We start from the raw sequence: 115,343 nt of genomic DNA on the forward strand, positions 1-115,343 counted from the left end.
CATGGTGACGAGACCGGGCCGTTCGGCCCGCGGTACACCATCGTCGGCGGCTGGCGGGTCGCCGGCGAGCTGGACATCGACACGCTGCGCACGGCTCTCGACGACGTGGTGGTGCGGCACGAGACGCTGCGCACCTCGATCGTCCGCGAGGGCACCGAGGCGTACCAGCTGGTGCGCCCGCCGGCCCCGGTCCCGCTGGAGGTACGCGAACTGCGGGCGGGACCGCAGCGCAGCCGTGACCTGGTCGCCGAGGACTTCGCCAACGAGATCGAGGCCGGTGTCTTCGGCATCGACGAGATGCCGCTGCTGCGGGCGGTCCTCGGTCGCTTCGACGCCCACGACGGGGTGCTGGTCCTGGCCGCCCACCACACCGCGGTGGACGGCTGGTCGGTGCACCTGGTGCTGCGCGACATCGCCGAGTTCTACGCCGCCCACCTGGAGGGTCGGGCACCGGAGCTGCCCGAGGTGCGGCAGTACCGGGAGTACGTGCGGTGGCAGCAGGAGAACCAGGCCGGCGACAGGGTGCGCCGGGCGCGGGAGTTCTGGCGGGAGAACCTGCGCGGCGCGCAGGTGGTGGCCGTCCCGACCGACCGCACGCGGTCCGAGGAACCCTTCGTGACGTCGTGGTACCGCTTCCTGCTCGACGAGGAGTTCCGGCGGGCCACCGCCGAACTGGCGGCGCGCACCCGCAGCACCCCGTTCATGGTGCTGCTGGCCGCGTACCTGACGCAGCTGCGGGCGCAGACCGGACGGACCGATCTGGTGGTGCCGACCTTCACCCCGGGGCGCCACCCGGCCTGGGTACAGAACACCGTCGGCTCGTTCTACAACTTCCTGCCCATCCGCGTCGACCTGGCCGGCGCCGACGGTTTCCTGGACGTGATCGCCCGAAGCCGGGCGGCGTGCCTCGCGGCGTACGCGCACGAGCTGCCGTTCATCCAGATCCTGGAGGAGGCCCCGGACATCATGAACGACGCCATCGGTCCGAACGCCGCGGCGTGCGTGCTCCAGGTGACCCAGTCGCCGGACATGATGTTCGGTCAGCAGTACGGTGATCTGCACTTCGCCGCGATGCGCCGGCGGATGGTGTCGGCCTCGGTCGGTTCGCAGATTCCCGACGGGGTGCTGTTCGGGTTGGAGGCGTCCCCGGAGGGCGGCCTGGTCGGCAGCGTCGGCTTCACCACCAACCTGTTCGTCGAGAGCACCGTCCGGTCGATGGTCACCACCTTCCGGCAGACCCTCGTCGACCTGCTGGACGGGCCGGGCCGCGCCTGACCTGGACACGATGACGCCGGCGGTGACCTGAGACGGTCACCGCCGGCGTCGTGTGGCGGGGCGGGTCAGTCCGGCTGCGCGGCCTGTCCGGCCTGCCGTCGGGTGATCCGACCGGTGCGGTGCAGCCAGCGGGTGGCGTCCCGGATCGTCTCCGCGACCGGTCGGGTCGGCGCCGGCGCGTCCGGGCCGGTCCGCACGTCGCAGTGGCAGGTGTAGACCGCCCCGTACTCCACCGGGATGTGCCAGGGCCAGACGCGTTGCAGCGCCGACGTGGTGGCTGCCACCGGCAGCACCGCCGCCGACGGCAGGTGGACCACCGGCAACCGGCGGCCGGTGACGGCGCGTACCGTCGCGACGAACTCGGCGCCGGACAGGTACCGGCCGGGCGCCAGCAGGCGGCGCGGTCCCAGCCCGGGACGCAGCGCCGCGACGTGCAGGTCGGCGACGTCACGCACGTCGCCCACCGGGAACCCGCCGCGCGGCCAGATGGGCAGCTGCCCGCGCAGCAGCGCCCGCAGCCGGTCGAGCTGGTCGCCCAGGTGCGGGTCGTGGGGCCCGAGGGTGGCCATCGGGTACGTGACGACGACCGGAGAGCCCGCCTCCTGGTGCTGGCGGGCCACCTCCTCGGCCGCGGCCTTGGTGGCCATGTAGCGCTCCCGGGGCCGGCCCACCGGCAGATGGGTGTCGAGTGGTCGTCCCCCGGTCGGTGCCAGGGCGACGAACGACGACACGTGCACGACCGGGTCGGCGCCCGCCTTGAGGGCCGCGTCGAGGACCACCTCGGTGCCGCCGACGTTGACCTCCCGCATCCGCGCGTGTCGTCGGGTGTCGAAGGAGTAGACCGACGCGGCGTGCAGCACCGCGGCGCAGCCGTCGACCGCCCGCCGTACCGACTCCGCGTCGGTCACGTCCCCGACCACGGTCTGCACGTCCCGCCCGGACAGCCCGAGCGGGCCGAGCGCCGGGTCCACCGCGTCGGGGTCACGGACCAGCAGCCGCACCGTGTGCCCGGCGCGGTGCAGGGCCGCGACCGTGTGCGACCCGATGAAGCCGGTGCCACCGGTGACCAGTATCCGCACGTTCGCTCTCCTCGCGTTCGCTGGTGGACGGGTCACACGTCGACGGCGCCGGTCGGAGGGGGACCCCGACCGGCGCCGTCGACGTGGCGGGTCAGCCGGCGTCGCGCGGGCTGTTCTGGTACGCGGCCAGCTGCCAGCCGTCGTCGGTGCGGACCAGCAGCCACGAGGCGCGGATGGCGCGTTCGGCGGGTACCTCGGTCTCACCCGGGGCGAGGACGCCGCCCTCGGTGAGCAGGAGAGCCACGTCTGCGCCGAGGAAGCGGACGTCGAAGGGCTGACCGGTCACCTGGGTGCCCTTGTACGGGCCGGCGAAGCCCTTGGTCATGAAGGCGCGGATGTCGTCGCGGCCCTTCTCGGTCAGGCCGGGCAGGATCATCGTGCCGTCGGGGGTGAACACGTCGGCGAAGGCGTCGGCGTCGTTCGCCGCCCACGCCTGCACGATGCGTCCGGGCACCGCGGCGACGGCGGCCTGGTCGTCAGCGGACACGTCCGGGGCGAGGCTGTTCGTGGTCACGGGAGGGATCCTTCCGTCGAAGCGGGCACGTTCTCAGAGGTAGAGGGTGTTCGGGGCGAGGCCGCAGAGGATCCGCCCGTACAGTTCCGCGTTGGTGGTCGGGTTCATCAGCGCGTGCAGGTTGATCGCCTGCACGTCCCGGGCGATCCGCTGGATGGGCACGTCGTTGTAGACCGACGAGCCGCCACTGGCCAGGGCGAAGACGTCCACCGCCTCCTTGCCGCGCCGGCACACCGCGCCGAGCTGGGCGCGGGCCCGGGCCCGCTCCTCGAGGGTCCACGGCGAGCCGTCCAGGGCCCGGCCGTCGACCAGGGCGGCCAGTCGCTGCGCGTGGAACTCCGTCTCGTCGCCCTTGAGTACCGCGTCGGCCACCTGGTGGTGGGTGATCGGCGCGTCCTGCTGGCGGTCGTAGTCGGTGTAGGTGATCTTGCGGTCGGGCAGCCGCTCGAAGAACACCTCACGGGCCGCCCGGGTCAGCCCGACCACGCTGCCCACCGAGGACGCCGAGGCGACCGGCAGCAGGGGGGACCGGTACATCGGCGACGCCGCGTTGGCCGCTGACGCGCTCTGCCCCTGCACGATGGCGCCCAGCGGCAGCACCCGGTCGGCCGGGACGAACAGGTCCTGCGCGACGGTACTGACGCTGCCGGTGCCGCGCAGGCCCCCGGTGTGCCAGTCGTCGATGACCTGCAGGTCCGACATCGGCACGAGCGCCACGATCGGCATCGGTTCGCCCTGCGGGCTGAACTGCACCGCGACGATCTCCTGCCAGTGGGCGTGCGGTGCGCCGCTGATGAAACCCCACTTGCCGTTGACCACGACACCGCCGTCGGTCGGGGCGGCCGTGGCGGTGGGGCTCAGCGTGCCGCACACCCGCACGTCCGGGGTCGAGAAGACCTCGTCCTGCACGTGGTCCGGGAACAGTCCCACCATCCAGGTGGGGATCCAGTAGACCGAGGCGACCCAGGCCGCGGAGCCGTCACCCCGGCCCAGTTCCGAGGCGACCTCGACAAGCGTCCGGGTGTCCACCTCGTAGCCGCCGTACCGGACCGGCCGGCGCAGCCGGAAGATGCCGGCGTCGGCCATTGCGTCGATCGCCTCGTCGTGGACGCGGCGGTTCTCGTCGGACCAGGCCGCGTGTCCGCGCAGCACGGGTACGAGGTCGGAGGCGCGTCGGACGAGGTCCTCGCACGTCGGGACATCGGTGGTGAGCAAAGCACCCTCCTTGGACATGTTCGGCTGGGCGGTGCGGGCGTCCCCGGTCGCCACGGCGGGCGTGTGCGGTGCCGGGCCTGCTCCGCCGGGGACGGGCGCCGGTCGGCGCGGCCGGTCAACCCCGAGGATCACAGAGGCGGGATGTGCCCCGCATCTCCCCGAATGCGTTGCGATCTGCGGCGCTCGGCAGCACGTCAGCATGGTCGAGCGACCCGGCGCGGCGGCGGGGTGTCGCCCCTGGTCCGGGGCGATCGGTCACAGGGTGGTCGGCAGGCCGAACGCCGGGAACAGGTCCGGCTCGAAGGCCGTGATCTCCACGATCTTGCCGCCGGAGATCCGGAGCACCTCCAGCACCTGGGGGCGGAACGCGGTGTCACCCGGACGGCGGACGTAGTGGGCCGCCGCCGGCTGCCGGTTGGCCCGGGTCGGCACGCTGCGCCACTGGCCGAGGTAGGCCGGCGAGGCCGGGTCGAGCACGTCGCGCAGGCTGGTCAGGAAGGCGGAACGCCCCCACCAGGCCGGGTCGGGCATCCCCGGCACGCACGGCATCGACATCGGCATGGTGATCCGGATGTCCTCGCGCAGGAGTTGGGCCATCTCGCCGGTGTCGGCGCGCTCCAGCAGCCCCATGTAGCGCTGCAGGAGCGCGCGTTCCTCGTCGGTCGGATCCTCCGCGGGCGCCCACTCGATCCGGTGCGGCGGCAGGTGGTCCTTGAGGTTGGCCCGGGCCCGTTGCAGGGCGCTGTTGGCCGACGCGACGCTGACCTCCAGCAGTTCGGCCGCGTCCGCGGCGGGCCAGCCGAGGACGTCGCGCAGGATCAGCACGGCCCGCTGGCGGGGTGGCAGGTGTTGGATCGCCACCAGGAACGCCAGCTCGATGGTCTCCTTGGCGACCACCGCCGCGTCGGGCTGGGCGTCGGCCGGTGCGGCCGGCTCGAGCAACCGGTCCGGATAGGGCTGCAGCCAGTACACCTCGTCCGGCGTGGTGAGACGGGCGCCGCCCTCGGGCAGCAGTGGGGCGCGGCCGGCGCGGGGTTGTCGGGGATGACGGCTGAGGAAGTCCAGGCAGGCGTTCGTCGCGATGCGGTAGAGCCAGGCGCGGAACGTCGACCGGGCCTCGAACGTGTCCCGTTTGCGCCAGGCGCGCAGGAAGGTCTCCTGGACCTGGTCCTCGGCGTCCTCGAAGGACCCGAGCATCCGGTAGCAGTGGACCTGCAGCTCACGGCGATGGCTCTCGACCAGACGGCCGAAGGTGACCTCGTCGAGGGGCGTCGACGAGCCTGCCTCGAACTGGGTGGACTTGACCTTGACACGGCTCACTGATCGTGCCCCGCTCCCGACAGCAACTGCTCGATGACGGTCGGCCAGAACCGTAGCACGCTCATGGTGTCACTCAGCTCACCTTCCGTCACGTCGGGACCGTCCATCAGCTACCGCACGCCAAAGGATGCGATCGGCACCGGGTGACCGTGACGCTGGCCGTGCGGCCCGCGGCGACCGCCGCGACGTCACGGGCCACGTCGCCGCCGGCCGATCGAACCGGTCGTCGTCAGGGAGGTTGCGGCAGTGAGTGAGATCGGTAGACGCGCCGTCGTGCTGGGCGGCAGCATGGCCGGCGTCCTCGCCGCCCGGGTGCTGGCCGAGTCCTACGGCGAGGTCCTGGTCGTCGACCGGGACACGCTGCTGGGCGTACGCGAGCCCCGCCGCGGCGCACCGCACACGGTGCACGCGCACGGGCTGCACGCCCGCGGTCACCTGAACATGGAGGAACTCTTCCCCGGCATCACCGACGAGCTGACCGCCGAGGGCGTGCCGACCGGGGACCTGGGCGAGATGCGCTGGTTCTTCAACGCCCGAAAGATCCTTCCCGCCCGCACCGGCCTGGTCTCGGTGACCGCGCCCCGGCCGGTGCTGGAACACCACGTCCGCAGCCGGGTGGCGGCCCTGCCCAACGTGCGGTTCCTGGAGCAGCACGATGTCCTCGGCCTGGTCACCACCGACGACCGGCAGCGCGTCGTCGGCGTCCGGGTCCGCCCGCGCGCCGCGGACGCCCATCCGCAGGAGTGGGATGCGGACCTGGTGGTCGACGCGACCGGGCGGGGCTCGCGTACCCCGGCGTGGCTGGCGGAACTCGGCTACCAGCGGCCGGAGGAGGACCGGGTCAAGGTCGGGCTGGCCTACACCACCCGGCACTACCGACTGCGCCCGGAGATGTTCGACGGCGTCCAGTCGATCAACCCGGTCGCGTCGCCCGCGCACCCCCGTGGTGCGTTCTTCGGGCAGGTCGCCCGGGACATGTGCATCCTGTCGCTGACCGGTGTGCTGGGCGACCACCCGCCGACCGACCCGCAGGGTTTCCTCGCTTTCGTCCGTTCGCTGCCGGTGCCGGACGTGTACGACGCGGTGCGGGACGCCGAGGCGCTCGACGACCCGGTGTCGTTCACCTTCCCGGCGAGCGTCCGGCGGCGCTACGAGCGGCTGACCCGGATGCCCGACCGGCTCCTCGTCATGGGCGACGCGGTGTGCAGCTTCAACCCGGTCTACGGGCAGGGGATGAGCGTCGCGTCCATCGAGGCGCTGACGTTGCGGGAGCACCTGCGGCTGGGACGACCGCCGCGGACGGGCGCGTTCATGGCCGACATGTCCCGGGTGATCGACACCCCGTGGGACATCTCCGCAGGCGGTGACCTGGACTTCCCGGGCGTGCAGGGTCGACGCACCCTGCAGGTGCGGGTCGGCAACGCCTACATGGCCCGCGTGCAGTACGCGGCCACCAGGGACGCCCGGGTGACCGACGGCTTCATGCGGGTGGCCGGGCTGATCGACCCACCGCAGGCGCTGATGCGACCGTCGATGGTGCTGCGGGTGTTGCGACACGCGCCACTGCGCCCGGCCGCCCCGCCCGCCAGCCCGTCCCTCGCCACGGCCACGGCCGACACGGCGGTGCCGCCGACCGCCTGACCGTCGTCCACCCGCCGGACACCGCCCCGGGCCGAGCACCGGCCCGGGGCGCGGCATGTCCCGCCGGCGTCGGACGCCGGGCGAGGGTACGTCCAGCAGGCACACCGGCCGCCCCGGGCACCCGCGGAGGGTGACCGGAGCGGCCGCGATGCGATGAACCGGTGCGTCAGTGCACCGGCTGCGCCGAGCCGGCGGCGTCCGGTGCCGGCTTCTTCTCCTTCGGGGGCATGCCCGGCATCGGCATGTCGCCGAGCGACGGCACGTGCCGCAGCCCGACGAGCGCGACCACGGCCAGGGCGATGAAGATGAAGACGCAGACCAGCGCGACAGTGTTCAGACCGCTGGTGAACGCGTCGCGGGCCGAGTCGAGCAGCGGAGCCGCGGCCGGGCCGCCGACCTGCTCGGCCACCACGGTGGCGCCCGCGATGCTCTCCTTGGCGGTGTTCGCCGCGTCCGCCGGCAGCTCGCCCGGGACGCTGACCTGACCCCGGTACGTGGCGGTGCCGATGAGGCCGAGGATGGCCACACCCAGGGCGACGCCCAACTCGCCGACAGCCGAGGAGAGAGACCCGGCGGCGCCGGCCTTCTCCGGCGGCGTGGACGACATCACCAGGAACGGGGTCATCGGGCCGACGGACGCGCCACCGACGTAGACGATCGCCAGACCGACCAGCAGGGTGGTCAACCCGGCGGTGCTCCCCACCTGCGTCAGCACCACCATGCCGAGCGCCGCGATCAGGGATCCGCCGGCGAGCACGTACGCGGGACGGACCTTGCGGGCGATCGCCGGCGCCAGGTTGCCGATGACGATCATCACGACGGACGGGATCAGCAGCAGGGTGCCGACCCGCACCGGGGTGAGACCCTCGACCATCTGCATGTAGAGGCTGCCCATCAGACCGGCGCCACCCATGACGAAGGCGATCATCAGGGCCATCGTCAGGGCCGTCGAGAGCGCGCGGATCTTGAACAGGCTCAGGTCCAGCAGCGGGTGGGCCAGCTGGGCCTGCCGACGCAGGAAGACGGCGAGGAAGACCAGACCCGCGATGAGGGAGACCAGCGGCACCGGCTCCCAGCCGTTGCGCGCCAGCTCCTTGAGACCGTAGACGAACGGCAGGATGGCCAGCAGCGACAGCGCCACGCTGAACAGGTCCAGACGGCCCGCGGTCGGGTCCTTCGACTCGGGGATCAGCACCGGGCCGGCGATCAGCAGCAGACCCATGATCGGGACGGCGAGCAGGAACACCGAGCCCCACCAGAACGCGCCCAGCATCAGACCGCCGACCACCGGGCCGAGCACCACACCGGCCATCAGGGACGTGCCCCAGAGGCCCATCGCGGCGCCCATCTGCTTCGGGTCCTTGAACATCGACCGGAGCAGCGCGAGGATCGACGGAATCAGCGTCGCGCCGGCCACACCGAGCAGTGCGCGGGCGACGATCAGGACGATCGTCGAGGTCGCGAACGCGGCCAGCAGCGACGCCGCGAGGAAGGCCGCGCCGCCGAACAGCAGAACCTTCTTGCGACCGAACCGGTCGCCCAGCGTCCCCATCGTGACCAGGAAGCCGGCGATCAGGAACCCGTAGATGTCGGAGATCCACAACTGCTGGGTGCTGCTCGGCCCCAGATCCGCGGTGACGTGTGGCAACGCCAGGAACATGACGTTGAGGTCCACCGTCGTCAACATGGTGGGCAGGCACATCACGGCCAGGCCGAGCCACTCCCGCCAGGTGGCCCGAGGAGCCACGGCCGGGTCGGCGGCTGCGCCCGCCTGCCCGTCGACTGTAGTCATGGTCTTGGTCCTCTCGATATCGGCCGCGCTGTCCTGCGGCTCACTGTTGAGACGGCAGGCCCGGGAAAAAGTCATCGCTCCCCGCGACTCGGGTGTCCCGGATCGTCGGACGCGACCACCAGCGTCTTCCCGGTTGCGCTCTGCGGCGTACGACCTTGTCCCGCTGTCCGGCGCTCACCATGCTGGATGCGGACCAGACAAGGAGCGACGGCTGCCCGGTCCGTCCCGCCGGCGGCCCGCCCGGCCCGGCGAAAGGCGATCCATGACCGAGTTGGCTGACCGTCCGGCGACCGACGTCCGCCGGACCCGCCCGATGACCGGTGACGAGTACGTCGAGTCCCTGCGCGACGGACGGGAGATCTACCTCTACGGCGACCGGGTACGGGACGTCACCCGGCATCCCGCCTTCCGCAACCCGGTACGGATGACCGCCCGGCTCTACGACGCGCTACACGACCCGGGGTCCCGCGCGGTGCTGACCGCGCCGACGGACACCGGCAGCGAGGGCTGGACGCACCGGTTCTTCACCACCCCCCACTCGGCCGAGGACCTCGTGGCCGACCAGCAGGCCATCGCGGCGTGGGCCCGGTTGAGCTACGGCTGGATGGGACGCAGCCCGGACTACAAGGCGGCGTTCCTCGGCACCCTCGGGGCGAACGCGGACTTCTACGATCCGTTCGCCGACAACGCGCGCCGCTGGTACCGCGAGGCGCAGGAGAAGGTCCTCTACTGGAACCACGCCATCGTGCACCCGCCGGTGGACCGGTCCCGGCCACCGGACGAGGTCTCCGACGTCTTCGTCCACGTGGAACGCGAGACCGACGCCGGGGTGATCGTCAGCGGTGCCAAGGTGGTCGCCACCGCCTCGGCGCTGACCCACCACAACTTCCTGGCGCACTACGGACTTCCGGTACGCAAGCGGGAGTTCGCCCTGGTCGCGACCGTGCCGATGGACGCGCCGGGGATGAAGCTGATCTGCCGACCGTCCTACTCGGCCACCGCCGCCGTCATGGGCAGCCCGTTCGACTACCCGCTCTCGTCCCGGCTGGACGAGAACGACACGATCCTGGTGCTGGACAAGGTCCTCATTCCCTGGGAGAACGTGTTCATCTACGGGGACCTCGGCAAGGTGCAGATGTTCGCCGGCCGGTCCGGCTTCACCGAGCGCTTCACCTTCCACGGATGCACGCGCCTCGCCGTGAAGCTCGAGTTCATCGCCGGCCTGCTGGCCAAGGCCCTGGACACCACCGGCACGTCCGACTTCCGGGGCGTGCAGAGCCGGCTGGGGGAGGTGCTCGCCTGGCGCAACCTGTTCTGGGGGCTCTCCGACGCGGCCGCCCGCAACCCGGTGCCGTGGCACAACGGCGCGGTCCTGCCCAACCCGGCGTACGGCATGGCGTACCGCTGGTTCATGCAGGTCGGCTACGCCCGGGTACGGGAGATCGTCCTGCAGGACGTGGCCAGCGGCCTCATCTACGTCAACTCCAGCGCGGAGGACTTCGCCAACCCGGACCTGCGCCAGTACCTCGACAAGTACGTCCGCGGGTCGGGCGGCGTCGAGGCGGTCGAGCGGGTCAAGCTGATGAAGCTGCTCTGGGACGCGGTCGGCTCCGAGTTCGGTGCCCGGCACGAGTTGTACGAGCGCAACTACGCCGGCAACCACGAGAACACCCGCGTCGAGCTGCTCAACGCCCAGATCCTCGGTGGCGAACTGGACGGCTACAAGGCGTTCGTCGACAAGTGCCTGAGCGAGTACGACCTCGACGGCTGGCTGGTCGACGACCTCGACTCGTTCCACGACCTGCGCGGGCTGCGCGACGGGCTGCGCGACCGGTAGGGCTCAGCCCACCACGTGGCGCAGCGCCCCGACGGCCTCCCGCTCGGTGTCGTAGACCGCCTGGATCTGCTCGGACAACCGGGCCAGATCGGGCTCGGCTGGCGGCTTGCGGTCGTACTCGCCGATCAGGTCCCACAGCGTCTCGGCGGCCTCGGTGCGTTCGGCGACGGCGGGGTCGCCGGCCGCGACACCGGCGGAGATGGTGGTGACCAGCTCCCGCAACCGAGCGTACTCGGGGACGTCCCAGGGCAACGCCGTCTCGGCGATGTCGTGCCACAGCCGGGCGGACTGGCGGAACAGTTGCGCCGCGTCCGCCGCCGCGTCGGCGGAGTCGCCGAGCAGGGGCGCCGCCTCGTCCAGGAAGTCGGCGTACAGGTCGCGCAGGTTGCCGCCGGTGAGCCCGGCCGGCTCGACGTGCTCCCAGACCGACAGCAGCGTGGTGGCCATCCCGGCCTTGCCGTACAGCTTGGGCCAGCCCTTGGCGTTGCGCTGGTCGGTGACCAGGCGGCTCCACTTGCTCCACGCCGGCAACGCCACGGTGGCCGCCTTGGCGTCCAGGTGGGCGACGCAGTCGGCGATGCCGGCCCGTACGGCGTCGGCCAGCGCGAACGTCTCGGGCACCGTGTGCACCACGATCATGCGGTTCTTGGTGGAGCTGACCCGGGCCCGAGCCTCGGCGAGGGTGTCGCCGTCGACGGTGAGCGGGGCGAGGTTGCGGTCGTCGACCCGGATGCCGTCGTCGGTGACCGCGTACGCCACCAGGGGGCTGCGTCGGGCGCCGGAGAAGACGGGCCGGCCGCGGCCGGCCAGGGCGGGCTCCGCGGGCAGGTGCCAGTAGCCGACCAGCTGCCGGTCCGGTGCGATGAGGACCGGGTTGCCGTCGGTGAGCTGCTCGTGCAACGTGGTGGCGGCGGCCTTGCTGCTGCCGGTCGTCTTCACCTGGTAGCCGACGCCGAGCCGGTCCATGGTGCGCTCGGCCCAGTCGTGGAACGTCCACCGGTACCGGAATCCCAGGAACAGGTTCGGTGTCTGCCCCTTGATCTCCCAGAGCATGTAGCCGGCGCCGAGGCCGCCCCCGACGCCGAGCAGCATCGCCTCGCTCAGGTGCGCCTCGGTGTTGTCGGCGCCCAGATGGGTCAGCATGTTCGTCACGTTGGAGGTCTCGGCGTGCAGCCCACCCCGTAGCGCCCAGCCGGCGTCGGTCGCGGGCTTCGGCGACGTCCGGGCGCCGGACAGGCCGGCACGCGCGGTCGCGTAACTCTCGCCGGTCCGGGCCATCCGGGTCCGGATCCGGGCCTCGCTGGGCTTGCGGGTGGTCATGGTCCCCCCTCGGGCGAGCTGTCGCTGGTGGCCGACGGGGCGGCCGGGTACGCCGCCGGGCGCCCCCGGAGCCGCCGGCGCGGCGCGCCGGGTCGGCGCCTCGTCGGAGGATACGTGCTCCCGGCGAGCGTCGGGGGCGGTTCGACACGCGCCGTCCGCCATGACGAACGGACCCCGTCCCGGGCGGGACGGGGTCCGGCGCGCCGGCGTACCGGCGGTGTCGGTCACACCGGGAAGCGACCAAGCCCCCGGGTGACCGGTGTGGGTCAGATCCGACCGCCGAGCAGCGGCATCTCGGCCCGTGAGTGACGCATCACCCGCCAGACCACGCTCGGGCGCAGCAGGGCCTCCAGCGGGTCGACCAGACCGGCGGAGCGCATGAACGCCTCGGTGAGACTGGCGTCCTTGGTGGCGGCCAACTGCAGGCGCTTCATGTAGGCGTGCAGCACCTGCACCTTGCGGGTGCGTTTGCCCTCGACGTCGGGGAAGGTGAGGTTGATCGCCTCGGTCATCTCCCAGGCCGGGTCGATGATCCGCCCGACCGTCCGCATGAAGTCCTTCGAGCGGGGGGCCTGGCCCGTGCGCAGCAGGTCCCGGAGCGCCAGCGCCTCCAGGGCGGCAAGCGTCTGCGCCTGGGCGAACACCGGGTTCGGGGTGCAGACCGCGTCGCCGAGCACCAGCAGGCCGTCGGGGAAGCGGGACATCAGCTCGTAGCGCCGGCGCAGCGTGGTGGGAAACTTGAACAGCACCGGGTCGTCGAGCGGTTCGGCGTCGGAGATGCCCTCGTAGATCTCCGGCGCGGACAGCGACTTGACGAACTGGTTGAAGCCCTCCGGGTCGGTGGGCGGGTGGTCGCCCATGATGCCGTAGGTGGTCAGCTCGACCCGGCCGCCGTCGGACTTGGTGAAGATGGCGCCTCGGGGGTTGTCCGGCGATGCCACCGAAATGATCGAGTGGCTGGTGCCGAACGGGTCGTGACGCAGCTTGTAGTGCCGCGTGACGTAGCCGAGCCCGATCTTCGTGCCCTCCTCCGGCACGCGCTGGTAGCCCTGGGCCTCCAGCCAGACCGGGGTGCGCGAGCCCCGCCCGGTGGCGTCGACGACGAGGTCGGCGGTGAGTGTCTCCTCGTGGTTGCCCTCGCCCTGGCGCTGCACCCGCGCGCCGATGACCCGGGACTTGTCCGCGCTGAACACCAGTCCGGTGATGTCGGTGCGCTCCATGAAGGTGACGTTCTTCAGCGCGGCGATCCGCCGCCGCACGTGCGCCTCCATGACCGGTCGCCGGGCGGCGACGCAGGTCAGGCCGGCCCGGGTCTGCGCCAGTGCCCTGCCGTTCATGTACCACTTGACCGTGCCGGCCAGGTCGGTCAGCGGGCAACCGGCGGTGACCATCTGAGCGGTGATCTCGGGGAACAGGTCTTCCATGGCCCGGGAGCCCCGGGCGATGAGGCCGTTGATGTGCCGGCCCTGCGGCGCGCCCCGCCGCGCATCCCAGACGTCGATCAGCTCGTCGCGGTCGACCAGGACGACCTCCCGGTAGCCTTCGCTGAGCGCGCTGGCGGCGAACAGCGCGGTGATGCTCCCGCCGAGCACCACCACGCGATTTCCAACTTCGGAACCCACGGCTACCATCTCCTGCCTGTCGAGCGAAACCGGGGAGGCTGTCAGCGGTTCTGCGCGGCCCTCACACCCCCGCCAGTGCCATTTCCTCATTCGTCGAAAAAGGACAAACAAGGTGGCAGGGTGAGGCGCTACGGCCTCAAAAAGGGAATGGTGGCGAACCGTTGGTCAGCAATCTCCGAGAATAGTGTGCCGACTGTTCTTCGCCTTATCGGCCACGAGGTAATGGTGGCATTCAACAGCGGGGCGGGCATCTTCTGTGTTGCCCCGGTCGATTTCTCTCCCGGCCGAGGGCGACCTTCCCGCGGACACGACCGTGCCCACGCCCGCAGTGGGCGTGGGCACGGAGGGGGTCGGCTCAGGAGATGCCGCGTGTGCTGGCCAGCCGGTGGAAGTTGGCGGCCATCTTGTTGGCGGTGGCCAGGTCGGTGACGATGCCGTAGTACAGCACGTTGCCCATCACCACCATCACGATGTGCTTGGGGCGGTCGATCCCGCCGTTCGGCTCGACGCCACCGTAGAACGTCTTGAGCACGTCGGTGCCCGCCTTGTCCTTCTGCGGCGGGAAGGTGATCCGCTGGATCAGGCCCTTGGTCTGCGCGCCCGCCAGGGACGGCGTCTGGAAGTCGACGTTGCTCAGCGTGCCCGGGACCTTGCCGTCCAGCGTGATGTCACCCTTGGCGCACTCCGTCGCCGCCTTGTGCATGGCGTCCAGCTTCGGCCCCTCCGGCAGCTCGACCACGAACTGCGCGAAGAAGTTGTCGTGGCCCAGGTTGTGGTCCTTGCCCACCGGGCTCGCGGTGTTGAACTGCATGTATCCGTTCAGTCCGGCGATGGTGGCCGCCGGCGCGGTCTGCAGGGGGGTGTTGGCGGCGTCGCCGATGGTCACGTAGTTGACGCACGAGTCCGGGGTGAAGGCCATCCCCTTCGGGGGTGCCAGCAGCGACTTCTCCGCGACCTGCTTGAAGTCGAAGGTCAGCACCTCGTCCTTGCTCTGGTCGTCGTGTGGGTTGGTCAGCAGGTCCTTGAGGTCGGCCGGCGCCTTCGATGTGACCGGGGCCGGCACCTCGGCCTTGGCGTCGTCGCCACCCGAGCCGCCGTCGGCGCACCCGGCGGCGAACACCAGCATCATCGCGACCACCGCAGTGGTTGTCTTTCCGCCCCGTACGGGCATGTTCTCCCCCATTCTGGTAAATGCGGCGCCAATTCCGCTCTGCGTCATCACCGTCATCTCGAACGCGTACGGTAATCAGCCGCCCGACCGGCGTGCATCTTCCAGAATGCTTATTTCCCCGACCGGGCCGCCGACGTGACCGGGACCGCCGCTGCGCACGCCGGAAGATGTTTGGGCCCCGAGCGGCTGCCATTGTTTCGGGGAGTCCACCGCCCCGGCCGACCGGCGGGGCAGCGCCCACAGTGGAGCTCTGCCCACGCGGTCGTCGTCACCACGTTCCGGGAAGCCCGCATCGTCTGCAACGAGGGAGTAGTCACGTGACGATTTCTACGTCCAGAGCCGGGCGCGCCGTGTCCGGTGCCGAGCTGGAGGAGTTGGACAAGCGCTTTGTCCTGCACTCCCACCAGCGTGACCAGCGGCCGTTCCGCCGCATGATCGTGCGCGGTGTCGGCTCCACCGTCTGGGACGCCGAGGGGCGGGAGCTGCTCGACATGCTCGGCGGCGGCATCTGGGTCGCCCAGGTCGGCCACGGCCGCCGGGAGCTGGCCGAGGCGGCCGCCGCGCAGATCACCGAGCTGGCCCACTTCACCAGCTTCTTCGAGTTCGGCAACGACAAGTCCGCGCTGCTCGCCCAGCGCCTGGCCGACCTCGCCCCGGGTGACGTCAACCGCGTCTTCTACACCTCCGGCGGGTCCGAGGGCGTGGACACCGCCATCAAGCTGGCGCGGCTGTTCCACCACCGCCGTGGGCAGACCGAGCGCAACTGGATCATCGCCCGGCACTTCGGGTACCACGGCGCCACGCTCGGCGGTGGCACCGCGACCGGCATCCCGGACATGCAGGTCGGCGTCGGCCCGAACCTGCCGCACGTGGAGAAGGTCACCCCGCCGTACCCGTACCACAGCGAGATGTACGGCGGCGCGGACCCGACCGACTTCCTCCTGCAGGAGCTGGAGGCGACGATCGAGCGACTGGGCCCGGAGAACGTCGCGGCGATGATCGGTGAGCCGATTCTCGGCGGCGGCGGTGTGATCGCCCCGCCCTCCGACTACTGGCCGCGGGTGCGCGAGCTGCTCACCGGCTACGGCATCCTGCTGATCGCCGACGAGGTGATCACCGCGTTCGGGCGTACCGGCGCCTGGTTCGACTCGGCCGAGCGCGGCATGGACGCCGACATCATCGTCACGGCGAAGGGCCTCACCAGCGGTTACCTGCCGCTTGGCGCGGTGCTGATGCGCGACCGGGTGGCCGACGTGATGGCCGCCGGGCAGGCCAGCTTCTTCCACGGCCACACCTACTCCGGTCACCCCACGGCGTGTGCGGTGGCGCTCGCCAACCTGGACCTGCTGGAGAACGAGGGGCTGGTGAAGCGGTCGCTGCAGATCGGCGACTGGCTGCGGGCCGGGCTGGCGCCGGCCGCGGCGCTGCCGGCCGTCGGCGAGATCCGGGTCGAAGGCGCCACCGTCGGCATCGAGCTGGTCAGCAACCCCGAGACGCGGGAGCCGGTCGCGCCGGACCTCGCCCTCGCCGTCGCCGACGAGCTCTACGAGAACCACCGGGTCATCACCCGCAACTACGGCCCGACGCTTGTGCTCTCGCCGCCGCTGGTCCTCGACGACCAGCAGGCCAAGCGGGCGTCCTCGGCGATCGTGGACGTGCTGTCCCGGCTGGATGTCGAGGCCGGCAAGGTCAACCCCAGTTGACCGATCCTGATCCCCGGTGCCCGGTAACGGCTGTCCCCGCCGATGCCGGGCACCGGCGTGTGTGGACCCTCGCGTCACCGCTTGCGCCCTATAGTGCCGGGATGGACGAGGTCGCGGACCGGTACGTACGCCGGGTGGAGACCTTCGCCGGCACCGTCGCGACGGTGCCGGACGCCGACTGGGGTGCCCCGACGCCCTGCGGGAACTGGACGGTACGCGACCTGGTGGCCCACGTCGCCGAGATGAACCTCATCCACTTCGGCCGGGTCGGGGTGACACCGCGGCCCACGCCGTCGCTGACCGAGGACCCGTCCGGCGCGTGGTACGCGATCCGGGAGCAGGTGCTCGCCGCGCTCGCCGACTCCGACGTCGCCGGCACGCGGATCGGCGGACGGCTCGGCGACTGGACGTACGCGCAGGTCGTCGACCGGGCGATCGGCATGGAACTGGTGGTGCACCACTGGGACCTGGCGCGCGCCCTCGGGTGGCGGGCACACCTCGACCCGGCCGACGTGGACCACCTCTGGCGCACGATCGAGCTCGTCGGCGAGGAGGAGGTCCGGTTCGGCTTCGGGCCGGCGGTGCCGCCGCCGGACGACGCCGACGAGCAGGCCCGGCTCCTGGCCCACCTGGGCCGGCACGACGACGGCCACTGACCCGGGTCACCGGGTCAGCGGCCGGACGGCCGTCAGCAGCCCGCTCAGGGGCGCGGCGTGAACGTCACCGGCAGCCGCTCCAGGCGGTGCAGGACGAAGCTCGCCTTCCACGTCAGGTCGTCGGCCGGTACGGCGAGCGCGAGGCCCTCCAACCGGCGCAGGACCGTCTCGAACGCCACCTCACCCTCCAGCTTGGCCAGTGGCGCCCCGAGGCAGAAGTGGATGCCGTGGCTGAAGCTGAGGATCTGCCCCTTGTTCTCGCGGCGCACGTCGAGCCGACCGGGGTCGGTGAAGACCGACGGGTCGTGGTTCGCCACCGCGGCGGCGATCACCACGTGCTCGCCGGGATGGATCTCGAAGCCACCGATCTCCAGCGCCTCCCGGGCGAAGTGGTAGGTCACGCACGAGACCGGGCTGTCGTAGCGCAGCAGCTCGTCGACGGCGTTGGGCATCAGCGCCGGGGTGACCCGCAGCAGCGCGGCGGCCTCGGGATGACGCAGCAACGCCAGCAGCCCGTTGGCCACCAGGTTGACGGTCGTCTCGAACCCGGCGCTGAGCAGCAGCAGGGCGTTGGAGCGCAGCTCCAGGTCGCTGAGCCGGTCCCCCTGCTCCTGCGCGGCGATCATGGCCGAGATCAGGTCGTCGCGGGGGTCCTGGCGCCGTAGCTCGACCAGGTCGCCGAGGTACCTGTCGAACCACGTGCCGGCGGCGATGATGGAGTCGAAGCTGGCCGAGGCGTTGATGCCGGTCAACGTCTCGGCGTGGTGCTCGAACTCGGCGCGGTCCTCGAACGGGACGCCGAGCATCTCGCTGATCACCGCGATCGGCAGTGGCAGCGCCAGATCCTGGACGAGGTCGGCCTGTCCCTGCGCGATCACGGTGTCGAGCAGCCGATCGGTGATCTCCTGGATCCGCGGCTTCATCTGCTCCACCCGGCGGCGGGTGAACGCCTTGGACACCAGCCGCCGCAGCCGCGCGTGGTCCGGCGGGTCCGCGAAGAGCATGTGCCGCGAGAGCGGGTAGTCGTCACTGGCCAGCGGGTGGTACTTGTGCAGCTCCGGATCGGCGGCCTCGACACTGCGGACCAACCTGGGATCGGACAACGCCTCCCGCGCCTCACGGTTGCCGGTGACCAGGACGGAGGGCATGCCGTCCGGCAGGGTCACCCGGTGAACCGGTCGCCGCTCGCCCAACTCGGTGAGCAGCGCCAACGGATTGGCGAACACCTCGGTGCTCAGCGCGACCGCGCCGTCTGGGTTGTGCATCGGACTCCTCGTGGACTGCGGCGGGTGGGCAGGTCGCCGGACGGGGCGCCCGGCGTGGCGGTCGGAGGGCGGTTCACCAGACGACGGGCAGGCAGGCCAGACGCTGGACGTCCCCGCTCTGGAAGGTGGGGATCTGCGCGGCCGGCACCGCGAGCCGGAGGCCGGGCAGCCGCCGGACCAGGGCGCGGAACGCGATGTCCAGCTCCAGTCGGGCCAGGTTGTGCCCGAGGCAGTGGTGGATGCCGTAGCTGAAGGCGAGGTGGTTCGACGGTGGCCGGGTGACGTCCAGGGTGTCCGGGTGACTGGTGACGGTGGGGTCGAGGTTGGCGCCGGCGAAACTGACCAGGATGCCGTCTCCGGCGCGGATCACGTGCCCGCCGATCTCGATGTCCTCGACGGCCACCCGGGCGAGCTGCTCGACAAGCGAGATGTGCCGCAGCATCTCCTCGACTGCCCCGGGCACCAGGTCGGGATCGGCCACCAGGCGCTGGTACTGGTCCGGGTTCTCCAGCAGGGCCAGGGTGCCCAACCCGATGATGCTCGACGTGGTGATGGTGCCGGCCACCAGGATCGCCATCGCGAAGGAGACCAGCTCCTTCGGTGTCAGGGTGCCCTTGGAGACCTGGCCGGCGATGAGGTCGTCGATCAGGCCGGTCGCCGGTTGCGCCTGCCGCGCGTCGACCAGACCGGTCAGGTACGCGGTCAGCCACTCCATCGCCTCGTCGGCCCGTTCCGGCTCGAACAGGTCACGGGTCAGCGGCTCGAAGATGGCCCGGTCGGCGTACGGCACTCCGAGGTAGGCGCAGACCACCCGCGTCGGCACCGGGGTGGAGAAGGTGGACACCAGGTCGCCGGGCGAGCCCTCGTCGATCAGGGCGTCCAGGCACTCCTCGACGATACGTTCGATCTCGGGGCGGAGCACACCCACCCGCCGTACGGTGAACCGCGGCACGAGCATCTGCCGCTGCCGGGTGTGCTCCGGCGGGTCCACCCCGAACAGGGCGCCGGCGAAGCCGCCCTCCTCCTCCTTGGCCATCTCGCGGGTCGCCCGCATCCGGGTGTGGCGCTCGTCCATCACCGGATAGTTGGGGAAGTCCGAGCGGTTGGAGACCCGGCGGTCGGCGAGCAGGGCGCGGGCCTCGGTCGGCCCGGTGATGAACCAGGCGACCTTGCCGTCGTACAGCCGCACCTTGGAGATCGGTCCGGGCTCACGGAGTCGGGCCGTCTCCGGCGACGGCCGGTACGGGCACTCCCGGGGAATCGGGTAGCTCGGCAGCTCCGCCGAGCCCGGCTCCGATGTGGTCTTCGTTGGCACGGCCATGGCCACCCCTCATGCGGAAAGGCGGAACTTCTCGTCCCGCCGACGGCGCGGTCTGCTGCTGACACGACGCCGTCAACCGTCTCGTCCCACGGCTGGCCTGCGCATCCTCCCGATTGCGATGGGCGGTGTGGCGGCCCGGTCACGCCGGCCGCGCCCACCCGCAGATCCGCAATTCAAGAGAACTGGCGGGGGATCCACGTTGCTAGATTGCCGGCAACGCAAATACCAGTCGCGTTAGCCGTGTAGACAAGCCTGGCGCCTGGAAAGGACGGCCGCGAATATGACAGCGATAGACGAGGCGGCGACGCAGGCGAAGGAGTCCGTTCCGACGAGACTTCCATCCCTGACCGCACTGCGCATCATCGCCGCGAGTCTGGTTTTCATCGGGCACGGGCTGATCCACCCGATGTTCCGCAACGACGACGTCAACGAGGTGTATGGCATTCTCGCCCACAACACCGGCTCCGTCGGCGTTGCCTTCTTCTTCGTCCTCAGTGGTTTCGTCCTCACCTGGTCGGCTCGGTCGACCGACAGGACCGGATCGTTCTACCGCCGACGGTTTTTCAAGATCTTCCCCAATCACGTGGTTGTCTATCTCGGCGTGCTGGCGTTGATGCTGGTCGCCGGTCTGCCGGTCATGCTCGGGCCGACCCTGGCCAGCCTTCCGCTCATCCAGGGTTTCCTCCCGGATCCGAACTACCACCTGTTCGCCGTCAACGGCGTCACCTGGTCGCTCTCGGTCGAGCTGCTGTTCTACGCCCTCTTCCCGGCGCTGCTGCCGCTGGTGAACCGGATCCGGCCACAGCGGCTCTGGCTCACCGCCGGGTTGTTCACCGCCGGCGCGATGCTGCTGCCGGTGATCGCCCGAGCGGTGCTGCCGGACGGGCCGCCGAGCCCGATGTCGACGACGCTGAGCTGGACCGAACAATGGTTCGTCTACTTCTTCCCGCCGGCGCGGCTGTTCGAGTTCCTGGTCGGCATGGTGATGGCCCGGATCCTGCTGTCGGGTCGCTGGATCGGTCTGCGTACCGTGCTGCCGACCCTGCTGCTCGTGGTGGTCTACGCGGCGACCGTGCCGCTGAGCCTGATGGACGGCTACCAGTCGGTGCTGCTCGTGCCCATGGCCCTGCTGATCACCGCCGCCGCGGCGGGCGACGTGGCCGGACGCCCCTCCCTGTTGAACAACCGGCCGATGGTGTGGCTCGGTGAGATCTCCTACGCCTTCTTCCTGGTCCACGTGCATGTCCTCTTCCTGCTGCACGCCGCGGTGAACGGCCAGCTCGGCGTGCGGGCGGCGTACCAGCCGTACCAGTTCGACACGATCACCGGCATCGCCTTCCTGATCGGCGTCTACCTGGTCTGCATCCTCGTCTCCTGGGTGCTCTACAGCCTCGTCGAGCGGCCGGCGATGCGGCTCTGGGCGTACCCCCGACGTGGCGAGCGTGCGCCGGCCGTACCCCGTTGACCCCGCCGCCGGCTCTGCCGGCCGGTCGGCGGCTTTCCCCGGTGGGTGGCAGCGTTGCCACCCACCGGGGATTCCTCTGTCGGCGGCGCCCCCGTCCGGGTCGGACGGGGGCGTCTCGGCGTGCGGGTCAGTCGGTCGGCGCGGGCGCCGGGGCGACCGTCACCGGGACCCCGCTGAACACGGCGTTGCCGGACAGCACGTCCACGACTGTCTCGTCGGTGAGGGCGTTGGCGTTGACCCCGGGGTCGCGGGCCGCCAGCCGCTGGCCGGTGCGGCGGTGCCCCCAGCCGTGCGGCAGGCTCACCACGCCGGCCATGACCGTGTCGTTCGCCTCCACCTCGACGACCACCTCGCCGGCGGCGGACCGCACGACGGCGTGCCCGTCGAGCCCGAGCCGGGCCACGTCGGCGGGGTTGACGTGCAGGGTGCACCGGTTGCTGCCGCCCACCAGGGTGGAGGTGTTGTGCAGCCAGCTGTTGTTCGAGCGCAGTTGACGGCGGCCGACCAGGAGGAACTCCGGCTGCGGCCCGGCAGAGCGGGCCCGCAGTCGCGCCACGTCCGCCGTCACCTGCGGCGGGGCAAGCTCGACCCGTCCCGAGGCGGTGCGCAGCAGCTCCGGCAGGCGTGGTTCCAGCGGGCCCAGGTCGATGCCGTGCGGGTTGGCCCGCAGTTTCTCCAACGACAGGTCGTACGGGCCGAGCCGCAGCATCGCGTCGAGCATCAACTCCGGGCCGCTGTCACCTGTCAGTTCGGCACGCAACTCCGCCACGTCCGCGCCGGCCAGCGGTGAGCCCGGCACGGACGTGCCGCCCCGCAGCACCGCGTCGAGGATCGCCTCGTCGGCCAGCGCCGGGTCGGCGTCGGCGCCCTGCCCGGAGATGATCAGCAGCAGCCGAGCCATGATCTCGGCCTCGGACGGCTGGCCCGGGGCCAGTGGGAGGATCTGCGGCGAGAAACGGGTGTAGTTGCGGACCGTCACGATCAGCAGCAGGAAGTCGTAGTGCGGCATCTGGAGGATCCGCGGCGGCGGCAGGATGACGTCCGCGTGCCGGGTGGTCTCGTTGAGGTACGGGTCGATCGCGACCATGAAGTCCAGTTCGGGCAGCGACTGGTCCAGCCGTGGCCCGTTGGGCGCCGAGAGCACCAGGTTTCCGGCGATGCAGACGAACCCGCGGATCCGCCCCTCGCCCGGGGTGTCGATCTCGTCGGCGAGGGTCGCCACCGGGATCTCCCCGAGCACCTCCGGCAGCTTGCGGACCCGGCTGTGCCAGCGGCCCGTGCTGAACGGCTGCCCGGTACGGAAGATCTCCAGCGCCGCCGTGCGGGTGAACATCACCCCGCCGGGGCGGTCGAAGTTACCGGTGAGGATGTTCACCACGTCGACCAGCCACTGGGCCAACGTGCCGAACTCCACGGTGGATGTCCCCACCCGGGTGTAGACGGCGGCGGTGGGGGCGGCGGCCAGGTCGCGGGCGAGCCGCCGGACGTCCTCGGCGCTCACCCCACAGATCGGCGCCACCGCCTCCGGGCCGAACTCGCCGGCCAGGGTGCGGATCTCGTCGAGGCCCTCCACCTCGACGTCGACCCGGGTCAGCCCCTCGGCGAAAAGGGTGTGCACGATCCCGAAGAGCAGGAACGCGTCGGTGCCGGGACGGACCGGCAGGTGCTCGTCGGCGAACGCCGCGGTCCGGGTCCGGCGCGGGTCGACCACGACCACCCGACCACCGCGTGCCCGCAGCGCCCGCAACCGGCCGGCGAAGTCCGGTGCCGCGCAGAGCGAGCCGTGCGACTCCAACGGGTTCGCCCCGATGATCAGCAGGTGGTCGGTCCGGTCCACGTCGGGCACGGCGATGGCGAACGGGTCGCCGAACATGTAGCCGGTCGAGACGTGCTTCGGGATCTGGTCGATCGTGCTGGCGGAGAAGACGTTGCGACTGCCCAGCGCCTGGGTCAGCGGCTCGCGGTACATGAAGCCCGCCATGGTGTGGTACGTCGGGTTGCCGAAGTACACCGCCAACGCCTCCCGGCCGTGTTCGGCGATCACCCCGCTCAGGCCCTCGTCGACCCGACGGAACGCCTCCTCCCAGCTCACCTCCCGCCACTCGTCCCCGTCGCGGACCATCGGCGCGCGCAGCCGGTCCGGGTCCTCGTCGAGCCGGCCGAGGCTGGCCCCCTTCGGGCAGACGTACCCGCCGCTGAACGGGTCGTCGGGGTCACCGCGGACGGAGGTGACGTGGTCCTGGTCGTCGAGGGTGAGCCGCAGGCCGCAGACGGCGTCGCAGATCGGGCAGGTCCGGTGCGCGGTTCGCATGGTGCTCCTGAGGGGTCGGGCCCGGCGCCGACGGCGGGACGCGGGACGGGACCTGGCCCCTCCCGCCGGTCGGCCGGGGGACCATCGAGGGTCCCCCGGCCGGGTGCCGACGCAGACGCGGCGGGCTGCGGTGACGGTCGGTCTCGGGCCGTGACGGTGTCCCGTCCGGCCCGGAGGTTCAGCGCCGGGCCGCCTGGAAGCCGAGGTGCGCGTAGTGGTCGGCGACGGCGTGGAAGGACTCCTTCGGCTCGACCCGGTACGTCGAACCCGTGTCGGCGAAGTCGTCCCGGATGGTCTTGACGATCGCCATGCTGGCGGTGTCCAGGTCGAGGCGGGGGTCGGGGGAGTGGGGGTGGGTCGGGTGGATGAACTCGGAGATCCACACACCGTTCACCCCGGCCTGGTCGAACAACTCGAACATCCGCAGGTGGTACGCCGCCTGCCGACCCTCGTCACGGACCACCCCGTCGAACACCAGTGGGGTGTCACCGGTTCGGTCGACGACGTCCCAGAAGAAGAACGCCTTCTCCTCCGCGCCCTGGTAGGTGGCGGTGCCGAACTCGGCGACCTGGATGGGAAGACCCCAGCCGCGGTAGCTGTCGAGCACCGCCCGGTGCTGCTCCGGCGTGTGGTACGTCGGCAGGTACTGCCACATCAACCCGATCCGGTCGAACAGCGACCAGTCGACCTGCTCGAAGGGCGCCGCCGAGTAGCTGACCGGCCCGGCGAACATCTGCCGGGCCACCCCGCTGGCCTGACCCAGGAACTCGTTGAGTCGGGGCGCCGCCTCCGCGAAGTCGATCCGCCCGGTGGGCTTGAGCAGGTGGTGGTCCGCGTCGGCGTACGCGTTCGCCATCCGCTCGTGGTACTGCTCCCCGTCGGCGATGCCGGGCGTGAACAGCAGGTGCACCGCGCCGACCGTCAGGTCGATCCGGGCGTCCTGCTGGCGTAGCGCCTCGGCGAGCCGGGCCGCCTCGGCGAGATGATCCAGCACCTCGCCCTGCGGCCGGTCCACGAGCCGGGGCTGCAACCGTACGTGCAGGTCCCGCTCGACGGCGGCCTCCGCGGTCTCCCGCAGCCGCCCGAGATCACTGCCGTAGATGGTGATCGAGTTGCAGTTGAGCTGGTCGCTGATCAGGCTCAGCTCCTCCAGCATCTGTCGCCTGCTCCACGCCATCCGGGACAGGTCGCCCTGACCGGTGGCGAAGTTCGTACCGGCGTCGTAGGCGACGCCGCGATACTCCAGGGCCCTGCCGGTCACGTCACCGGCCTGGTCGGTGCGGGGCTGTGCCATGCTGCTCCTTCGCCTCGTGGCCGTCGGGGCCGGTCACCACAGCACGGGCAGTTCGTACAGCCGCTGCAGGGTGCCGTCGTTGTTGTTGCTGGGCAGCTTGTCGAGGGGCGCCGCCGCGCGCAGGTTCGGCATCCGCTCGACGAGCGTCTTGAAGGCGATCTCCAACTCCAGCCGGGCGAGGTTGTCGCCGGGGCAGCGGTGGATGCCGTGGCTGAACGAGAAGCTGGGCTTGGCCGACCTGCGGATGTCGAACTTGTCCGGCTCCCCGACGTGCATCGGGTCGAAGTTGACCCCGGCGCAACTGATCAGGATGCCCTCACCGCTGCGGATCACGTTGCCGTCACCCAGGTCGATGTCCTCCACCGCCACCCGCGCGAACGCCTCGACCAGGGAGACGTAGCGCAGGATCTCCTCGACGGCGGCGGGCACGATCTCCGGGTCGGCCCGCAGCGCCTCCCACTGCTCGGGGTTGTCCAGCAGCGCCATCGTGCCCAGCGAGATCACGTTGGTGGTGGTGTCGGTGCCGGCCACCAGCATCGCCATGGCGATGTGCACCAGCTCCGAGCGGGTCAGCTCCCCGGTGTGCAGGTGGTTGGCGATCAGGTCGTCGAGCAGGCCGACGGCCCCGGCGCCCGGGTCGTTCTCCTTCTTCTGGATCAGCCGGTCGAGGTAGTCGCCGAGTTCGGTGGTGGCCTCGTCGGCAAGTTCCGGCACGAAGAGCTTGTGCGCGGGCGTCTCGAAGTCCTCGTGCTCGTCGTACGGCACGCCGAGCACGGTGCTCATCACCATCGAGGGCACCGGCTGGGCGAACATCGAGACCAGGTCCGCCGGCGCGCCGTGGCGCAGCATGTCGTCGAGCTTCTCGTCGACGATGCGCTGAATGGCCTCGCGCAGCAGCGCGGTACGCCGCAGCGTGAAACTCGGCATGATCATCGAGCGTTGCTTGGTGTGTTCCGGGGGGTCCACCCCGAACAGCACGTCCGCGTAGCCGCTGTCGACGACCTTCTCGAACTCCTCGTTCAACAGCGGGTAGTTCCCGTGGTACGGGCGGATCGACACCCGACGGTAGTCGGAGAGCACCGCCCTGGCCTCTGCTGCCCCGGTGACCAACCAGGCGGTCCGTCCGTTGTAGAGCTTCACCTTGGTCATCGGGCTGTCCGCCCGCAGGCCGACGTGACGGGCCGACGGCCGGTACGGGCATTCCCGGGGAATCGGGAAAGCCGGCGGGTCGACGGCTTCGGGCATCGCCATGGGTCACCCCTCACTCACCACGGGTCGTCTGCGCGTGCTGGCACGCACATCGCCCGCAGGATCCGATGGCGTCCGGCGCTCATCGTCCAACCGGTCGGGAGACGGCGGCTACTTCCCGATTGCCGCACCGCCAACCGGTGGGGGCGCCCACCAGCCGCACGGGTGCCGGCCTGCGCACTGCAGAAGAAGCCCGACCGGCGCACGGTCGGCATCCTGATCACCAGACCGGCCGGCTCCAACCCGACCAAGGAGGACCCTGTGCGCGTGCTGATCACCGTCTATCCCGCCCTGGCGCATCTGTACCCGGTGGTGCCGTACGCCTGGGCGTTGCAGACCGCCGGGCACGAGGTCCGCGTCGCCTCCCACGCGGGCTTCGCCGACACCATCGCCAGCACCGGCCTGGTCCCGGTCGCGCTGGGCGCCGTGGGTACGCCGGAGCCGCGGCTGCGCGAGGACGCCCGGCAGCCGCCGGCCCCGGAGGAGGTCAACGCGTACGCGCGGGCCATGGGACTGACCCCGGAGGAGCGCGAGCACTGGATCGCCTTCTACCAGTGGAACCTCAACCCGGCCTCGGACTACGTCCGCGCCGACCTGTCCGACGCGCCGGACCTGGTGGAGTTCGCCCGCGCCTGGCGGCCGGATCTGGTCCTGTGGGATCTGGTCTTCCCGGCCGGCGCGGTGGCGGCACGGGTCGCGGGGGCCGCCCACGGACGGCTGCTCGGCAGCAACCTGGACTACTTCGCGTTCAGCCAGGAGCGGCTGGCCGCCAACCGGTCCGCGGTGCGCGCCGCCGGGCTCGCCGACGACCCGCTGGCCGACCTGGTCCGCCCGCTCGCCGAGAGGTACGGGGTGAGCGTCGACGACGACCTCCTCCTCGGGCAGTTCACCGTCGACCCGCTGCCCAAGGGGCTCAGTCTGCCCACCGCGACGGTGAAGGTGCCGGTCCGCAAGGTCCCCTACACCGGTGCGGCCGTCTTCCCGCGCTGGTTGTACTCCCGGCCGCAGGGTCGGCCCCGGGTCGCGGTGTCGCTCGGCGAGTCGACCCGCCGTTACGTCGCCGGTGACTGGGGTCGTACGCCCAAGCTGCTCGCCGCCCTGGCCGACCTCGACGTCGAGGTGGTCGCCACGCTCAGCCCGCTGCAACTGGCGGCCATCGACACCCTGCCGGACAACGTGCGGGCGATCGAGTGGGTGCCGCTGACCCAACTGCTGCCCACCTGTGACGTGCTCGTGCACCACGGCGGCATGGGGACGCTCAGTTCCGCCGTCGCCGCGGGCATCCCGCAGCTGGTGTGCGACACCGACGACTCGCTGTTGTTCCGCCCCGCGACGGCCGCCCCGGCCGAGGCCGACAGCGGCACCTACCGGGCCGGCCGGGAGTTCGGCGCCAGCGCATCCGACGAGGCGGCCGAGGAGACCGCCGGTTGGCTGCACCCGGAGAAGAACCTGCTCGCCACGCCCTGCGCCAGCTATGTCACCGAGCAGGGTGCCGGGCTCCGGATCGACCACCAGAAGCAGACCGTCGAGGAGATCCGGGCGGAGATCCACCGGGTGCTCACCGAGCCGGTCTTCCGGGAGCGGGCCACCGCGCTGCGCGAGGCCTGGCAGGCGACGCCCGGCCCCAACGAGATCGTCCCGGCGCTCGTGGCGTTCGCCGACCGTCGGTCCTGATCGGACAGTGACGGCGGCCCCGGGTGGTGCGGCAATCGCGAGGATGTCGCGGCGGTTGGTGTGGGGCGAGCATGCAGGGGCGGCACGGGCGGACCAGCGTCCCACCCGCGCCGACGGTCTGACGCCGTGGCGTCCGGACAGTTCCTCTTCGAGTCGGGCACAGGACGGGTGGTGGTTCGTGATGAGAGCGGCGGTTGTGCCGGGAGTCGACGTTGCCTGGGAGTTGCGTGAGGTGGCAAACCCCTCGCCCGGCCCCGGCGAGGTGCTCGTCCGCGTGCGGGCGTGCGGAGTGTGCGTGAACGACGTGCTGGCCACCCGGGGGATGCTGCCCTTCCCGGCGGTCGACCCGGCCATCACCGGGCACGAGCCGGTCGGCGAGGTGGTCGAGGTGGGCACCGGGGTGACGAGCCGGCAGCCCGGCGACCGGGTCGGGGTGACCTGGGTACGGTCCGGCTGCGGTCGGTGCGACTACTGTCGGCTGGGCCTGCCGGTCACCGGCCAGACCGCGCTGAACTGCCCCGCGCCGACGACCACCGGGTTCACCGCGCAAGGCGGACACGCCGAGTACCTGGTGGCCGCCGCGGAGTCGACCGTGCTCCTGCCCGACGGGCTCGCCTGGGAGTTGGCCGCCCCGGTGATGTGCGCCGGTTACACCGCCTGGTCGGCGCTGCGCACGGCGGAGCCCCGCCCGCAGGACCGGATCGCCGTGATCGGCATCGGTGGCCTCGGCCACCTGGCCGTGCAGTACGCGAAGGCCTGCGGACACGAGACGATCGCGGTGACCGGCTCGGCGGACAAGCACGAGGCGGCCCGCCGACTCGGCGCCGACCTGGTGGTCGCCGACGGGGAGCAGCTGCGCGCCGTCGGCGGTGCCGACGTGGTCATCCTCACCGCGCCGTCGCACCGGGCGGCCGCGGCCTGCCTGGCCGGTCTGCGGGTGCAGGGACGGATGGTCCTGGCCGGCATCGACGGCCTCGAACCGTTCACCATCCCGCCGGCGATGGCCTACCCGTTCTTCTCCCAGGGGCAGCGGATCACCGGCGCCACCCACGGTGGCCCGCACCTCCTCCGGGAGGCGCTGGACCTCGTCGCCACGGGAGAGGTCACCCCGTGGGTGGAGACCTTCGAGGCGCACCGGGTCGCCGAGGCCGTCGACCGTGTCGCCAAGGGCGAGGTGCGGTTCCGGGCCGTCGTCGAATACTGACCGCGGGCGGCCCGTACCCACCCCGGGCGGCCCTCTCCCGCCGTGTCGCCGCAGGCCAACCCGCGCGCGACACGCCGAGCCGGCTCGCGTGGCGATGACTTTCCCGCCGGTCGACCGTCGTACAGGTAGGGCCCCGGTGGCGCCAGGACAGGCGTCTGCCGGGGCCACCTGACGTCGAGTGGCAGGAGAGCGGTATGTCAACGGTGAAGCCCGGACGGACGGCTGGTCCGTCGGTGAGCGGCGCGGGTCTCACGGCGGAGGAACAAGCCGTCGCCGACCGGTACGCTCGGCTCGGAGCCCAGTTCGCCGACCGGATCGCAGCGGTCGACGCGGACGCGTGGTCGGGGCCGACGCCCTGCACCGAGTGGACCGTGCGTGACCTCGTCGCGCACGTCGTCGAGATGAACGAGATCCACCTCAACATGGTCGACCTGCCGGTGCCGGAGGGCCCCGGGGTGGACGTCGACCCGTACAAGGCGTTCGCGCGGGTGCGCGACCAGATCGAGAGCAGCCTGAACGACCCCGAGCAGGCCCGCACGGAGTTCGACGGGCGGTTCGGGCTGCGCACCTTCTCCCAGGCGATCGACAGCGCGGTCTCCACCGAGCTGGTCGTACACGGCTGGGACCTGGCCCGGGCCACCGGCCAGGACGAGCGGATCGACCAGGACGACATCGACAAGGCGTGGGAGGCGCTCCGGATGGTCGGCGAGGAGGTGGTGCGCAGCCGCATGGTCAGCGGCCCCGCCCTCAAGCCCCCGGCCGACGCCGACGAGCAGACCAAGCTCCTGGCGTACCTGGGGCGCCGCGCCTGACCGGCCGCACCGCCGGCCGGGACGACCCGGCCGGCGGTGCCTCCACCGTTCCTCGACGCATCCTCGACCGGTGCCGTTGACCATGGGCGTACCCCATCGTGGAGCGGAGAGGGCGCGAAATGACATCGCTGAAGGAGCTGGTGCTCGAGCAGACCCGGAAGTACCACCGGGAGCAGGAGCCGGGAGACTTCGTGCCCGGGGTGACACCGGTCCTGTCGTCGGGGGCGGTGCTCGACGAGGACGACCGCGCGGCCTTCGTGGAGGCCGCACTGGACATGCGGATCGCCGCCGGCATCAGCGCCCGGCGCTTCGAGAGCGCCTTCGCCGCCTACTACAAGCTGCGCAAGGCGCACCTGGTCAACTCGGGCTCGTCGGCCAACCTCCTCGCGTTGACCGCGTTGACCTCACCGAAGCTGGGTGAGGCACGGCTGACGCCCGGCGACGAGGTGATCACGGTCGCCGCGGGCTTCCCGACCACGGTCAACCCGATCCTGCAGAACGGCCTGGTGCCGGTCTTCGTCGACGTGGAACTGGGCACCTACAACACCACCGCCGAGCGGGTCGCCGAGGCGATCTCGCCGCGCACCCGGGCCATCATGATCGCGCACACCCTCGGCAACCCGTTCCCCGTCGCGGAGATCGCCGACCTCGCCACCGAACACGACCTGTACCTCGTCGAGGACAACTGCGACGCGGTTGGCTCGACGTACCGCGGTCGGCTGACCGGCACGTTCGGCGACCTGACCACGGTGAGTTTCTACCCGGCGCACCACATCACCGCCGGGGAGGGCGGCTGCGTGCTGACCGCCAGCCTCGAGCTGGCCCGGATCGTCGAGTCGCTACGCGACTGGGGCCGGGACTGCTGGTGTGAGCCCGGCACCGACAACACCTGCCTCAAGCGCTTCGACTACCAGCTGGGCACCCTGCCCGCCGGCTACGACCACAAGTACGTCTACTCGCACGTCGGTTACAACCTGAAGGCCACCGATCCGCAGGCCGCGCTGGTGCTCAGCCAGCTGCGTCGACTGCCGGAGTTCGTCGAGGCCCGCCGCCGCAACTTCCGCCGCCTCTACGAGGGGCTGGCGGACCTGCCCGGCCTCCTGCTGCCGCAGGCAACCCCGGACAGCGACCCGAGCTGGTTCGGCTTCCCGATCAGCGTCCGGCCCGACGCGCCGTTCACCCGACGGGAGCTGGTGGCGTGCCTGGAGGACCGGAAGATCGGCACCCGCCGGCTCTTCGCCGGCAACCTGACCCGGCACCCGGCGTACCAGGACGTGCCGTGCCGCATCGTGGGGGACCTGGCCAACTCGGACTTCGTCACCGAGCACACCTTCTGGATCGGCGTGTACCCCGGCATCACGCTGGAGATGGTCGACTTCGTCATCGACACCATCCGTACCTTCGTGACCGGCCGGCACTGACGGTCAGCCCTGCTCCCACATGGCCTCGATCGACTCCCGTACCCCCGAGCGCGGGCACCACCCCAGCAGGCGACGGGCCTGACGGATGTCGGCCCGCGTCCACGCGCCGCCGTTGCTGGACACCGGGGCATCGACCAGGGGCACCGCCCCCGGTCGGAGCCCCGCCGTCTCCAGCAGGACCTGGACCAGATCCCGGACCTCCTCGGCGACGCCGCGCCCGATGTTGATCACCCGGCCGTTGACCGGAGCGCGGCCCGCCAGGACCACCGCCTCGGCCAGGTCGCGGGCGTCGACGAAGTCCCGGCGGGCCGGGGCGACGCTCACCGTCAACCCCTCCGGGCCGGACCGCCGCAACCGCTCGCGCAACGCCCCCAGGAAGCTCGTGGGCGTGGTGTACGGGCCGTACACGTTCACCACCCGCAGCACCACGGCGTCCACCGTGCCGGCCTGCGCGGCCCGGAGCACGACCCGGCTGCCGGCCAGCTTCACCCGCCCGTACGCGCTGTCCGGGCGCGGCACGGCGGTCTCGCTGACGCTGGTGCCCTCGGCCATCGGGCCGTACTCGTGGACCGAGCCGATGTGCACCAGCCGCGGCCGGGTCTCCATCGCGCCGAGGGCCGCGACGAGCCGGCGGACGAGCTGGACGTGTCCCCGCTTCAGCTCCTCCGGACGCCCCCACCCCCCGGCGGCGTTCACCACCGTGTCCACACCCTCGTCGGCGAGGATCCGGGCCAGGTCGGCGGGCGCGGTGCCGGCGATGTCGAGGGGCCGGAAGCGATGGTCGACGCCGGGCAGCGGTGTCCGGGCGACACCGACGACCCGGGCGCCGGTGCGGGCGTACGCGGCGCAGACCGCACGCCCCACGCAGCCGGTCGCCCCGAGGACCACGACTCGCGTCGCGCTGGCGGTGGTCGTCGCGTCGATCATCCCCACACCTCCTCTTCGGCCCGCGACTGGCGGCGGGCCGGGATTCGCCCCGGCTCCGGGCCGGGCCGGGCGGGGCGGGGGCCATGATCAGGTCGACGGGGTCGACCGGTGCCGGCAAGCGTAGGGCGCACCGCTCGACGGCCGGTTGAACCTCGGTGGAGGACCCGTGCCCATGCCACCGCGACGGCCGGCACGGTAGAGGATGCGTACCCGACGTGCCGCCAATGACCATGAGTGTCCGCTCACTGTCGATACGAGCAGGTGGCACGCGTGGAAGCTACGGGTCAACCCATCGACATGGCCGTGCTGGGGCCGCTGTCCGTCCGGGTGCACGGCGTCGACTGGACCCCGACGGCGCCGAAGGTGCGCAACGTCCTCGCCGTGCTGATCGCGCACGCCGACCAGTTGGTCCCCGCGTCCTCGTTGAGCACCGAACTCTGGGGCGAGGATCCGCCGGCCAGCGCGTCGACCACCGTGCAGACGTACATCCTCAGCCTGCGCAAGCACCTCGCGGCCGCGACCGGTTGGTCGGTGGCGGCGGTCAGCAAGGATCTGCTGGAGACCCGCACCGGCGGGTACCTGCTGCGCACCCGGCTGACCGGCCTGGACCTGCGGCGGTACGAGCTGCTGGCCCTGCGGGGGCGGCAGGCGCTGGCCGGCGGGGACGACGACGGGGCCGTCCGGCAGCTGTCCGAGGCGTTGCGGGTGTGGCAGGGCCGCGCTCTGGTGGACGTGCCGGTGGGACGGCTGCTGGAGGCGCGCCGCCGGCAACTGGAGGAGTCCCGGCTGGTCACCCTGGAGTACCTGGTGGACGCCGAGTTGCGGCTGGGCATGCACCGCGAGGTGTTGACCGAGTTGGCCGCCCTGATCGTGGAGAACCCGCTGCACGAGGGGCTGCACGCGCAGTACATGTGGGCGCTGCACCTCAGTGGCCGGCGAGCCCAGGCGCTGGAGGTCTTCCACCGGGTGCGGGGCAACCTCGTCAGCGAGCTGGGCCTCGAACCCGGTGCTCCGGTCCAGCGCCTGCACCAGGCGATCCTCAATGCCGACAGCGACTTCGACGTCTGGTCGTCGGAGCGGCGGCGCCCGCTCGTCGGGCCGCTTGCGTCACCGGCCGGCCGGCCCTGATCGACCAGCGAGCGTCCCGCTGCGCACGGTGGAAGAAGCGCCGACGCGCGGGTGGCGACGACACTACCGGGGAGATCGACAGCTGTATGAGGCGTTCGGTGCCGGCGACGGGGTCGCCGAGGTCGCCAGCCTCCGTCCCACCGTGTTCGTCAAGTCATAGGGGAGGAGATGGGCATGCGCGTAGTCGCAACCGGCCGGCGTGGTCGGGCCCGATCAACCAGGGCGGCTCAGGCCGCGGCCGTCGCTCTCGTGGTGGCCGCCGGAGTGGGGCTGAGCGGGCCTGCCCACGCCGGCGGTGCCCGCTCGGACCGGATTCTCGGCCTGTGGGAGGTGCAGAGCATCGACGGTTCCGGCAACAACCGGGCGAACCCCACCTGGGGGCAGATCGACACCATCTATCCCCGGGTCGGACCGGCCTGGTACGCCGACGGCATCAGCGAGATCGTCGACCTGCCGTCCGAGCGGTACGTCAGCAACCGGATCTTCAACGACGCCGATGTGAACATCTACTCGCCGAACGCGGTGAGCCAGTGGGGGTTCGTGTGGGGTCAGTTCGTCGACCACACGATCGCTCAGCGGCTCGGCCGGCGGCTGGTCAGCCCTCCGGGTGAGACCCGCAACATCCCGTTCGACAACAACGATCCGATGGAGTCGTTCCGCAACGACATCGGCATCGTCCCGTTCGACAGGTCCCGTCCGGCCGAGGGCACCGGGGTCACCACCCCCCGGGACCAGATCAACACCGTCAGCTCCTACCTCGACGCTGCTGCCGTCTACAGCAACAGCAACGACCGGTTGGACTGGATGCGCGAGGGCGCCGTGGACGGCGATCCGCGCAACAACAAGGCCGCGCTGCTGATGCCCGGCGGCTACCTGCCCCGGCGCGACACCCGGGGGGACGCGTCCACCGCCCCGAACATGGTCGCCGGCGGGCAGCTGTTCAACACCCCGGAGAAGGCGGCGGTCGCCGGCGACCAGCGGGCCAACGAGAACCCCGCGTTGCTGGCCATCCAGACCCTCTTCGCCCGGGAACACAACCGGATCGTCGCGCAGCTGCCGAAGTGGCTCTCCGAGCAGGACCGGTTCGAGATCGCCCGAGCGGTGGTGATCGCCGAGCAGCAGCACATCACCTACACCCAGTTCCTGCCGTCGCTCGGCGTCGAACTGCCCCGCTACACCGGTTACAAGCGCGACGTGGACGTGTCGGTGAGCAACGAGTTCGCGACCGTCGGATACCGCGCGCACAGCCAGATCCGCGGTGACTTCCGGCTTGAGGTCGCGGCCGGCCGTTACGACCAGCAGACCCTCGACCGGCTGCGCGAGCTGGACGTCGAGGTGACGACCGCGGGTGACACCGTCCGGTTGATGATTCCGCTGGGCGAGGACGCCTTCTTCAACCCCGACCTGTTGGAACTGCTCGAGCTCGGGCCGATGCTGCACGGCGTCGGGCTGCGTCCGCAGACCCGCAACGACGAGCTGATCAGCAACATGCTGCGCAGCTTCCCGTTCTTCGTCCCCGTGCCGGGCAACCCCACCTGCTCGGACGATCCGGCCCTGCCGCCCTGCCTGCCGGGCCGCAACGACCTGGGCTCGATCGACATCGCCCGCAGCCGCGACCACGGCATGCCGAGTTACAACGACATGCGGACCGCCTACGGGTTGCCGACCAAGTCGTCGTTCGCCGCGATCACCCGGGAGTCGTCGGAGTCCTTCCCGGCCGACCCGGAGCTCACCCCCGGGGCGGAGATCGACGATCTGGACAGCCTGGACTTCACCGCCCTGTACAACGCCGCCGGACAGCGCACCACGGCAGCGGCCGACGACGCCGTCCGCGCCGACCGTCGTACCCCGCTCGCGGCCCGGCTCAAGGCCGTCTACGGCAGCGTGGACCGGCTCGACGCGTTCGTCGGCATGATGGCCGAGCCGAACCTGCCGGGTCGGGAGTTCGGCGAGTTGCAGCTGGCCATCTGGCGCAAGCAGTTCACCGCGATCCGCGACGGGGACCGGTTCTACCACGGCAACGACCCGCTGCTGCCCCTGATCCGGGCCGCCTTCAAGATTGACTATCGGAAGTCGCTCGGAGACATCATCGCCCTGAACACCGACATCCCCCGCTCGCACCTGGCGGCCGACGTGTTCCGCACGCCGCAGGGCCAGCACCGTGCCGTCCGCGCGCCGGGTAGCGAGAAGCTGCTGCCGGGCAGCGGGACGCGCAACCTGGTCATCGGCAAGGCCGGCCCGGTGAAGCCGGCGGCGGAGGCCGGTCTGCTCCCGCCTGGCCTGGCGCCGAGCGGCTCGGGATCCCGGGCACCCCGGCGGGGATCGCGCCGCCACAGCCACCGATAACCGTCGACCGATCACGATCGGGCCGGGTGCCGTGCGCACCCGGCCCGATCCGTGTGCTCCCGCGAGACCCGGCCCGCGGCACGGACTGGGCCACGGCACCCACCTCGGCGCGCGAACCGTCCGCGTCCGCACGGCGAAAGCCCCGCCGCACACGCCGCCGCGCCCGCACCGGGAGTGCCGTGCCGACGGTCCGCGCGACTCCTGCTCACCGCCGTGTACGACAGCAGGAGGCCCGATCGGGCAACGCTCGACGTCAACGGCCGAGCGGTCCCGGCAGCCGCTGGTAGGCCGTACGCGGATGGGCCGGTGGTGGCCCTCCCACCACCGGCGTCCCCCTGGCCGTCGCGTCCGTCGAACTGCCTGCGCGCCAGCGGGTTCCCGCCGCCTGCTCGGCCGCGCCTTCCTCCGCTCCCGCTCGGACCGCGCGATCTCGGCCGGTGGCACGAACGCGCCGCGCCGGGCCGGCAACAGCCGGCCCGGCGCGGGGATTCGTCGGTCAGTGGACCAGGGGATCGGGCCGGGTAGGCGGCCGTCGGCGCAGCAGCAGGACGAGGACGACGAGGAGCACCAGCCCGTCCGCGACCAACAGGGTGGCGCCCACCGGGTCCACGCCGTGGCCGTGGCCGGCGCTGTCCGGTATGGCGCTGAGGATCTCGCCGGTGTCGCGCGGCGCCGTGCCGGTGCCCACGCTGAACCGCAGCGCACCGCTGGCGTCCTGGCCGTTGGTGAACGTGACGTGGTACGCGACGGTGTAGTCGCCGGAGCGGTCGGCGCGAACCGGTTGGCGTAACCCGGTCTCCCCGGCGGTCCGGAGCCGGCCGTCGTTGACCGTGTCCCCGGCGCTGTCGCGCACGGTGATGTGCGACAGCGCCGGATCTGCGCCGGTCGACAGCCGCAGGGTGACCTCGGCCGGCGTGGTCGCCAGAGCGGTGTCGCCGGCCGGGGCCACCGCCAGCACCCGGGCCGGTCGGTCGTCCGACTGGCGAACGACCGCCCCGACGACGACGGCGATGCCGACCGAGGCCAGGGCGGTCACGACCGCCAGGGTACGGCGCGTGGCGGACAAGGCGGCCCGCTCAGCCGGCGGTCGGCGCGAGCGTCATCCGCCGCTGGCCGGTGGGGGCGCAGCTGCACTCCATCTGCCGCAGCTCACTGTCGTTCGGGCGCAGGTGCAGGTACATCGCGACAAGCATCGGGAGGAAGACGATCGAGTTGTAGAAGAGGTGCAGCTCGACGCGGGGCACGACGAGTTGGACCAGGCTGGTCGGCGCGGTCGCGCCGGGCAGCAGGAAGCCCATCTGGACCTGCAACAGCAGCAGCAGGTGCTCGATGTGATGCCAGAACTGGATCACCAGCGCGACCGTCCACCAGGTGCGGGCCCGGCCCACGAAGCCGGGGCGTAGGGCGAACAGGCCGATGAGCATGACGATCGCGTACCCGTAGTGCAGCCACTCCGAGCTGACCAGCCAGGGGAACGGCATGCCCAGGACGCCGCGTGCCTGTGGGCGGGCCCATCCGAGCACCCAGATCTGGTACGCCTGGACCAGGTGTTCGGCCCAGTGGGCGAGCACGATCGCCATGTACAACCCGAGGACCGCGCGGTGGTGTGCGCCGTTGATCGCACCGAGCACACCACCACGCGAGGTGTTCCCCTTGACCACACTCATCTGACACTCCGTCCACAAGCGGATACTCAGCGACGACACTAGGTGTCGCGGGGGTGCAGTTCTTCTTCCTTGTTGCGCAGTTCCGACGGCCGCGCCTCGCGCTCACGGTTCGACCGGTGGCGATGAGTTTTCCGGCCCCTGGCCGTCATATCAGCAAGCACGTCGGTCGCGGCGCCACGCCGCCAGGGGAACGGGGAACTGGCCTTGACTGTGGTTCAGGCGGGGGGCCCCCGCGTGCCGGAGCGCAGGTTCCGCCCGACCCGCGTGCCGTCCGCCGATGGGTGATGACGAGGGGCCGCTGTCCTTCCTGCGTGCCCGGCTCAGACCGGACCTGGAGCTGCGGGTGGTGACCCTGCCCCCGGGCGCTGTGCTCGACTACGACGAGGCCGACTGGCGCGACGCGATCGTGGTGGTCGAGCAGGGTCAGATCGAGTTGGAGGCGCTCAGCGGCACGCGGCAGACCGTCGGGTGCGGCGACGTGCTGTGGCTGGCCGCGCTGCCGCTGCGGACGTTGCGCAACCGGGGTGCGGTGACCGCGACGCTGGCGGCCGTCTCGCGCCGCGCCCACCCCGTCCCGCCCGACGCCTGACCCGGCCGACCGACGCGGCCGGGGACGCGCTGCGTTCCACAAGCCTCTGACCCCGCGCCACCACCTTCCCACCCCTCGAGGCCGGTGACGCTATCGACGGGCGTCCCGTGCGACGGCTAACCTGTGGCCCCACCGACCATCGATGTGAGGAGATGCGATGGCGCGCCGCACCGGCCGGCCCTCCTACCTGTCCGACAACCCCGATGCGCGTCGCCGGCGGGCCACGCGCCTCGTGGCGGTCACCGGGGCGATCGCTCTGGTCACCGCCCTGGTGGGTGGACTGATCGGCTACCAGGTGGGCCGTCCGGACGCCACCGAGGCGTCCATCGCGAGCATCAAACAGGCCGACGCGAAGCGGGACGCGCAGCAGATCGTCGAGCTGACCGAGACGGCCCGCCGCGTCAGTACCCAGATCGCTCCCATCCTGGCCACCCTCAAGGCGGACACGTCGGCCGGGCGCGCGCCGGATCCGGAGCAGGCCCGGCGGTGGCAGGAGAGCATGCGGGAAGCCGCCAAGCCGTTCGCTGACCCGCCCTCCGGGACCACCGCCACGAACGTGGCGCGGGGCGGGCTGCGCGGGGCGATCCAGCAGGCCGGCCTGGCCGTCGACTCCTACGCGCTGGCGGCCAGCGTGCCGGCGGCACAACGCGCCGCCCTGTTGGACCTCACCGCGCGGCAGGCGGCCGAGGCCGTGACGATCTGGTCGGTCGCCGCGACCCAGCTTGACCAGGTCAGCATCGACGCCGGCCACGGGCACCAACACGTGTTTCTCACCACAGACCACGAAGGGTCGGCCTTCACCCCGGACGGAGAGGCCGAGGGCACCGGCGGTTGAGGGCTCGTTCCTGCTCAAGTGTCGGGTTTCCGGTCGGTCGGTGCCGTCCCACTCACTGGGCGACCGGGCGCGATCTGGGCCGGACTCGCCGAATCAGGTACCGTCGCCTGTCTCAAGTCTCAGCACCAACCTGGCTTCCGGTGACCGGCGAGCCGAACCGGAGGGACACAGCCGTGAGGTTCCAGAGCGCTGTTCGGCAGGCCGGACTCGTCGTGGCGATCGCCGCCCTCGCCGTGACCGCGGGATGCGCCAAGAAGGACGACAGTGAGGTCCAGGCGAGCGGGGTCAAGCTGGTCGAGGCGGGCAAGCTGACCGTCTGCACCCACCTGCCGTACCCGCCGTTCCAGTCCAAGGACGCCAGCGGCACGGTGACCGGCTTCGACGTCGAGATCATGGACCTGGTGGCCAAGGACCTGGGCGTGCAGCAGACGATCATCGACACCCCGTTCGAGGGGATCAAGTCCGGTCAGGACCTGAACACCGGCAAGTGCGACGCGGCGGCCGCCGGCATGACGATCACCGCGGAGCGGCAGAAGGTGATGGACTTCTCCGACCCGTACTTCGACGCCACCCAGGCGATGTTGGTGAAGACCGGCAAGACCTACAAGACGCTCGACGACCTCAGGGGCAAGAAGGTCGGCGTCCAGGCGGCCACCACCGGTCGGGACTACGCCAAGAAGTTCGAGGCGGAGAAGGGTCTCAAGCTCGTCGAGTTCGAGGACCTCGCCGCCGAGCAGCAGGCCGTCGCCAACGGCCAGGTCGAGGCGGCCATCAACGACCTGCCGGTCTGGAGCGAGTACCTCAAGAAGAACCCGGGCGGGTTCCAGGTGGCCGCCGAGTTCGACACCGGTGAGCAGTACGGCTTCTCGGTGAAGAAGGACGGCAACCCGGAGCTGCTCAAGAAGATCAACGAGGCGCTGGCCAAGGCCAAGCAGGACGGCACCTACGACACGATCTACGAGAAGTGGATCGGCAAGCGGCCGAGCGCCTGATCGAAGCTCCCCCCAGCAGGGCACGCGATCCGCGTGCCCTGCGCGTCGGTAAACCTCCGGGAAGGCAACGAGCGAACGTGAAGCTGCGACGCCGCCAGCGGGAGCGGTTGTCCCTCGGGCTCCAGTACCTGGTCTTCATCGCCGTCATCGCCGCGGTGCTCTTCGCCGCGGACTGGGACAGGTTGGCCGACGCGTTCTTCCGCGTCGACATCATCAAGTCGATGTTCCCGACGATCATCACCGTCGCGCTGCGCAACACCATCCTGTACACGCTTGGCGCGTTCGCCTTCGGCCTCGTGTTCGGCACCGTCCTCGCGCTGATGCGGCTGTCGCGGGTCGCGCCGTACCGCTGGGTGGCGACGGCGTACATCGAGCTCTTCCGGGGCCTGCCCGCGCTGCTGGTGCTCTTCCTCGTCGGGTACGGCATCCCGATCGCCTTTCCCGAGCGGGAGATCCCGGGCGGGGTGTTCGGCTCGATCGCGATCGGTCTCGGCCTGACCGCCGCGGCGTACATGGCGGAGACCATCCGGGCCGGCATCCAGGCGGTCCCCAAGGGGCAGATGGAGGCGGCCCGTACCCTCGGCATGTCGCACTTCACCGCCATGCGCACGATCGTCATCCCGCAGGCGTTCCGGATCGTGATCCCGCCGCTGACCAACGAACTCATCCTCCTCACCAAGGACTCGTCGCTGGCCTACGTGCTGGGCGTGACGGCGCAGACCATCGAGATCACGAAGTTCGGTCGGGACATGCTCAACGACCGGGTGAACGCCACCCCGCTGCTGGTGGCCGGTCTCGCCTACCTGATCATCACCCTGCCGCTGTCCCAGGTGGTACGCCGCCTGGAACTCCGCTACGCCAAGGCCCGGTGACCCGTATGACGAGCACTGCACCCCGCGCGGCCGTCGAGATCCGCGACCTGCACAAGTCCTTCGGGTCCCTCGAGGTGCTCAAGGGCATCGACTTCGAGGTCGGCCAGGGCGAGGTGGTCTGCGTGATCGGGCCGTCCGGGTCCGGCAAGTCGACGCTGCTGCGCTGCGTCGACCTCCTCGAAGAGCCGACGGCCGGCAAGATCTGGGTCAACGGGGTCGAGATGACCGATCCGGACGTCGAGGTCGACGCGGTGCGCCGCGGCATCGGCATGGTCTTCCAGGCGTTCAACCTGTTCCCGCACCTGACCGTGCTGAACAACCTCACCATCGCCCAGCGGCGGGTGCTGCGGCGCGGCCGGGCCGAGGCCGAGCGCGTCGCCCGGGCCAACCTGGACCGCGTCGGGTTGACCGACAAGGCCGACGCGTTCCCGGCGCAACTCTCCGGCGGCCAGCAGCAGCGGGCGGCGATCGCCCGGTCGCTGTCGATGGAGCCGAAGCTGATGCTCTTCGACGAGCCGACCTCCGCGCTCGACCCGGAGTTGGTCGGCGACGTGCTGACCGTCATGCGCAAGCTGGCCGAGGACGGCATGACGATGATGGTGGTGACGCACGAGATGGCGTTCGCCCGCGACGTCGCCGACCGGGTCGTGTTCATGGACGGGGGCGTGGTGGTCGAGCAGGGGCCGCCGCAGGAGGTGCTCGGCGACCCGAAGCACGAACGGACCCGTGCGTTCCTCTCCCGGGTCCTCGACCCGACCCGTGTCGCGCAGCTCGGTCAGCCCGACCAGGCGCCGGAGCCGCCGCAGGCACCGGGCCTGCCGGCCGACGACCGCCGTCAGCTCTGACGATCCCTCCCGTACGTCTGTCCGCCGGGCCGCCTCAGCGATGAGGTGGCCCGGCGTCGTTCTGTGCGCCGTCGGCTGGGCGACGGCAGGTCAGGATCATGTCAATCGAAAGACGTCGTAATGTCAAGGTAATCTTTTTGCAACCAGACCTGGACTTTCGTCGATGGACTACATAAGTTGCAGACATCCACCGAAAGCTCTGAGTCTTCCGAGCAAAGTCCGCGACGAGCCTCACCTCAGTCGTGCTGCCGCCCCGTGCTCGGCGGTCGTTGCACTCTGCCCTCGTCGCGTCTTCGCCCGGTCGGGAACGGAGACCCATGGACGATCATGCCGTTGGCCCCCAACGTCATCTGTCCCGCAGATCCCTGATCGCCACCGGGGCGCTCGCCGCCGGTGCGCTGGGGGCGGCCGCCCCCGCGATCGGCACGGCGTTCGGCCCCAGCCCCGCACGGGCCGCCGCCGGCGTCACGAAGAAGGTCACCATCTACGCCGAGCAGTTGCCCGGCGGCCTGTTCGGCTACGGCCTGGCACCCGGCCAGGCCACCGTGCCAGGTCCACTCCTGGAGATGTACGAGGGTGACACCCTGGAGATCACCCTGGTCAACACCACGAACCAGCGGCTCTCCATCCACCCGCACGGGGTGGACTACAGCACCGAGTCGGACGGCAGCCCGTTGAACGCCTCGTTCAACGACCCGGGCGAGACGCGGACGTACGTCTGGCGCTCGCGGGAGATGGTCGCCGCGGCGGGCCGCCGGTTCATGCCGGGCAGCGCCGGCTACTGGCACTACCACGACCACGCCATGGGTACCGACCACGGCACCGCAGGCGTGGCCAAGGGGCTGTACGGGGCGCTCATCGTCCGCCGACGGGGCGACATCCTGCCGGAGAAGCAGTTCACCGTCGTGTTCCACGACATGACGATCAACAACCGGATGGCACCGGAGACGCCCATGTTCGAGGCGAACCTGGGCCAGCGGGTGGAGTGGATCGCCATCGGGCACGGCAACCTGTTCCACACCTTCCACCTGCACGCCCACCGCTGGGCGGACAACCGCACCGGAATGCTGGAGGGACCGGCCGACCCCAGCCTCGTCATCGACAACAAGGACCTCAACCCGGGCAGTTCGTTCGGCTTCCAGGTGCTGGCGGGGGAGGGCGTCGGACCGGGGGCGTGGATGTACCACTGCCACGTGCAGAACCACTCGGACGGCGGCATGGCCGGGATCTTCCTGGTGCGCAACGCCGACGGCAGCATGCCGCCGGGCGCCGAGGAGGCGATCCACCGGTTCCAGGGCCACACCCACACGCACGGAAGCTGACCCAACCGAAAGTGGGGACGGGGATGACCAGACAACCACGACGAGTCCTTGCCGCGATAGCGGCCTTCACGGCACTGATCCCGGCATCGACGGCGGCAGCCGCACCGGGAGCGGCGGCCGCACCACGACCGGCAGCCGCCCCGCAGGCGGCACAGCGGACCGCGGTCCTCGTGTTTCACGGCCCGGCGGCCGAGCAGCAGGACCCGGTGGCGCGCGCGGTGGACACCATCGAACAGCTTGGTGCCGGCAATGACATCGATGTCACGGCCACCACGGACCCCGGCGTCTTCACCACGGCCGGGCTGTCGGCGTACCGCAGCGTGGTCTTTCTCTCCGCGACGGGCGCCGCGCTCAACCGCGACCAGGAGGCGGCGCTACAGAGCTACCTGAAGGCCGGCGGCGGGTTCGTCGGCATCGCCGACGCCGCCCGCGCCCAGGTCGACTCGGCCTGGTTCACCGGCCTGATCGGCACCCGCCCGGCGGGCGCCATCCCGACGGCCGAGCCGGTGGCCGCGGTGACCGCCAGCGGCGAGAACCCGCCGACCGAGACCAAGGAGAAGCTGACCGACGGCGACGCCAACACCAAGTGGCTGGTCCGCACCCCGACCGCCTGGGTGGCCTACCAACTGGCCGCGCCCAAGCGGATCACCGGGTACGCGTTGACGTCGGCCAACGACTTCGTCGGGCGGGACCCGAAGGACTGGACCCTGCAGGGTTCCACCGACGGGCAGAACTGGTCCGATCTGGACCGACGCACCGGGCAGACCTTCGCCGACCGGTTGCAGACCCGCCGGTTCGACATCGCCACGCCGCAGGAGTTCACCCGCTACCGGTTGAACATCACCGCGAACAGCGGTGAGCCGCTGATCCAGCTCGCCGATCTACGCCTGTTCACCGGCAGCACCACCACGCCCGAGCCGCCCGCGGTGAACCGCGCGGTGGTCGACATCCTGGACCGGAAACACCCGGCCACGGCGTCACTGCCGCTGACCGTCACCCGCTCCGACCGCTGGGAGAACTGGGACCCGAACCCGATCGGCACGGTGCACACGCTCGCCCAGGTCGAGGAGCGGCACTACAACCCGGGGCCGGCCGCCAACGGCGCCTTCCACCCGGTGTCCTGGTGCCGGGACTACGACGGTGGCCGGTCGTTCTACACCGGCATGGGCCACACCGAGGGCAGCTATGGGGAGGAGGCGTTCCGCGCGCACCTCACCGGGGCGCTCAACTGGACCACCGGCCGCGTACGCGGCGACTGCCAGGCCACCATCGCCGCGAACTACAAGGTGGAGCGGCTCACCGCGGCCAACCAGACCGGGCAGCTGGACCAGATCGGCGAGCCGCACGGGCTCACCATCGCCCCGGACGGCACGGTCTTCTACGTCGGCAAGGCGGCCTGCCCGAGCGGACCGATCGCGGACTGGAACGACCCGAAGGTCGGCCTGGGCTGCGGCACCATCCACTCCTGGGACCCGCGGACCAAGCAGGCCAAGCTGCTCACCACCCTGGAGGTGATGGGCAACCGGGGCAGCGGCTCCGAGCTGGTGAAGAACGAGGAGGGCCTGCTCGGCATCGTGCCCGACCCCGCGTTCGCCGAGAACGGCTGGCTCTACGTCTACTGGATGCCGCACGAGTCGATCGACCGGGTCGAGCGGGTCGGGCAGCGCACCGTCTCCCGGTTCACCTACGACCGGCAGGCGCAGACCATCGACCAGGCGACCCGCAAGGACCTGTTGCAGTTCCCCGTGCAGATCCACAGCTGCTGCCACGCCGGCGGCGGGATGGCGTTCGACGCGAAGGGCAACCTCTACGTCGGCTCCGGCGACAACAACTCCTCCGAGGGATCGCAGGGCTACTCCGGCAACAACTGGACCCAGGAGTACCAGGGCATCTCGTTCCAGGACGCCCGCCGTACCTCGGGCAACACCAACGACCTCGCTGGCAAGATCATCCGAATCCACCCGGAGGCCGACGGCACGTACACCATCCCGGAGGGCAACCTCTTCCCGCCGGGCACCGAGAAGACCCGCCCGGAGATCTACGTGATGGGCGTGCGCAACATCGCCCGCCTGCAGATCGACCCGGAGCACCAGTGGCTGACCGCCGGCTGGGTCGGCCCGGACGCCTCGTCGCCCAGCCCCACACTCGGCCCGGCCAAGTACGAGACCGCCACCATCATCACCTCGGCCGGCAACCAGGGTTGGCCCTACTGCATGGGCAACCGCCAGCCGTACCGGGATCGCAGCAGCACCGACGCGAGTGTGCTGACCGGCTGGTACGACTGCGACAACCTGAAGAACGAGTCCCCGCGTAACACCGGCCTGGTGGACATCCCGGCGGCCCGGGACAACATGATCTGGTATTCGCCCGACGGCGGCGGCCCGGTCTTCCCGAAGCGCACCGACGGCAGCGACCTGCCCACCTACGTCGCGGCCGACGCCACCTACACGCAGCCGTACCTGCGCGGCGGCGGGCAGGCCATCATGTCCGGCCCGACCTACCACCGCGACCGGGTCGACCCGAACAGCACGGTGGCGTGGCCGGCGTACTGGGACGAGAAGTGGTTCATCGGCGACCAGTCGAACGCCGCCAACCGGGTCGCGGTGACCGTCGACCCGGCCGGCGTGCCGACGGCCACGCCACCGGTCTACGCCGAGACGCTGCGCGCCATCATCCCGAGCGGTAACGGCGACACCCGGCTGCAGAGCTGGATGGACGCCAAGTTCGGCCCGGACGGCGCGCTCTACCTGCTGGACTACGGAGGCGGGTTCTTCAGCCTGCACCCCAACCAGAAGCTGATCCGGATCACCTACACCGGCGGCGCGCCCACCCCGGCACCGGCGGCGACCTCGGTGGCCGTGCAGAACAAGCCCCTGACCATCGCCTTCGACGGCGCGCGCTCCGGCGGCGTCAGCCACCGGTGGGAGTTCGGCGACGGCGCCACGTCCACCGAGGTGAACCCCCGGCACACGTACGCCAGGGTCGGCACCTACACCGCGAAGCTCACCGTCACGTACGCCGACGGGGAGACGGCGACGGTGCAGACCACGGTCACGGTGGGCTGCGCGGTGCCGGACGACAGGCAGAACGTGTGGCTCGGCGACACGGACACCGGGGTGCCCAGCCGCACGGTCGGGCAGGGTTGCACGGTCAACGACCTGATCGACGACGAGAGCACCTGGGCCGACCACAACAGTTTCGTCCGCCACGTGACCACGGTGACCCGCGCGCTGCAGGACGACGGTCTGCTCAACGCCCGCGAGAGCGGCACGCTGACCCGGCTGGCCGCCGCGTCCGAGATCGGGCGCACCGGACACACCGGGTACGAGCAGCTCTTCGACGGCACCGCCGAGTCGCTGCTCGGCTGGCAGCAGGCCCCGACGGGATCGTTCAGCATCCAGCCGGACGGGTCGCTGCGCTCCAGCGGGGGCCTCGGCATGCTCTGGCACACCAAGGAACTGGGCGACTTCTCGCTGAAGCTGCAGTTCCGGGACATCGCGCCGGGCACCGGCCGGGCCAACACCGGCGTCTTCATCCGGTTCCCGGACCTGCGAACCCCCCTCGACCAGCGACCGGAGGGCAGCTGCGGCACCGTCGGGTCGGCCCGGACCTCGCCGGCCTGGATGGCCATCTACTGCGGACACGAGATCCAGATCTACGACGGGGAGACCGGTGAGCCGCAGAAGACCGGTTCGGTCTACAACTTCGACCCCGTGCCGCTCGCCCAGGCCGGCGTCACCCCAAAGAACGTGTGGAACGACTACGAGATCCGCGTGGTCGGCCAGCACTACACGATGATCCGCAACGGCGTGGTGATCAACGAGTTCGACAACACGCCGGGCAAGCAGTCCTCCCGTGCCGGCGATCCGCCGACCGACCTGCGGCAGTTCCTGCGCGGCTTCATCGGTCTGCAGAACCACGGTGACAACGACCTGGCCGAGTTCCGCAACATCCGCGTGCGGGAACTCTAGGAGAAACGATGACCCGACGACTCATGGCCGCGCTGTCGGCGCTCCTGCTCACGGTGATCCCGTTGGCCGCGCCGCCCGCCACCGCCGCCCCGCGCGTCGCCGCGGACCAGGTGTTGACCTGGACCGCCGACGACGACATCACCCGCTACAAGTCCGCGCCCGCCCAGGCGGTGGCCGGCGCGACAACAATCATCTGGGAGAACAGCGCCGCCACCGGCAACACCACCGGGATGCCGCACACGCTCACCTTCGACACCAGCAGCGAGGGCTACAACCACGACGTCACGCTCAACATCCTGGCCAGCCCGTTCGACGCCAACGACGGCCGCCACCAGGCGACGGTGAACCTGACCCCGGGCCGGTACCGCTACTTCTGCTCGATCCCCGGCCACAGCCAGATGGTCGGCGAACTGGTGGTCACCGACGGCGGAGGCGGCGGCGACACCACGGCGCCGATCGTCGACGCCGTCGTCTCCGGTGACCGCGACGGCGACGGCAACTACCTCGGCGCGGCCACGGTGACCGTCACGGCCACCGACGCCGACTCCGGTGTGGACAGCGTCGAGTACCAGATCGACGACACCAGCTTCCAGCCGTACACCCAGCCGGTGGCGGTGACCGCGGTCGGCGACCACTCGGTGCAGTTCCGGGCCACCGACCAGGCCGGCAACACCAGCGCGGTCGGCTCGGTGTCGTTCCGCATCGTCGAGCCGACCGAGGAGGACACCACCGCGCCGGTGGTCACGGCCACGCCGGCCGGCGAGCAGGACGGCGACGGCAACTACGTCGGTACGGCCACCGTCACGCTGACCGCCACCGATGCCGGGTCCGGCGTCGCCACCATCGAGTACGCGCTGGACGGTGGCGCCTTCACCGCGTACACGGCCCCGGTCGTCGTGAGCACGGTCGGCATGCACATGCTGCACTACCGGGCGACCGACGTCGCCGGGAACACGTCGGCCGAGCAGATGGCACACTTCACCGTCGTGGAGCCGCAGGCCGAGGACACCACCCCACCCACTGTCGGCGCCACGGTGGCCGGTGACCGGAACGACGACGGCGCGTACGTCGGCGGCGCGACAGTCACCGTCACCGCCACCGATGACGGCTCGGGGGTGGCGTCGATCGAGTACGCCCTCGACGGCGGTGGCTGGACCGCGTACGCCAGCCCGGTCGTCGTCCGGACCGTCGGCGCGCACACCCTGCGGTACCGGGCGACCGACACCGCGGGGAACGCCGCCACCGAGCAGTCCACCACGTTCACGGTGGTGGCCGATGGCAGCGACGGCTGCCCCGCCTCGGACACCCGGGCCACCGTGATCATCGACGGTGACGACACCGGAGTGGCGAACGTCGACACCGGCGACGGCTGCACCATCAACGATCTGATCGACGAACACGCCGACTACCCCGGCCACGCCGACTTCGTCCGGCACGTCGAAGCGGTCACCACCGCTCTCGTGACCGGCGGCACGCTCAACCGGCGACAGCAGGGCGCCATCGTCCGGGCCGCGGCCCGATCGGACGTCGGCGCATGAGTCCTCGAATCTCATCGACAGGGAGTAACACGATGCCCGGACGTACCGTCGCCAAGCTGGCCACCGTGAGCGCCGTCATCGCCGCCTCGGTGCTGGCGGTGGCGCCTACCGCACACGCCGACCTGGTCACCCACTGCATCGGCACCGGCGGTGCCGTGACCGTACCCAACGACCTGCTCGTGCCGGCCGGCGAGTCCTGTGCCCTGACCGGCACCACGATCACCGGCAACGTCACCGTCGCGGCCGGCGCCAACCTGGTGGTTGCCGGCGGCCGGGTCAGCGGTGAGGTACGCGTCGCCGCGGACGGCTACCTCGACGCCACCGAGACGACGATCGACGGTCAGGTGGTGTTGGCCGCCGGCGGGTACGGCGTCTTCCTCAAGGACGCCAGCAGCGGCAACGTGACGGTGCGGCCGAAGGGCACCGCGACCGTCGACAGCTTCCTGTTCGTGGAGGAGTCGACGATCGTCGGGACGGTCACCGCCGGCGCGGGTGAGGTCCGGCTCGACCGGGGCACACAGGTGCAGCGCAACGTCAGCAGCACCGGCACCTACTACACCGACGTGCACGACTCGTTCGTCGACGGCACCCTCTCGGTGCTGAACAGCGCCACCGGCAGTGTGGTGTGCGGCAGCGCGGTCCGCGGTCGGGCCACCTTCGCCGGCAACCTGGGTGGTGTGCAGCTCGGCCCGAACGGCACCCTCGACAGTTGCGCCTCCGGCGGCTACTGGGGCACGGACGTCAGCGTCACCAGCACCACCGGCGGTGTCACCGTCGACGACAACATCATCAACGGTCAGTTGACGGTGACCGGCAACGACCCGGCGGCCCAGGTGGCCGCGAACAACCGGATCCGCGGCGGCGTGACCGGTGACCAGGCGGCGGCGGCCACCAACCGGGCGGCCCGGGTCGCCGCTCCGGACCGCGAGGAGGCTGGTGACGAGCGGGCTGAGCTTCGTCGTACCTCGGCGGTGCGGGAGGCCACCGCGGCGGGCGCCGCGAGGCTCTAGGGGAGTAGGTCCGCACCCTGGCCGGGCCGTCGGGGCGGATGCGGTAGTGAGCGGTATACCACAGAGGTATGAATATTCCTCTGCGGTATACCGCTCACGAGTACGGCGGGCCAGCCGCCGCGCGCCCCGTCAGCCTCGTCGGGCCTCGTCGCTCAGAAGTTGCCTGCCGAGTTGCACTTCACGCCCTGGTCGAGGCAGTTGCGCACCCGTGCGGCGAGCGCCTCGTCCTTCCAGGCGTTGAAGAAGTCCGCGTGCATGGAGAACGACGTGCCGGACGCGAGGGTGATGCCGTCCGTGTTCGCGCTCAACGGGTACGAGATCACGAACGACACCGAGGGGACCGGCACCGGGTGGCTCGTCGGGCAGGCCCCGGTGTGGTCACCGTTGGCCATGTGCGCCTTGTGGTCGGGGCTGTCCAGGTGCTTGCCGTCCCAGCAGTCCGGGAAGGTGATCTGCCGGACGATGTTCGCGGTCTTGGCGCAGACCGGGAAGGTCTTGTCGGCGCTGCGGCCGATCTCGCCGCCGATGCCGGCGCACCAGAAGTGGTTGCCCTGCTTGTCCGGGGTGTCGACCTGATTCTTGGCGTTACCGGTGATCATTCGTAGGCCGAACGGGAAGGGCTGGGTCCTGCTCGGGTCCTTGAGACGTGATCCGTAGTAGACGGTCACCTCCGTCGGGTCCACGACCTTGCCGTTCTGGTACATGGTGGGCACCCAGTAGGCGGACTGGTCGTCCGGCGAGTTGCACGTGGTCGCCTTCGACGCCCGCAGCGACTCGGCGGTCGAGTTGGCGTCGGTCGACGTGTTGCCCCAGAAGGTGTGGTTGTGCGATCCGCCGACCAGCTTCGGCAGCACGATCGGGTCGTCGCTGTTGTGGTGGCTGGTCTTGCAGCCGACGTTGAACTCGGGCACCTTGACGGGGTTGCCGGTCACCGGCTTGGGCTTGCGCGCGAAGAACGCACTCGTCGCGGCGGCCTGCGCGGCGGGGTCGATGGTGATCCAGCCACCGGCCACCGTCGGCGGGGCGGCGCTTGTCGGCGGGATCACGGGCTTCGCCGAGGTGGACGTGGTCGCCGAGGCGCTCGGTGTGCTCGGTGTGCCCGACGGGCTCGCCGTGGCAGAGGCGTCGCCGGGGACACCGGACGTCGGTGCCCCCGGGCCGGACGAGCCGATGCCGGTGTCGCTCGACGGGGTGGACGCACCGGGGGTACCCGGAGCCTCCTTGCATCCGCCGGCGAGCGCCACGCTCAGCAGCAACACGGCCGTGACGGAGCGGCGCCGTCCAATGGTGGGTCGCAGATTAATCAACGGGGGTGCACCTTTCTTCCGAGAACGCAGAATACGAGCGCACCCTCGAACCGCTTCCCACCGCGACGATTAATTCTCGCTTAAATATCGTTCCGCGATTGCCCGATCCGCTTTGCGCGACGGCCGGGCTGTCGGATCAATCTCATTTCCCTGATTCTTCTCGAAAAACTGTAATCGGCGACTGCGCGGACACTCGGCAGGCCGCTCTGGTGTGGGCTACGACTGCCCGGCGGGCTGGTAGAAGGCGCTCGGGTCGTTGGCCAGGGACGCCTTGACGTACGCGCTCCACTCGTCGGCGAGGACTTCGATCCGATCGGCCTCGATGCCGTCCAGGGCGACGCGTACGACGTCGGCGGGGTCCATCTTGTCGCCGTCGTAGCTGGCCGTCAGGTCGGTGTCCGCCATACCCAGGTGCAGGCCGGTCACGAGGGTGCCCTGGCTCGCCAGTTCCAGCCGAATTCCGTTGGTGAGGCTCCATTCGGCTGCCTTCGCCGCGGCGTAGGCGTTGGCCCCGTCGTAGGAGAACCAGGACAGCGCCGACAGGACGTTGAGGATCCCTCCGCCACCGTTGGCGCCGAGCACCGGCGCGAACGCCCGCACCATCCTCAGGGTGCCGTAGAAGTGGGTGTCCAGCTCGGCTCGGATCTTGCCCAGGTCGCCGGTGACCAGGTTCGTGTAGGTGGAGATCCCAGCGTTGTTGATCAATAGGCTCACGTCGGACGCGATGGTTGCCGCCGCCTCGACGGATCGCGGATCGGTGATGTCCAAGCGGAGGGTCTCGACGCCGGGAATGTCGATCCGCTCCGGGTTGCGGGCCGTGGCGTAGACCTTGGTCGCCCCACGCTCCAGCAACTGTCGGGCGAAGTGTCGACCGATGCCACGGTTGGCGCCGGTGACCAGCGCGATCGAACCGGTGATCTTCATGATGGGTGCCTCCTGGCAGGTTCAACGACGAGCGGTACGCGAGCTACGCTAAAACCTGACGCTGACGTCAGAGACAAGGTTGTGTGACTGGTGTCACCGGCCGGGGGAGGGGCCATGCGCATCGGTGAGCTGGCCGCGCAGACCGGGGTGTCCGTGCGAGCGCTGCGCTACTACGAGGAGCAGGGGCTCCTGACGGCCGCACGGAGCGGCGGCGGCCAACGTCACTACCTGCACGGCGCGGTCGACCGGGTCCACCTGATCCAGACGCTGTACGCCGCCGGCCTGGCCAGCCGTACCATCCTGGACCTGCTGCCCTGCGTCGACGCGAACGTCAACACCCCGGAGTCCCGGGCCATGCTGCGTGCCGAACGCGACCGCATCGATCAGCAGATCGCCCAGCTCCGGCAGGTCAGGGACCGGCTCGACGCGGTCATCACCCTCAGCGAGAGCCCGGCGAGTGGCTGCACCCGGACGGAGGTCGACACCCTCGTGTCCGCGACGGTGCACCACTGAGTAACCGGCAGCAGTCGCGGGGTGCCGTGGCACGCTCAGGTCTGGGCCAGCTCGGGGATGCCGTAGTGCTGGTCGAGGACCTGCATGGCGGCGCCCGCGGCGATGGCGTCCGCGCCGAGACTGGACAGGGTCACCCGGGTGCGGAGCCAGTCCACGCGTCGCGCGTCCGCCTGGACGGCCTCGGTGACGGCCGCGAGATAGGTCTCCGGGTGCCGGAGGAGATCCGCGCCCGCCAGCACCACGTGGGCGAGGTCGAGGGTCTGGAGCAGGTTGACGACGCCCACGGCCACGACGCGGGCGGCACGTGCCAGGTCGCCGGCCTCGGTGGCGTGGCGGTGCACGATCTCCAGGCAGCCGTGCCGGCCGCAGACGCAGCGGGGACCGTCCAGGTCGACGACCGTGTGGCCGAACTCTCCCGCGTTGGTGTGCGCGCCCCGGTGGGCCGCGCCGCCCAGCCAGAAGCCCCCGCCGATCCCAGACTCGATCATGATGAGCGCCGCGTCGCCGAACGTCGCGCCGTGTCGCCAGGCTTCGGCCGTGATCCCCGCGGTGACGTCCTTGTCGAGGTGGACGGGTAGGTCCAGGTGCTTCTCGGCGATCTCCCGCAGCGGTACGTCGTGCCAGTGCCGCAGGCCGTGGGCGCCGCGAACCAGGCCGTGGGCGTGGTCCAGTGGGCCGATCATGCCGATGCCCACGCCGGTGAGTCGGTTCCGGACGTCGGTGCTGCCGATCATCGTGTCGATGCCGGCGTGCAGGGCGTCGAGCAGGTGCGGCGGGGTGAAGTCGCCGGGCAGCGGGCCGACCGCCGAGGAACGCACGGTGCCGGCGAGGTCGACCAGGACCAGCCGCAGCGTGCGCCGGGCGACGTGGGCGCCGATCGCGTACCGGCTGTCGGGGACGAGTTCGTAGACGACGGCGGGTTTGCCGACTCCCGGCCGGCGGGCACCGGTGGGACGGATCAGGCCGTCGGCGCTGAGGCGGGCGATGACCTTGGAGACCGCCTGGGGGGTCAGGCCGGTGGCCTGGACCACTGTCGAGCGCTCGAAGTGTCGCGCGGTACGAGCCACGCCCAGCACCAGTGCCTGGTTGTAGCCGCGCAGGAACCTGACGTCCGCAGTGATGCGAGTCATCTCGACACCCTATTACGCAACGCTGTTGCTAAATTTTCTCGGTGATCGAGTTGAGCAGAGGTCGACGGGTGGCGGCGCTTGTCGCCCTGGCACTGGGTGGCGTCGCGATCGGCCTGACCGAGTTCGTGGCCATGGGCCTGCTGCCCGACATCGCGCGCGGTCTGCTTCCGCAGGAGTACGCCCAGTCGTCGTCCGGGGCGGTCGCCCGAGCGGGTTGGATGATCACCGCGTACGCGCTCGGCGTGGTCGTGGGCGCGCCCCTGATCGCCGCGTTGAGCGCACGCCTGCCCCGCAAGAGGCTCGTGCTCGGGCTGCTCGTCCTCTTCGCCGTCGGCACTGTCGGTTCCGCGCTCGCCCCCACCTTCGACCTGGTGCTGGTGGCGCGGTTCGCGGCGGCGCTGCCGCACGGCGCGTACTTCGGCGCGGCCGGCCTGCTCGCCGCGTCACTGATGGGCCCCGGTAACGAGGCCCGGGGCTTCGCCACCGTGCTCAGCGGCCTGACCGTGAGCAACGTGATCGGCGTACCCCTCATCACGCGGCTCGGGCAGGCGACCAGCTGGCGCGTCGCGTACCTGGTCATCGCCGGTGTCTTCGTGCTCACCCTGCTGGCGGTGCTGGCGGTCGTCCCGGAGGTCGCCGCGGCGGTCGACGGCTCGCCGGCCGCCGAGTTGCGGTCGCTGCGCACCTCGCAGGTCTGGCTGGTCGCCGCCACGGGCGCGGTCGGGTTCGCCGGGTTCTTCGCGGTGGACAGCTACATCGCACCGGTCACCACCGACGTCGCCGGGCTCTCCGCCGCGACGGTGCCGTGGGCGCTGGTCGCGGTGGGTCTCGGCATGACCGTCGGCAATGCCCTCGGTGGGTGGTTCGCGGACCGCGACCTGCGGCGCAGCATGATCATCGGCTTCGTCGCGATGATCGTGAGCATCGCCGCGTTCAGCCTCGTGGCGTCGAACCGGGTCGGCCTGTTCGTGGGCGCGTTCCTGGTCGGTGCGACGAGCCTCTACCTCGGTCCGGTCCTGCAGGCGCGCCTGATCACCGTCGCACCGGGAGCGCAGCTGATGGGTGCGGCGGTCAACCAGTCGGCCATGAACATCGCCAACAGCCTGGGCGCCGCGCTGGGCAGCGTCGCCATCGCCGCCGGCCTCGGTTACCTCGCGCCCGCCCGGGTGGGCGCGGTCCTCGCGGTCCTCGGGTTGGTCCTGGGGCTGGTCAGCTTCGCCGTCGGCCGGCGGACGCGCGAGCGGGTCCCGGCCACCGTCTGAGGTGGCCGGGCACCCTCGGCGGTTCAGAAGTCGTCGACGTTCACCGTCACCCGATGGGCGCTCGACCTCCAGTTGGGCACGTTGACCACCTCGTGACCGCCGCCGCGTTGACCCACGGTGATCCGGACGAGGCCGAGGTGCGCCGGGGCGGCCGGGATGAACACGTCCACGCCGGTGATGAACGTCTGGCTGAAGAACTCCGGCAGCGGAGCGGTCAGGTCGGTCACACCGTCGCTGTGGTCGTCGAAGGCGAAGATGGCGATCGTCCTCTTGACACGTGGCGTGTTCGCCGCGTTCAGGACGTCCCTGCCGTTGATCCACAGGCGGTCACCGGCGTCGCCCTGGTCACCCCACCACTCCTTCTGGCGCTGGATCGTCAGCGCGGTGTGCCGGTCGCTGGTGTCGACGAGGGCGCTGAGGCCCTCGCCCGGCACGCTCGTCGTCAGGCGCAGGAACGAGTCCGAGCGGCGGAACGGCTGGAGGTAGAAGTGGTGCGTCGCCGCCCCCGGGCGCACGATCGCGAACTCGTGGCGGGCCGTGGCGAGGACCGGGACGGGACCGAACGAGCCGTCGCCGCTGAGGGGTAACCGATGCGCGGGCCGCTGCGACAGCCGACCGCCGGTCAGCGGGTTGACCGGGTAGACCTCCAGGGTCGCGTCCGTGACGCCCACGTTGCTCGGGAAGAGCACCGCGCGGCCGGACACCCGGGCGGTGCCGAAGAGTTGCGGCACGATCCGCGTCGTGTGCGGCGGGCGACCACGCAGAAATCGGAAGATCTCGTCGAACGACTCCGGCGACGACACGGTCTGGGTGTGCGACTGGTCGGGGAGGTGCACGTTCGTCGCGCCGACGATGGCGCGGGCCGGTTCGCCCTCACCCCAGATCGCGAGGGTGGGCACCCCGCCGGGCGGGGTCGTCGCGGTGCGACCGTCCAGGTTGACGTAGTGCGCCACCCGGGCGGCGCGCGCCGGTGAGCTGGTGAGGTAGCCCTGCATGACGAAGGTGCCCAGGGAGTGCGCGAGCAGGTCGACCTGATCCGCGCCGGTCACGGCCAGCAGGCGGGAGATCCGTGCGTCGAGACCCGCGTACACCTGGGGCAGGATCGTGGCGATGTTCGGTGAGTCGTACTCGTGGGCCTCGATGATGTCGATCGGGTAGCCGTTGCTGGTCAGACGTTTGGCCTGGGACTGGAACTGCGCGGCCGACCCGGCGCTGCCGTGCACGAAGATCACCGGACGGTACGCCGGCGGGGGCGCGGCCTCGGCGGCGCGCGGGACGGGGGCGACGGACAGGCTGGCGGCGAGCGTGACCCCGGCCACCGTGGCGAGCAATCTCCGGCGAGACGTGTGCATCGGTCCTCCACCGTACGAGACGAAGTATTTGCACTGCTAGCGCAAGTATCGTGTCAGGGTGAGGTTCGGCGGTCCATACCTTCCGCCCGTGGTCAGTTGACCTCTCTGGCGAGCAGGTCGCCGACCGCGGCCCGGACCGGATCCGGATTGGACCAACTCCAGTTGGGGTGCGCGCGGTTGGTGAGCAGGGCGAGGACGAGTTTGCGGTTGGGGTCGACCAGGAGCGAGGGGCCGGCGAAGCCGGTGTGGCCGAAGGTCCGGGACGAGGCGAGCCGGCCCATGAACCAGCTCTGGTTGAGGACGACGCCGAGGCCGTGCGCGGCGGTCCGGTTGGGTCGCTCCGGGTCGACGGCGGGTTTCCCGGCGTTCTGGTTGGTGAGCATCCGGCGCACGGTCGCCGCGGCGAGGATCCGCTTGCCCTGGTGGGTGCCCCCGTTGAGGAGCAGTTGGCCGATGACCGCGAGATCGGTGGCGGTCGCGAAGATGCCGGCGTGACCGGCGATGCCGCCGAGGTGGTTGGCGACGTCGTCGTGGACGGTGCCCCGGAGCAGGCCCCGCGACGAGCGGGCGTCGGTGGCCACGAGCCGGCCGGCCTTCGCGGTGCCCGACAACCAGGTGTTGGGGTTGAAGCCGGTGTCCCGCAGGCCCAGCGGGCCGGTGAGGTTGCCCTTGAGCGCCTGGTCGAGCCGCTGACCGGTGACCTTCTCGACGATCCTGCCGGCGACCATGAGCCCCACGCTGGAATAGCGGAACGTGTCACCGGGCACCGCGCCGGCGACCAACCCGGTGCTGAGCACGGCGTTCCAGCGGGCCGCACTGTCGGCAAGGCCGGTGACCTTGGCGCCGACCGGCAGGCCGCTGGTGTGGGTCAGCAGCATCTCGACGGTGACGCGTTCGGTGCCGGCCCCGGTGAAGCCCGGCAGGTAGTCGCGGACCGGCGCGCCCAGGTCGACGCGGCCCTTGTCGACCTGCTGGAGCAGCAGGATGGCCGTGTAGACCTTCGTCACCGAGGCGAGGTCGAAGATGGAGTCCGGACGCATCGCGACCCGCTTGTTCGCCGCGAGGAGCTTCGGACCCGACCCGTAGCGCAGCGCCTCCCCGACGGCGGTGTGCACTGTCGTCTTCCCGTCGACCAGGACGACGGCGACCGCACCGGGGAAGCCCTTGTGCGCCACGGTCTGCGGTGTGGCGGGGAGGTGCTTGCGGAGCAGTGCCGTCACGCCCTGCGCGTACCGGGCCTGGCCGGCTGGCACGGCACCGCCACTCGGCGACGCGGCGGCGCTCGGCGAGCCGGACGGGGCGGTGGCGTCACCGGCCGAGCCGAAGCCCACCCGGTTTCCGGCGGCGTCCGTCGCGGTCACCGCGCCGCCGGGATCGCCCGGACCGGGCTTCGGCGCGCCGTCGTCACCGCAGCCGGCGAGGGCGGAGGTCGCGACGGCCAGACCGGCCCCGAGCAGAGTACGACGCGCGATGGGCATGCCGGGAATCGTGACAGTTGACATCGACGTCCGCCAACCGAGCCCTCCAACCTCGGTCACGCCATGCCACCGGACAACAGATGGTCACCATGCGGACACGTTCGGTAAATGTGCGGTGGTTGTGCAACGATCGGTCGTCACCACGACCGACCATCCATCCATCCATCCCCTTGGAGAGCTCGATGTCCCTCTCCCGCGCCCGGATCTTCGCCGAGCTGACCGCGGTGCGGCCCCCCGATCAGCCGTCCCCGGTGCTGGGCACGGCAGTCGTGGTCGGCGGCAGTGTCGCCGGCCTGCTGGCCGCCCGCGTGCTCTCCGACTACGCCGACAGCGTCGTCATCATCGACCGGGACGACCCGCAGGTGAACGGCGCGCGTCCGGGCGTACCCCAGGGGACGCAGCTGCACGCGCTGCTGCCCGGCGGCTTCCTCCAGTTCGAGCGACTGTTTCCGGGCTTCCGCGAGGAGGCCCTGGCCCGCGGGGCGGTCGAGGCGCCGCCCGCGTCCCGGCGCAACTACCTCGACGGTCGCCTGCGGGTCGTCGTCCCCGACGACGCCGACAGCCTGGCCGGCAGCCGGCCGCTCCTGGAGGGACTGATCCGGCAACAGGTGCTGCGACTGCCGAACGTCAAGACGGTCACCGCCCGTGCCACGGGCCTCGTGTTCGACGGCACCGTGGTCACCGGGGTCCGTTGCGACGTCGCAGGGGTGCCCGGCGTGGAGAGCGGTGACCTCGTGGTGGACGCCATGGGACGGTCGAGCAAGCTGTCGGCCTGGCTGGAGCAGGCCGGCTGGGAGCGGCCGGCCACCCGGCGGATGACCGTGCACCTCAACTACGCGACGGCCCTGTTCCGCCGCCCGCCGACGACCCCGGCCTCGACCGTCGCCCTGGCGCTGAACACCCCGAGGACGGCCTCGGACGTCGCCGGTGCCGCGTTCTTCGCCATCGAGGACGGTCGGTGGATGGCCATGATGGCCGGCTACGGGGACAACCGCCCCGGCGCCACGGCACCGGATTTCGTCCGCCGGCTGCGGGAGCAGTTTCCACCCGAGTTCGGCGACGTCGCCGACCAGGAGATGATCGGCGACGTCCAGACCTACCACCACGCCGACAGTCGACGGCGCGAATTCTCCGCGCTGCGGTGCTTCCCGGGCGGGCTCGTCAGCGTGGGCGACGCCGTCGCCTCGTTCAACCCGGTGTACGGGCAGGGCATGACGGCGGCCGCCCTGCACGCGGCCTGCCTGGCGACGTACCTGCGCGGTCGCCCGGATCTGACCGCCGCCGCCCGGGAGTACCTCGCGTTGCAGAAGGTCGTGGTCGACGCCGCGTGGTCGACGTCGACCTCGGCCGACCTTGCGCTGCCCCACGTCGACGGGCCCTACCCGCGCGGGCACCGGATCACCAGCTGGGCCAGCCGGCAGATCATCACCGCGACCGTCACCGACGTGGCGATCGCCCGACGGTTCAACCAGGTCGTCTCCATGCGGGAACACCCACTGACGCTGGCCCGGCCCGGCGTGCTCCTCGGCGCACTACGGGCCAACCAGCGCGCACGCTGACCAGCGACCGCCCTAGCGGGGCAGCTTGCGCAGGATGTCGACGACGAACCGGTGGTCCTCCAGCTGGGGAAGCCCGGACACGCCGAACCAGCCCACCACGCCGGTGCCGCGTACGCGCAGCGGCACCGCACCGCCGGCCGCCGCGTACCGGGAGGCCGGCAGGCCGAACTTCTCGGTCAACGTCACCTGCTTGTCCTGACACAACCGCGCCAGGTAGAGCGACGAGTGCTCGAACCGCATCACCACCCGGCCCTTGCGGCGCAACCACCCGTCGTTGTCCGCCGTCGACCCGGGCAGGCCACAGTGGAACAGCTGGCGGCCGGCCCGCCACACCCCCACCGAGACCGGCAACCGCTGTTCCCGGGCGGCGGCGACGGCGAGCTGCCCCAGGTCGTACGCGTCGGTCTCGGACAGGCCCGCGAGCTCCAGCTCGGCCTCCTCGCGGAGCAGCTCGTCGAGCGTCGGCCACGATTCACGATCGGCTGTCATGATTCTCCTTCTTGTCGCACCCGGCGGTCACCAGGCGCAGGGCGCGTAGTCCTTCAGGAAACAGCCGTACAGGTCCTCGCCCAACTCGCCACGGACGATCGGGTCGTACACCCGGGCCGCGCCGTCCACCAGGTCCAACGGGGCGTGGAAGCCCTCGTCGGCCAGCCGCATCTTCGTCGGGTGCGGGCGTTCGTCGGTGATCCAGCCGGTGTCGACGCTTGTCATCAGGATGCCGTCGGTCAGCATCTCCTGCGCGCTGGTCCGGGTCAGCATGTTCAGCGCGGCCTTGGCCATGTTGGTGTGCGGGTGCCCCGGCCCCTTGTAGCCGCGGCCGAACTGGCCCTCCATCGCCGACACGTTCACCACGTACTTGCGCCGGGCCGACGCGGCGGCCATCGCCGGTCGGAGCCGACTGACCAGCACGAACGGCGCGGTGACGTTGCACAGTTGCACTTCGAGCAGCTCCACCGGGTCCACCTCCTGCACCCGCTGGACCCAGCTGTTGACCGAGTCGAGGTCGGGCACGAGACCCCCGGCGTCGATGGCCGTGGACGCGGCGATCCGCTCCGGCGAGGCGGAGCCGCTGGTGAGTGCCAGCGCGGTGAGCGCGTGCGGGGTGAGCGCCGTCGACTGTGGCCCGGCGGTCAGGCTGCCCACCGGGCCGCCCGGAGCGTCCGGCTTGGCGAACGTGATCAGCTCCGGCAGCGGGCCGTCCGGCAGGGCCGCGGCCTCGGCGGCGATGAGCTGCGCGTACGCCCCGGGGGACCGGCGGACGGTCTGCGCCGCGTTGTTGATCAGGATGTCGAGGGGACCCTGGCTGCTGACGTCGTCGGCGAGGGCGATCACCTGGGCGGGGTCGCGCAGGTCGATGCCGACGATGCGCAGACGGTGCAGCCAGTCCCCGCTGTCGGGCATGGCGGCGAACCGGCGTACCGCGTCGTGCGGGAACCGGGTGGTCACCGTCGTGTGCGCGCCGTCGCGCAGCAGCCGCAGCGCGATGTACATGCCGATCTTCGCCCGGCCGCCGGTGAGCAACGCGCGCCGGCCGGTCAGGTCGGTACGGGCGTCGCGGCGCTCCCGGTTGAGCGCGGCGCAGGACGGGCAGAGCTGGTGGTAGAAGGCGTCCACCTCGCGGTAGCGCTGCTTGCACACGTAGCAGCCGCGGGCGTTGTGCAGGAAACCCGCAGTCTCGCCCGCAGCGGAGGACGCGAGCGGGATGCCCTGGGTCTCGTCGTCGATCCGTCCCGGGGCGCCGGTGGCGGTGGCCTCCGTCACCGCGCGGTCGGCGGCGAGGATGGCGTCGCGCCGCTCCTCCCGCCGCCGCTGCTTGATCACCTTGTAGAGCCGGGCGGTGGCCCGCTGCACCCGCACCACGTCCGGATGGTCGGAGGGCAGCTCCTCCAACGCCTCGAAGACGCTGAGGCAGGCCTCCAGCCGGCTTCGGTCAATGCCCTCTTGACCGTTTTCGGTAATGTTGTCCACCGTCATGCGTCTGTGTCTCGTCCCGTATCCCGTGCCGGCTTCAGCCGGTCCGCCCCAAGTCCGACCCGAAACGGTACGCGCCTTGCGGCCTTCGACGCACCTCGCGGCTGCCCGGCGTGGTGCGCCTCGCTGCCCGGCGTGGTGCGCCTCGCGGCGCGGTCAGTCCGCGTCGACGTGACCGAGCCGCCAGTAGCCCATGAAGGCCACCGCCCGCCGGTCCAGACCCCGCTCGGCGACCAGGTGCCGGCGCAGGTGACGAATCACGCCCGCCTCCCCGGCCAGCCACGCGTAGAGCGGCGCCGAGGCCACCTCCTCGGGCACCTCCCAGAGGATCTCGGTGTCCAGGTTCACGTCCGGCACAGGCTGGGCGGCCGCCGACGCGCCGGGGGCCAGCAGCTCCCCGGCCGCCGCGATGACGGCGGGCACCAACCGGCTGCCGTACCCGTCGGCGCCCCGGGCCAGCCAGCGCACCTCGACACCGGGGGGCGTCACCAGCGGCAACACGTCGGCGGCGTCGGGCACCTCCAGCACGACGGTGCCCCGGGCGTCGAGGGGCAGCCGCTCGCAGATGCCGCTGATCGCCGGCACCGCGGTCTCGTCCCCGGCCAGCAGCAGGGCGCCGCCGGTCGACTGTCGAAACTCGACCCCGCCGTGGTTGCCGTCGAAGCCGGCGTCCGGCCCGACCAGGGCGATCTCGTCGCCGACGCTGGCCCGCCGAGCCCAGCGCGTCGCCGGGCCACTGTCGCCGTGCAGCACCAGATCGACGTCGACCTCGGCCAGGTGCGGTCGGACCGCCCGCACGGTGTAGGTACGGATCGGGTTGCGCAGGTGGTCCGGCAGGGCCCGCCAGGTGGCGTACCAGTCCGCGCCGTCCGGCAGGCTCGCCCGGCGCTGACCGGGCAGCGGCAGCGCCAGTTTGATCCGCTGGTCGTAACCGTTGTCCGCGAACCGGTCGAGGTCCGCCCCGGTGAAGGTCACCCGGGTGAAGGACGGGCTGAGTCGGCGTACCGCGCGGACGCTGACGGCGAACACGCGCCAGGGCGCGATGGGCAGGGTCTGGGTCATGGTGCCTCTCCGGGTTCGGGCCGGCATCTACCGGGGGTTGTTCGCCACGGCACGGGAGCGCCACAGCAGCCAGACGAAGTACGGGGCGCCGATCATGGCGGTGACCAGGCCGGCGGGGACCTGGGCCGGAGCGATGACCGTCCGGCCGAGGGTGTCGGCGACGCTGACCAGCGCCGCGCCGAGCAGGGCGGCCACCGGAAGCACCCGGGAGTGCCGCCCGCCGACGAGCGCCCGCGCGGCGTGCGGGGCGACCAGGCCGACGAAGCCGATGACCCCGACGGCCGAGACCGCGGTGGAGGTGAGCAGCGCCGCCGCGCCGAGCGCGACCAGCCGGGTGCGTTCCAGCCGGACGCCCAGCACCCGGGGGGTGTCGTCGTCCAGCGCGAGCAGGTCGAGTTCGCGGCGGGCGGCGACCACGGCCGGGGTGAGCACCAGCAGGGCGATCAGCACCGGCAGCACCTGGGTGGGCATCCGGCCGTAGGTGGAGCCGGACAGCCAGGTCAACGCCTTCCCGGTGTTCCACGGGTCGAAGGCGACGACCAGGTAGGTGATGACCGCCATCCCGCCCTGCCAGGCGCCGAACCCGATCAGCACCAGCCGGTCGGAGCTCAGCCCGCCGCGCCAGGCCAGGCCGTAGACCAGGGCGAACGCCAGCATCGCGCCGAGCCCGGCGACGCCCGAGACGGCCCACACCCCGGCCAGCGGCACGAAGGTGAGCAGGGAGATGGCCCCCAGTCCGGCGCCGGCGGTGATGCCGAGGATGCCCGGTTCGGCAAGCGGGTTGCGGCAGACGGCCTGCACGGTGGTGCCGGCCACCGCGAGCGCCGCGCCGGCCAGGACCGCCGCGGCGACGCGCGGCCACCGCTGGTCCAGCACGAAGGTGTACGCCGGCCCGGTGCTGCCGTTGACCCAGTTGACGACGTCACCGAGCAGCACCCAGGTGTCACCGGCCAGCATGCCGACCGTCACGGCGGAGACGGTCACCACCGCGGCGACGGCGACGACGCCGCGGTGGAAGGCGGCGGAGCGGACGGCCGCGTGCCCGCCGGGTGGGCGGCGGGTGGGGCCCGCGTCGCGGTGTCGGCGGGCCAGCCAGATGAGGATCGCCGCGCCGAACAGGGTGGTGACGACGCCGGTGGGGATGTCGACTCCGGCCTGCCCGCCCATGACGGCGCGCAGCAGCACGTCGGAGCCGAGCACGATGATGACGCCGGCGATGCCGGACAGCGGCAGCAGGATGCGGTGCCGGTGCACCCCCGGAACCACGGGGGCGAGCAGCCGGACGATCACCGGGGCGCACAGGCCGACGAAGCCGACCGGACCGGTGAGGGTGACGGCCGCGGCGGACAGCAGCACGGCGAGGACCATGACGGTGAGCCGGGTACGCCGCACGTCGAGCCCGAGCACGGTGGCGGTGTCGTCGCCGAGGGCGAGGATGTCGAGGCGGTGCCCGAGCAGCATCAGCACGACGATGGTGCCGACGATCACCGGGGCCAGTTGGGTCAGCGCGGTCAGGTCGCTCTGCACCAGCGAGCCGTTGCCCCACGCGAACAGGCCGATGGTGGCCTGCTCGAACAGGAGCAGCAGCAGGGTGGTCACCGACCCGAGCGCCAGGGCGGTGGCCGAGCCGGCGAGGATGAGCCGGGTGGTGCCGGCCTGCCCGCCGGAGGACATCGCCATCACCAGGCCGGCGGCGGCCAATCCTCCGCAGAAGGCGAGGCCGCCGGCGGGCAGCGCGGGCAGCGAGACGCCGAACGCGGCCACCGAGACGATCGCCAGGTGTGCGCCGGCGTTGACCGCGAGGGTGTCGGGCGAGGCGAGTGGATTGCGGGCGATCGACTGCAGGGCGGCTCCGGCGAACCCGAGCGCGACGCCGATGGCCAGCCCCGCGAGCAGTCGGGGCAGCCGGGCGGCGATCAGGACGCGGGCCGCCTCGTCGTCGGTGCCGGTCACGAGCCGCAGCAGGTCCAGGGCGCCGACGTTCGAGGTGCCCTGGGTGAGGTGCACCGCGCCGACCACGAGCAGCAGCAGGGTCGCGGCGACGAAGACGACGGCGACGCGGGGCGCGGCCGGGCGTCCGTCCGGAGCCGGCCGGGTGGCCGGCTCCGGACGTGGGGGTGCGCTGAGCACGCTCACACCGCGTACGTCTTGACGAGTTCGTCGATGTACTGCTTGCCGGACAGCGGTCCGCCGAAGGTCCAGATGCCGTTGGGCATCTTGTGCAGGTTGCCCTGCCGGACGAAGGGCAGCGCCTTCCAGATGGCGTTGCCGGCGAGACCGTTGGCGAACACGTCGTCGCCGTCGGAGGCGCTGTAGAAGAAGCGCAGGTTGGGGTCCTTGAGCACCGTCATGCCCTCGACATCGGTCTGGCCGAGGCCCCACACCTCGTCGGTCTTGCCGGTCCACGCGTTGGTGAGACCGAGCTGGATGCCGATCTGGGAGACGAGCGCGCCCTTGCCGAACATCCGGATGCTGACGGTGCTGCCCTCCTTCCAGCCGTCGGCGATGGCGAACGGCCGGCCGGCGGCGCCCGCGTCGGCGATCTTCTTCTTGCCGTCGGCGATGGCCGCGTCGAAGTCGGTGAGCAGCTTCTCCGCCGCGGTGGTCTTGCCGACGGCCTTGGCGATCATGGTGAGGTCGGTGCGCATCCGGCCGAGGTTGTCGGCGGCGTCACTGCCCTTGGCGACCACGACCGGGGCGTACTTCTCCAGCTGACTGATCAGGTTGGCGCCCCGGTCGTCCTCCATCACGATGAGGTCGGGTTGGAGGGCGACGATCGAGTCGACGCTGGGCTCACCGCGGGTGCCGACGTCCTTGACGCTCGGGTCGAGCTTCGCGGCGGTGACCCAGGTGCCGTACCCCTTCGGGTCGGCGACGCCGACGGGCATGACGCCGAGGCTGACCAGCATCTCGACCTCACCCCACTCCAGCCCGACGACCTTGGTCGCCGGGGCCTTGAGGGTGATCTCCTTGCCGCGGCTGTCGGTGAGGGTGACCGGGCCGCCGGCCGCCGAGGAGGAGGTGTCGGGGGCCGCGGCCTTCTCGGTGGTGCCGCAGGCGCCGAGCGTCAGCGCGGCCACGACGGCGAGGAGGGCGGTGAAACGGGTACGGGTCATGACGGTCTTTTCTCTGCTGTGGATGAGGGGTGTTCAGACCAGGGCGCGGATCGGGTGCCGCCCGACCGGGCGGGTGGTGACCAGTCCGCTGACCGGATCGGTGGTCACCTCGATGCGGATCCCGTAGGTCTCGGTGAGGGCGTCCTCGGTGAAGACCGTGGCCGGGGTGCCGGTGGCGCGCACCCGGCCCTGGTGCAACAGGACGATCTCGTCCGCCACGGCGGCTGCCTGGTTGAGGTCGTGCAGCACGACGCCGACGGCGACGTCGTGGTCGTTCGCGAGGTCCCGGACCAGGTCGAGGATCTCCACCTGGTAACGCAGGTCGAGGAACGTGGTGGGCTCGTCGAGAAGCAGCACCGGGGTGTCCTGGGCCAGGCAGGTGGCCAGCCACACGCGCTGCAACTCGCCTCCGGAGAGTTCGTCCACGGGGCGATCGGCCATCGTCGCGACGCCTGTGACGTCCATGGCGCGGGCGATCGCGACGGGACCGTGCGGGTCCTCCGCCCGCCAGCGCCCCCGGTAGGGGTGGCGGCCGTAGCCGACGACGTCGCGGACGGTGACACCGCTGGGCACCGGCCTGCTCTGGGCCAGCAGGGTGACCCGACGAGCGAACTCCCGGGCCGGGAGGCTGGCGGCCGTGACGCCGTCGGCGAGGTGCACGATTCCGGCCTCGATCGGGTGCAGCCGGGCCAGCGCCCGCAGCAGCGTGGACTTGCCGCTGCCGTTGGGCCCCACCAGTGCGGTCACGGCGCCCGCGCGGAGGTTGATCACGGCACCGTGCACCACCGGCACACCGTGGTAGCCCAGACGGAGGTCGACGCCGGACAGGCTGCGATCCCCGTTGGCCGACGCCAACTCGTTCTGCATGAGGTTAGGCTAACCTAACCTCAACGTGGCCTGTCAAGCCGGTCGCGGTCCCGTGGACAGCCGGGCCTACCCGGTGGTCGTCGGGCCCGTGTGCGCGTGAGGGATGCTGGGTCCGTGCACATCGCGACCCTCGGCCCACTCGCCGTCGACGGCCGACCCGTTCGGGGTGAACGGCTCGTGGCGGTGCTCCGCGCGCTCGTCGACGCGCGTGGGCGGGCGGTCTCCGTGAACCTGCTCGTGGACGCCGTCTGGGACGGCGCGCCACCCGACGACGCGACAGGCGCCGTCCAGGCGCTCGTGTCCCGGGTTCGTCGTCTCGGGCTGCCCGTGGCCGCGGTGCCGGGCGGATACCGGCTGCCCGCCGAGGAGATCACCGTCGACGCGGTCGAGGCGCGCGCGCTCGTCGACCGGGCGCGGACCGTGTTCCACTGTGGCGACGTTCGTTCCGCCCGCGGCCTGGCCGATCAGGCGCGTGCCCTGTTCCCCGAGGTTCCGGAGCTGGTCACCAGCGAGGACACGCGCCTGTTCGCGGATGTCACCGCGCTGCGCGCGCAGGCGGCACTCGCCGGCGTGGGTTCGTTCGACGAGGTCGACCTGGGCCGGCTCGTCGCGCGTACGCCCCCGGACGAGCCGTCGGCGGCCCTGCTCGTCCGGGTGCTCGCCGCGCAGGGGCGGGAGGCGGAGGCGCTGGAGGTGGTCGAGCGGTTGCGCGCCGAGCTGGCCGACCGGTACGGCACCGACCCGTCGCCCGTGATCACGGACGTCCACCTGGCGTTGCTGCGCGGTGAACTCACCGCCCCGCCCGTCGCGACGCCGCCCCGGCAACCGGCGCGGATCACGCTGCCCGCCGCGTGGCGTCGTCCCATGGCCGCCCTCGTCGGGCGGGAGCGGGACCTGAAGGCCATCACCGGCGCGCTCGCCGAGACACCCGTCGTGACGATCGTGGCGACCGGCGGGGCGGGCAAGACCCGGCTCGCCGCCGAGGTGGCGAGGCGCACGGCGGCGGCCGGGCGGTCGCTGCGAGTCATCGAACTCGCTGGCCTGCGCTCGCCCGACGAGGTGCTGCCCACGGTGCTCGCCGCGCTCGGCGGTGCGGACACCACGGCGACCGGCGGCAACCTGGGCCTGGAGCGGCGGGTCCTCAGCCCCGGGGAGCGGCTGCGCGCCGTGGCGCCGGACCTCGACGGGCTGATGGTGCTGGACAACTGCGAGCACGTCCTCGACGCGGTGGCGGCCGTCGTCGCGGACCTGGTCGCGGTGACGTCCCCCGAGGTCACGGTGCTCGCGACGAGCCGCGCCCCACTGGGCCTGGTCGGCGAGGTGGTGCACCGGCTAACCGCGTTGCCGGACAGCGACGCGCTCGCGCTTGTCGAGACCCGGGCGAGGGCCGGCGGCGCCGTGCCGACCTGGGACACCGAGCGGGCGCTGGCCCTGTGTCACCGCCTCGACAACCTGCCGCTGGCCCTCGAACTGGCCGCCGCGCGACTGCGGCACATGCCGATCGACGACGTGCTCGCCGGGCTGACCGACCGGTTCGCGCTGCTCGACGACGCCCTGCGCGGCCTGCCGGAGCGGCACGCGAGCCTGTGGGCGTTGGTCGACTGGAGCAGGGAACTGCTCGCCGCGGACGACCGCCACCTGCTCCAGCGGGTCGCGGTCATCCCCGCGCCGTTCACCGCGGACCTCGCCGCCGCCGTCGCGCAGACCCCGGACGTCCGTCGCGGCCTGGCGACCCTCGTCGAACAGTCCCTGCTGACCCTGGTCGAGGGGGACGGTCCGCCGCGCTACCGCATGCTCGAAACGGTCCGTGAGTACGGCGAGGCCCGGCTGGACGCGGCCGGCGACCGGGACCAGGCCATGGCCGGCCTGATCAGCTGGGCACGGGAGCAGGCCGTCGCACTGGCCGGCCACTTCATCGGCCCCGGCCAGGTCGAGGCACTGCACCGGTGCGCCGCCGAGCAGGACAACCTGGTCGCGGGCCTGCGGTGGGCAATGGGGACGGACGACGAGCCCGCCGCCGTCGACGTCGCCACCGCGCTGTTCCATCTCTGGTCGGTGCGGGGCCTGCACCTGGAGGTGCTGGCCTGGGCGCGCGGGCTGCTGCACATCGACGACCCGCAGCGACGGCTGCGGTCGGCGATCCTGCGCGGCGCGGCCAGCGGCCGACCACTGCCCAACGCCGACCGACTGGCCTGGACGTGCGTGGTGATCAGCGTCAACGCCGGCGTCAGCGCCGACCTGCGACCCGCCGTCCTTGCCCGGCGGGCGTTGCGGACGTTGCTGGCCGAACGTCCCGCCGAGGTGTCGTCGCGGCTGACCGCCCTCGCGTCGGCGCTGCCCGGCTTCGACGCGTCCGATGTGGAGCAGAGTCTGAAGAGCGCGACCGAGATGGTCGCGCACCCGGACCCGTACGTGCAGGGGCTCGGGCTGTTCGCGCGCGCGGCGGTACGGGAGAACGGCGGCCTGCCGGAGGCGTCGATCGGCGACGCCGAGCAGGCGTACCACCGCTTCGAGGCCGCTGGGGACCACTGGGGCATGGCGATGGCGGCGGGTGCCGTCGGGCAGTTCCTGGTCCCCGGCGGGGACGCCCGGTCGGCCGAGTGGCTGACCCGCAGCGTGCACCACATGGAGTTGGTCGGCGCCACGCAGGACGCGCGGTCGATCCGGGTCCGGCTGGACGTGCAGCTGGCCCTGACCGGCGACGCGGACGCGGAGCGGCGGCTGGGCGAGACGGCCGCGCTTGGCCAGGCCGAGCAGATCGACGCCGCGCAGGCGCTCCTCGGCCTGGCGCACCTTGCCTGGCTGCGCGAGCGGTACGACGAGACGCTCGCCCGCGCCGACGAGGTGACGCGCGTCCTCGCCGGTTGGGTCGGGCCGCAACCGCAGCCGCGCGTAATGCTCCGGGCCACGGCGGCGATCATCTACCTGCGGGTGGCCCAGGCCGGGCGGGTGTCGGGCACCGACGCCACCGTCCAGGCGGCCGCGATGCTGTCGCTCGCCCGTGACGATGCGCTGACCTCGCGGGACCTGCCGGTGATCGGGGCGTGGGCGTCGGGCGGCGCGGAGCTCGCGGCGTGCCGAGGCGACGCCGACACCGCCCGCGAACTGGCCGTGCTCGCGAAGCGGATCGGCACCCAGATCGAGATGTTCTTCCCCTTTGAAAACGGCGAACGGCTCAACGCCATCCTCGGGGACGAGGAGCAGCGTGAGCAGTTGCTGGCCGCGTGGCGCGAGCGGCCGCCCGCCGCGGCCGTCAGCCGGATCCGCGAGCTGATGGACGACCTGCTCGCGTAGGTCAGATCTTCTTGCGGTACGCCCGCAGTGCCAGCGGCATGAACACCGCCACGAAGCCGGCGCACCAGGCGAGCGTCCACCAGACGTGGTTGCCGAGCGGGGTGCCGAGGAACAGCCCGCGCACCGACGCCACCAGGTGGGTCATCGGGTTGACGTCCACGAACGCCTGCATCCAGCCGGGCAGGGTGTCGGCGCCGACGAACACGTTCGAGGCGAAGCTCAGCGGCATGATCAGCGCGAACATCACGCCCTGCACCGCACCCGCGGTCCGCACCTTCATCGACACCAGCACCGGCAGCCAGCTCAGGCAGAGCGCGAACAGCACCGCGAGCAGGCACCCGGCGATCGCCCGGAACAGGTCGGTCTCGATCCGGAAACCCATCACGTAGCCGATCGCGAGGGTCGACACCGTGACGATGACGTACCGGACGACATCGCCCAGAACCGCGCCGACGAGTGGTGCGGAGCGGGGGATCGGCAGCGACCGGAACCTGTCGAAGATGCCCTTGGCGATGTCGGTGTTCAGGTTGACGCCGATCGCGATGGCACCGGTGGCGATCGTCTGCGCGAGGATGCCGGGCAGCAGGAACTGCAGGTAGTCGTGCGTCGATCCGGCGACCGCGCCGCCGAAGACGTACACGAAGATGATGAGGAACAGCACCGGTTGCAGGGTGACGTCGATGAGCGCCTCGGGCGTACGCCAGGTCTTGATCAGGCTGCGCTTGGCGAGCGCCAACGAGTGCCGGACCAGCCGGAACGGCCGCGGGTTCGGGGCCGTCGTCGACAGTGCGCGGCTCTTCGTGGGTGCCGTGTCGATCAGAGTGCTCATGCCGCGACCTCCGTGGGGCGGGTGGTGTCGTCGTCGGATGCCGTACGCCCGGTGAGGGTGAAGAACACCTCGTCGAGGCTCGGCAGGTGCAGGGAGAGTTCGGTGACCGCGATGCCGGCGGCGGCGAACCGCGCGACGCTCTCGGTCAGCGCCGCGTCGTCGGTGACCGGCACCGCGAGCACGCCCTTGCGGATCTCGTCGGCGGTCGCGCCGGAGCCGACCTGGGTCAGGATCTCCGCGGTACGGGGCAGGTGCGCCGCGTCGGTCGGCCGGACCTCGAGGGTCTGCCCGCCGACCACCCGCTTGAGCCCGTCCGGCGTGTCGTGGGCGATGACCCGGCCGTGGTCGATGACCGTGATCGCGTCGGCGAGCGCGTCGGCCTCCTCCAGGTACTGGGTGGTGAGCAGCACCGTCGAACCGTTGCCGACGAGCGAGCGGACCACGTTCCACATGTCCTCGCGCTTGGCCGGGTCGAGTCCGGTGGTCGGCTCGTCCAGGAAGATCACGTCGGGGGATCCGACGAGGCTGGCGGCCAGGTCCAGTCGCCTCCGCATGCCGCCGGAGTAGGTCTTGGCCGGGCGGTTCGCGGCGTCGGTCAGGTCGAACCAGTCGAGCAACTCGACGGCCCGCTTCCGGGCACCGGTGCGCCCCAGCTCCAGCAGGGTGCCGAACAGCTCCAGGTTCTGCCGCCCGGTGAGGTCCTCGTCGACTGAGGCGTACTGGCCGGTGAGGCCGATGCTCTGCCGAACGCGCTCGGCGTCCCGTACCACGTCGAAACCGCCGATCCGGGCGGTTCCACCGTCCGGGGCCAGCAGGGTGGAGAGGATGCGTACGGCGGTGGTCTTGCCGGCGCCGTTGGGGCCGAGCACCCCGAGCACCGTCCCGCGGGGAACCGCGAGGTCCACGCCCTGTAGCGCCCTCGTCTTCCCGAACGTCTTCACGAGGCCCTCGGCCTCGATCACCAGGTCAGCTGTCATGCGCCCAGCCTGCACGCCTCGGCTGACACCGCCCCGACACGCCACCGACACCGGCTGACACCGGCTGACACGGGCGGTTCCGGCCCGGCGGTTCCGGCCCCGGCGCGGTGATCGACTCGACTTCCCGAAAGACGCGGTGTCCACCCGCCCGCGACACCGCGGCTTCAAGAAAACCGAGTCGATCAAGCCGCGTGCGCACGCACCAGGGTCAGATCGCCGGACCGTCCGTGTTCCGGATCATCTGCCGGAGCACCTTCAGGGCCGTCACGTAGTCGGCGTCGTCGATCCCGTGGTGGATGCGAGCACGGATCGCCGGAGCGTGCTGCTTGAGGTCGAGGCGAGCCGCCTCGCCCGCCTCGGTGATCCAGAGTCGCTGCTGCTCGTCGCGCGTGAGCCAACCCCGATCCAGCAGAACGCCGGCCTCGGCCTCCAGATCGTCCTCAGACCTCAGGTAGGTGCTCATCGTCATCTCAAGCTCCGGAATGGTCATGCCGTGACCGTCGGGTGAGATGTCGTTGCCCGACAGGTTGCGAAGCAACCAGAACTGGGGCTGGGTAAAGCCGAACTCGGCGTGCCGGGCCCGCGTGAAGGCGATGAGCGCCTCGTAGGCCACGCCGGTCCAGTACGCGGCAGGCTGGGTCGCGAGTTCGACGTCGGACAGGCGCTGGGTTGCCACGGGTGCCTCCTGGGAATTGTCGACTGAGCGCGACCCTAGAACCTCAAGTCATGGTGAGGTCAATGAGGCGAGCCGGCTGCGCCCGCGCGCGAGCCGCCGCGCCCGCCTCGGTAGGTTGCGGGAATGACGAGAAGCGAGCGAATCGCGGACCAACTGGACCGGCACTGGCAGAAGAACCTGCGGCCCCGGCTGGACGGTCTTGCCGACGAGGAGTACTTCTGGGAGCCGGTGCGCGGCTGCTGGAGCATCCGTCCACGTGGCACGTCGTCCGCACCGATGTCGACAGGTCCGGGGGAGTGGACGATGGACTCCGCGTCCCCCGACCCAGTGCCCGCACCGGTGACCACCATTGCGTGGCGGTTGGCGCACATCATCGTCTCCTGCCTGGCCTATCGCGTCGAATGGCACTTCGGCGGCGAGGAGGCCGACTCGCTCGCCTACGCGGGGACCGCCGAGGAGGCGCTGGAACAGCTCGACGAGATGTACGGGAGATGGAACACGGGGGTCCGCGAGCTCTCGGACGTCGACCTGGAGAATCCGCCCACCATGGGTCCCGAACGGTTTCCCATGGAGGGCATCGTCCTGCACGTCAACAGGGAGCTGATCCATCACGGCGCCGAGATTTCCCTGCTGCGCGACCTCTACCGCTGGCAGGACCGAGCGTGACGCTGGGTTGGGCGATCGCCGACGAGTAAAGGAGGGCCCGATGGGCCGCACGGTGTTGAGCATGAGCGTGTCGTTGGACGGCTTCGCCGCCGGTCCTGACGTCACCCGCGAACAACCGATGGGCAGAGGCGGCGAGCGGCTGCACGAGTGGCTGTTCCAGGCTGACGGGGATCGTGCTGTGGCGGCAGACGGCGTCACCCCGGTCGGGGTTGACGCCGCGCAGGTACGAGAGCGTCATGCCACGACCGGCGCCGTGGTGATCGGCAAACGGACGTTCGACGTCGGTGTGGACCTGTGGGAGGACACCCCGTTCCCGGTGCCGTGCTTCGTGGTCACTCGCGAGTCACGCGACCCGTTGCGGATGAAGAGCGACGTCTTCACGTTCGTCGACGACGGACTCCACAGCACGCTGCGCCAGGCGCGACAGGCAGCGGGCGACCGGAACGTCCTCATCATGGGTGGACCCACCACCGGACGCGAGTTCGTCAAGGCCGGGCTGGTGGACGAGATCCACCTCCAACTCGTACCGGTGTTGCTCGGTGCCGGCACACGCCTGTTCGACCACTTCGGCACCGGCCACATCGAACTCGAACGCACCGCGGTGATCGAATCACCACACGTCACGCACCTGCGCTTCCACGTCCCGAGGTGACCGCTCGGCGTCGGCCGGCCGCAGTGCGGACTCGACGTCCGCCGTACAGACCGGCCGGCGCCTGCGCGGCCGCGCCGATTGTCGAAGTCGCGATATGCTGGCGGCGGCAGAGCGCCTGCCCGTGCCCGATGTGGTGGCCCACGCCCGACCGCATGCTTGGGGCCAAGAGTCTTCGACTCCGCGCCGCTGTGTCGACTCCCGGCGTGCCAGCCACGCCGCCTGCTCGGTGGAGTGCGTGGGGCTGCACCGGAGGCGTCATGTCTGATCACCAATCACGGCGGACCCCAACCCCGGGGCGTGCCCGCAAGCGCGCCATCCGGGAACACGCCGCCCAGGCCGGTGTCGCCTACTCGGTGGCTGCCCGCCACCTTGCGTCGGTGGGTCTGCGACCCGGCGAAACCCTCGCCTCGTACGGGCGAACGATCTATCCGATCGGGTTCGACCCGCATCGCCAACTGCTCGTCGAACGCCGTGAGCGGCGGTCGTTCGAGGCGCGGGTGTCGGACACCCGGCTGGGCGCGACCCTGCCGCACGGTCGCGCGCGCCACCTCGCCGAGCGCTTCCCGCCCAGCCGTGGGCGTACGGGCAGCGGGGTGGGAGTGCTCTACCACGGCGAGGGCCGGGTGGAACTGCTCGCCATGGTGTACGTGGTGATCGCGGCCGAGTCGCCGGGGCTGCTGCCCGAGGTGGGGGACCTCGCCTGGATCGCGGAGCTGGGCGAGGACACCGCGCTCGACACGGCCTGCGCCGAGGTCGACCGCGAGGCCCGCCGGCTGCTCGATCGGGAGCCTCTGGCGCTCTGGCCGGTCATCGAGGCGGCGCTGACCGTCGCCGAACACAGCGCGGACTGGCCGGTCCGCCAGGAGGCGATCCGGCAGGGCGCGCTCCTCCGCACGATGATGACGCCAAGGGTCGGGTACGCCGGTGAGCCGTACGTGCCGGGGCTGCCCGTCGCCGGTGTCCGGCAGATCCTCGACGCGCTGCTCATCGTCGCCGACGACGGACACGCGCCGGGCACCCGGGTACGCCTGCGCAGGTCGCCGGACGACGCGGGGTTGGCCACGATCATCGGGGCCACGTGGGGGTCGCCGGGTCCGCCGGTGGGCTATCACGTGTGGCCCGACGCGGCGACGGCGCCGCTGTCGGCCCGCGCCGACGACCTGATCGTCCTGCCCGACCAGGAGTCGACGCCTCGGTGAGCGGGTGATCGACTCGACTTCCGCGAACACGCGGTATCCAAGTGCCCGCGACACCCCGACATCAAGAAAACCGAGTCGATCAAGCGCCCACGAGGCGTCCCGCTGCTGCGGCCTCGGCACGGGCCGGCCGGGCTCCTGGGGAGGGAGCCCGGCCGGTGCGGTCGAGGCCGTCCTAGCGCTGTCCGCAGCGCAGTGGGGGGAGGTGCTGCGGCGGAACAGCCACGGACGGCGCGACCGCTCTCCGCGCGGTGGTCCGCCTGCTCAGCTCGGCAGACGGCCCCGCGTGGAGACGAAGTGGTACGACATGACGGCGAACCCGGGGTCACGCAGCAGCCGCCGGAAGGCGTTCAGTTGCTGGGGCGACAGCCCAGCCGCCAGCAGGTCCGGCTCCAGTTGGCGGGAGTTGGTCTCGTAGAGCGACGTGCCGGTCGACCCGCCGGCCCAGCTCTGCGAGTGGGTGATGGTGTCCACGTCGGTCAGCCCGGCGAGGGCCATCTCGGTGTGCACGTCCTGCGCCCAGCCCAGGTCGGCGCCGTGGTCCTCCAGGACACTCATCATGGCGTCCATGACCTGCGCGAAGAGCTTCGCGGCGTCGTCGCTGGGCGCGGTCAGCACCCGCTGTGGCGCGGTGCAGTCGAACTCCTCGACCACCAGCCACCCGCCGGGCGCCAGCGCGCCGGTGAGCGTCCGCAGGACCCGTCGTCGATCGGGGAGGTGCAGCAGCACCAGCCGGGCGTGGATCAGGTCGAACGCGTCCCCGGGTGGCGGTTCGGTGCGCACGTCGTGCCGGCGTACGTGCAGGTTGCCCTCCGCCGTGAGGTGCGTGGGGTCGATGTCGGTGGCCAGCACGTGGCCCTGGTCGCCGGTCGCCCGGGCGATCCGCCGGGCCATCGAGCCGCCACCGGCCCCGACCTCCCAGCAGGTCGCGCCTGGTCGCAGCACCGGGCTGGCCAGCCGACGCGTCGTGATCGGGTCCAGGAAGGACTCCAGCGCGTGCATCTGGGGAACGGCGTCGGGTGCGCCGTTGTCGAACGTGTACGCGCCATCGCTCGTCGCGATTGTCATCGGTGTCTACCTCTCCGAGAAGGGTGACTACGGGGTGTCGGCCCAGAGCCGAGGGGCCGCTCGGTTGGATGGGGGTGCCGGGGCGGCGGCGACGCTCAACATCGCCGCGAGCGGCGCCGGGTCGACGCGGGCCTCGGCCGTCGGCCGGTCGTAGACCACCCGGCCGTACTCCAGCACCGCCACCCGGTCGGCGAGCTCGATCGCGTGCTGGAGTTGCTGCTCCACGAGCAGCACGGTCAGGCCGTCGGCGGCGAGACCGTTGACGAGTTCGCGGACCCGCGCCGCCAGATCGGGCGAGAGACCCTCACACGGTTCGTCGAGCAGCAGCACCCGTGGTTGTCCGAGGAGAGCCCGGGCTATCGCCAGCATCTGCTGCTCGCCGCCGGAGAGTTCGCAGCCACGGTGTCGCAGCCGCACCCCCAACCTCGGCAGCAGTTCGAGGGTGCGGGCCACCGTCCAGCCCTCGCCACCGGGGGCGGCGGCCCGCCACGGCGCGGCCGCCAGGTGCAGGTGCTCGGCCACGGTCAACCGGGAGAAGACCCGTCGGCCCTGCGGGACGAGACCGACGCCGGACTGGGCGATGCGATGCGGTTGTCGGCCGGCGACGTGCACGCCACCGATCTCGATGCGACCGCTGGAGGCACGTACCAGCCCGGCGATGGTGTGCACGAGCGTGCTCTTGCCCGCACCGTTGCGGCCCACCACGGCCTGGATGCTGCCCGGGCGCACCCGCAGGCTGACCTCGTGCAGCACCATTCCTCCGGCGTAGCCGGCGCACAGGCGATCCACCGACAACATCAGGCCACCCCGTCCGCGTAGGCCCGCCGCACCAGCGGCGAGGTACGGATCTCGTCCGGCGTCCCGGCGGCCAACGTGCGACCGTCGCGCAGCACGGTCACCGTGTCGGACAGGGCGTACACCAGGTCGAGTCGATGTTCGACAAGTAGCACGGCGACCGCGCGGGGCAGTGCCTGGAGCAGCTCGACGAGCCGGCCGACCTCGACGGCGGACAGCCCGGCCGCCGGTTCGTCCAGCAGCAGCAGGCGGGGGCGACCGGCAAGGGCCATGGCGATCTCCAACTGGCGTCGTTGCCCGTGGGCGAGGTGCCCGGCGGGCACCGCCGCGACATCGGCGAGGCCCATCTGGTCCAGCAGTGGGCCGGCCCGGTGTTGTGCGGCGCGCCGGCGGCCACCCGGCCACCCTCTGCGCTGAGGGATGACCCGGGGCAGCGCGGCCACCACCACGTTCTCCGTCGCGGTGAGCGTCGCGAAGACGGCGGGTCGTTGGTGGATGCGGTTGATGCCCCGCCGTGCCCGGGCCGCCGGGCCGAGCCGACCGATGTCCCGTCCGTCGAACCGCACGGTGCCGCGCTGCGGTCTCGTGGACCCGCCGATCACGTTGAGCAGGGTCGTCTTACCGGCGCCGTTCGGGCCGATCAGCGCGTGCCGCTGGCCGTCGTGAACGCACAGGTCCACGCCGTCGAGCGCGGTGAGCGAGCCGTACCGCACGCTGACCTTTTGGGCGTCGAGCAGGCCGGTCATCGGCGCAGCTCCCCGACGGTGGCCTGTTCCTGGGCGACGGACGGGTCCGGCTGGGGTGCCGGGGCGCCCGTCGGGCGCAGCCTGCCCCGGGCCCGGTTGACGCCGCTGGGCAGCAGGTAGACCGTCGCCACGAACAGCACCCCCAGCACCAGCGGCGCGTGGCCGGGCAGCACCCCGAACAACCAGTCCCGGACCGCGATGACCAGCGCCGCGCCCACCAGGGCGCCACCGACCGAGGCGGTGCCACCGATGACGACACCGAGCAGCAGCAGCGCGGACGTGTCGAAGCCGAAGTCGGCGGGGGAGATGTACTGCTGGGCGACGACCAGGAGCGAGCCGGCCGCACCGGCGATCGCCCCGGCGGCGACGTGCGCGCCGGACACGTGGAGCGGCACCCGGTGTCCGCTGGCCCGCAGCCGCGTCTCGTCGTCCCGCGCGGCGCGCAGCAGCAACCCGAAACGGGTACGCAGCAGCACCAGCACCGCGCCGACAAGCGTGGCCACGACGACAAGCGCGTACAGGTAGCGCGCCTGGTCGCTGGCGAGCGGCGGGAGCCCCCAGAACGGGCGGACCGCCGCGATGCCGGCCAACCCGTCCGTGCCACCGGTCACCGACCGCCACCGGCCGAGGACGGTGACGACGAGTTCACCGATGGCGAGCGTGATCATCAGGACGATCACCCCCCGGGCGTGCACGACGAGGGGCACGGTGAGCGCGGCCAGCACCGCCCCGGCGGCCGCCGCGACGGCGACCTGCACGACGCCGACGTCGGAGATCCGGCTGCCGAGCACGGCGCAGGCGTAGGCGCCCGCCGCATACGGTGCGGTCTGGCCGAGGGTGGGCATGCCGGCGACGCCGGTGAGCAGGGCCACGCTCACCCCGACCAGGGCCAACGCCAGCGTCCGGGCGAGGATCGCCGTGGTGTAGTCGTCGACCACCCAGGGCGCCACGACCAGGCCGACCAGGACGAGCGCCGCGACGGCGGCTCGCGCCCGTCGAACCACCGCGTCCCTCATGCCGCCCTCCAGTTGCCGGCCAGGCCCCGGGCCCGCACGGCCAGCACCGCCGCCATGGCGGTGAACAGCAGGAACGGCGCGGCGGACGGCAGCAGCGCCACTCCCAGCGTCTGGATCTCGCCGATCGCGAGCGCCGCCAGCAGGGTGCCCCCCATCGACCCGAGACCACCGAGGACGACGACCACCAGGGACAGCAGCAGCACGGTGTCGGCGGTGTCCGTGCCGGGGCCGATGATCGGCGCGCCCAGGACCCCGGCCGCGCCGGCCAGCGCGCCGGCGGCGGCGAGCACACCGATGCGGATCCGCGCGGGACTCACGCCCAGGCAGGCGACCATCTCCGGGTCGTCGACGGCCGCGCGGACCAGCATCCCGGCCCGGGTGCGCCGGACCACCAGGTAGAGCACGGCGGCGAGCACCGCCGCGACGACGATGAAGACCAGCCGGTACGCGGCGTAGCGGTGCCCGGCGAGCACCACCGAGCCCTCCAGGACGGCCGGCACCTGGACCCGCGGATCGTCGGGGCCGAAGCCGGCGACGAGCAGGCTGCCGCCGGCCAGTGCCACCCCGAACGTCAACAGCGCCTGACCCAGGTGGTTGCCGGCGGCGACCGGGGTGAGCAGGCCGGCCACCAGCGCACCCGCGGCGGTGGCGGCCAGCACACCGACGACCAGCGCCAACGCCAGGCTGGCCCAACCACCGTCGAGCAGCGCCGCGGCGGTGTAGCCGCCGATCGCGTAGAGCAGCCCGTGCGCCAGGTTGAGGATGTTGGCGACGCCGAAGCAGAAGACCAGACCCGACGCGGCGACGAACACGAGCAGCCCGTAGGCGACCCCGTCCAGCGCCGGGATCAGGTACGGGTCGATCCGGTTCAGGCCGGCCGCCACCGCGGTCACCGGCCGACGGTCGCGAGGTCACCCACGACGGTGTTGGACAGCGCCCGGCCGTCCTGGCGGACCTGCCGCAGATACCACTTCTGCACCGGGGAGTGCGTGGTGGTGGAGAACTGCCAGGTGCCGCGCGGGCTGGCGATCTGGCCGAGCTGGCCGATGGCCGTGTTGATGGCCTCCGGAGTCGGGTTGCTCCCGGCGGCGCCGATCGCCCGGTCCAGCACCGCCGCCGCGTCGTACGAGGCGAGCGCGTAGGTGGTCGGTGAGCCGTCGTGCTTGGCCTTCCACGCCGCCACGAAGGCGCGGTTCTCCGCGTTGTCCAGGTCGGGGGAGTAGTTGAGCACCGAGAAGATGTCCCGCGCGGCCTCGCCCTGCGCGTTGAGCACGCCGCCCTCGGTGAGGAACCCGGCCGCGTACAACGGGACGTCCTTGATCTCGGACTGCGCGTACTGCTTGACGAAGTCGACGGCGGCGCTGCCGGCGTAGAACGTGTAGACGGCCGCCGCGCCGGAGGCCTTGATGCGGGCGAAGTACGGGGTGAAGTTGGTGGTGGTCGGGAACGGGGTGAAGGTGGTCTTGCCGTCGTCGTTGGCGAGTTTGCCGCCGATCTTGCCGAACGCGTCGGTGAACCCGCGCAGCTCGTCCCAGCCGCCCTGGTAGTCCGGGCCGATCGCGTACACCGAGCCCTGCACGTTGTCGCGGACGTGCTGGGCGATCGCCGCCCCGGGCTCGTCGGAGAGGTACGAGGTGTGCCAGACGCGGGAGACGTCCTTGAGTTCCGGTCGCCCGTTGGAACCGACAAGCGGCACCTTGGTCTCCTCGAGCAGCGGGGTGACCCCGGCGACCGAGCCGCCACCGACGATGCCGGTGAGCGCGGAGACCCGGTCCTGCTTGAGCAGCTTGGTCGCCGCCGGCACCGCGGTCTGGGCGCCGTTGCCCTCGTCGGCGACGACGAGGTCGACCCGTCGACCGCCGAGTTTGCCGTCGTGGGTGTCCAGGTAGAGCTGGAAGCCGTCGCGGATCTCCGTACCGACCGCCTGGTACGTCCCGGACAGCGACGCGAGCAGGCCGATCTTTATCGAGCCGCTGGCGCTCGTGTCCGGCGCGTCGTCGCCGCAGGCCGTACTGGTGATCAGGACGACCGCGAGCAGCGTCGCGGCCAGGGCATGGCTGCGCCGAAGGGTGGTGTGAGGCATGTCTTCTCCAGGGGAAGTGGGTCTCCGGCGTGGGGGCGCCGGGGCGGTCAGCGGCTGCGGGCGAGTGCCGCCCGGGCCGCGGGGGTCAGGGCGTCCCCGATCCGGTTGGCCAGCTCGGTCATCTCGTAGGAGACCTTGCCCACGTCGCACTCGGGTGCGGCGAGCACCAGCAGCGAGGCGCCGTCGTTGAAGGCCATCGAGAACATGAACCCGCCTTCGAGCTGCGTGACGTTGGAGATCACCGCGCCGGCGTCGAAGAAGGCCGCCGCCCCCCGCAGCAGGCTGACCAGTCCGCTGCCCGTCGCGGCCAGTTGGTCGGCCCGGTCCGGGGGCAGGTCACGGGTGGAGGCCACCATCAGGCCGTCGCTGGAGATGGCGATCGCATGGCTGACCTCGGTCGCCCGCGCGGCGAAGCTGTCCAGCAGCCAGCCGAGATCCTGTTGGTCGCTCACGTGCTCTCCTGTCGCGTCATGAGTTGCCGAGGTTGATCGGGGTGCGCCTCCGGTTCGCCACACCCCGCGCGTACGCGGCCATCGCCGTGGCCACCTGGGCCGGATCGCGGTACTCGGATCGTTGCTGCTGCTGCTGGGGCACGGTCACCGCGCCGGGCACGAGGTGCCGTTGCGGCTCCCGTTTGGGCAGGCCGGCCGTGGTGGTCGTGGCGACCTCGGGGGTGTGCGCCTGGGCGGCGGTGTGCCAGGCGTCGTCGGCGGGGCTGGACCACTCTCGGTCGTCGGTGCCGTCGGCGGCATCCGTCTGGAACCAGTGGTTGACCTGTTCGAAGATGAGCAACTCCTCGGTGGGCGCGTCACCACGGTCCGGGGGTGGGGGAGTCGGTCGGAACACCGGCGCCGCCGGCAGGGACCGCTCGGCCGGTGGGCGTCCGGCGGTGGGCTCGGGGCGCGGCTGGTACGGCGGCGGCGGGTTGGCCGTGCGCGCCGCCCGCCGCGAGAGGCGGCCGGGCGCGAGCAGGTACTCCTCCGGTGGCAGTGACCGGATGATCGCCGCGGGCAGCGTCGCCTCGGCGAGGGTGCCGCGTCGGGGGCCGCGTCGTAGTTGGACGGTGGCGCCGAGCCGGGACGCGAGCTGGCCCACGACGACCAGCCCCATCGCCCGTACGGCCGCCACGTCGATGGCCGGCGGGCTGGCCAGGAGTTCGTTGAGCTGCTGCATCCGCTGCCCGGACAACCCCATGCCCTCGTCGCTGATCTGGACGATGACGCGGTCACCCAGGCTTCGACCGCTCACCCAGGTCTCGCTGCCGGGTGGCGAGTACGTCGTGGCGTTGTCCATGAGTTCGGCGAGCAGGTGCACGACCTCGTCGACGCTCTTCGCCGCCACGGCGACGTCTCCGTCGATCATGCCGAGCCGGATCCGCGCGTAGTGCTCGATCTGGGACAGCGCCGCCTGGAGCACCTGTTGCAGCGGGATGTCGCGCTGGCGTACGCGCCCGACACCGACGCCGCCGAGCACGAGCAGGCTGGCGTTGATGCGTCCCATCCGGGTCGCCAGGTTGTCCAACGTGTACAGCTGGTGGAGCCGGTCGGGATCGGTCTCGTCCCGTTCCACCAGGTCGACCTGGGCCAGTACGGCGTCGACGAGTCGCTGTTCGCGGCGGCTGAGGTGGATGAAGATGTCGGCGGTGTTGGCGCGCATGACGGCCTGCTCGGCGGCGGTCCGCACGGCGGCCTGGTGCACCGCGCTGAACGCCTGGCCCAGCTCGCCGATCTCGTCGTCGCTGGTCGGTTCGAGGGCGGCGGAGGCCTGTTGGCGGGCCAGCCTGTGCGGGTCGACGGCGGCGCTGCCCGGTTGCTGGAGCTGGGCCACCACGGCGGGGAGCTGTTCGAACGCCACGGCGTTCGCCGCGTCCCGCAGCCGCCGCAGCCGCCGGGTGATCTGCCGGGCGACGGCCCAGGTCACCAGGGCGGTGAGGAGCAGTGCCAGCAGGACGCCGACCGCCTCGGCCACGGCCCGGCGGCGCTGGTCGCCGTGCGCGGCCCGGACGTCGGCGCCGACCGCGGCGTCGACCCGTGCGCGCAGGTCGGCCAGGCGGGCGGCACGCGCCTGGGTGGTGGACACCCAGCCGGCGGTCTCCAGTTGCAGTCGCGACCCCGGCTGGGCCCGCGACACCTCGTCCTGCATCCGTTGCAGGGCGAGCGCCTCCTTGCCGGTCCCGGCCTGCTCCCACCAGACGCTCCACTCGGGCGGGGCGAGGGCCAGGAACGACAGGCTCGACTCGGTGTAGCTGGTTCGGGCCGCGGTGATGTCCTGTTGCATGGCGGGGGTGAGTTCGCCGCCCACCACTGCGCGCAGCACGGCAACCTGCTGTTGACCGATCGCCTCGGCCGTCTTCGACAGGGCTGCCGAGGCGCGGATCCCGTCGGCGAGGGTGGCGTCGACCACGCCGTGCGAGATGTTCTCCCGGAAGCTGATCAGGTCGGCGATCGCGATCCGGTAGCTGAAGGTCATCGCGGACACCGAGGCGTGCGCCGCGGTGCGTACCTGGGTGCGCAGCGGGGCGAGACTGCCCAGGGCCGCGTCGACGCGGCGCAGGAGGGCGCGGTTGGTGCCGACGTCGGCGGGCAGCCGGTCGCGCTGTGCGCGGTAGCGGGCGACGGCGTCGTCGGTGGCGGCCAACTCCACGCCGAAGGTGTCCTGCTGCTCCGGCGTGGGGTAGGTGAGCAGGGCGGCGGCGGCGATGCGTTCGCGTTGCAGCCGGTAGGCCAGGTCACCGGCCTCCGCGCCGACCTGTGCCAGGATCCGCAGGTCGCTGGCGCGCATGGTCTGGCGTGCGCTCTCGGTCAGCGCGAGACCGGCGAAGCCGATCACGGCGACGAGTGGTGCCGCGACGATGAGGCGCATCCGCCCGGCAATCTTCCAGCCGCGACGGCGGGTCGGGTAGGGTCTGGCCGCGTGGGACCGGGTGCTCGACGCCAAGATGGACTCCCACGACTCGTCGATGACGGTCTATCCGCACGTTGCCGAATGCAAGTCCCATTCGGCCGGAAGCCGCGCTCGTAGACCAGACCCGGCCGTGGTACAAACTGCCCGTACCAGCATCTGTACCCAACGTCAGCGGCCGATGACACCGCGAGACCGATCCGTTCGGTGCGGTCAGCGCTGGTCGTCGAGGGGGTCGACCCGTTGCTGCCGCCGCTGCGCGTCGTCCGGGTCGGGTGGGCCGTTGAGTACCTGACCGATCAGTTCACGCAGCTCGTCGATCGCGTCCACCACGGCGCCCGGGTCGCGCGCGTCACGTCGAGCCCGCTGGCGCGGCACCGGCGGATCCCGCCGAAGTGGTTGCGGGGCGCGGGGGCCGCGGCGGCCGTCGGCCGCCAACTGCTCGGCGGCCACCTGTGGCCACAGCGCCGCGAGCCGGCCGCCGGTGCCGAGCACGTCGTCGCAGCGCAGCGCGAACTCGTGACTGCCGAACCGGCGACCCGACTCGACAGCTGCCACCGTCTCCCGGCTGAACCGCACCCGATCCGCCAGGGCCCGTTGGGTCAGGCCCCGCCGAACGCGGCAGTTGCGCAGCTCCCAGCGGAAGTGCTCGCTGGCCGCAGAGGGAGCAGCGCTCGACGGGGACGTGTGCTCCATGCGCTCACCTTCGTGGCTACGGGGAATCAGCAGCGGACACCAGATCGAGATTCGCCGATGAGCTGAACATTCATAGATGGCAATTCTTAACCCAGGACGCGATGGGTGTGAAGACGTTCACCGGCCTGAATCATCGGGCAACGCGGAAAAGGTGCGAGTTGCGCCGGGTGCGCTGGGCGACGCCGCCCGGCCCGCACTCGGCCGGGGCGCGGGCGAGCCTGCCGGCGCACGCCCACGTCACGCGGCGGCTGCTTCCGGGGTCGCCGCACCGCGCGTCGCAGGAACGTCGGCGGGTGCCACAACATCGATTACCGCGAGCAGCGTGTGGTGGGCGCGAAACGCGACATTGGGCTTGTAGGAACGCTCCTGCCCACTCGACAGACGGAGGCCGGGAATGGCTTCGGTGAGTCTGGTGATGGTGATCTCGGCCTCCAGCCGTGCCAATCCCGCGCCAATGCAGAAATGCGGGCCGTGGCCGAACGACAGGTGATTGCCCACGTCCGCCCGATCTGGAGCGAACTGGTCCGGGTGGGCGAAAACCGCGGGGTCACGGTTCGCCGCCCCGATCAGCAGCAGGCAGCGTGCCCCGGCGGGAATCGTCACCGTCCCCAGGGTGACGTCGCGGCTTGTCACGCGCAGCCAGCCGTCGATGGCGGGCGCGAACCGCAGGGTCTCGGCCACGAACGCGGACACAGCCCCCGGGTCGGCGGTGAGGTCCGACCAGTGTCGAGGACTCGACAGGGCCTGGTCGAGGGTGTGCGCGAGCAGGCCGGCGGTGGTCTCGTGGCCGGCGACCAGGAGGTTGAAGGCCAGGCTCGCCACCTCCGGCACGGTCAGCACGGCGTCGTCGCCGTCCCGGTAGGCCAGAGCCCGGCCGATGAAGTCGTCACCCGGGTGCCCACCGTCGACGCGCTGGCGGACCAGATCCTCGCAGTAGTGCCAGAAGTCCAGCAGGCCCTGCGCCAGGCGTACCTGCTCGGCCGGGTCCGGTTGCCCCCAGACGAGAGCGATCTGACCGTCCGCCCAGCTCCGGATCCGTGCGATATCGGCGTCGGGCACCCCGAGGATGTCCAGGACCACCAGCAGCGGAAGCTCGGTGGCGAGCTCCGGGATCAGGTCGACCCGCTCGCCCTGGCGGGCGGCGAGCCGGCAGACCAGCTGGTCGACTCTCCGTCGGACGATCGCGCCGTACTCGGCCTCGACCCGCTCGGCGGTGTTCGCGAAGGTCGCTCGCAGGGCCCGGCGGGTGCGGGGGTGCACCGGTGGGTCCGCGGCGGCCGTGGTGGGTGGCGCGTCGAGCTGCATGAGCACGTTCGTCGCCTCGGGGCACACCTGGTAGACCGGGGCGAGGGTGAGGGCGTTGGTGAACGTCGTGGTGTCGGCGAGTGCGCGTCGGACGTCGGCGTGCCTGCTGATCAACCACAGGTCGAGGTCCTCGGCGTGGTGCACCTCGCCGGGGTCGTCGAGGATTCGCCGCCACATGCTTGCCGGATCGGTGAGATAAACTCCGGCGAACGGATTCAGCCGCATGGAACGCCTCCTGGTGGACGCGGCGAGAAAACCGGCAGCGCCTCCATTTGGTGATCCGCGTCAGTCGGGCCGATAATGGCGCTCATCTGCCTCTGGCTCTTTACGGTGCGCTGAGCAACGGCGCAAGTCAAGATTGGCAGACATCTATTTACTGTCGGTCTGATTGCGTATTGCAATGGACGGCTGAGGTCGGCCGGATGCAAGTTGCGGCCCGGTCCTTGCCGCCGGTCGGACCCGATTGGCGGGCCGTCGCGGTCGCCGCGGCGACGAGACGATCAGGGGCGGCTGCCGCGGACGAACGACCACGACCGATCCGCCGCGCTTCCTCATCCGGAGAAACGACCTCCGGGACGGCAGGTGACGCCCGCGTCCGGTCGCTGCCCGACCGGGAAGGCCGAATCCGCCACAGCGGCCCGCGCGTCGCGGGAGGCTCTCGGCCGTAGCGGAGCCTCCCGCGCCGTCCTACCGCGACGTGGTGGCCGCGGGCGCGGTCAGGGTGCCCACGGGGTGGCGATGGCCCAGGTGCTGTCGGAGGCCCACCACGTCGGTGTGTTGTACACGTCGCCGCCGGCGCCGTTGCTGAGCCAGATCTCCGAGTCGTAGTGCCGCAGGTACCTGCCCCGGAAGTTGTACGACTCCAGCGACACGCCCGTGCCGGTCAGTCCGACGCGTGCGCACCAGGTGGCGTCGGCCCGCAGGAGCGCCGAGCCGTCGTCGGGTGAGTTGCGGACCCGGGAGTTCTGGTGGCGCAGGTACTGCCCGGGGAAGTTGACCGACTCGAACGAGTAGCAACCGGTGCCGGCCAGCCCGGCCCGGATGGTGTACGTGGCGTCGGCCTTGAGGATGCTGGAGCTCGCGGCGTCGACCACCTCGGTGTAGGCCAGGCTGTCCCGGTGCCGCAGGTAGCGGTTGGTGAAGCCGGGCGTGGTCACCTGCAACGACCGCCGGGTGTCGACCGGCAGGGCCACCGGCGCCGAGCTGCCGATGGTCCTCGAAGCGTTGATCAAGGCGGTGTTGGCGGCGCGCACCCGCGCCTGATCCATCTTGATCACCTGCCGGTCGTAGGTGAGGAACCCGTTCAGCTCGCCCTCCAGATCGGTGATCTCGGTGTAGACCGACGCGCTGAGCCCCTTGCCGAGCATCAGGTTCTGACTGCCCTGCACCAGCCCCACGTACCGGTCGGTGAGGGCGCTCGAACTCGACTGCCACTCGTAGGCGAAGAAGCCGCCGCTCGGGCTGTACTCGTGGCCCGGAGTGTGCAGGCCCAGACCGCCGAACTCACCGAGCACGGCGATCCGGCTGCTCGACGGTACGGGGGAGTCCGGTCCGAGGTAGACGTGCCAGTCGTCGATGTCGCCGTTGGCGGGGTCGCCGAGGGACTGACAGCAGTTGTGGCCGCTGTGCGGGTTGATCAGCCGGGTCGGGTCCTGGTTCTTGATGTTCTGCGCGACCCGCCGGGTGTCGGCGAGGGACCGCTCGCCCCAGCCCTCGTTGTAGGGCGTGTACGCGATCACGGCGGGCGAGCTGCGGTGCTCGTCGACGATCTCGCGCGCCTCGGCCTCGAACTGCGCCTGCTGGGCGTCGGTCGGGTTGATGTCCTGCGCGGTCAGCGACGGAATGTCCTGCCAGACCAGCAGGCCGAGGCGGTCCGCGTGGTAGAACCAGCGCTGCGGTTCGACCTTGATGTGCTTGCGCACCATGTTGAAGCCCAGGTCCTTGTGCTTCTGCAGGTCGAAGGCGAGGGCGGCGTCGGTCGGCGCCGTGTAGAGGCCGTCCGGCCAGAAGCCCTGGTCCAGGGTGCCGACCTGGAACACGAACTGACCGTTGAGCTTGGGGCGCAACACCCCGTTGACCAGGCCGGTGGTGATCTCGCGCATGCCGAAGTAGTGCACCGTCCGGTCCACTGTGGCGTTTGCGGCGTTCCGCAGGCTGACTCGGAGCTGGTAGAGGAACGGGTCGTCGGGTGACCAGCGGCGCGCGTTCGGCACCGGGACGCTGAACTCGGTGAAGCCGCCGGTGGCCGTACCGACAACTGTGCTTCCGTTCAGTGCCTCGGCGAGCACGCGGTGGCCGCTCACGTCGCCCCGGGTGAAGACCCGGACCCGCAGGGTGTTGGTGGCGAGGTTCGGGTAGACGTCCACGCTGCTGATGGACGCGGTGGGCACCGGCTCCATCCACACGGTCTGCCAGATGCCGGAGCTGGGGGTGTAGAAGATCCCGCTTGGTGTCTTGGTCTGCTTGCCGATGGCCGGCAGGCTGCCGTTCTGCCGGGTGTCGGTGGGGTCCCAGACCTTGACGACGATCTCGTTCGTCCCGGCCGTGAGCTGGGGTGTCACGTCGAAGGTGAACGCGTCGTAGCCGCCGGTGTGCGCGCCGACCCGGACGCCGTTGACCCAGACGGTGCTCTGCCAGTCGACGGCGCCGAAGTGCAGCAGGGTCCGCCGACCCGACCAGTTCGCCGGGATGGTGACGGTGCGCCGGTAGAACAGGTAGTTGCGGTTGTCGTTGGCGGCTCGCTGGATGCCGGAGAGGGCACTTTCCACCGGGAAGGGCACGTTGACCCGCTCGGGCAGGTTGGCACCGAACTGCGGGGCGTCGTCGGTGGCCGACTGGCGCAGCTGCCACTCGCCGTTGAGGTTGAGCCAGTCCGGCCGGGTCATCTGGGGGCGCGGGTACTCGGGCAGTGGTGTGCCGACCAGGGCCTGGCTGGTCCAGGGTGTGGTCAGTGGCGGCGTCTTGGCCGGTGCGGCGTGCGCCGGCCGGCTTGGCGCGGCGAGTACGCCGACGACCAGGGCGAGGATGAGCAGCAGCGGCAGGGCGGGGCGGATGGGGACCTGACGAGTCATGCCGTCTCCGGGGGACGAGTCGCCGCGGGCGGTGCAGCCGGGCCCGAAGCGCGTGGGTGGTGGGCATCGGGTGGTCATTGACGAGGACGGGCGTCATCGACGGATGCCGGTGGGATCTCCATGCGCCGCCGCCGACGTGCGCATCGACATCCGCCATTGCGTCTGCCACGTTACAGGGCCGCGGTGGGTCCGCCGTCAACGCTTTCGAGCCGATCCGAGATCCATAGCCTCCGTGGTACGACCCAGAGAGGATGACCCCCTAGATCCATGTCCCTCAATATGATGACCGCTATCTCGAAATAGGGTGCGCTCACGAGGCGCGCCATCCTGATGCGGAGGACTGCATGGTTCGCTGGCGTACCCTCTCTGGCCTGTTGGCCACCGCGCTGGCCGCGGTGACCGCGGCCAGCCTCACTCTCACCGCGCCGGCCGCGGCGGCCGACAACCCCATGACGCCGAACGTCGTCGGCGGCACCCGCGCCGCCCAGGGTGAGTTCCCGTTCATGGTGCGGCTCTCGATGGGTTGCGGCGGGGCGCTGTACAGCCCCCGGCTGGTGCTCACCGCGGCGCACTGCGTAGGGTCGACCGGCACCAACACCAGCATCACCGCGACGCTCGGGACGGTCGACCTCCAGTCCTCCAGCCGGATCACCGTCCGGTCCAACTACGTCTACCGTGCTCCCGGCTACAACGGCGCCGGCCGCGACTGGGCGCTGATCCGGCTGGCCACCCCGGTCACCGGGCTGAGCACGCTGCCGATCGCCAGCACGACCGCCTACGACAGCGGCACCTTCACCGTCGCCGGGTGGGGCGCCGCGCGCGAGGGCGGCGGCCAGCAGCGGTACCTGCTCAAGGCGAACGTCCCGTTCGTCAGCGACTCCACCTGCAACGCCAACTACGGTGGTGACCTCATTCCCGCGCAGGAGATCTGCGCCGGCTACGCCAGCGGCGGCACGGACACCTGCCAGGGTGACTCGGGCGGCCCGATGTTCCGCCGCGACGCCTCCAACGCCTGGATCCAGGTCGGCATCGTGAGCTGGGGCAACGGCTGCGCCCGGCCCAACTACCCGGGCGTCTACACCCAGGTGAGCTACTTCGCCTCGTCGATCGCCTCCGCCGCGGCGAGCCTCGGCGGCTGACCGTACGACCGCTCGGGCGACCCGGACGACGACGTCCGGGTCGCCCGTCGTGCTGTCACCGAGGGGCCGGCGGCGAGTGGGCCACCCGACAGATTCGGCGGGCCGGGTGTGCGGCACCGGCCGCGACGGCGATGATGGGCCGGTGAAGATCCTGTCCATCCAGTCGTCGGTCGCCTACGGTCACGTCGGCAACTCGGCCGCGGCCTTTCCCCTGCAACGGCTCGGGCACGAGGTCTGGCCGGTCCTGACGGTGCACTTCTCCAACCACACCGGGTACGGCGCGTGGCGTGGACCCCTGCTGCCGGCGGCGGACGTCGCCGAGGTGATCGCGGGCATCGGGGATCGCGGTGTGCTCGGCAGCGCCGACGCGGTGCTGTCCGGCTACCAGGGTGACCCGGCCATGGGCGCGGTGATCCTGGACGCGGTGGAGCAGGTCAAGGCGGCCAATCCGGCCGCGGTGTACTGCTGCGACCCGGTGATGGGCGACGTCGGACGGGGAATGTTCGTCCGGCCGGGCATCCCGGAGTACCTGCGGGACACCGTCGTACCGCGCGCGGACATCATCACCCCGAACCAGTTCGAGCTGGACTTCCTCGCCGGTCGAGCGACGAACTCGCTGGCGGAGGTGCTCGACGCGGTCGACGTGGTGCGGGCGACCGGACCGCGCCACGTCCTGGTGACGAGCGTGCTGCACGGCGACCTGCCACCGGGCTCGCTGGAGGTGGTGGCCGTCTCGGACGAGGGCGCCTGGGCGGTGACCACCCCGCTGCTGCCGATCAACCCGAACGGCGGGGGCGACGTCACCGCGGCGTTGTACCTCGCGCACCTGTGCACGACCGGCTCGCCGGCGACGGCGCTGGAACGCACCATTGCCTCCGTCTACGCCGTGCTGGAAGCGACCCTCGCGGCAGGCACCCGGGAGATCCAGCTGATCGCCGCGCAGGACGTGATCGCCGATCCGCCGGCCCGGTTCACCGCCCGCCGGCTGCGCTGAGGCGGCGGGTCGGGAGACCCCAGCGGCGGCCCCGGACCGCGACGATGGCCAGCGGGCCGGGACCGCGTACCGAGCGACGTTCAGCGGCCCTCGGGTACGGCCATCTCGCCGAGCAGCGACCAGTCCTCCTGCGCCACGGTGGCGTTGACGATGCGCGGCGTCTCGGCCAGGTGCGGCGGCAGGGTCTCCTGCGCCGCGCGGAAGTGGGCGGACTGCACGTGGGCGGCGCCGGCCTGGTCATCGCGGAACGCCTCGACCAGCACGTACTCGGTCGGGTCATTCACGCTGCGGGACCAGTCGAACCACAGACAGCCCGGCTCGGCGCGCGTCGCCTCGGTGAACTCGGCGGCGATCTGCGGCCACCGGTCGGCGTGCTCGGCCAGGACCCGGAACTTGGCGGTAATGAAGATCATGGGCTCAGGCTACCCAGCCGGATGGGCGCGGGCGACGACCTCCTCGGGAGTCAACGGCGCCTTCGGATGGTGGGTCAGGCACAGCGGGGTACGGACCTTGACGAACGAGAATCCCTCCCCGGCGGCGTAGAACTCGCCGCTGTTCAGCAGGCCGATGTCCGGAAGCCGCCCGCCCTTGGCCTCGGCGAGCTGCCGGGCCGCGTCGATCTGCGCGGGCGCGTTGAGCAGCCCGAAGAACTGCGTCGTCGCGTTTCCGGAGATCTGGTTGTGCAGACCCTTGGGCGCCTGGGTGGCGAAGACCAACCCGAGCCCGTACTTGCGGGCCTGCGAGGCCAGCGCGATCGTGCTGGCGGTGCAGGCCGTGGTGCCCGTCGACGGGGCGAGCGTCTGCGCCTCGTCCATCACGAACAGCCCACCCAACGGTCGGTCCCCGGCGGGATGCCGTTTGATCCACGCGAAGAGCGCCATCTGCAACTGGTTGACGAAGCTCTGCCGCTGGTGGTCGGAGGTGAGGCCGACGAAGCTGATCACCGATACCCGGGCCCGCCGCCCCGGCGACGGCGTCAGCAGCAGCCCGGGATCGGCCGGTGCGCCGACCCCACCGAAGAGCGGATCGGTCACCATCGCCGCCTTGAGCGCCTCGGCCAACTCCTCGGCGAGTTTTCCGGCGCGGGCCAGCCGACTGACCCCCTCGGGAAGGTCGGTGAGGAACTCGGTGAAGCCGGGCAGGCCCACCATCCCGCTTCGCGCGTACGCCTGGAGGGCCTCGGTGAGGACGGCCTTGCCCTGCTGGGCGAGCCTGCTCGACCGATCGACGCCGGCGCGGGGCGCGAGCGCCTCCACGGCCGAGCGGACCGCCTGGTCGAACTCGTCGGGCCAGTCCCGCAGTGAGGTGAAGTCGGGCAGTGGTTGGAAGCTCAACGGCCGACCGGCGGTGACGCGGGGCGTCCACACCACCACCTCGGTGTGTGCCAGGTAGTCGGTGGCGCGTTCGGCGTCGCCGGTGTCCCAGCCGCTCGGTGGTGCGGGCCACGCGTCTCCGAGCCGGGCGAGGTCGTTGTTGGGGTCGAGCACGATCGCGGAGACCCCCTCGCGGGCGCACTCCTCGACCAGTCGACGGATGAGCACCGTCTTGCCCGAACCGGACCCGGCGAACACGACGGTGTGTCGGCGCAACGATTCCAGGGACACCGTGAACGGACGGCCGCCGTCGACCGTCCGCCCGAGCCCGATGGTCGCACCGTTGGCGTCGACCACGAGGTCGCCGGAGTCGGCGGGTCCGGCCACGGCGGTCGGACCGGTCGACCGCCCATCGGTCCCGTCGTCGACCGGCGCGCTGGTCGGGCCGGCCCCGCCGCCCGACGCAAGCACGGTGCCACCCCCCGGAAGCGCGGCGCTACCCGTCCGAGGCGCGGCGCTACCCGTCCGAGGCGCGGCGCCACCCGTCCGAGGCTCGGCGCCAGCCGGCGGAAGCGCGGCGCCATCCGACGGAGGCTCGGCACCTCGCGGCAGCGGCAGCCCGTCGTCGGGAGCTGCCGGCGGCGCGTCGTCGCAGGGCTGCTCAGGGCCGGGCAGGACCGCCCGGAACAGTTCGGTGCCGCTGGCCGGACGACGCGACACCAGCCATTCCTGCAGGGCCGTGGACGGCTCGTTCGCCAGCACCCGTAGCGCCGCGAAGACCCGCAGGTCCGCCTCCGGCACCCCGCGCCGCACGCCGCCGGCCGCGTCGAAGCCGGTCAACACCTCGCTGGTACGCCTGCCGGTCGGCCACCCGCCGTTGCGCAGCAGGATCAGTCGCCGTTGGGGCAGGTCCCGGTCCAGTCCGGCGAGCGTGCAGGCGGCCTTGACTCGGGCGGTCACCGCGATGGCGTTCGGGTGCGCGACGGCTCGGAAGCACCAGTGCGCCTCGTTCTCGGTAGCCTCGTCGAGCACCTCGATCAGCCGGCCGTGCAGAGCGGGCTTGCGCCCCGGCGGCGGGTCGTACTTGTAGGTGGCACCGGTCGGCGCCTGCTCGGCGATCCAGGCGGCCAGGCCGGCGGCGAGCAGCGGCGGCATGTGCTCGTCCTCGCCGGCCGGGTCGACGGCGGCCGACACGTCCGCGGCCTCGACCAGTTCGGCGAACCGTTCGTCCAACTCGCGCAGGCGGCGCTCGACGGTCGTCGGGTCCGCCGCCGCACCGCGCGCGGTGCCCGCCGTCGGCGTCGAGTCGGTGCCATCGATGAGTCGGTCGAGTTCGACCACCTCGTCATGGTCGCGGCACCAGGCCACATGCCGGTCCACCCGGCGCAGCAGGGCGCGTGGCGTCAGGGTGGGCGCGTCGGCGAAGGCGGCGGGGGCGATCGGCCAGGTGGCGTGGGGTGGCACGAAACGCGGACCCCCGAACGCGGCGGCGAGGCGCTTCGCCACGATGGCCTGCCCGATCTCCGGGGTGGGGATCCGGTCGGGCAGGGTTGCCGCCCGGAACCGGTCACCGACCGGAGTGGGCACGGTACGTGTCATCAGCACCCAGGTGTCCGGCAGACACGAGACGACGACAAGCGTACGACGGGTGACGTCGCGGAGCTTGAGGAGGCCGTCGGCGATCGGACCGAGCACCCTGGCCTGCCCGTCCTCCAGCCCCTGATGGTGGTTGAGCAGTGAGGTGCTGGTTTGCGCGAACAGCGTGTCGAGCTGATCCACGGCGATCACCGTGGGGTCCAGGGTCAGGGCCATCAGCCGGGAGATGTCCTGCACGATCTGCTGCGGGGGGCGGATGGCGCCGCTCAACCCCCACGCCGCCCGCGCGGCCGGGTCGCCCGGTTCGGAGATGAGGTGGGCGTACCCCACGTCCTGTGCCTCGAAGTCGATGGCACCGTGCAGGACGAGCGCCCGAGCGGTGTCCTGGGCGTCCCGCCCGACCTCCCGGTCCCGGGCGCGCAGTGCCCAGATGAAGGCGTCGAGCTGCGCACGGGTCACCGGCCGGGCACCGGCGACCGCGTCGCGGACCTCCACCGGCAGGCCGAGCTGCGGGGTGAGTCGGCGCAGGAACGTCTTCAGCTGGGTGCCCCAGCCGACGTGGGCGCGACCCATGCCCTCCACCAGGGCCAGGGCGACGCTCTCCCAGAACGTCTTGCCGCTGACCATGTCGACGAGGAAGAAGTAGCCGCCGTCACGCTGGATCCGCTCGCGTACCGCCCCGAGCAGGTGCGTCTTTCCGGCACCCGCGCGGCCCTGCATGGCCACGCCGAGCGGCATGCTCGTGTCGTCGGTACGGGCCCGCGCCACCCCGCGCAGGATCTCCGCGGCCACCTTCTCGTGCAGCTCCGGCACGTTGTGCGGGCTGGGCCGCCAGACGTCGTCCGGGGTGACCGCCGGGTTGAGACTCACCGCTTCCAGCGCGGCCCGCTGGTCGTCGGAGATCATGCCGGGCCGATCGCCAGGGCGTGGTTGTCCTCGTTCCCGATGCGGACGGCCGCGGCCCGGTCCCGTGCGGTCAGCGACTTGGTGTTCGCCACGGGGATGATGCGGACGTCGTCCCGGCCGACCATCGCCCGCAACGCCGCGTCCAGGGCGGCCCGGTCGGTGTCGGCGAGCCGGTCGCGCACGTCGGCCAGACCGACCCAGTCGCCCGGCGCGGCGGCGAGATCCCGGTACGCCGAACGAACCAGCGCCTCCACCTCCGCCGCTGCGGGCACTGCCGCCGCCGCGGGTGCCGTCGCCACCGTCGCCGCCGCGGGTGCCGTCATCGCTGCCGCCGTGGGTGCCGGTGCTTCGGGTCGCGGCTCGCTGGTCGCCGGGGCCGTTGCCTCGGTGTGCTTGAAGAAGTCGCCGTGGCTGACCCGGAGCCGGTCCAGCGAGCGGTGCAGGTTGGACAGGACGACGAACAGTGACCGGGTCGTCGAGCCGCCCTGCTTCGGCGGCGCGGCGGTGTGCAGCTGACGTGCCACCCGCCAGCCCTCGTCGGTCAGCTCATGGGCGAACGGCCGGTGCGTCCGATCGGTGTCGACCAGACCCAGGTCGACGAGCTTCTTGTTGTCCTGGCCGGTCAGCGTGAAACCGGCCAGCTCCTTCAGCTCGACGTTTGTGACTCGGCGCGCCTCGACCATCAGCACCACGAGGGCGTTGATCTGGTTCGGCGTCAGGTGCGGGACGTCCGCCGGGCTGGTCATGATCTCTCATCTCCATCGGTGTGCGTGCCGTCCGCGCGTCGCCGGGCCAGCAGCTGACGGATCCCGTCAACCACCGCCGGCGCGTCGGTGAGCACCTGCTCGTTGGTGAAGCGGAGCACGTCCAGCCCGAGGAGTTGCAGCTGCACGTCTCTCCGCCGATCGTTGGCGAAAGCGATTCGCCCACGATGCTCCGGGCCGTCCACCTCGACCGCAAGACCCTCGACGGGCCAAAAGAGATCCAGCCGGTACGACGCACCCAGCACGTGCCACTCGTAGGTGTGGTTCCACCGCCGGCCCCGCGCCCACTCGTGCGGTGCGAGCGCGCGTTCCAGTGCCTGCTCGGCCGCGCTGTCGCCACGCGGGACGCCGGCGATCGGCGGCCAGGCCAGCACCGTCGGGGCCGGACGTGCCGACGTGGCCGGCGGCCGGTCGGTCGAACTCGCCAGCTCGGCGAACCGTCTGGGCAAACGCATCGGCACCGACCGCACCCGGTCGGCATGGTGCAGAGGCCCGCCGGCCAACCACACGGTGAAGCCGCCGTGCCGCACGAGCCACTCGGCGGCGGCCACGAGCGTCCGCTCGGCATCCGCGCCCAGGTCAGGCAGGGCGATGACGAGTAGACAGCCGGCCCTGTCGTACGCCTCGGCGAGCACCCGGGCGAGACCGGCGGCGCGTACCCCCGGGGCGAAGCGGGACCGGCCGGCGGGGCGGCGCGAATCGCGCAGCCCACGCTCGGCGAGGTCGGCGAGAAACGGGCCGAAGTGCCGGGACTGGGCTGCGGCACGGGAGGCGAGGGCACGTACCGCCGCCACCCCGAGTGTGCCGTCGCTGTCGTAACGGTCCGCGCCGGCCAGCCACTTGGGGAACATGGCGATCGCCGCGGTGTCCAACTGGTCGAGGAGGTCGTCCACCAGGTCGCCGAGTGGACCCACCACCGTGGGCCGGTAGTGCACGACCGCCGGCGCCTCCGGCGGCAACGGGTCGAGTGCCACCCGCAGCACCTCGGGGTCGACGGCCGGCAGGTGACTCACCCGCCGCACGGGCGGGGCGGCCCACCAGACCCCGCTGGCCCCGCCGTCGGCGCGGACGGGTTGCACCATGCCGGCACCCTATGACACCGGCGAGGCCGATCGGTGTCCCGTCGCGGTGCCGGCCCGGGTGCCGCGACCGCAATCAGCGCAGGCGGCGGATGTCGCCGAACGCCCGGTAGAACCCGCCGCGGCTGGACTCGCGAACCTCGGTCACCAGGTAGCGGGCGCCCGGCTCGCGGATTCCCTTGGGGAACTGCACCGACCAGTCGCGCCGGTAGCCGTCGGACAGCACCTGGACCCGCAGCCGCCCCCGATCGTCGAGGCACTGCACGACCACGCCTCCGCCCGCGTCGCTCGTCACCTCGACGATCGTCGGCTCGACGGGCCGTGGCGCCTGGCGGGGGGCCTTGATGTCGCGTACCTCGGGCACGTCCCCGGCCTGGGCCGCCCGGATCGCCGGCTCGCTCGCGTCGATGCAGGCCAGATGGCCGCCCGTGGTGACGACGTAGAGCCGATCGTCGTGATACTGCATCGAATACGCCGAGCCGCAGCCGGTGCCGAGCTTCCACAGCCGCGTGCCGGCGGCGTCGAAGCAGTAGATCGAGGACTGGCTGTCACCGGCGAAGACGTACCTGCCGCCCTCGGCCGTGGCGCAGGAGAACACCGGGGCGTCGCACCGGTAGCTGCGTTCGAATCGACCGGCCTTGGACAGCCGCACCACCTCGCGGGTGCTGGTCCCGGCGAACACGCTGCCGTGCTCCTGCCAGCCGAAGAGCACCGAGCCGGTGCTGGTGTGCCACAGTTCCTGGCCGGTACGCCACTCGTAGCCGGTCACACCCCGCGAGTGGCCGTGGTAGATGGCGTCGTCGTCGCACCGCACCATCCAGGCCGCACGCCCCCGCCCCGGCCTGCGCCACAGGAACTCGTCCTCGTGGTCGACGGCGGTGATCCCACCGTCGGCATCCGAGACGCCCAGGACGCCGTCGTGGATGTCCAGCCAGTAGATGTCGATCTCCGGGGCGATCGCGTACGCCACCCGGGGCACCTTGCCGGAGAGGTCGTAGACGTTGCCGTCGTCGCAGCCGGCGTAGACCCAGGCGTCGTCGGCGACGATGCACTTCACCCCGTCGGGAAGGCGGACCTGGCCGCGCACCTGGGCGTTGTGGTCGAGCGTGGTGATCACACCGTGCTCGTTGCCGACCATGCAGTGCTGCCCATCGACGAAGATGCCGAAGGCGGGGGCGCCGGAGTCGTAGCGCCAGAGCACCGGGGCGGTGTGGGCGGTGGAGCGGGTGCTGACGATCTGCCGTCGGGAGACGGTGCGCTTCTGCCGGACGCCGGGGACCGCCGGAGAGTAACCCTTGCGGACCTTCTCCCCGATCTTCTTCGCCGCGGCCGCTCGGGCCCGGGCGTTGTCCGGGTAGGCGCTGGCCTTGACCTGCCCCTGGTCGCCGATCCGGCCGTAGCGCACGGTCAGCGTGGCGTCGTCGACGATGACCTCGTAGAACTTGTGTGCACCGTCCACTTCGGACAGTTCGAGGTAGGTCGTCTCCTGGGACATGGGGGCCTCCGAGGGGGTCAGCGACCGGCCTGAGCGGGCCGGCGCGGCGACAGTGCCCATACGTTAACGGCCACCACCGACACAATCGGCGGGCGCCCGGAGCACTCCGGGCGCCCGCCGACACCGAACCGGTCCGAGAGTGGTCAGCCCGCGGTGCAGGAGCGGATCTGCGGACGGGCGCTGCTGTTGCCGTTGGTCATCGTGGTGAAGCCGAAGGTGTTGCCGCTGCCGTTGGACCGCATGGTCATGACGGTGCCGCTGCTGTCCCAGGTGGCGGTGCCGTTCCAGATGGTGGAGACGCGCTGCGGTGCGGTGATGGCCACCACCACGGTCCACGTGCTGGCGCCGCTGACCGTCACCGACGTGTTGTACCGGTCGCCCCAGACGTTGGGGGTCGTCGCCGTCGCGGTGCAACTGCCGCCGGGCGGTGGAGTCCCCGTGCCGGGCGGCGGGGTGCCGGTGCTGGGCGGCGGGGTCGTGCCGTCGGGCGCGACCGCCCGGCCGGTGGACGGCGAGATCATGCCGGGGCACAGGTTGCGGCTGGTCAGGTTGGCCATGATCTGGGGAATCGCGTCGCGGGTGTTCTGGATCCCGTCGTGCATGAGGATGACCTGACCCGCCTGGAGGCGGCTCGCGTTGGACACGATCTGGCTGACGCTCGCGCCGTTCCAGTCCTGTGAATCCACGTCCCAGATCACCTGGCGCATACCGAGCGACGACGCGACCGACTGGAGGGTCGAGTTGGTCTCCCCGTACGGAGGCCGGAACAACTGCGGTCGTACGCCGGTGGCCGACTGGATCGCCGAGCTGGTCTGGGACAGGTCGGACTGCATCTGGGACTGGCTCATCGAGGTCATGTGGGCGTGGTTCCAGCTGTGGTTGGCGACCCACATGCCGGCGGACACCTGCGCCTGCGCCGCCGACCGGTTGTTCTGGACGTTCTGCCCGACGTTGAACATTGTGGCCCGTACGCCGTTGCTGCGCAGCACGTTGAGCAGCGCGCCGGTGCTGCCGGTCGGTCCGTCGTCGAAGGTGAGCCCGACGTAGCCGTTGCAGGTGGCGGCACTCGACGGGGCCGAGGTGGCGGCGAGGACGACGCCGCACATCGCGGCGGCGGTGGTGAGGGCGGCCAGTGCCGCGCGCAACCGCCTCGACCGCGGGTGCGTGCTGGGGGAGACCTTGCTCATCTGATGCCCCTTCTCGCCGGCCGGACGCGCCCGGAACGCGGGCGGCACGGTCCGGTCAGGTGTGGGTGAGTGGGGAGGCCAAACCGCATTCGCCACGCGCCGATCGCATTGACCTCGATGGATCGGAGTATTACAGCGGGATTTCCGGTGCGTCAACAAGTTCCGGAAGTCCTCCGGAACCGGTCAACTGCAGTGTCCCGGGATTGAACCCATGTTCAACGGGCGGGAGCGGCCGGGGGAGGAGCGTGCGTGACCACAATGGATCACTCCGACAGGTGCATCGCCACTTGGAATGATCCGGAAGGGAGGCCGGAAGTATCGGTGGCCCCTGGTCGGTCTCGCACCGCCGTGATCGACTCGGCTTCCTGAAACCCGGTGTGTCGCGCCAGCCCGGACACCGCGACTTTCTGAAAACCGAGTTGATCACGGCGCGCGGCACGGCGCGCGGCACGGCGCGCGGCACGGCGCGCGGCACGGCGCGCGGCACGGCGCGCGGCACGGCGCGCGGCACGGCGCGCGGCACGGCGCGCGGCACGGCGCGCGGCACGGTGCGCGGCACGGTGCGCGGCACGGTGCGCGGCACGGTGCGCGGCACGGTGCGCGGCGCGGCGGTCCGTCCAGGTGAGCGGGCCGGCGGAGACGCCGACCTACCAGCCACGGGTGGGCGGATCATGCAGAGGAGCGGGCGCGCGGCGCGCCCAGTCGGAGCTGCCAGCGTGCCCCCCGACCGGTGAGCCGGACGATCGCCAGTGGCTCCACGTCCACCTGCCGGTAGGTCACCAACGGCAGGTCGAGGGCGTGCACGACCGCGACCCGGATCACCAGCGGGTGGGTGATCGCGGTGATCCGCCGACCGAGCCCCCGTTGCCCGTCCAACCAGTGACCGACCCGGTCCCGTACCGCGGCGACGGACTCGCCGCCGTGCGGCGCGCAGTCCGGTGCGGCCAGCCACTCGTGCAACGCCTGCGGCTGCTCGACGGCGATCTCCTCGAATGCCCGCCCGGTCCAGTCGCCGTAGTCACAGTCGGCCAACGCCGGCTCGATGGTGGGGTGCAGGCCGAGGGCGTCGGCGGTCTGGGTGGCCGCCGCCGCCGGACTCGACAGGCAGGCGTCGCCGGCACTCAGGTGCCCGCGCCGGTCCTGACCGACGTCGGCCAGGGCGCGGACGGCACGCAGGCCGCCCTCGTCCAGGCCGTCGTCGGGTCCACCGAAGTGGGTCCGACGCAGGGCGACGGTGTGACCGTGGGCGACCAGCCGGAGGCTGGTGGGGGTCACCGGCTCGGCAGGGCCGTGGCGGTCCGGCGGCGCAGCTCGTGGTGCATCAGGGCCGCGAACAACAGGCCGATCCCGGTCCACAGCACCACCTGCGTGCCGAGCGAGGCCAGCCGGAAGTCCCACAGCAGGGCCGCCGGGAAGTCCGCCGGGACCTCCTGGAAGGAGGGCATCACCACGTAGGACACCACGGCGACCAGCAGGAACCCGCCAGCGGCCGCGGCCGCGCGCTGCCACAGCGGCGCCGTGCTGCCGACCGCGCGATAACCGAGGGAGCCGGCCCACACCGCCACCAGACCGAGCACCACCATCAGCAGATAGGTGACGGTGCGCTGGTTGATGGTGGCCGGATCGCCGACGGCCGGCGGGTTCGCCGGATATTTCACAAACGGCACGATCACCGCGCCGAGCAGCGCCGCGCCGGCCAGCAGCAGGCCCGAGCGGCCGTCGTCGTAGGTCCGCCGTCGGCGGGACAGCAGGACGTACGCGGTGGCCAGCAGGCCGCCCATCGCGGCGCCGAAAAGGCTGGTGGCCAGGAACAGGCCTCCGCGCTGACCGGCGCGGCTGACCAGGGCGTCCTCGTGGTCGTGCCCGCCGGCCGAGGGCTCGGCGTGTGTCGCCGCCTCCTCGATCGCGATGGCCGCCTCGACGCGCGGTTCGCCGGCGACGTAGGCGAACGCCCCGGCGAGCAGGCCGGCGATCAGGCCGGCGAGCAGGCCGCGGACGAGGACGGTGACGAACGGAGGAGCGGTGGTGGACGTCAGTGGCACGGGACACCCAGCAGGTGCCGGCCGTCGTGCATCAGCTCGTGCAGGTACATCCCGCTGCGCGAGACTGCTCCCTGATCGAAGGCGACGAGGTAGGCCAGCAGGCTGAGCATCACGACGGTGGCCAGCACCGTCCACAACAGACGTGAGTCGCCAGCGGGACGGACCAACGGCTGGCTGGACGTGGAAGCAGACATAAGATCACGAACCTCCCCAGGGATGACGCGTCCCCATCGCAAGGCTGCGGACGACCGAGCGTCCTGGCTCGCGGCCCCGTTGAGGCGGGACCGCTTACAGTGGCGCGACCGCGCCGGAATCACACCGGCTTCCCTCGCGTCTCCGCAGATAGTGGGTCGACGGTATCGGTGTCGCCGCAGGCGGTCAACCCGGGACCGTGGGCGGGCCAGCAACCCGCAACGAGCGACGGTATCGACAGGCTTGAATTCTAAAGATATGATGCTTGGTTGCGCCGAAGCACGCGCTCAGCGACCCCGTCGGCGTCCTGTTGCCGCTAACATGGTCAAACTGCCGGATCGATTTCGTAACACGAGTCGAGCCGGACGTCAGACCAATGACTGGGCGGGGTGGGGGAGAGCACGTGAGCACGCCAGGACATGTCCGATGACGAGCACCGAGGCCGCGTCGGGCCAGGGCATCGTCGACGCGCACCATCATCTCTGGGTCCGGGCACGGCACCCGCAGCCCTGGATCGATCCGCACACCATGGCCGCGATCGACCACGACTTCACCCCGCTCGATCTCGCGCCGGTGGCCCGCGCCGCCGGAGTCACCCAGACCGTTGTGGTGCAGTCCATCGCGGTCCGCACGGAGACGCCCGAGCTGCTGGGCATCGCGGCTGACGATCCCCTCATCGCCGGGGTCGTCGGCTGGGTCGACCTCGCTGCCGACAACGTCGGCGATCGCCTCGGCCGGCTCCGGGCGGCGCGCGGCGGAGAGCGACTGGTGAGTATTCGCGACCTCGTCCAGTCCGAGCCCGACCCGGCGTACCTCGACCGCCCGGACATCCGGCGGGGCATCGCCGCGGTGGGCGCCGTCGGCCTGGCCTTCGATCTGCTGGTACGCGACCACCAGTTGCCGGCGGCCACCCGGCTCGTCCGCGACCTGCCCGAGATGCGGTTCGTCCTGGACCACCTCGGCAAGCCCTCGCTCGGGCACGCCGGCCTCGGCGACTGGCCGCGCGACCTGCGGGCGCTCGCCGCCGAGCCCAACACGACGGCGAAGCTCTCCGGTCTGGTGACCGAGGTGGACGGTCCCTCGTGGTCGACGGCGGACCTTCGACCCGCCGTCGAGCACGCTCTCGACGCGTTCGGCCCGGACCGGCTGATGTTCGGCTCGGACTGGCCGGTGTGCCTGCTCGCCTCCTCGTACGCACGCTGGGTCGAGGCCCTCACCGAACTGCTGGACCCGCTGGGCGACGACGAGCGGGCGGCCATCTGGGGACGGACGGCCCGTCGGGCGTACCGGCTGGACCCGGCGTGACGCCGCGGCGGCTCGCCGACTGACGGGCCGCACCTCGGGCTGGGCCTGTCGCTGAGCCGCAGGTTGTGCCAGTTTGATCAGACGTATGCCGCACCCGTGCCGGGTCACCACGACAACATGCCCGTAAGACCTTGGCAACATGAGTCAATGCGTGGCAAGGTAACGCCTGATCGAGGGAAACATCCGACCTATCTCGACGGGTGCGCGGGCACGAGCCCGCGCACCCCGCCGAGGAGGCGCGGTGGCTCAGAGGTTGCCGGCTCGCCGGGGATTCCCCCGTCGCGCGCCGGCGCCACGCTTGGGGAGGTCAGATCCGACGATGAGTACCGTCGAGGCATCCGTCGGCGCGCGGCGCGGCGAACTCAGCGACTGGTTCCGCGAACGGATCTCCCACGCCGTCTCCGAGCTGACCGCAGCGACCGCGCTCGTCGTCCTGTTCGTCGCGCTGACCGTCGCCAGTCCCTACTTCCTGACCGCGGACAACCTCTTCAACATCGGAGCGCAGACCGCGGTGATCGCCATCATCGCCACCGCGCAGACGATGGTCATCATCACGAAGGGCATCGACCTGTCCGTCGGGTCGGTCGCCGCGCTCGCCGGCGTCGTGGGAGCGATGGTCGTCCGCGACCTCGGCTTCTCGCTCTGGGCGGCGACGGTGGTCGCGATCGGCGTCGGCGCGCTGGCTGGTCTGCTGAACGGGCTGCTGGTGACCGTGGCCCGGATCCCGCCGTTCATCGCGACGCTGGGCACGATGTCCGTGGGCCGGGGCCTCGTCTTCATCATCACCGGCGCGGTCGGCGTCTACGGACTGCCCCGATCCTTCCAACTGCTCGGTAACGGGGAGATCCTCGGCATTCCGTTCGCCGTGGTGATCACCGTCCTGGTCGCGGTGGGGGTCGCCTTCCTGCTCTCCCAGACCCGATTCGGCCAGTACACCTACGCGATGGGCTCCAATCTGGAGGCGGCCCGCCGCTCCGGCATCCGGGTGGGGCGTCACCTGACCGGCGTGTACGTGCTGGCAGGCGTGCTGGTCGGGCTGGGCGGCATGATCGCCGCGTCCCGGGTCAACTCCGGCCAGCCCAACTACGGGATCTCCCTGGAGCTCGATGTCATCGCCGCCGCGGTCATCGGCGGCGCCAGCCTGTTCGGTGGTCAGGGCCGGATCGTCGGGACCATCATCGGCGCGTTCCTCATCGCCCTGGTGCGCAACGGCGCTGTCCTGCTCGACATCAGCATCCACTACCAGCAGGTGATCGTCGGCCTGATCATCTGGGCCGCGGTCTACTTCGACCAGTACCGCCGCCGGCGGCTGGAATCACGGGGTTGACATGCCATTCCGAGGCTCCGAACGAGGAAGGACACACACCATGGCGCACACCACCACCAGCCGGCGGACGCGACGGTCGATCCTGGGTGTACGAGCGGTTCTGGCCGCAGCCGCGGCGACCGCTCTGCTCAGCGCCTGCGGCGGGGTCGAGGTCCGCGACGGGGGCGACGGCGCGACGAAGGACGCGAGCGGCCCGTTGAAGCTCGCCGTCGTGCCCAAGGCCGTCGGTGCCGACTACTGGAACACCGTGAAGGCGGGCGCGGAGTGCGCCGCGCAGCGCGCGGGGGACGTCACCGTCCAGTGGGACGGAGTGACCACCGAGACCGACGTCGAGGGCCAGGTCAACCTGATCCAGAACTTCGTCACCAAGAAGGTCGACGGCATCGTGTACGCGGCGACGGACTCCAGCGCGCTGGCGCCCGCGACCGACCAGGCGCTCGCCGCGAAGATCCCGGTCGCGATGATTGACTCTGGCACCAGCCCGCAGCCGTCGAGCGTGCCGCTCTTCGCGACCGACAACCGTGCCTCCGCAGTGGAGGCGGCGAAGCGACTCGCCACCGTACTCGGCCCGGGTAACCATGAGGTGGCGCTGGTCGAGTTCCAGCCCGGCTCGCAGACCAACACCGAGCGGGTCGACGGCTTCAAGGCCGGCCTCGCCCAGTTCCCCAACCTGAAGTTGGTCGGCCAGCAGCCGAGCAAGAGCGACGTCAACGAGGCGCGACGCGTCACCGAGAACATCCTCACCGCAAACCCCAACCTCGCCGGCATCTTCGCGGCCAACGAGCCGAGCGTGCTCGGCGCCGCGCAGGCCATCCAGGCGGCCGGCAAGTCCGGCAAGGTGGTCATCATCGGCTGGGACGCCGCCCCGGACGAGATCGCCGGGGTGCGCAGCGGCCAGATCTCGGCGTTGGTCGTGCAGAACCCGTTCAAGATGGGTTACTTCGGCGTCGACAAGATGGTCAAGCACCTGCGGGACAAGGCGCCGCTGGCGTCGGCGGACACCGGCGTCACGTTCGTCACCAAGGAGAACATCGACTCCGCGGAGATCAAGGCGGTGCTCGAGCCCAGCTGCGCCAACCCGCCGGTGCAGTGATGGGCGCGACCCCGACGGCTACCGCCGACAGCGACACGCAACCGACCGCCGAGCAACCACCGGTCCTCGAAGCCCGTGGCATCGTCAAGCGGTTCGGGCACGTCGAGGCGTTGCGCGGCGCCGACTTCACGGTCCACCGGGGTGAGGTCGTCGCGCTGATCGGCGACAACGGCGCCGGAAAGAGCACGCTGATCAAGACACTGTCCGGTGTGCACCCGCCCGACGAGGGCGAGATCCGGGTGGATGGCCGTCCCGTCCAGTTCTCCACGCCTGTCGACGCCCGACGCGCGGGGGTGGAGACCGTCTACCAGGACCTCGCCGTCGCCGACGATCTCAGCGTGGCCGCCAACCTGTACCTCGGTCGGGAGATCCTGCGCTCCGGGCCGCTCGGCCGGCTGGGACTGCTCGACAAGCGCGCCATGCGGCAGGGCGCCGCCGCCGCCCTCGACGAACTGGGCGTGCGGATCCCCCGGGTCACCACCCCGATCGCGATGTTGTCCGGTGGGCAGCGACAGTGCGTCGCGGTGGCCCGCGCGATCATCTGGGCGACGAACGTGGTCATCCTCGACGAGCCGACGGCGGCGCTCGGTGTCGTCCAGACCGGGCGGGTGCTCGACGTCGTCCGGCGGGCTCGTGACGCCGGCATGTCGGTGGTGTTGGTGAGCCACAACATGCCGCAGGTGCTCGAGATCGCCGACCGCGTCGAGGTGCTGCGGCTCGGCCGTCGGGCGGCCCGGCTGCGCGCGGACGAGGTCACCACCGACGACCTGGTCGCGGCGATGACCGGGAGCACCAGCGGAGAGCGGGACGAGCGCTGAGCTCGTCGGCCGGGGCGCGCGCGATCACGTGATCGAGGGCGCGCCCCGGAGCCGTCGGGCCGTGGGTGGCTGCGCAGCGCGCCGCCGTACGCCGAGGTGGTTGCTCAGAACCGTGCCGGCTCGACGTTGGCGTCACCGTCGGCGGGTTGCCCGTACAGCGATTCCTCCACCCCGATCAGGTGGTTGGCCATCCGGATCCGGGCACGCTCCGGGTCCCGGGCCACGAGGGCCTTCAGGATCGCGACGTGCTCGTCGTGGGTACGCCGGTCCGCGCCCTCCTCGTGCAGGCTCCGCCAGAGCCGCCCGCGCAGGGTACGCCCGGCGAACGCCTCGATGAGGCCGACGAGCACCGGATTGTCGGCGTGCACCGCGATGATCCGGTGGAACGCGATGTCGATCTCCATGATCCGTTCGTGCTCCTGCGGCGACCGACCGGCGATCCGCGCCGCCTCGTCGAGCAGTTCGCCCGCCTGGGCGAGGGCCTCGTCGGTGATCCTGGTCGCCGCCAGGCGAGCGGCCTCGCACTCCAACAGCCGCCGGACGATGTGCACGTGCCGTGGGTCGCCCTGGCCCTGGAAGTCGACCACGAAGCCCATCGGGGCCAGCAGCTGCGGCGCGTCGAGGTTGGTGACGTAGGTGCCGTCCCCCTGGCGGATGTTGACGATGCCGAGGATCGACAGAGCCGACATCCCCTCGCGCAGCGAGCCCCGGGAGACGCCGAGCGACTCGGCGAGGTCCTTCTCGATGGGCAGCCGGTCCCCGGGCTTGAAACGCCCTTCGAGGATCATCCGTTTGATGCCGTTCACCACCTCGTCGGTGCGCGACATGACATCCCCCTAGCGGCCGGCGGGGGTGGCCGTTCCACCCGCGATCACGTACGGCTCCGAAGATGACACCGTAGTCGGGTCCGTCGCCGCCCAGTAGCCGCCGTCGGGGAACCGGTAGAGCTCGACCGACTCCTGGCGCATCCGGGTGGAGTAACCGGGCTGACGGGGCAGGACGTAACCGCTGCCCGAGCCGGTGTCCTGGATGATGCACGGGTCGGTGAAGTGCTCGTGCAGGTGGTCGACGAACTCGGTGACCCGGTTGGTGAGATCTCCCGAGATCGCGACGTAGTCGAGCACCGACACGTGCTGGACCATCTCGCACAGCCCGACACCGCCGGCGTGGGGGCACACGGGGATGTCGAACTTCGCGGCGAGCAGCAGCACGGCGACGATCTCGTTGATGCTGGCCAACCTGCCGGTGTCCAGTTGGCAGAAGTCGATGGCCTCGGCCTGGAACAACTGCTTGAACATCACCCGGTTGTGGCAGTGCTCGCCGGTGGCGACTCCGATCGGAGCGACGGCGCGGCGCACGGCGGCGTGGCCCAGGATGTCGTCGGGGCTGGTCGGCTCCTCGATCCACAGTGGCTCGAACTGCGCCAGGGCCTTGACCCACTCGACGGCCTGACCGACGTCCCACACCTGGTTGGCGTCGATCATCAGGTTGCGGTCCGGGCCGAGGATCTCCCGGGCGATGCCGCACCGGCGGATGTCGTCGTCGAGGTTGGCGCCCACCTTCAGCTTGACGTAGCCGTAGCCGGTGTCCACCGCCTCCTGGCACAGCCGGCGCAGCTTGTCGTCGCCGTAGCCGAGCCAGCCTGCCGAGGTGGTGTAGGCGGGGTAGCCGGTCCGGTCGAGCTCGGCGAGGCGGGCCGCCTTCGTGCTCTCCTTGGCGCGCAGGATGGCCAGCGCCTCGTCCCGGGTCAGCGCGTCGGACAGGTAGCGCAGGTCCGCGATGTCGACGAGCTGCTCGGGGGACATGTCGACGAGCAGCCGCCACAGCGGCTTGTCGGCGACCCGGGCGACCAGATCCCACGACGCGTTCAGGACGGCGGCCAGCGACAGATGGACGACACCCTTCTCCGGGCCGAGCCAGCGCAGTTGGGAGTCGCTGGTGAGCAGACGGTAGACCGCGCCCATGTCCGCCGCCATCGTCGCGACGTCCACGCCGACGAGGCGCTGTGCCTGGTGGACGGCTGCCGCGACGACGATGTCGTTGCCCCGGCCGATGGTGAAGGTCAGGCCGTGGCCCGCGAGTGGCGCACCGCTGCTGTCGACGCCGTCGGTGTGCAGGACGACGTAGGTCGCCGAGTAGTCGCCGTCCTTGTTCATGGCGTCGGAGCCGTCAGCGGTCAGGGAGGTGGGGAAGCGGACGTCCTCGACGGTGACGGCGGTGATCTGCGGCATGCGCTCCTCGCCCGGTTAGGCTAAAGATCAGATGATCTCTGGGAGTATACGGAGGGTCGATCCGACGCGTCAACGACGTCGGTCATCCAGGAATCGAAGACATCCAATGTTTTTTCGTGTTGGAGATTCGTCGGTGTGCGGTCTCCTCGATCGCCGTACGCGGTCCGCAATCCCTGGGCGCGGTGGTGGCAACATTCGCCGCGCTGGTAGGAACCGTCGACCCGGGGACTGCTGCGGCGCTGCCGGCCCGAGGGGGGCGGTGGTGCGGGATGTGAACAGTGGTCCAGAAGATTGGATGTCCACTTCGGAAGGCCACATTCACGGCTGAGTATAGGCAGGGATCCTTACATCTAAAGACTTAATACATCACACCTTTCCGAATGTCGACACCTGCTCGTGTGCCGCGTGCCGCGGGGGCGTCGATCCGCCGGGCCTCGGCGCGGCTCGGCTTGGTCGGGGTGGCCGGTGACGACCGTCACGGAGGTCGCCGTCGACACGCCCGGGACCGACATGTGGGGTGTGACAACCGCAGCGTCCCTATATATGGTGTCGAGCGCAGCTGGTTCGGCCGCTCATCCGGAGCGGTCGAGGCAAGAGGGAATCCGGTGGAAATCCGGGACTGTCCCGCAGCGGTGAGTGGGAACGACAGCCGTCATGAGCACTGGGCCACGAAGCGGCCTGGGAAGCGACGGCCAGTAGGAGACCGGTCAGCCCGGTCGTGCCCACGAGTCCGAAGACCTGCCAGCGCGCCGCGCACCCGCACCCGGGTGGGCGGCGGTCCGAGGCCGCGTGGGACGGCCGACGCCACCTGACCCACGCCGTGCCGGCGTGGCGTCCGCCGGTGTCTGTCTCCACGCGTACGAGGGGCCATCAGGTCTCGAACTCGCGAGGAGTGAGTGGTGACAGTCACCGAGGTAGTCCCGGTCAGTGGCGACGCGGCCGTACGGCGCACGCCGATGCAGGTTCGCAAGCGCAACGGCACCACCGAACCCGTGGACGTGAACAAGATCGTCCGTGCGGTCGAGCGGTGGGCCGACGACCTGGCCGACGTCGACCCGATGCGGGTCGCCACCCGCACGATCAGCGGCCTGTACGACGGCGCGACGACGGCCGAGCTGGACCGGCTGTCCATCCAGACCGCCGCCGAGATGATCGGTGAGGAACCGCAGTACTCGCGCCTCGCCGCCCGGCTGCTGTCCGGCTACGTCGACAAGGAGGTGCGTCGACAGGGCATCAGCTCGTTCAGCGCGGCGATCCGGGTCGGCCACGCCGAGGGCCTGATCGGGACCGACACCGCCGCGTTCGTCGCCGCCCACGCCCCGATGCTCGACCACGCTGTCGATCCCGACGGCGACCGGCGATTCGAGTACTTCGGCCTGCGCACGGTGTACGACCGCTACCTGCTGCGCCACCCCACCAGCCGACTGGTGCTGGAGACCCCGCAGTACTGGCTCCTCCGGGTGGCCTGCGGGTTGTCCCAGACGCCGGACGAGGCGGTCGGCTTCTACCGACTGATGTCCAGCCTGGCCTACCTGCCCAGCTCACCGACGCTGTTCAACTCCGGCACCCGACACACCCAGATGTCCTCCTGCTATCTGGTCGACTCTCCGCGCGACGAGTTGGACTCCATCTACCAGCGGTACGCCCAGGTCGCCAACCTGTCGAAGTTCGCCGGCGGCATCGGCATCGCGTACTCCCGGGTCCGCTCTCGCGGCGCGCTGATCCGCGGCACGAACGGGCAGTCAAACGGGATCGTGCCGTGGCTGCGCACGCTGGACGCGAGCGTCGCCGCGGTCAACCAGGGTGGCCGGCGCAAGGGCGCGGCCTGCGTCTACCTGGAGCCGTGGCACCCGGACATCGAGGAGTTCCTGCAACTGCGGGACAACACCGGCGAGGACGCCCGGCGCACCCACAACCTCAACCTGGCCAACTGGGTCCCGGACGAGTTCATGCGCCGCGTCGAGGCCGACGAGATGTGGTCGCTGTTCGACCCGCACGAGGTGCCCGAGCTGCCCGACCTGTGGGGGGAGCGGTTCGACGCCGCGTACCGGCAGGCCGAGGCGCAGGGTCGCCACGTGCGGCAGGTCCCGGCGCGGGAGCTGTACGGCAAGATGATGCGCACCCTCGCCCAGACCGGCAACGGGTGGATGACCTTCAAGGACGCCGCGAACCGGCTGTGCAACCAGACCGCCGAGGACGGCAACGTGGTGCACCTGTCCAACCTGTGCACCGAGATCATCGAGGTGTCCAGCGACGCCGAGACCGCCGTGTGCAACCTCGGCTCGGTGAACCTCGCCGCGCACCTCACCGAGGGCGGCATCGACTGGGAGCGGCTGCGCGTCACGGTCCGTACCGCAGTCACCTTCCTCGACCGGGTCATCGACATCAACTACTACCCGACCGAGCAGGCGGCGGCGAGCAACCCGCGCTGGCGGCCGGTCGGGCTCGGGCTGATGGGCCTTCAGGACGTGTTCTTCGCGCTGCGGCTGCCGTTCGACTCGCCGGCTGCGCGGGAGCTGTCCACCCGGATCAGCGAGGAGCTGTACCTGACCGCGCTGGAGACCTCCGCCGACCTGGCGCGTCGCTTCGGCGCGCACCCGGCGTACCCGCAGACCCGGGCCGCGCGGGGCCAGCTCCAACCCGACCTGTGGGGCGTCGAGGGTACGCAGGCCGCGCGGTGGGACACGCTGCGCCAGCGGGTCGAGACGTACGGGCTGCGCAACTCGCTGCTCGTGGCGGTCGCGCCGACCGCGACCATCGCCTCGATCGCCGGTTGCTACGAGTGCATCGAGCCGCAGGTGTCCAACCTGTTCAAGCGCGAGACCCTGTCGGGGGAGTTCCTGCAGGTCAACACCGCCCTGGTACGCGAGCTGAAGGCCCGCGGCCTGTGGACCGACCGGATCCGCTCGGCGATCAAGCGGGCGGAGGGGTCGGTGCAGGACATCGCGGAGCTGCCGGCCGGCGTCCGGGAGTTGTTCCGCACCGCCTGGGAGCTGCCGCAGCGGGCGCTGATCGACCTGGCCGCCGCCCGCGCCCCGTTCATCGACCAGTCCCAGTCGCTGAACCTGTTCCTGGCCGCGCCGACCATCGGCAAGCTCTCCTCGATGTACCTGTACGCCTGGAAGGCCGGGCTGAAGTCCACGTACTACCTGCGTTCGCGCCCCGCCACCCGGATCCAGCAGGCCACCGTCGCGGTCGTCGCCCCGGTGGCGGCCGACGCGGAGGCTCTGGCCTGCTCGCTGGAGAACCCCGAGTCGTGCGAGGCCTGCCAGTGACCGCCGCCGACACCGTCACCGCCGCCGCCAGCACCACCGACACGAGGACCACGCACATGCTGCTCGACCCCGGGATGGACCTCACCCTCCGCCCGATGCGCTACCCGCACTTCTTCGACAGGTTCCGCGACGCCATCCGCAACACCTGGACAGTGGAGGAGGTCGACCTGCACGCCGACCTCGCCGACCTGGACAAGCTGTCGCCGGCCGAGCGGCACCTGGTCAGCCGACTCGTGGCGTTCTTCGCCACCGGCGACACGATCGTCGCCAACAACCTGGTGCTCAACCTCTACCAGCACGTCAACAGCCCCGAGGGTCGCCTCTACCTTTCCCGGCAGCTGTTCGAGGAGGCCGTGCACGTCCAGTTCTACCTCAACCTGCTCGACACGTACGTGCCCGACGAGACCGAGCGCTTCGAGGCCTTCGCCGCCATCGAGAACATCCCCTCGATCCGTCGCAAGGCCGAGTTCTGCTTCCGCTGGATCGACTCCCTGAACGACCTGCGGGAGCTGCGGACCCGGGACGACCGCCGGACGTTTCTGCTCAACCTGATCTGCTTCGCCGCGTGCATCGAGGGGCTGTTCTTCTACGGCGCGTTCGCGTACGTCTACTTCCTGCGCTCCCGTGGCCTGCTGCACGGCCTGGCCTCCGGCACCAACTGGGTGTTCCGCGACGAGTCGATGCACATGGCGTTCGCGTTCGACGTCGTCGACACCGTCCGCGCCGAGGAACCGGACCTGTTCGACGACGACCTCGCCGACCAGGTGCGGCAGATGCTCGTCGAGGCCGTCGAGTGTGAGGTGCAGTTCGCCGAGGACCTGGTGGGCCACGGGGTGCCCGGCCTGACGTTGGCCGACATGCGGGAGTATCTCCAACACGTCGCCGACCGCCGCCTCGCCCAGCTCGGCATCGCGCCGCACTACGGGTCGAGCAACCCGTTCGGCTTCATGGAGTTGCAGGACGTGCAGGAGCTGTCCAACTTCTTCGAGCGGCGCGTCTCGGCGTACCAGGTCGGGGTGGAAGGCACCGTCGCCTTCGACGACGACTTCTAGGCGAGTAATTCCCAACCCTGGCTGGGGCGGTGAGCGCAGCTGGCGGTGACCGTCGGTCACCTCCGTGAGGGCCGACGCGGTAGTGAACGGTATACCTGTGAGTCATAGTTATGACTCACAGGTATACCGCTCAACAGCACAACGCCATGGCGGCAGCCACGGCGGAGGGCCAGCGCACTCACCGCCGCGGGTGCCCATTACCCGATGGCGGTTCCGCACCGCCCGTTGCGGGGACAAGTACTGGTCCGGCCCGGCGAGGTGCCGCCGGCGCGCTGAAACCGATGCTCGCCCTGGCCGCGGCGGCGATCGCCAGCCGTGGCGTGATCGGGCTCGCCGCCCGGCGTATCCCTGACCCGGTGAACGTTCCTGGACAACGCACTAGGCGGCGACCGGTCCGGGGGCCTGGCGTCGCTTGGTGAGCCACCGCATCACGTGCAGCGGGTGCGACGCCGGGTCCGGGATCGGGTGGAAGACGTGCTCGACCTCGCCGTCGGCGATGATCAGCGTCAACCGCTCGTAGAGCGTCATGTCACCGGCGGTGCGGGTGGGCAGCCGCAGCGCGTCGGCAAGCGTGAGCCTCGGGTCGGGAATCAGCGGGTAGGGCAACCGCAGCCGGTGGGCGAGTTCCCGCTGGTACCCGGTCGACTGCGCGGACAGGCCGTACACCCGGGCAGCGCCGGCCGCGCGGAGTTCCGCGTGGTGGTCGCGGAACCAGGCGGCCTGCTCGGTGCTGCCCCGGGCGCCGTGGACCTCCAGCAGCCCGTTGGGCAGGTCGACACCCGGCCGCCCGGTCAGGGGGTACACGAAGATGACGGTGCGCCCGGCGCCGAGCGCGCCGAGATCGACCGGGCGGCCGTCGGTGCCGTAGAAGGACAGGGGCGGCAGGCGGGTGCCGACCAGCGCGGCGGGGTCGGCGCCGGCCGCCGCGCTGCCGGGCACGACCTGGGTCGCGGCCGCGTCGAGGCGGGCGTCCAGCGCGTCCCGCTGGGCGGTCAGTTTGCCGATCCGTTCCTGCAGGCCGGTGATGGTGCTGCGGTACGTCGCCACCGCCGCCGCGCACACGTCGGCGTCGTCGGCGCCACCGGCGATCGACTCGACGAACGGGCGGGTCTCCTCGACGGTGAGGCCGAGCGCCATCAACTCGCGGATCTGGGCCACCAGCCGCACCGCGATCGGGTCGTACTCCCGGTAGCCGTTGCCGAGCCTCCGGGGCACGACCAACCCGGCCGACTCGTAGTACCGCAAGGCCCGGACCGTGGTCCCGGTCCGTCGTGCCAGCTCACCCACCCGCATCCCGCGACCCTAAACCCGCACCCCGGGGTACGGGTCAACGTGTCGATCGTCGCGGTGCCAGGGCCGCCGTTTCCTGCCAGTCTGGCGGCGAAAAGGCAGCTTGAACAGGGAGTGTGTGATGACGGCAATCAGTCGGGTGCGGGCTCGGCAGATCCTCGACAGCAGGGGCAACCCGACCGTGGAGGCCGACGTGGTCCTCGCCGACGGGTCGACCGGCCGGGCGGCCGTGCCGTCCGGCGCGTCGACGGGAGCGAACGAGGCGGTCGAGCTGCGCGACGGGGACGACACGCGCTTTCACGGCAAGGGCGTCACGACGGCCGTCGCCGCGGTCAACGGCGAGATCGCCGACGCGGTGCTCGGGCTCGACGCCGAGGACCAGGCGCTGATCGACGAGACGATGATCGATCTCGACGGCTCGAAGGACAAGGGTCGGCTGGGTGCCAACGCGATCCTGGCGGTGTCCCTGGCGACCGCGAAGGCGGCGGCGTCGGCCCATCGGCAGCCGCTGTACCGCTACGTGGGTGGCGTCAGCGCCCGCCTGCTGCCGGTGCCGATGATGAACATCATCAACGGCGGCGCGCACGCCGACAACCCGCTCGACTTCCAGGAGTTCATGATCGCCCCGGTCGGGGCGCGGACGTTCGCCGAGGCGGTCCGGATGGGCGCGGAGGTCTTCCACACCCTCCGGAGGTCTCTCGCGGCGGCCGGGCACAGCACCAACGTCGGTGACGAGGGCGGCTTCGCACCGAACGTCACGGACGCCGACGAGGCGCTGCGTTTCGTGCTGCGTGCCATCCAGGACGCCGGGTACGAGCCCGGCACCGACCTGACGATCTGTCTCGACCCGGCCAGCTCGGAGTTCTTCCGCGACGGCGTCTACGACTACGTCGGTGAGGGGCGTCAGCGCACCGTCGAGGAGCACATCGACTACCTGGTGGACCTGCTCGCCCGGTACCCGATCAGTTCGATCGAGGACCCGATGGCCGAGGACGACTTCGCCGGGTGGAAGCGGCTGACCGCGGTGGCGGGGGAGCGGGTGCAGTTGGTCGGCGACGACGTCTTCTGCACCGACGTCGACCGGCTGCGCGACGGGATCGAGGGCGGCTACGCCAACGCGATCCTGGTCAAGGTCAACCAGATCGGCACGCTCACCGAGACCCTCGCGACGGTGGACGCCGCCCACAAGGCGGGCTACCGGGTGGTGCTGTCACACCGGTCCGGGGAGACCGAGGACACCACGATCGCCGACCTGGCGGTGGGCGTCGGCTGCGGGCAGATCAAGACCGGCTCGCTGTCGCGCTCGGACCGCACGGCCAAGTACAACCAGCTCATCCGCATCGAGGAGGAGCTGGGCGATCGCGCCGTCTACGCGGGGAGTCGCTGACAGCACGACCTCGCCATCCTCGTTGCTCTGCGTCGATTGCCGGGCGACGCCCCGGCCTCTATAACTGGAGGTTCGCTTCCGTCGATTCGACGGGCTTCCAACGGGGGTTCCATGAAGAGAACGTCAATTCTCGCTGCCAGTGTGCTCGGCGTGGCACTGGTCGTCAGCGCCGCGCCGGCACCCGCCCAGGCCGCCGACCTCCTGCGGGTCAACAGCGCCTACGGTTCCTCGGGGAGTGATCGGGGCAGGTTGTTCGTCTCCATCACCTCGACGCAGCCGGTTGCCGAGATTCGCGCGGAGATCGTCACCGATGACGGCGTCCCCATCGCCCAGACCTCGGACTTCGTCGTCGACTCGGAGACGCCGGACGCCACCATCTGGGCGACGCCGACGCCGTTGATCTTCGACGAACTCGGCGAGCACCGGGTCCACGTCGAGGTCACCGACACCGCGGGCAACCACGTACGGGAGGACCTGGCCGGTTGGCTCAACTACCGGGTCGCCACCTTCCTGGAGGACGTCACCATCGACCGCAGCACCATCGACTACGACCACCGTGAGGTGACCGCACGTGGTGTCCTCAAGGGACGCTGGCCGGGCACCGGCGAGATCCGGCCGCTCGCCGACGTCCCTGTCGACATCAACGCGGGCGTCGGCTCTCCGCCGGTGCGTACGGCGGCCGACGGTTCGTTCACCGGGACCGTCACCCTGTACGCCTACAACTCGGAAGTGATGGTGCAGTACGCGGGGTCGTACGGCGAACTCGGCTTCGAGCAGTCCGAACCGGTCTACTTCCAGTTGCCGATCGTGCCTCGCAAGACGCGCCTCACCGCGACGGTGGACCGCACCCACATCGTCGCCGGCGAGACCGTCCGGGCCAGCGGCCGGCTGTCCTGGCTCACCCCGTCCGGTTGGGCCCCGCTCCCCAACCAGGTCTTCGCGATCCTGTTCGTGCTGTGCGACGACAACGGCTGCTACAACCAGTACGGGTTTGTGAACACAAATGCCAAGGGGCGGTTCGCACTCGACCTGGCCCCCTCCCAGACGGGATACCTCCACACCAGTTTCTGGTCGAGCGACCCGTTCATTGCCGAGAGCTCGACCCGCACGCAGGTTGTCACGGTGGTGCCCGCGCAGGCGC

At 71.3% G+C, this 115,343-nt stretch carries 92 protein-coding genes and 2 riboswitches (2 of these 94 cut by a window edge); of the genes, 39 read left to right on the top strand and 53 right to left on the bottom strand.

Annotated elements, in window-relative coordinates; translation table 11 throughout:
• A protein-coding gene (locus tag AB0C25_RS10500; protein ID WP_357371685.1) for a condensation domain-containing protein crosses the window boundary here: on the top strand, positions 1–1,275 show its 3' portion. It extends 108 nt beyond the left edge of the window; the window shows 1,275 of its 1,383 coding nt (coding positions 109–1,383); the start codon falls outside the window, past its left edge; its stop codon occupies positions 1,273–1,275.
• Positions 1,276–1,340: 65 nt separating this feature from the next.
• Here the strand turns inward: AB0C25_RS10500 and AB0C25_RS10505 are convergent, their stop codons facing one another.
• The 4 genes from AB0C25_RS10505 to AB0C25_RS10520 form a co-directional block, all read right to left on the bottom strand.
• The gene (locus AB0C25_RS10505) at positions 1,341–2,354 is read right to left on the bottom strand and encodes an SDR family NAD(P)-dependent oxidoreductase (RefSeq protein ID WP_357371687.1); all 1,014 of its coding nucleotides are present in this window, start codon (positions 2,352–2,354) and stop codon (positions 1,341–1,343) included.
• Positions 2,355–2,445: 91 nt separating this feature from the next.
• On the bottom strand, positions 2,446–2,868 hold the full coding sequence (locus AB0C25_RS10510) for an SgcJ/EcaC family oxidoreductase (protein ID WP_357371689.1): 423 nt from the start codon (positions 2,866–2,868) through the stop codon (positions 2,446–2,448).
• Positions 2,869–2,901: 33 nt separating this feature from the next.
• On the bottom strand, positions 2,902–4,101 hold the full coding sequence (locus AB0C25_RS10515) for an acyl-CoA dehydrogenase family protein (RefSeq protein WP_357371999.1): 1,200 nt from the start codon (positions 4,099–4,101) through the stop codon (positions 2,902–2,904).
• Positions 4,102–4,338: 237 nt separating this feature from the next.
• A complete protein-coding gene (locus tag AB0C25_RS10520) occupies positions 4,339–5,403 on the bottom strand; it encodes an RNA polymerase subunit sigma-70 (protein WP_357371691.1) in 1,065 nt (354 codons plus the stop codon).
• Positions 5,404–5,649: 246 nt separating this feature from the next.
• Here AB0C25_RS10520 and AB0C25_RS10525 point away from each other — a divergent pair, with 246 nt between their 5' ends.
• The gene (locus AB0C25_RS10525; RefSeq protein WP_357371693.1) at positions 5,650–7,044 is read left to right on the top strand and encodes an FAD-dependent monooxygenase; all 1,395 of its coding nucleotides are present in this window, start codon (positions 5,650–5,652) and stop codon (positions 7,042–7,044) included.
• Between the two features lie 166 nt (positions 7,045–7,210).
• Here AB0C25_RS10525 and AB0C25_RS10530 read toward each other — a convergent pair whose 3' ends face one another.
• Positions 7,211–8,836 carry an MFS transporter gene (locus AB0C25_RS10530; RefSeq protein WP_357371695.1) on the bottom strand — a complete coding sequence of 542 codons (1,626 nt, stop codon included), beginning with the start codon at positions 8,834–8,836 and terminating at the stop codon, positions 7,211–7,213.
• A 262-nt stretch (positions 8,837–9,098) separates the two neighbouring features.
• Here AB0C25_RS10530 and AB0C25_RS10535 point away from each other — a divergent pair, with 262 nt between their 5' ends.
• Complete coding sequence (locus AB0C25_RS10535) at positions 9,099–10,673, top strand: 4-hydroxyphenylacetate 3-hydroxylase N-terminal domain-containing protein (protein ID WP_357371697.1); 1,575 nt, start codon at positions 9,099–9,101, stop codon at positions 10,671–10,673.
• A gap of 3 nt (positions 10,674–10,676) precedes the next feature.
• On the opposite strand, the gene AB0C25_RS10540 is transcribed toward AB0C25_RS10535, so the two are convergent.
• From AB0C25_RS10540 to AB0C25_RS10550, 3 genes are all read right to left on the bottom strand, one after another.
• On the bottom strand, positions 10,677–11,993 hold the full coding sequence (locus tag AB0C25_RS10540) for a DUF4872 domain-containing protein (RefSeq protein ID WP_357371699.1): 1,317 nt from the start codon (positions 11,991–11,993) through the stop codon (positions 10,677–10,679).
• Positions 11,994–12,259: 266 nt separating this feature from the next.
• Positions 12,260–13,615 carry an FAD-binding monooxygenase gene (locus AB0C25_RS10545; protein WP_357371701.1) on the bottom strand — a complete coding sequence of 452 codons (1,356 nt, stop codon included), beginning with the start codon at positions 13,613–13,615 and terminating at the stop codon, positions 12,260–12,262.
• Positions 13,616–13,970: 355 nt separating this feature from the next.
• Positions 13,971–14,744 carry a hypothetical protein gene (locus AB0C25_RS10550; RefSeq protein ID WP_357371703.1) on the bottom strand — a complete coding sequence of 258 codons (774 nt, stop codon included), beginning with the start codon at positions 14,742–14,744 and terminating at the stop codon, positions 13,971–13,973.
• A gap of 359 nt (positions 14,745–15,103) precedes the next feature.
• On the opposite strand from AB0C25_RS10550, the gene AB0C25_RS10555 reads away from it, so the two are divergent.
• Complete coding sequence (locus AB0C25_RS10555; RefSeq protein ID WP_357371705.1) at positions 15,104–16,489, top strand: aspartate aminotransferase family protein; 1,386 nt, start codon at positions 15,104–15,106, stop codon at positions 16,487–16,489.
• Positions 16,490–16,590: 101 nt separating this feature from the next.
• Positions 16,591–17,145 (top strand): TIGR03086 family metal-binding protein, encoded by a 555-nt coding sequence (locus AB0C25_RS10560; protein ID WP_357371707.1) that lies wholly within the window; start codon positions 16,591–16,593, stop codon positions 17,143–17,145.
• A 44-nt stretch (positions 17,146–17,189) separates the two neighbouring features.
• Here AB0C25_RS10560 and AB0C25_RS10565 read toward each other — a convergent pair whose 3' ends face one another.
• Together AB0C25_RS10565 and AB0C25_RS10570 are read right to left on the bottom strand one after the other, a co-directional pair.
• Entirely contained in the window at positions 17,190–18,410 is a 1,221-nt protein-coding gene (locus AB0C25_RS10565; protein WP_357371709.1) for a cytochrome P450, read from the bottom strand.
• Positions 18,411–18,483: 73 nt separating this feature from the next.
• Complete coding sequence (locus AB0C25_RS10570) at positions 18,484–19,731, bottom strand: cytochrome P450 (RefSeq protein WP_357371712.1); 1,248 nt, start codon at positions 19,729–19,731, stop codon at positions 18,484–18,486.
• 280 nt (positions 19,732–20,011) lie between these two features.
• Here AB0C25_RS10570 and AB0C25_RS10575 point away from each other — a divergent pair, with 280 nt between their 5' ends.
• Positions 20,012–21,196: an acyltransferase gene (locus AB0C25_RS10575; RefSeq protein ID WP_357371714.1), complete on the top strand. Its 1,185-nt coding sequence runs from the start codon at positions 20,012–20,014 to the stop codon at positions 21,194–21,196.
• 127 nt (positions 21,197–21,323) lie between these two features.
• On the opposite strand, the gene AB0C25_RS10580 is transcribed toward AB0C25_RS10575, so the two are convergent.
• The 3 genes from AB0C25_RS10580 to AB0C25_RS10590 form a co-directional block, all read right to left on the bottom strand.
• Positions 21,324–23,507 (bottom strand): molybdopterin oxidoreductase family protein, encoded by a 2,184-nt coding sequence (locus tag AB0C25_RS10580; protein ID WP_357371716.1) that lies wholly within the window; start codon positions 23,505–23,507, stop codon positions 21,324–21,326.
• A 178-nt stretch (positions 23,508–23,685) separates the two neighbouring features.
• Positions 23,686–24,801, bottom strand: coding sequence for an abortive infection protein (locus AB0C25_RS10585; RefSeq protein WP_357371718.1), 1,116 nt, complete (start codon positions 24,799–24,801; stop codon positions 23,686–23,688).
• A 33-nt stretch (positions 24,802–24,834) separates the two neighbouring features.
• Entirely contained in the window at positions 24,835–26,052 is a 1,218-nt protein-coding gene (locus tag AB0C25_RS10590; protein ID WP_357371720.1) for a cytochrome P450, read from the bottom strand.
• Positions 26,053–26,310: 258 nt separating this feature from the next.
• Between AB0C25_RS10590 and AB0C25_RS10595 the strand changes: the two genes are divergently transcribed.
• From AB0C25_RS10595 to rfbH, 4 genes are all read left to right on the top strand, one after another.
• Positions 26,311–27,723: a nucleotide disphospho-sugar-binding domain-containing protein gene (locus tag AB0C25_RS10595; protein WP_357371722.1), complete on the top strand. Its 1,413-nt coding sequence runs from the start codon at positions 26,311–26,313 to the stop codon at positions 27,721–27,723.
• Between the two features lie 181 nt (positions 27,724–27,904).
• Positions 27,905–28,927, top strand: a complete 1,023-nt coding sequence (locus AB0C25_RS10600; RefSeq protein WP_357371724.1) for an alcohol dehydrogenase catalytic domain-containing protein — start codon at positions 27,905–27,907, stop codon at positions 28,925–28,927.
• A 194-nt stretch (positions 28,928–29,121) separates the two neighbouring features.
• Positions 29,122–29,739: a TIGR03086 family metal-binding protein gene (locus AB0C25_RS10605; RefSeq protein ID WP_357371727.1), complete on the top strand. Its 618-nt coding sequence runs from the start codon at positions 29,122–29,124 to the stop codon at positions 29,737–29,739.
• A gap of 119 nt (positions 29,740–29,858) precedes the next feature.
• A complete protein-coding gene (gene rfbH, locus AB0C25_RS10610; protein ID WP_357371729.1) occupies positions 29,859–31,160 on the top strand; it encodes a lipopolysaccharide biosynthesis protein RfbH in 1,302 nt (433 codons plus the stop codon).
• Positions 31,161–31,163: 3 nt separating this feature from the next.
• Here the strand turns inward: rfbH and AB0C25_RS10615 are convergent, their stop codons facing one another.
• Entirely contained in the window at positions 31,164–32,087 is a 924-nt protein-coding gene (locus AB0C25_RS10615) for an NAD-dependent epimerase/dehydratase family protein (protein WP_357371731.1), read from the bottom strand.
• Positions 32,088–32,357: 270 nt separating this feature from the next.
• On the opposite strand from AB0C25_RS10615, the gene AB0C25_RS10620 reads away from it, so the two are divergent.
• Both AB0C25_RS10620 and AB0C25_RS10625 read left to right on the top strand, forming a co-directional pair.
• Positions 32,358–33,215 (top strand): AfsR/SARP family transcriptional regulator, encoded by an 858-nt coding sequence (locus AB0C25_RS10620; RefSeq protein ID WP_357371733.1) that lies wholly within the window; start codon positions 32,358–32,360, stop codon positions 33,213–33,215.
• Positions 33,216–33,389: 174 nt separating this feature from the next.
• On the top strand, positions 33,390–35,561 hold the full coding sequence (locus AB0C25_RS10625) for a peroxidase family protein (protein ID WP_357371735.1): 2,172 nt from the start codon (positions 33,390–33,392) through the stop codon (positions 35,559–35,561).
• A 496-nt stretch (positions 35,562–36,057) separates the two neighbouring features.
• On the opposite strand, the gene AB0C25_RS10630 is transcribed toward AB0C25_RS10625, so the two are convergent.
• Together AB0C25_RS10630 and AB0C25_RS10635 are read right to left on the bottom strand one after the other, a co-directional pair.
• Entirely contained in the window at positions 36,058–36,597 is a 540-nt protein-coding gene (locus AB0C25_RS10630) for a copper resistance CopC family protein (protein ID WP_357371737.1), read from the bottom strand.
• Between the two features lie 40 nt (positions 36,598–36,637).
• Entirely contained in the window at positions 36,638–37,228 is a 591-nt protein-coding gene (locus AB0C25_RS10635; RefSeq protein WP_357371739.1) for a hypothetical protein, read from the bottom strand.
• A gap of 277 nt (positions 37,229–37,505) precedes the next feature.
• On the opposite strand from AB0C25_RS10635, the gene AB0C25_RS10640 reads away from it, so the two are divergent.
• The 9 genes from AB0C25_RS10640 to AB0C25_RS10680 all read left to right on the top strand — a co-directional run bounded on the left by AB0C25_RS10640 (position 37,506) and on the right by AB0C25_RS10680 (position 49,202).
• Positions 37,506–37,817, top strand: coding sequence for a hypothetical protein (locus AB0C25_RS10640; protein ID WP_357371741.1), 312 nt, complete (start codon positions 37,506–37,508; stop codon positions 37,815–37,817).
• 157 nt (positions 37,818–37,974) lie between these two features.
• On the top strand, positions 37,975–38,652 hold the full coding sequence (locus tag AB0C25_RS10645) for a hypothetical protein (protein ID WP_357371743.1): 678 nt from the start codon (positions 37,975–37,977) through the stop codon (positions 38,650–38,652).
• A gap of 173 nt (positions 38,653–38,825) precedes the next feature.
• Positions 38,826–39,644 (top strand): basic amino acid ABC transporter substrate-binding protein, encoded by an 819-nt coding sequence (locus tag AB0C25_RS10650; protein WP_357371745.1) that lies wholly within the window; start codon positions 38,826–38,828, stop codon positions 39,642–39,644.
• Positions 39,645–39,721: 77 nt separating this feature from the next.
• Positions 39,722–40,516, top strand: a complete 795-nt coding sequence (locus AB0C25_RS10655) for an amino acid ABC transporter permease (protein WP_357371747.1) — start codon at positions 39,722–39,724, stop codon at positions 40,514–40,516.
• Between the two features lie 5 nt (positions 40,517–40,521).
• On the top strand, positions 40,522–41,361 hold the full coding sequence (locus AB0C25_RS10660; RefSeq protein WP_357371749.1) for an amino acid ABC transporter ATP-binding protein: 840 nt from the start codon (positions 40,522–40,524) through the stop codon (positions 41,359–41,361).
• 317 nt (positions 41,362–41,678) lie between these two features.
• The gene (locus AB0C25_RS10665; protein WP_357371752.1) at positions 41,679–42,683 is read left to right on the top strand and encodes a multicopper oxidase domain-containing protein; all 1,005 of its coding nucleotides are present in this window, start codon (positions 41,679–41,681) and stop codon (positions 42,681–42,683) included.
• Positions 42,684–42,706: 23 nt separating this feature from the next.
• Positions 42,707–46,654: a ThuA domain-containing protein gene (locus tag AB0C25_RS10670; protein ID WP_357371754.1), complete on the top strand. Its 3,948-nt coding sequence runs from the start codon at positions 42,707–42,709 to the stop codon at positions 46,652–46,654.
• 8 nt (positions 46,655–46,662) lie between these two features.
• A complete protein-coding gene (locus AB0C25_RS10675) occupies positions 46,663–48,192 on the top strand; it encodes a plastocyanin/azurin family copper-binding protein (RefSeq protein WP_357371756.1) in 1,530 nt (509 codons plus the stop codon).
• A 32-nt stretch (positions 48,193–48,224) separates the two neighbouring features.
• A complete protein-coding gene (locus AB0C25_RS10680; RefSeq protein ID WP_357371758.1) occupies positions 48,225–49,202 on the top strand; it encodes a hypothetical protein in 978 nt (325 codons plus the stop codon).
• A gap of 152 nt (positions 49,203–49,354) precedes the next feature.
• On the opposite strand, the gene AB0C25_RS10685 is transcribed toward AB0C25_RS10680, so the two are convergent.
• Positions 49,355–50,509 (bottom strand): DUF1996 domain-containing protein, encoded by a 1,155-nt coding sequence (locus tag AB0C25_RS10685; protein ID WP_357371760.1) that lies wholly within the window; start codon positions 50,507–50,509, stop codon positions 49,355–49,357.
• Between the two features lie 216 nt (positions 50,510–50,725).
• On the bottom strand, positions 50,726–51,433 hold the full coding sequence (locus tag AB0C25_RS10690; protein WP_357371762.1) for an SDR family oxidoreductase: 708 nt from the start codon (positions 51,431–51,433) through the stop codon (positions 50,726–50,728).
• Between the two features lie 114 nt (positions 51,434–51,547).
• Between AB0C25_RS10690 and AB0C25_RS10695 the strand changes: the two genes are divergently transcribed.
• Positions 51,548–51,946 (top strand): MerR family transcriptional regulator, encoded by a 399-nt coding sequence (locus AB0C25_RS10695; protein WP_357371764.1) that lies wholly within the window; start codon positions 51,548–51,550, stop codon positions 51,944–51,946.
• Positions 51,947–51,981: 35 nt separating this feature from the next.
• On the opposite strand, the gene AB0C25_RS10700 is transcribed toward AB0C25_RS10695, so the two are convergent.
• Complete coding sequence (locus tag AB0C25_RS10700; protein WP_357371766.1) at positions 51,982–53,076, bottom strand: ROK family protein; 1,095 nt, start codon at positions 53,074–53,076, stop codon at positions 51,982–51,984.
• 41 nt (positions 53,077–53,117) lie between these two features.
• On the opposite strand from AB0C25_RS10700, the gene AB0C25_RS10705 reads away from it, so the two are divergent.
• The gene (locus AB0C25_RS10705; protein ID WP_357371768.1) at positions 53,118–54,338 is read left to right on the top strand and encodes an MFS transporter; all 1,221 of its coding nucleotides are present in this window, start codon (positions 53,118–53,120) and stop codon (positions 54,336–54,338) included.
• A 23-nt stretch (positions 54,339–54,361) separates the two neighbouring features.
• Here the strand turns inward: AB0C25_RS10705 and AB0C25_RS10710 are convergent, their stop codons facing one another.
• Together AB0C25_RS10710 and AB0C25_RS10715 are read right to left on the bottom strand one after the other, a co-directional pair.
• The gene (locus AB0C25_RS10710) at positions 54,362–55,690 is read right to left on the bottom strand and encodes an alpha/beta hydrolase (protein ID WP_357371770.1); all 1,329 of its coding nucleotides are present in this window, start codon (positions 55,688–55,690) and stop codon (positions 54,362–54,364) included.
• Between the two features lie 92 nt (positions 55,691–55,782).
• A complete protein-coding gene (locus AB0C25_RS10715; protein WP_357371772.1) occupies positions 55,783–57,168 on the bottom strand; it encodes a serine hydrolase domain-containing protein in 1,386 nt (461 codons plus the stop codon).
• Between the two features lie 182 nt (positions 57,169–57,350).
• On the opposite strand from AB0C25_RS10715, the gene AB0C25_RS10720 reads away from it, so the two are divergent.
• On the top strand, positions 57,351–58,727 hold the full coding sequence (locus tag AB0C25_RS10720; RefSeq protein WP_357371774.1) for an FAD-dependent oxidoreductase: 1,377 nt from the start codon (positions 57,351–57,353) through the stop codon (positions 58,725–58,727).
• Positions 58,728–58,739: 12 nt separating this feature from the next.
• On the opposite strand, the gene AB0C25_RS10725 is transcribed toward AB0C25_RS10720, so the two are convergent.
• The 6 genes from AB0C25_RS10725 to AB0C25_RS10750 form a co-directional block, all read right to left on the bottom strand.
• Positions 58,740–59,216, bottom strand: coding sequence for a heme-degrading domain-containing protein (locus AB0C25_RS10725; protein WP_357371776.1), 477 nt, complete (start codon positions 59,214–59,216; stop codon positions 58,740–58,742).
• A gap of 27 nt (positions 59,217–59,243) precedes the next feature.
• Positions 59,244–60,704 (bottom strand): SDR family NAD(P)-dependent oxidoreductase, encoded by a 1,461-nt coding sequence (locus tag AB0C25_RS10730; RefSeq protein WP_357371778.1) that lies wholly within the window; start codon positions 60,702–60,704, stop codon positions 59,244–59,246.
• 153 nt (positions 60,705–60,857) lie between these two features.
• Positions 60,858–61,763, bottom strand: a complete 906-nt coding sequence (locus tag AB0C25_RS10735) for a siderophore-interacting protein (protein ID WP_357371780.1) — start codon at positions 61,761–61,763, stop codon at positions 60,858–60,860.
• Between the two features lie 27 nt (positions 61,764–61,790).
• Positions 61,791–63,893 (bottom strand): iron ABC transporter permease, encoded by a 2,103-nt coding sequence (locus AB0C25_RS10740; RefSeq protein ID WP_357371783.1) that lies wholly within the window; start codon positions 63,891–63,893, stop codon positions 61,791–61,793.
• 2 nt (positions 63,894–63,895) lie between these two features.
• Positions 63,896–64,879: an iron-siderophore ABC transporter substrate-binding protein gene (locus tag AB0C25_RS10745; protein ID WP_357371785.1), complete on the bottom strand. Its 984-nt coding sequence runs from the start codon at positions 64,877–64,879 to the stop codon at positions 63,896–63,898.
• A 33-nt stretch (positions 64,880–64,912) separates the two neighbouring features.
• The gene (locus tag AB0C25_RS10750) at positions 64,913–65,746 is read right to left on the bottom strand and encodes an ABC transporter ATP-binding protein (RefSeq protein ID WP_357371787.1); all 834 of its coding nucleotides are present in this window, start codon (positions 65,744–65,746) and stop codon (positions 64,913–64,915) included.
• 114 nt (positions 65,747–65,860) lie between these two features.
• Between AB0C25_RS10750 and AB0C25_RS10755 the strand changes: the two genes are divergently transcribed.
• A complete protein-coding gene (locus tag AB0C25_RS10755) occupies positions 65,861–69,040 on the top strand; it encodes a BTAD domain-containing putative transcriptional regulator (protein WP_357371789.1) in 3,180 nt (1,059 codons plus the stop codon).
• A gap of 1 nt (position 69,041) precedes the next feature.
• Here the strand turns inward: AB0C25_RS10755 and AB0C25_RS10760 are convergent, their stop codons facing one another.
• From AB0C25_RS10760 to AB0C25_RS10770, 3 genes are all read right to left on the bottom strand, one after another.
• Positions 69,042–69,869: an ABC transporter permease gene (locus tag AB0C25_RS10760; RefSeq protein ID WP_357371791.1), complete on the bottom strand. Its 828-nt coding sequence runs from the start codon at positions 69,867–69,869 to the stop codon at positions 69,042–69,044.
• Positions 69,866–70,846, bottom strand: coding sequence for an ATP-binding cassette domain-containing protein (locus AB0C25_RS10765; RefSeq protein WP_357371793.1), 981 nt, complete (start codon positions 70,844–70,846; stop codon positions 69,866–69,868). The genes AB0C25_RS10760 and AB0C25_RS10765 overlap by 4 nt, the downstream gene beginning before the upstream one ends.
• 208 nt (positions 70,847–71,054) lie before the next feature.
• Positions 71,055–71,522: a MarR family winged helix-turn-helix transcriptional regulator gene (locus tag AB0C25_RS10770; RefSeq protein ID WP_357371795.1), complete on the bottom strand. Its 468-nt coding sequence runs from the start codon at positions 71,520–71,522 to the stop codon at positions 71,055–71,057.
• A 123-nt stretch (positions 71,523–71,645) separates the two neighbouring features.
• Here AB0C25_RS10770 and AB0C25_RS10775 point away from each other — a divergent pair, with 123 nt between their 5' ends.
• The 3 genes from AB0C25_RS10775 (at position 71,646) to AB0C25_RS10785 (ending at position 74,039) form a co-directional block, all read left to right on the top strand.
• Positions 71,646–72,188 (top strand): DinB family protein, encoded by a 543-nt coding sequence (locus tag AB0C25_RS10775; RefSeq protein ID WP_357371797.1) that lies wholly within the window; start codon positions 71,646–71,648, stop codon positions 72,186–72,188.
• A 40-nt stretch (positions 72,189–72,228) separates the two neighbouring features.
• A complete protein-coding gene (locus AB0C25_RS10780; RefSeq protein ID WP_357371799.1) occupies positions 72,229–72,840 on the top strand; it encodes a dihydrofolate reductase family protein in 612 nt (203 codons plus the stop codon).
• Between the two features lie 257 nt (positions 72,841–73,097).
• The gene (locus AB0C25_RS10785; protein ID WP_357371801.1) at positions 73,098–74,039 is read left to right on the top strand and encodes a hypothetical protein; all 942 of its coding nucleotides are present in this window, start codon (positions 73,098–73,100) and stop codon (positions 74,037–74,039) included.
• A gap of 261 nt (positions 74,040–74,300) precedes the next feature.
• Here AB0C25_RS10785 and AB0C25_RS10790 read toward each other — a convergent pair whose 3' ends face one another.
• The 11 genes from AB0C25_RS10790 to AB0C25_RS10840 form a co-directional block, all read right to left on the bottom strand.
• On the bottom strand, positions 74,301–75,104 hold the full coding sequence (locus AB0C25_RS10790; protein WP_357371803.1) for a methyltransferase domain-containing protein: 804 nt from the start codon (positions 75,102–75,104) through the stop codon (positions 74,301–74,303).
• Between the two features lie 27 nt (positions 75,105–75,131).
• Positions 75,132–75,902: an ABC transporter ATP-binding protein gene (locus AB0C25_RS10795; RefSeq protein WP_357371805.1), complete on the bottom strand. Its 771-nt coding sequence runs from the start codon at positions 75,900–75,902 to the stop codon at positions 75,132–75,134.
• Positions 75,902–76,645: an ABC transporter ATP-binding protein gene (locus AB0C25_RS10800; RefSeq protein ID WP_357371807.1), complete on the bottom strand. Its 744-nt coding sequence runs from the start codon at positions 76,643–76,645 to the stop codon at positions 75,902–75,904. The genes AB0C25_RS10795 and AB0C25_RS10800 overlap by 1 nt, the downstream gene beginning before the upstream one ends.
• On the bottom strand, positions 76,642–77,661 hold the full coding sequence (locus tag AB0C25_RS10805) for a branched-chain amino acid ABC transporter permease (RefSeq protein ID WP_357371810.1): 1,020 nt from the start codon (positions 77,659–77,661) through the stop codon (positions 76,642–76,644). Before AB0C25_RS10805 ends, AB0C25_RS10800 begins: the two co-directional genes overlap by 4 nt.
• Positions 77,658–78,554, bottom strand: a complete 897-nt coding sequence (locus tag AB0C25_RS10810) for a branched-chain amino acid ABC transporter permease (protein WP_357371812.1) — start codon at positions 78,552–78,554, stop codon at positions 77,658–77,660. The genes AB0C25_RS10805 and AB0C25_RS10810 overlap by 4 nt, the downstream gene beginning before the upstream one ends.
• On the bottom strand, positions 78,551–79,744 hold the full coding sequence (locus tag AB0C25_RS10815) for an ABC transporter substrate-binding protein (RefSeq protein ID WP_357371814.1): 1,194 nt from the start codon (positions 79,742–79,744) through the stop codon (positions 78,551–78,553). Before AB0C25_RS10815 ends, AB0C25_RS10810 begins: the two co-directional genes overlap by 4 nt.
• A 47-nt stretch (positions 79,745–79,791) precedes the next feature.
• The gene (locus AB0C25_RS10820) at positions 79,792–80,196 is read right to left on the bottom strand and encodes a roadblock/LC7 domain-containing protein (protein ID WP_357239714.1); all 405 of its coding nucleotides are present in this window, start codon (positions 80,194–80,196) and stop codon (positions 79,792–79,794) included.
• Positions 80,197–80,212: 16 nt separating this feature from the next.
• Complete coding sequence (locus AB0C25_RS10825) at positions 80,213–82,606, bottom strand: nitrate- and nitrite sensing domain-containing protein (protein ID WP_357371816.1); 2,394 nt, start codon at positions 82,604–82,606, stop codon at positions 80,213–80,215.
• Between the two features lie 252 nt (positions 82,607–82,858).
• Positions 82,859–83,341 (bottom strand): helix-turn-helix transcriptional regulator, encoded by a 483-nt coding sequence (locus AB0C25_RS10830; RefSeq protein WP_357371818.1) that lies wholly within the window; start codon positions 83,339–83,341, stop codon positions 82,859–82,861.
• 237 nt (positions 83,342–83,578) lie between these two features.
• On the bottom strand, positions 83,579–84,871 hold the full coding sequence (locus tag AB0C25_RS10835; protein WP_357371820.1) for a cytochrome P450: 1,293 nt from the start codon (positions 84,869–84,871) through the stop codon (positions 83,579–83,581).
• A gap of 491 nt (positions 84,872–85,362) precedes the next feature.
• The gene (locus AB0C25_RS10840) at positions 85,363–87,717 is read right to left on the bottom strand and encodes an AbfB domain-containing protein (protein WP_357371822.1); all 2,355 of its coding nucleotides are present in this window, start codon (positions 87,715–87,717) and stop codon (positions 85,363–85,365) included.
• A 344-nt stretch (positions 87,718–88,061) separates the two neighbouring features.
• On the opposite strand from AB0C25_RS10840, the gene AB0C25_RS10845 reads away from it, so the two are divergent.
• Together AB0C25_RS10845 and pdxY are read left to right on the top strand one after the other, a co-directional pair.
• Positions 88,062–88,856, top strand: a complete 795-nt coding sequence (locus AB0C25_RS10845) for a serine protease (protein ID WP_357371824.1) — start codon at positions 88,062–88,064, stop codon at positions 88,854–88,856.
• A 142-nt stretch (positions 88,857–88,998) separates the two neighbouring features.
• Entirely contained in the window at positions 88,999–89,850 is an 852-nt protein-coding gene (pdxY, locus tag AB0C25_RS10850; protein ID WP_357371826.1) for a pyridoxal kinase PdxY, read from the top strand.
• An 80-nt stretch (positions 89,851–89,930) separates the two neighbouring features.
• Here the strand turns inward: pdxY and AB0C25_RS10855 are convergent, their stop codons facing one another.
• The 6 genes from AB0C25_RS10855 to AB0C25_RS10880 form a co-directional block, all read right to left on the bottom strand.
• Positions 89,931–90,263 carry a putative quinol monooxygenase gene (locus AB0C25_RS10855; RefSeq protein WP_357371828.1) on the bottom strand — a complete coding sequence of 111 codons (333 nt, stop codon included), beginning with the start codon at positions 90,261–90,263 and terminating at the stop codon, positions 89,931–89,933.
• Positions 90,264–90,272: 9 nt separating this feature from the next.
• Positions 90,273–93,665 carry a DUF87 domain-containing protein gene (locus AB0C25_RS10860; RefSeq protein ID WP_357371830.1) on the bottom strand — a complete coding sequence of 1,131 codons (3,393 nt, stop codon included), beginning with the start codon at positions 93,663–93,665 and terminating at the stop codon, positions 90,273–90,275.
• Positions 93,662–94,411 carry a hypothetical protein gene (locus AB0C25_RS10865; RefSeq protein WP_357371832.1) on the bottom strand — a complete coding sequence of 250 codons (750 nt, stop codon included), beginning with the start codon at positions 94,409–94,411 and terminating at the stop codon, positions 93,662–93,664. The genes AB0C25_RS10860 and AB0C25_RS10865 overlap by 4 nt, the downstream gene beginning before the upstream one ends.
• Entirely contained in the window at positions 94,408–95,511 is a 1,104-nt protein-coding gene (locus tag AB0C25_RS10870) for a DUF559 domain-containing protein (RefSeq protein WP_357371834.1), read from the bottom strand. Before AB0C25_RS10870 ends, AB0C25_RS10865 begins: the two co-directional genes overlap by 4 nt.
• A 73-nt stretch (positions 95,512–95,584) precedes the next feature.
• Positions 95,585–97,003, bottom strand: a complete 1,419-nt coding sequence (locus tag AB0C25_RS10875) for a PQQ-binding-like beta-propeller repeat protein (protein ID WP_357371836.1) — start codon at positions 97,001–97,003, stop codon at positions 95,585–95,587.
• A gap of 143 nt (positions 97,004–97,146) precedes the next feature.
• A complete protein-coding gene (locus tag AB0C25_RS10880; protein ID WP_357371838.1) occupies positions 97,147–98,190 on the bottom strand; it encodes a polysaccharide deacetylase family protein in 1,044 nt (347 codons plus the stop codon).
• Positions 98,191–98,567: 377 nt separating this feature from the next.
• On the opposite strand from AB0C25_RS10880, the gene AB0C25_RS10885 reads away from it, so the two are divergent.
• Positions 98,568–98,924, top strand: coding sequence for a hypothetical protein (locus tag AB0C25_RS10885; RefSeq protein ID WP_357371840.1), 357 nt, complete (start codon positions 98,568–98,570; stop codon positions 98,922–98,924).
• On the opposite strand, the gene AB0C25_RS10890 is transcribed toward AB0C25_RS10885, so the two are convergent.
• From AB0C25_RS10890 to AB0C25_RS10900, 3 genes are read right to left on the bottom strand one after another with little or no spacing between them, the layout of a single operon-like run.
• Positions 98,860–99,465: a histidine phosphatase family protein gene (locus AB0C25_RS10890; protein WP_357371842.1), complete on the bottom strand. Its 606-nt coding sequence runs from the start codon at positions 99,463–99,465 to the stop codon at positions 98,860–98,862. The two genes, AB0C25_RS10885 and AB0C25_RS10890, sit on opposite strands and share 65 nt — an antisense overlap.
• Positions 99,462–100,232 (bottom strand): CbtA family protein, encoded by a 771-nt coding sequence (locus AB0C25_RS10895; protein ID WP_357371844.1) that lies wholly within the window; start codon positions 100,230–100,232, stop codon positions 99,462–99,464. The genes AB0C25_RS10890 and AB0C25_RS10895 overlap by 4 nt, the downstream gene beginning before the upstream one ends.
• Entirely contained in the window at positions 100,223–100,426 is a 204-nt protein-coding gene (locus tag AB0C25_RS10900) for a CbtB domain-containing protein (RefSeq protein ID WP_357371846.1), read from the bottom strand. The genes AB0C25_RS10895 and AB0C25_RS10900 overlap by 10 nt, the downstream gene beginning before the upstream one ends.
• 58 nt (positions 100,427–100,484) lie before the next feature.
• Positions 100,485–100,559: riboswitch (cobalamin riboswitch) on the bottom strand.
• 291 nt (positions 100,560–100,850) lie between these two features.
• Between AB0C25_RS10900 and AB0C25_RS10905 the strand changes: the two genes are divergently transcribed.
• From AB0C25_RS10905 to AB0C25_RS10920, 4 genes are all read left to right on the top strand, one after another.
• Positions 100,851–101,729 carry an amidohydrolase family protein gene (locus tag AB0C25_RS10905; RefSeq protein ID WP_357371848.1) on the top strand — a complete coding sequence of 293 codons (879 nt, stop codon included), beginning with the start codon at positions 100,851–100,853 and terminating at the stop codon, positions 101,727–101,729.
• A gap of 319 nt (positions 101,730–102,048) precedes the next feature.
• Positions 102,049–103,056 (top strand): ABC transporter permease, encoded by a 1,008-nt coding sequence (locus tag AB0C25_RS10910; RefSeq protein ID WP_357371850.1) that lies wholly within the window; start codon positions 102,049–102,051, stop codon positions 103,054–103,056.
• A gap of 40 nt (positions 103,057–103,096) precedes the next feature.
• Entirely contained in the window at positions 103,097–104,149 is a 1,053-nt protein-coding gene (locus AB0C25_RS10915) for an ABC transporter substrate-binding protein (RefSeq protein WP_357371852.1), read from the top strand.
• On the top strand, positions 104,149–104,967 hold the full coding sequence (locus tag AB0C25_RS10920; RefSeq protein WP_357371854.1) for an ATP-binding cassette domain-containing protein: 819 nt from the start codon (positions 104,149–104,151) through the stop codon (positions 104,965–104,967). The genes AB0C25_RS10915 and AB0C25_RS10920 overlap by 1 nt, the downstream gene beginning before the upstream one ends.
• A 104-nt stretch (positions 104,968–105,071) precedes the next feature.
• Here AB0C25_RS10920 and AB0C25_RS10925 read toward each other — a convergent pair whose 3' ends face one another.
• Both AB0C25_RS10925 and AB0C25_RS10930 read right to left on the bottom strand, forming a co-directional pair.
• Positions 105,072–105,794 (bottom strand): FadR/GntR family transcriptional regulator, encoded by a 723-nt coding sequence (locus AB0C25_RS10925; RefSeq protein WP_357239655.1) that lies wholly within the window; start codon positions 105,792–105,794, stop codon positions 105,072–105,074.
• Between the two features lie 9 nt (positions 105,795–105,803).
• On the bottom strand, positions 105,804–107,198 hold the full coding sequence (locus AB0C25_RS10930) for an enolase C-terminal domain-like protein (protein WP_357371856.1): 1,395 nt from the start codon (positions 107,196–107,198) through the stop codon (positions 105,804–105,806).
• A gap of 543 nt (positions 107,199–107,741) precedes the next feature.
• A riboswitch (cobalamin riboswitch) is annotated at positions 107,742–107,959 on the top strand.
• A 195-nt stretch (positions 107,960–108,154) separates the two neighbouring features.
• Between AB0C25_RS10930 and AB0C25_RS10935 the strand changes: the two genes are divergently transcribed.
• Positions 108,155–110,473 (top strand): ribonucleoside-diphosphate reductase subunit alpha, encoded by a 2,319-nt coding sequence (locus AB0C25_RS10935; protein WP_357372001.1) that lies wholly within the window; start codon positions 108,155–108,157, stop codon positions 110,471–110,473.
• Between the two features lie 56 nt (positions 110,474–110,529).
• Positions 110,530–111,525: a ribonucleotide-diphosphate reductase subunit beta gene (locus tag AB0C25_RS10940; protein ID WP_357240648.1), complete on the top strand. Its 996-nt coding sequence runs from the start codon at positions 110,530–110,532 to the stop codon at positions 111,523–111,525.
• 378 nt (positions 111,526–111,903) lie between these two features.
• Here AB0C25_RS10940 and AB0C25_RS10945 read toward each other — a convergent pair whose 3' ends face one another.
• On the bottom strand, positions 111,904–112,818 hold the full coding sequence (locus AB0C25_RS10945) for a MerR family transcriptional regulator (RefSeq protein WP_357371858.1): 915 nt from the start codon (positions 112,816–112,818) through the stop codon (positions 111,904–111,906).
• A 118-nt stretch (positions 112,819–112,936) separates the two neighbouring features.
• Between AB0C25_RS10945 and eno the strand changes: the two genes are divergently transcribed.
• Complete coding sequence (gene eno, locus AB0C25_RS10950; protein WP_357371860.1) at positions 112,937–114,202, top strand: phosphopyruvate hydratase; 1,266 nt, start codon at positions 112,937–112,939, stop codon at positions 114,200–114,202.
• 111 nt (positions 114,203–114,313) lie between these two features.
• Positions 114,314–115,343, top strand: the 5' portion of a protein-coding gene (locus AB0C25_RS10955; protein WP_357371862.1) for a hypothetical protein. 8 nt of this gene lie beyond the right edge of the window; the window shows 1,030 of its 1,038 coding nt (coding positions 1–1,030); its start codon is at positions 114,314–114,316; its stop codon lies off the right edge, out of view.

This window comes from Micromonospora sp. NPDC048839 (assembly GCF_040649915.1).
GTDB lineage: Bacteria > Actinomycetota > Actinomycetes > Mycobacteriales > Micromonosporaceae > Micromonospora.

Bases quoted from the DNA above. Each gene is read 5' to 3' on its own strand.
- AB0C25_RS10590 (WP_357371720.1), bottom strand. From the start codon at position 26,052: ATGGCGATGCCCGAAGCCGTCGACCCGCCGGCTTTCCCGATTCCCCGG.
- AB0C25_RS10540 (WP_357371699.1), bottom strand. From the start codon at position 11,993: ATGACCACCCGCAAGCCCAGCGAGGCCCGGATCCGGACCCGGATGGCC.
- AB0C25_RS10645 (WP_357371743.1), top strand. From the start codon at position 37,975: ATGGCGCGCCGCACCGGCCGGCCCTCCTACCTGTCCGACAACCCCGAT.
- AB0C25_RS10680 (WP_357371758.1), top strand. From the start codon at position 48,225: ATGCCCGGACGTACCGTCGCCAAGCTGGCCACCGTGAGCGCCGTCATC.
- AB0C25_RS10860 (WP_357371830.1), bottom strand. From the start codon at position 93,665: ATGATCTCCGACGACCAGCGGGCCGCGCTGGAAGCGGTGAGTCTCAAC.
- AB0C25_RS10800 (WP_357371807.1), bottom strand. From the start codon at position 76,645: ATGACCGGCCTGCTCGACGCCCAAAAGGTCAGCGTGCGGTACGGCTCG.
- AB0C25_RS10605 (WP_357371727.1), top strand. From the start codon at position 29,122: ATGTCAACGGTGAAGCCCGGACGGACGGCTGGTCCGTCGGTGAGCGGC.
- AB0C25_RS10665 (WP_357371752.1), top strand. From the start codon at position 41,679: ATGGACGATCATGCCGTTGGCCCCCAACGTCATCTGTCCCGCAGATCC.
- rfbH (WP_357371729.1), top strand. From the start codon at position 29,859: ATGACATCGCTGAAGGAGCTGGTGCTCGAGCAGACCCGGAAGTACCAC.
- AB0C25_RS10690 (WP_357371762.1), bottom strand. From the start codon at position 51,433: ATGAAGATCACCGGTTCGATCGCGCTGGTCACCGGCGCCAACCGTGGC.
- AB0C25_RS10725 (WP_357371776.1), bottom strand. From the start codon at position 59,216: ATGACAGCCGATCGTGAATCGTGGCCGACGCTCGACGAGCTGCTCCGC.
- AB0C25_RS10815 (WP_357371814.1), bottom strand. From the start codon at position 79,744: ATGCCTCACACCACCCTTCGGCGCAGCCATGCCCTGGCCGCGACGCTG.
- AB0C25_RS10805 (WP_357371810.1), bottom strand. From the start codon at position 77,661: ATGAGGGACGCGGTGGTTCGACGGGCGCGAGCCGCCGTCGCGGCGCTC.
- AB0C25_RS10795 (WP_357371805.1), bottom strand. From the start codon at position 75,902: ATGTTGTCGGTGGATCGCCTGTGCGCCGGCTACGCCGGAGGAATGGTG.
- AB0C25_RS10780 (WP_357371799.1), top strand. From the start codon at position 72,229: ATGGGCCGCACGGTGTTGAGCATGAGCGTGTCGTTGGACGGCTTCGCC.
- AB0C25_RS10625 (WP_357371735.1), top strand. From the start codon at position 33,390: ATGCGCGTAGTCGCAACCGGCCGGCGTGGTCGGGCCCGATCAACCAGG.
- AB0C25_RS10775 (WP_357371797.1), top strand. From the start codon at position 71,646: ATGACGAGAAGCGAGCGAATCGCGGACCAACTGGACCGGCACTGGCAG.
- AB0C25_RS10565 (WP_357371709.1), bottom strand. From the start codon at position 18,410: ATGCACAACCCAGACGGCGCGGTCGCGCTGAGCACCGAGGTGTTCGCC.
- AB0C25_RS10515 (WP_357371999.1), bottom strand. From the start codon at position 4,101: ATGTCCAAGGAGGGTGCTTTGCTCACCACCGATGTCCCGACGTGCGAG.
- AB0C25_RS10945 (WP_357371858.1), bottom strand. From the start codon at position 112,818: ATGCGGGTGGGTGAGCTGGCACGACGGACCGGGACCACGGTCCGGGCC.
- AB0C25_RS10930 (WP_357371856.1), bottom strand. From the start codon at position 107,198: ATGCCGCAGATCACCGCCGTCACCGTCGAGGACGTCCGCTTCCCCACC.
- AB0C25_RS10765 (WP_357371793.1), bottom strand. From the start codon at position 70,846: ATGACAGCTGACCTGGTGATCGAGGCCGAGGGCCTCGTGAAGACGTTC.
- AB0C25_RS10720 (WP_357371774.1), top strand. From the start codon at position 57,351: ATGTCCCTCTCCCGCGCCCGGATCTTCGCCGAGCTGACCGCGGTGCGG.
- AB0C25_RS10580 (WP_357371716.1), bottom strand. From the start codon at position 23,507: ATGCGAACCGCGCACCGGACCTGCCCGATCTGCGACGCCGTCTGCGGC.
- AB0C25_RS10535 (WP_357371697.1), top strand. From the start codon at position 9,099: ATGACCGAGTTGGCTGACCGTCCGGCGACCGACGTCCGCCGGACCCGC.
- AB0C25_RS10750 (WP_357371787.1), bottom strand. From the start codon at position 65,746: ATGCAGAACGAGTTGGCGTCGGCCAACGGGGATCGCAGCCTGTCCGGC.
- AB0C25_RS10845 (WP_357371824.1), top strand. From the start codon at position 88,062: ATGGTTCGCTGGCGTACCCTCTCTGGCCTGTTGGCCACCGCGCTGGCC.
- AB0C25_RS10880 (WP_357371838.1), bottom strand. From the start codon at position 98,190: ATGAGCAAGGTCTCCCCCAGCACGCACCCGCGGTCGAGGCGGTTGCGC.
- AB0C25_RS10600 (WP_357371724.1), top strand. From the start codon at position 27,905: ATGAGAGCGGCGGTTGTGCCGGGAGTCGACGTTGCCTGGGAGTTGCGT.
- AB0C25_RS10615 (WP_357371731.1), bottom strand. From the start codon at position 32,087: ATGATCGACGCGACGACCACCGCCAGCGCGACGCGAGTCGTGGTCCTC.
- AB0C25_RS10835 (WP_357371820.1), bottom strand. From the start codon at position 84,871: ATGCGGCTGAATCCGTTCGCCGGAGTTTATCTCACCGATCCGGCAAGC.
- AB0C25_RS10940 (WP_357240648.1), top strand. From the start codon at position 110,530: ATGCTGCTCGACCCCGGGATGGACCTCACCCTCCGCCCGATGCGCTAC.
- AB0C25_RS10875 (WP_357371836.1), bottom strand. From the start codon at position 97,003: ATGTCCCAGGAGACGACCTACCTCGAACTGTCCGAAGTGGACGGTGCA.
- AB0C25_RS10870 (WP_357371834.1), bottom strand. From the start codon at position 95,511: ATGGTGCAACCCGTCCGCGCCGACGGCGGGGCCAGCGGGGTCTGGTGG.
- AB0C25_RS10760 (WP_357371791.1), bottom strand. From the start codon at position 69,869: ATGAGCACTCTGATCGACACGGCACCCACGAAGAGCCGCGCACTGTCG.
- AB0C25_RS10585 (WP_357371718.1), bottom strand. From the start codon at position 24,801: ATGGCACAGCCCCGCACCGACCAGGCCGGTGACGTGACCGGCAGGGCC.
- AB0C25_RS10910 (WP_357371850.1), top strand. From the start codon at position 102,049: ATGAGTACCGTCGAGGCATCCGTCGGCGCGCGGCGCGGCGAACTCAGC.
- AB0C25_RS10905 (WP_357371848.1), top strand. From the start codon at position 100,851: ATGACGAGCACCGAGGCCGCGTCGGGCCAGGGCATCGTCGACGCGCAC.
- AB0C25_RS10560 (WP_357371707.1), top strand. From the start codon at position 16,591: ATGGACGAGGTCGCGGACCGGTACGTACGCCGGGTGGAGACCTTCGCC.
- AB0C25_RS10550 (WP_357371703.1), bottom strand. From the start codon at position 14,744: ATGATGCTGGTGTTCGCCGCCGGGTGCGCCGACGGCGGCTCGGGTGGC.
- AB0C25_RS10710 (WP_357371770.1), bottom strand. From the start codon at position 55,690: ATGCACACGTCTCGCCGGAGATTGCTCGCCACGGTGGCCGGGGTCACG.
- AB0C25_RS10700 (WP_357371766.1), bottom strand. From the start codon at position 53,076: ATGACTCGCATCACTGCGGACGTCAGGTTCCTGCGCGGCTACAACCAG.
- AB0C25_RS10840 (WP_357371822.1), bottom strand. From the start codon at position 87,717: ATGACTCGTCAGGTCCCCATCCGCCCCGCCCTGCCGCTGCTGCTCATC.
- AB0C25_RS10575 (WP_357371714.1), top strand. From the start codon at position 20,012: ATGACAGCGATAGACGAGGCGGCGACGCAGGCGAAGGAGTCCGTTCCG.
- AB0C25_RS10640 (WP_357371741.1), top strand. From the start codon at position 37,506: ATGGGTGATGACGAGGGGCCGCTGTCCTTCCTGCGTGCCCGGCTCAGA.
- AB0C25_RS10790 (WP_357371803.1), bottom strand. From the start codon at position 75,104: ATGACAATCGCGACGAGCGATGGCGCGTACACGTTCGACAACGGCGCA.
- AB0C25_RS10900 (WP_357371846.1), bottom strand. From the start codon at position 100,426: ATGTCTGCTTCCACGTCCAGCCAGCCGTTGGTCCGTCCCGCTGGCGAC.
- AB0C25_RS10730 (WP_357371778.1), bottom strand. From the start codon at position 60,704: ATGACGGTGGACAACATTACCGAAAACGGTCAAGAGGGCATTGACCGA.
- AB0C25_RS10660 (WP_357371749.1), top strand. From the start codon at position 40,522: ATGACGAGCACTGCACCCCGCGCGGCCGTCGAGATCCGCGACCTGCAC.
- AB0C25_RS10865 (WP_357371832.1), bottom strand. From the start codon at position 94,411: ATGACCAGCCCGGCGGACGTCCCGCACCTGACGCCGAACCAGATCAAC.
- AB0C25_RS10670 (WP_357371754.1), top strand. From the start codon at position 42,707: ATGACCAGACAACCACGACGAGTCCTTGCCGCGATAGCGGCCTTCACG.
- AB0C25_RS10735 (WP_357371780.1), bottom strand. From the start codon at position 61,763: ATGACCCAGACCCTGCCCATCGCGCCCTGGCGCGTGTTCGCCGTCAGC.
- AB0C25_RS10855 (WP_357371828.1), bottom strand. From the start codon at position 90,263: ATGATCTTCATTACCGCCAAGTTCCGGGTCCTGGCCGAGCACGCCGAC.
- AB0C25_RS10920 (WP_357371854.1), top strand. From the start codon at position 104,149: ATGGGCGCGACCCCGACGGCTACCGCCGACAGCGACACGCAACCGACC.
- AB0C25_RS10935 (WP_357372001.1), top strand. From the start codon at position 108,155: ATGCAGGTTCGCAAGCGCAACGGCACCACCGAACCCGTGGACGTGAAC.
- AB0C25_RS10925 (WP_357239655.1), bottom strand. From the start codon at position 105,794: ATGTCGCGCACCGACGAGGTGGTGAACGGCATCAAACGGATGATCCTC.
- eno (WP_357371860.1), top strand. From the start codon at position 112,937: ATGACGGCAATCAGTCGGGTGCGGGCTCGGCAGATCCTCGACAGCAGG.
- AB0C25_RS10530 (WP_357371695.1), bottom strand. From the start codon at position 8,836: ATGACTACAGTCGACGGGCAGGCGGGCGCAGCCGCCGACCCGGCCGTG.
- AB0C25_RS10695 (WP_357371764.1), top strand. From the start codon at position 51,548: ATGCGCATCGGTGAGCTGGCCGCGCAGACCGGGGTGTCCGTGCGAGCG.
- AB0C25_RS10635 (WP_357371739.1), bottom strand. From the start codon at position 37,228: ATGAGTGTGGTCAAGGGGAACACCTCGCGTGGTGGTGTGCTCGGTGCG.
- AB0C25_RS10825 (WP_357371816.1), bottom strand. From the start codon at position 82,606: ATGCGCCTCATCGTCGCGGCACCACTCGTCGCCGTGATCGGCTTCGCC.
- AB0C25_RS10915 (WP_357371852.1), top strand. From the start codon at position 103,097: ATGGCGCACACCACCACCAGCCGGCGGACGCGACGGTCGATCCTGGGT.
- AB0C25_RS10715 (WP_357371772.1), bottom strand. From the start codon at position 57,168: ATGCCCATCGCGCGTCGTACTCTGCTCGGGGCCGGTCTGGCCGTCGCG.
- AB0C25_RS10785 (WP_357371801.1), top strand. From the start codon at position 73,098: ATGTCTGATCACCAATCACGGCGGACCCCAACCCCGGGGCGTGCCCGC.
- AB0C25_RS10570 (WP_357371712.1), bottom strand. From the start codon at position 19,731: ATGGCCGTGCCAACGAAGACCACATCGGAGCCGGGCTCGGCGGAGCTG.
- AB0C25_RS10675 (WP_357371756.1), top strand. From the start codon at position 46,663: ATGACCCGACGACTCATGGCCGCGCTGTCGGCGCTCCTGCTCACGGTG.
- AB0C25_RS10745 (WP_357371785.1), bottom strand. From the start codon at position 64,879: ATGACCCGTACCCGTTTCACCGCCCTCCTCGCCGTCGTGGCCGCGCTG.
- AB0C25_RS10830 (WP_357371818.1), bottom strand. From the start codon at position 83,341: ATGGAGCACACGTCCCCGTCGAGCGCTGCTCCCTCTGCGGCCAGCGAG.